This is a genomic window from Streptomyces sp. NPDC003032, assembly GCF_053591415.1.
This window is the reverse complement of record NZ_JBSFTT010000010.1, coordinates 57,672-173,014: the sequence shown is the minus strand read 5'-3', so window position 1 is coordinate 173,014 and position 115,343 is coordinate 57,672. Positions and strand designations below refer to the sequence as shown.

General features: G+C 71.3%; 100 protein-coding genes, 1 pseudogene and 1 riboswitch (2 of these 102 cut by a window edge). Of the genes and pseudogenes, 77 read left to right on the top strand and 24 right to left on the bottom strand.

The features are described from left to right. On the top strand, positions 1-1,139 hold the 3' portion of the coding sequence (gene thrS, locus ACWDZ7_RS16765) for a threonine--tRNA ligase (protein ID WP_451797636.1). 844 nt of this gene lie to the left of the window's left edge; 1,139 of the gene's 1,983 nt are visible here — the last part of the coding sequence; the start codon falls outside the window, past its left edge; the stop codon is at positions 1,137-1,139. 102 nt (positions 1,140-1,241) lie between these two features. Continuing rightward, complete coding sequence (locus ACWDZ7_RS16760; protein ID WP_451797634.1) at positions 1,242-1,805, top strand: HIT family protein; 564 nt, start codon at positions 1,242-1,244, stop codon at positions 1,803-1,805. Positions 1,806-1,850: 45 nt separating this feature from the next. On the opposite strand, the gene ACWDZ7_RS16755 is transcribed toward ACWDZ7_RS16760, so the two are convergent. Together ACWDZ7_RS16755 and ACWDZ7_RS16750 are read right to left on the bottom strand one after the other, a co-directional pair. Beyond that, positions 1,851-3,506, bottom strand: a complete 1,656-nt coding sequence (locus ACWDZ7_RS16755) for a hypothetical protein (RefSeq protein ID WP_451797633.1) — start codon at positions 3,504-3,506, stop codon at positions 1,851-1,853. Between the two features lie 193 nt (positions 3,507-3,699). After that, on the bottom strand, positions 3,700-5,907 hold the full coding sequence (locus tag ACWDZ7_RS16750) for an elongation factor G-like protein EF-G2 (RefSeq protein WP_451797632.1): 2,208 nt from the start codon (positions 5,905-5,907) through the stop codon (positions 3,700-3,702). 259 nt (positions 5,908-6,166) lie between these two features. On the opposite strand from ACWDZ7_RS16750, the gene pgsA reads away from it, so the two are divergent. The 15 genes from pgsA to ACWDZ7_RS16675 all read left to right on the top strand — a co-directional run bounded on the left by pgsA (position 6,167) and on the right by ACWDZ7_RS16675 (position 21,651). Next, positions 6,167-6,838, top strand: a complete 672-nt coding sequence (pgsA, locus tag ACWDZ7_RS16745; protein WP_451797631.1) for a phosphatidylinositol phosphate synthase — start codon at positions 6,167-6,169, stop codon at positions 6,836-6,838. Next, on the top strand, positions 6,835-7,752 hold the full coding sequence (locus ACWDZ7_RS16740) for a phosphatidylinositol mannoside acyltransferase (RefSeq protein ID WP_451797629.1): 918 nt from the start codon (positions 6,835-6,837) through the stop codon (positions 7,750-7,752). The genes pgsA and ACWDZ7_RS16740 overlap by 4 nt, the downstream gene beginning before the upstream one ends. Then, positions 7,749-8,909 (top strand): glycosyltransferase family 4 protein, encoded by a 1,161-nt coding sequence (locus tag ACWDZ7_RS16735; RefSeq protein WP_451797628.1) that lies wholly within the window; start codon positions 7,749-7,751, stop codon positions 8,907-8,909. The genes ACWDZ7_RS16740 and ACWDZ7_RS16735 overlap by 4 nt, the downstream gene beginning before the upstream one ends. Before the next feature lie 65 nt (positions 8,910-8,974). Then, a complete protein-coding gene (locus tag ACWDZ7_RS16730) occupies positions 8,975-9,520 on the top strand; it encodes a hypothetical protein (RefSeq protein ID WP_451797627.1) in 546 nt (181 codons plus the stop codon). A gap of 149 nt (positions 9,521-9,669) precedes the next feature. Continuing rightward, entirely contained in the window at positions 9,670-10,584 is a 915-nt protein-coding gene (gene pdxS / locus ACWDZ7_RS16725) for a pyridoxal 5'-phosphate synthase lyase subunit PdxS (protein WP_451797625.1), read from the top strand. Next, the gene (pdxT, locus tag ACWDZ7_RS16720; RefSeq protein WP_451797624.1) at positions 10,584-11,168 is read left to right on the top strand and encodes a pyridoxal 5'-phosphate synthase glutaminase subunit PdxT; all 585 of its coding nucleotides are present in this window, start codon (positions 10,584-10,586) and stop codon (positions 11,166-11,168) included. Before pdxS ends, pdxT begins: the two co-directional genes overlap by 1 nt. Positions 11,169-11,270: 102 nt before the next feature. Beyond that, a complete protein-coding gene (locus ACWDZ7_RS16715; protein WP_451797622.1) occupies positions 11,271-12,029 on the top strand; it encodes a YebC/PmpR family DNA-binding transcriptional regulator in 759 nt (252 codons plus the stop codon). A gap of 134 nt (positions 12,030-12,163) precedes the next feature. Then, on the top strand, positions 12,164-12,739 hold the full coding sequence (gene ruvC, locus ACWDZ7_RS16710) for a crossover junction endodeoxyribonuclease RuvC (protein WP_451797791.1): 576 nt from the start codon (positions 12,164-12,166) through the stop codon (positions 12,737-12,739). After that, entirely contained in the window at positions 12,736-13,347 is a 612-nt protein-coding gene (gene ruvA, locus ACWDZ7_RS16705; RefSeq protein ID WP_451517346.1) for a Holliday junction branch migration protein RuvA, read from the top strand. The genes ruvC and ruvA overlap by 4 nt, the downstream gene beginning before the upstream one ends. Before the next feature lie 50 nt (positions 13,348-13,397). Continuing rightward, complete coding sequence (ruvB, locus tag ACWDZ7_RS16700; RefSeq protein ID WP_451797621.1) at positions 13,398-14,495, top strand: Holliday junction branch migration DNA helicase RuvB; 1,098 nt, start codon at positions 13,398-13,400, stop codon at positions 14,493-14,495. Between the two features lie 197 nt (positions 14,496-14,692). Beyond that, the gene (gene yajC, locus ACWDZ7_RS16695; protein WP_451517348.1) at positions 14,693-15,166 is read left to right on the top strand and encodes a preprotein translocase subunit YajC; all 474 of its coding nucleotides are present in this window, start codon (positions 14,693-14,695) and stop codon (positions 15,164-15,166) included. A 165-nt stretch (positions 15,167-15,331) separates the two neighbouring features. Then, positions 15,332-17,155 carry a protein translocase subunit SecD gene (secD, locus tag ACWDZ7_RS16690; RefSeq protein WP_451797620.1) on the top strand — a complete coding sequence of 608 codons (1,824 nt, stop codon included), beginning with the start codon at positions 15,332-15,334 and terminating at the stop codon, positions 17,153-17,155. A 1-nt stretch (position 17,156) separates the two neighbouring features. Next, a complete protein-coding gene (gene secF, locus ACWDZ7_RS16685; protein ID WP_451797618.1) occupies positions 17,157-18,281 on the top strand; it encodes a protein translocase subunit SecF in 1,125 nt (374 codons plus the stop codon). Continuing rightward, entirely contained in the window at positions 18,278-18,826 is a 549-nt protein-coding gene (locus ACWDZ7_RS16680; protein ID WP_451797617.1) for an adenine phosphoribosyltransferase, read from the top strand. Before secF ends, ACWDZ7_RS16680 begins: the two co-directional genes overlap by 4 nt. A 269-nt stretch (positions 18,827-19,095) precedes the next feature. Next, positions 19,096-21,651, top strand: a complete 2,556-nt coding sequence (locus ACWDZ7_RS16675) for a RelA/SpoT family protein (RefSeq protein ID WP_451797615.1) — start codon at positions 19,096-19,098, stop codon at positions 21,649-21,651. Between the two features lie 69 nt (positions 21,652-21,720). On the opposite strand, the gene ACWDZ7_RS16670 is transcribed toward ACWDZ7_RS16675, so the two are convergent. Further along, positions 21,721-22,953 (bottom strand): DUF349 domain-containing protein, encoded by a 1,233-nt coding sequence (locus ACWDZ7_RS16670; protein WP_451797614.1) that lies wholly within the window; start codon positions 22,951-22,953, stop codon positions 21,721-21,723. A 134-nt stretch (positions 22,954-23,087) separates the two neighbouring features. Then, positions 23,088-23,912: a peptidylprolyl isomerase gene (locus ACWDZ7_RS16665; RefSeq protein WP_451797612.1), complete on the bottom strand. Its 825-nt coding sequence runs from the start codon at positions 23,910-23,912 to the stop codon at positions 23,088-23,090. Between the two features lie 173 nt (positions 23,913-24,085). Between ACWDZ7_RS16665 and ACWDZ7_RS16660 the strand changes: the two genes are divergently transcribed. The 5 genes from ACWDZ7_RS16660 (at position 24,086) to rpsD (ending at position 29,182) form a co-directional block, all read left to right on the top strand. After that, positions 24,086-24,799, top strand: coding sequence for an MBL fold metallo-hydrolase (locus tag ACWDZ7_RS16660; RefSeq protein ID WP_451797611.1), 714 nt, complete (start codon positions 24,086-24,088; stop codon positions 24,797-24,799). A 13-nt stretch (positions 24,800-24,812) separates the two neighbouring features. Continuing rightward, the gene (gene hisS / locus ACWDZ7_RS16655; RefSeq protein WP_451797609.1) at positions 24,813-26,075 is read left to right on the top strand and encodes a histidine--tRNA ligase; all 1,263 of its coding nucleotides are present in this window, start codon (positions 24,813-24,815) and stop codon (positions 26,073-26,075) included. A gap of 102 nt (positions 26,076-26,177) precedes the next feature. Beyond that, positions 26,178-26,819 carry a vitamin K epoxide reductase family protein gene (locus tag ACWDZ7_RS16650; RefSeq protein ID WP_451797607.1) on the top strand — a complete coding sequence of 214 codons (642 nt, stop codon included), beginning with the start codon at positions 26,178-26,180 and terminating at the stop codon, positions 26,817-26,819. A gap of 46 nt (positions 26,820-26,865) precedes the next feature. Beyond that, on the top strand, positions 26,866-28,224 hold the full coding sequence (locus tag ACWDZ7_RS16645; protein ID WP_451797606.1) for a replication-associated recombination protein A: 1,359 nt from the start codon (positions 26,866-26,868) through the stop codon (positions 28,222-28,224). Positions 28,225-28,567: 343 nt separating this feature from the next. Further along, positions 28,568-29,182 (top strand): 30S ribosomal protein S4, encoded by a 615-nt coding sequence (gene rpsD / locus ACWDZ7_RS16640; RefSeq protein WP_125511570.1) that lies wholly within the window; start codon positions 28,568-28,570, stop codon positions 29,180-29,182. 22 nt (positions 29,183-29,204) lie between these two features. Here rpsD and ACWDZ7_RS16635 read toward each other — a convergent pair. Continuing rightward, positions 29,205-31,302 (bottom strand): annotated as a pseudogene (locus ACWDZ7_RS16635) (ATP-binding protein). Positions 31,303-31,490: 188 nt separating this feature from the next. Between ACWDZ7_RS16635 and ACWDZ7_RS16630 the strand changes: the two are divergent. The 13 genes from ACWDZ7_RS16630 to nusB all read left to right on the top strand — a co-directional run bounded on the left by ACWDZ7_RS16630 (position 31,491) and on the right by nusB (position 44,825). Further along, positions 31,491-31,949 carry a DUF948 domain-containing protein gene (locus tag ACWDZ7_RS16630; RefSeq protein WP_451797605.1) on the top strand — a complete coding sequence of 153 codons (459 nt, stop codon included), beginning with the start codon at positions 31,491-31,493 and terminating at the stop codon, positions 31,947-31,949. 7 nt (positions 31,950-31,956) lie between these two features. After that, positions 31,957-32,349 carry a DUF6167 family protein gene (locus ACWDZ7_RS16625; RefSeq protein WP_451797603.1) on the top strand — a complete coding sequence of 131 codons (393 nt, stop codon included), beginning with the start codon at positions 31,957-31,959 and terminating at the stop codon, positions 32,347-32,349. After that, positions 32,349-35,018: an alanine--tRNA ligase gene (alaS, locus tag ACWDZ7_RS16620; RefSeq protein ID WP_451797602.1), complete on the top strand. Its 2,670-nt coding sequence runs from the start codon at positions 32,349-32,351 to the stop codon at positions 35,016-35,018. Before ACWDZ7_RS16625 ends, alaS begins: the two co-directional genes overlap by 1 nt. Positions 35,019-35,038: 20 nt before the next feature. Then, a complete protein-coding gene (ruvX, locus tag ACWDZ7_RS16615; RefSeq protein ID WP_451797790.1) occupies positions 35,039-35,503 on the top strand; it encodes a Holliday junction resolvase RuvX in 465 nt (154 codons plus the stop codon). Between the two features lie 124 nt (positions 35,504-35,627). Continuing rightward, positions 35,628-37,376: an endolytic transglycosylase MltG gene (mltG, locus tag ACWDZ7_RS16610; protein WP_451797600.1), complete on the top strand. Its 1,749-nt coding sequence runs from the start codon at positions 35,628-35,630 to the stop codon at positions 37,374-37,376. Continuing rightward, the gene (locus tag ACWDZ7_RS16605; RefSeq protein ID WP_451797599.1) at positions 37,373-38,203 is read left to right on the top strand and encodes a shikimate dehydrogenase; all 831 of its coding nucleotides are present in this window, start codon (positions 37,373-37,375) and stop codon (positions 38,201-38,203) included. The genes mltG and ACWDZ7_RS16605 overlap by 4 nt, the downstream gene beginning before the upstream one ends. A 178-nt stretch (positions 38,204-38,381) precedes the next feature. Then, positions 38,382-39,566, top strand: a complete 1,185-nt coding sequence (aroC, locus tag ACWDZ7_RS16600) for a chorismate synthase (protein ID WP_451519537.1) — start codon at positions 38,382-38,384, stop codon at positions 39,564-39,566. Beyond that, positions 39,563-40,078 carry a shikimate kinase gene (locus ACWDZ7_RS16595; RefSeq protein WP_451797598.1) on the top strand — a complete coding sequence of 172 codons (516 nt, stop codon included), beginning with the start codon at positions 39,563-39,565 and terminating at the stop codon, positions 40,076-40,078. Before aroC ends, ACWDZ7_RS16595 begins: the two co-directional genes overlap by 4 nt. After that, complete coding sequence (aroB, locus tag ACWDZ7_RS16590) at positions 40,075-41,172, top strand: 3-dehydroquinate synthase (protein ID WP_451797597.1); 1,098 nt, start codon at positions 40,075-40,077, stop codon at positions 41,170-41,172. Before ACWDZ7_RS16595 ends, aroB begins: the two co-directional genes overlap by 4 nt. 434 nt (positions 41,173-41,606) lie before the next feature. Continuing rightward, complete coding sequence (locus ACWDZ7_RS16585) at positions 41,607-42,560, top strand: AAA family ATPase (RefSeq protein WP_451797595.1); 954 nt, start codon at positions 41,607-41,609, stop codon at positions 42,558-42,560. Positions 42,561-42,653: 93 nt separating this feature from the next. Further along, the gene (locus ACWDZ7_RS16580) at positions 42,654-43,760 is read left to right on the top strand and encodes an aminopeptidase P family protein (protein ID WP_451797594.1); all 1,107 of its coding nucleotides are present in this window, start codon (positions 42,654-42,656) and stop codon (positions 43,758-43,760) included. Positions 43,761-43,821: 61 nt separating this feature from the next. Beyond that, entirely contained in the window at positions 43,822-44,388 is a 567-nt protein-coding gene (efp, locus tag ACWDZ7_RS16575) for an elongation factor P (RefSeq protein WP_451519541.1), read from the top strand. Positions 44,389-44,390: 2 nt separating this feature from the next. Continuing rightward, positions 44,391-44,825 (top strand): transcription antitermination factor NusB, encoded by a 435-nt coding sequence (nusB, locus tag ACWDZ7_RS16570; protein ID WP_451797593.1) that lies wholly within the window; start codon positions 44,391-44,393, stop codon positions 44,823-44,825. Positions 44,826-44,973: 148 nt separating this feature from the next. Here nusB and bldD read toward each other — a convergent pair whose 3' ends face one another. Continuing rightward, on the bottom strand, positions 44,974-45,474 hold the full coding sequence (bldD, locus tag ACWDZ7_RS16565) for a transcriptional regulator BldD (protein WP_055698930.1): 501 nt from the start codon (positions 45,472-45,474) through the stop codon (positions 44,974-44,976). A gap of 224 nt (positions 45,475-45,698) precedes the next feature. On the opposite strand from bldD, the gene pyrR reads away from it, so the two are divergent. From pyrR to ACWDZ7_RS16495, 14 genes are all read left to right on the top strand, one after another. Next, positions 45,699-46,271 (top strand): bifunctional pyr operon transcriptional regulator/uracil phosphoribosyltransferase PyrR, encoded by a 573-nt coding sequence (pyrR, locus tag ACWDZ7_RS16560; protein WP_451797591.1) that lies wholly within the window; start codon positions 45,699-45,701, stop codon positions 46,269-46,271. A gap of 94 nt (positions 46,272-46,365) precedes the next feature. Then, entirely contained in the window at positions 46,366-47,343 is a 978-nt protein-coding gene (locus tag ACWDZ7_RS16555; protein ID WP_451518971.1) for an aspartate carbamoyltransferase catalytic subunit, read from the top strand. A 4-nt stretch (positions 47,344-47,347) separates the two neighbouring features. After that, positions 47,348-48,634 carry a dihydroorotase gene (locus tag ACWDZ7_RS16550; RefSeq protein WP_451797590.1) on the top strand — a complete coding sequence of 429 codons (1,287 nt, stop codon included), beginning with the start codon at positions 47,348-47,350 and terminating at the stop codon, positions 48,632-48,634. Continuing rightward, on the top strand, positions 48,631-49,203 hold the full coding sequence (locus tag ACWDZ7_RS16545; protein ID WP_451797588.1) for a PH-like domain-containing protein: 573 nt from the start codon (positions 48,631-48,633) through the stop codon (positions 49,201-49,203). The genes ACWDZ7_RS16550 and ACWDZ7_RS16545 overlap by 4 nt, the downstream gene beginning before the upstream one ends. Beyond that, on the top strand, positions 49,200-50,345 hold the full coding sequence (gene carA / locus ACWDZ7_RS16540; RefSeq protein WP_451797587.1) for a glutamine-hydrolyzing carbamoyl-phosphate synthase small subunit: 1,146 nt from the start codon (positions 49,200-49,202) through the stop codon (positions 50,343-50,345). Before ACWDZ7_RS16545 ends, carA begins: the two co-directional genes overlap by 4 nt. Then, the gene (gene carB / locus ACWDZ7_RS16535; RefSeq protein WP_451797586.1) at positions 50,338-53,646 is read left to right on the top strand and encodes a carbamoyl-phosphate synthase large subunit; all 3,309 of its coding nucleotides are present in this window, start codon (positions 50,338-50,340) and stop codon (positions 53,644-53,646) included. The genes carA and carB overlap by 8 nt, the downstream gene beginning before the upstream one ends. 89 nt (positions 53,647-53,735) lie before the next feature. Then, positions 53,736-54,842: a quinone-dependent dihydroorotate dehydrogenase gene (locus tag ACWDZ7_RS16530; RefSeq protein ID WP_451797584.1), complete on the top strand. Its 1,107-nt coding sequence runs from the start codon at positions 53,736-53,738 to the stop codon at positions 54,840-54,842. Beyond that, entirely contained in the window at positions 54,839-55,687 is an 849-nt protein-coding gene (gene pyrF, locus ACWDZ7_RS16525; protein ID WP_451797582.1) for an orotidine-5'-phosphate decarboxylase, read from the top strand. Before ACWDZ7_RS16530 ends, pyrF begins: the two co-directional genes overlap by 4 nt. Before the next feature lie 255 nt (positions 55,688-55,942). Beyond that, positions 55,943-56,266, top strand: coding sequence for an integration host factor (locus ACWDZ7_RS16520; RefSeq protein ID WP_005319887.1), 324 nt, complete (start codon positions 55,943-55,945; stop codon positions 56,264-56,266). Positions 56,267-56,304: 38 nt separating this feature from the next. Further along, positions 56,305-56,898, top strand: coding sequence for a guanylate kinase (gene gmk / locus ACWDZ7_RS16515; RefSeq protein WP_451518978.1), 594 nt, complete (start codon positions 56,305-56,307; stop codon positions 56,896-56,898). Between the two features lie 52 nt (positions 56,899-56,950). Continuing rightward, complete coding sequence (gene rpoZ, locus ACWDZ7_RS16510; protein ID WP_005319902.1) at positions 56,951-57,223, top strand: DNA-directed RNA polymerase subunit omega; 273 nt, start codon at positions 56,951-56,953, stop codon at positions 57,221-57,223. Positions 57,224-57,333: 110 nt separating this feature from the next. Beyond that, positions 57,334-58,536: a bifunctional phosphopantothenoylcysteine decarboxylase/phosphopantothenate--cysteine ligase CoaBC gene (gene coaBC / locus ACWDZ7_RS16505; RefSeq protein WP_451797581.1), complete on the top strand. Its 1,203-nt coding sequence runs from the start codon at positions 57,334-57,336 to the stop codon at positions 58,534-58,536. A 341-nt stretch (positions 58,537-58,877) separates the two neighbouring features. Further along, a complete protein-coding gene (gene metK / locus ACWDZ7_RS16500) occupies positions 58,878-60,086 on the top strand; it encodes a methionine adenosyltransferase (RefSeq protein ID WP_451797579.1) in 1,209 nt (402 codons plus the stop codon). A gap of 118 nt (positions 60,087-60,204) precedes the next feature. Continuing rightward, entirely contained in the window at positions 60,205-62,385 is a 2,181-nt protein-coding gene (locus ACWDZ7_RS16495; RefSeq protein WP_451797577.1) for a primosomal protein N', read from the top strand. A 478-nt stretch (positions 62,386-62,863) separates the two neighbouring features. On the opposite strand, the gene ACWDZ7_RS16490 is transcribed toward ACWDZ7_RS16495, so the two are convergent. Next, complete coding sequence (locus ACWDZ7_RS16490; RefSeq protein ID WP_451797576.1) at positions 62,864-63,424, bottom strand: hypothetical protein; 561 nt, start codon at positions 63,422-63,424, stop codon at positions 62,864-62,866. A gap of 263 nt (positions 63,425-63,687) precedes the next feature. On the opposite strand from ACWDZ7_RS16490, the gene fmt reads away from it, so the two are divergent. Together fmt and ACWDZ7_RS16480 are read left to right on the top strand one after the other, a co-directional pair. Beyond that, a complete protein-coding gene (fmt, locus tag ACWDZ7_RS16485) occupies positions 63,688-64,632 on the top strand; it encodes a methionyl-tRNA formyltransferase (protein ID WP_451797574.1) in 945 nt (314 codons plus the stop codon). A gap of 33 nt (positions 64,633-64,665) precedes the next feature. Continuing rightward, positions 64,666-66,144 carry an RsmB/NOP family class I SAM-dependent RNA methyltransferase gene (locus ACWDZ7_RS16480; protein ID WP_451797573.1) on the top strand — a complete coding sequence of 493 codons (1,479 nt, stop codon included), beginning with the start codon at positions 64,666-64,668 and terminating at the stop codon, positions 66,142-66,144. A 19-nt stretch (positions 66,145-66,163) separates the two neighbouring features. Here the strand turns inward: ACWDZ7_RS16480 and ACWDZ7_RS16475 are convergent, their stop codons facing one another. After that, a complete protein-coding gene (locus tag ACWDZ7_RS16475; protein ID WP_451797571.1) occupies positions 66,164-68,302 on the bottom strand; it encodes an MMPL family transporter in 2,139 nt (712 codons plus the stop codon). A 134-nt stretch (positions 68,303-68,436) separates the two neighbouring features. Between ACWDZ7_RS16475 and rpe the strand changes: the two genes are divergently transcribed. Together rpe and ACWDZ7_RS16465 are read left to right on the top strand one after the other, a co-directional pair. Beyond that, positions 68,437-69,123, top strand: coding sequence for a ribulose-phosphate 3-epimerase (rpe, locus tag ACWDZ7_RS16470; protein ID WP_451797569.1), 687 nt, complete (start codon positions 68,437-68,439; stop codon positions 69,121-69,123). A 78-nt stretch (positions 69,124-69,201) separates the two neighbouring features. After that, the gene (locus ACWDZ7_RS16465; RefSeq protein ID WP_451797568.1) at positions 69,202-70,254 is read left to right on the top strand and encodes a sugar-binding transcriptional regulator; all 1,053 of its coding nucleotides are present in this window, start codon (positions 69,202-69,204) and stop codon (positions 70,252-70,254) included. Positions 70,255-70,326: 72 nt separating this feature from the next. Here ACWDZ7_RS16465 and ACWDZ7_RS16460 read toward each other — a convergent pair whose 3' ends face one another. Both ACWDZ7_RS16460 and rfbB read right to left on the bottom strand, forming a co-directional pair. After that, positions 70,327-71,082 carry a thioesterase II family protein gene (locus ACWDZ7_RS16460; protein WP_451797566.1) on the bottom strand — a complete coding sequence of 252 codons (756 nt, stop codon included), beginning with the start codon at positions 71,080-71,082 and terminating at the stop codon, positions 70,327-70,329. Between the two features lie 192 nt (positions 71,083-71,274). Continuing rightward, entirely contained in the window at positions 71,275-72,228 is a 954-nt protein-coding gene (gene rfbB / locus ACWDZ7_RS16455; RefSeq protein WP_451797564.1) for a dTDP-glucose 4,6-dehydratase, read from the bottom strand. 345 nt (positions 72,229-72,573) lie between these two features. On the opposite strand from rfbB, the gene ACWDZ7_RS16450 reads away from it, so the two are divergent. The 3 genes from ACWDZ7_RS16450 to ACWDZ7_RS16440 all read left to right on the top strand — a co-directional run bounded on the left by ACWDZ7_RS16450 (position 72,574) and on the right by ACWDZ7_RS16440 (position 76,314). After that, positions 72,574-74,040, top strand: a complete 1,467-nt coding sequence (locus tag ACWDZ7_RS16450) for a GuaB1 family IMP dehydrogenase-related protein (RefSeq protein WP_451797563.1) — start codon at positions 72,574-72,576, stop codon at positions 74,038-74,040. 321 nt (positions 74,041-74,361) lie between these two features. Continuing rightward, the gene (locus ACWDZ7_RS16445; protein WP_451797562.1) at positions 74,362-75,834 is read left to right on the top strand and encodes an amino acid permease; all 1,473 of its coding nucleotides are present in this window, start codon (positions 74,362-74,364) and stop codon (positions 75,832-75,834) included. A gap of 24 nt (positions 75,835-75,858) precedes the next feature. Continuing rightward, on the top strand, positions 75,859-76,314 hold the full coding sequence (locus ACWDZ7_RS16440; RefSeq protein WP_451518569.1) for an Lrp/AsnC family transcriptional regulator: 456 nt from the start codon (positions 75,859-75,861) through the stop codon (positions 76,312-76,314). Between the two features lie 87 nt (positions 76,315-76,401). Here the strand turns inward: ACWDZ7_RS16440 and ACWDZ7_RS16435 are convergent, their stop codons facing one another. Next, the gene (locus ACWDZ7_RS16435) at positions 76,402-77,052 is read right to left on the bottom strand and encodes a Repetin (RefSeq protein WP_451797561.1); all 651 of its coding nucleotides are present in this window, start codon (positions 77,050-77,052) and stop codon (positions 76,402-76,404) included. Between the two features lie 325 nt (positions 77,053-77,377). On the opposite strand from ACWDZ7_RS16435, the gene ACWDZ7_RS16430 reads away from it, so the two are divergent. Continuing rightward, on the top strand, positions 77,378-78,175 hold the full coding sequence (locus ACWDZ7_RS16430) for a carbon-nitrogen hydrolase family protein (protein ID WP_451797559.1): 798 nt from the start codon (positions 77,378-77,380) through the stop codon (positions 78,173-78,175). A gap of 48 nt (positions 78,176-78,223) precedes the next feature. Beyond that, on the top strand, positions 78,224-79,918 hold the full coding sequence (locus tag ACWDZ7_RS16425) for a flavin monoamine oxidase family protein (RefSeq protein ID WP_451797558.1): 1,695 nt from the start codon (positions 78,224-78,226) through the stop codon (positions 79,916-79,918). A 99-nt stretch (positions 79,919-80,017) separates the two neighbouring features. Here the strand turns inward: ACWDZ7_RS16425 and ACWDZ7_RS16420 are convergent, their stop codons facing one another. The 5 genes from ACWDZ7_RS16420 to ACWDZ7_RS16400 form a co-directional block, all read right to left on the bottom strand. Beyond that, the gene (locus tag ACWDZ7_RS16420; protein ID WP_451797557.1) at positions 80,018-80,947 is read right to left on the bottom strand and encodes an LLM class F420-dependent oxidoreductase; all 930 of its coding nucleotides are present in this window, start codon (positions 80,945-80,947) and stop codon (positions 80,018-80,020) included. A 71-nt stretch (positions 80,948-81,018) separates the two neighbouring features. Next, positions 81,019-81,705, bottom strand: coding sequence for a DUF5995 family protein (locus ACWDZ7_RS16415; protein WP_451797788.1), 687 nt, complete (start codon positions 81,703-81,705; stop codon positions 81,019-81,021). A 480-nt stretch (positions 81,706-82,185) separates the two neighbouring features. Further along, positions 82,186-83,373: a Cmx/CmrA family chloramphenicol efflux MFS transporter gene (locus tag ACWDZ7_RS16410; protein ID WP_451797556.1), complete on the bottom strand. Its 1,188-nt coding sequence runs from the start codon at positions 83,371-83,373 to the stop codon at positions 82,186-82,188. Between the two features lie 322 nt (positions 83,374-83,695). After that, positions 83,696-85,090: a uracil-xanthine permease family protein gene (locus tag ACWDZ7_RS16405; RefSeq protein ID WP_451797554.1), complete on the bottom strand. Its 1,395-nt coding sequence runs from the start codon at positions 85,088-85,090 to the stop codon at positions 83,696-83,698. Between the two features lie 76 nt (positions 85,091-85,166). Continuing rightward, entirely contained in the window at positions 85,167-86,375 is a 1,209-nt protein-coding gene (locus ACWDZ7_RS16400; RefSeq protein ID WP_451797552.1) for an MFS transporter, read from the bottom strand. Between the two features lie 97 nt (positions 86,376-86,472). Here ACWDZ7_RS16400 and ACWDZ7_RS16395 point away from each other — a divergent pair, with 97 nt between their 5' ends. Then, positions 86,473-87,633 (top strand): ROK family transcriptional regulator, encoded by a 1,161-nt coding sequence (locus tag ACWDZ7_RS16395; RefSeq protein ID WP_451797551.1) that lies wholly within the window; start codon positions 86,473-86,475, stop codon positions 87,631-87,633. 105 nt (positions 87,634-87,738) lie between these two features. Here ACWDZ7_RS16395 and ACWDZ7_RS16390 read toward each other — a convergent pair whose 3' ends face one another. Beyond that, positions 87,739-90,099 (bottom strand): chitinase C-terminal domain-containing protein, encoded by a 2,361-nt coding sequence (locus tag ACWDZ7_RS16390; protein WP_451797550.1) that lies wholly within the window; start codon positions 90,097-90,099, stop codon positions 87,739-87,741. Between the two features lie 269 nt (positions 90,100-90,368). Continuing rightward, positions 90,369-90,499, top strand: a riboswitch (FMN riboswitch). Positions 90,500-90,711: 212 nt separating this feature from the next. On the opposite strand from ACWDZ7_RS16390, the gene ribD reads away from it, so the two are divergent. From ribD to ACWDZ7_RS16340, 10 genes are all read left to right on the top strand, one after another. Beyond that, on the top strand, positions 90,712-91,803 hold the full coding sequence (ribD, locus tag ACWDZ7_RS16385; protein WP_451797787.1) for a bifunctional diaminohydroxyphosphoribosylaminopyrimidine deaminase/5-amino-6-(5-phosphoribosylamino)uracil reductase RibD: 1,092 nt from the start codon (positions 90,712-90,714) through the stop codon (positions 91,801-91,803). Position 91,804: 1 nt separating this feature from the next. Next, a complete protein-coding gene (locus ACWDZ7_RS16380; RefSeq protein WP_451797549.1) occupies positions 91,805-92,425 on the top strand; it encodes a riboflavin synthase in 621 nt (206 codons plus the stop codon). 56 nt (positions 92,426-92,481) lie between these two features. After that, complete coding sequence (locus ACWDZ7_RS16375) at positions 92,482-93,069, top strand: nicotinamide mononucleotide transporter family protein (protein WP_451797786.1); 588 nt, start codon at positions 92,482-92,484, stop codon at positions 93,067-93,069. Then, a complete protein-coding gene (locus ACWDZ7_RS16370) occupies positions 93,066-94,364 on the top strand; it encodes a bifunctional 3,4-dihydroxy-2-butanone-4-phosphate synthase/GTP cyclohydrolase II (RefSeq protein WP_451797547.1) in 1,299 nt (432 codons plus the stop codon). The genes ACWDZ7_RS16375 and ACWDZ7_RS16370 overlap by 4 nt, the downstream gene beginning before the upstream one ends. A gap of 31 nt (positions 94,365-94,395) precedes the next feature. Continuing rightward, positions 94,396-94,881, top strand: coding sequence for a 6,7-dimethyl-8-ribityllumazine synthase (ribH, locus tag ACWDZ7_RS16365; protein ID WP_451518558.1), 486 nt, complete (start codon positions 94,396-94,398; stop codon positions 94,879-94,881). Between the two features lie 35 nt (positions 94,882-94,916). After that, positions 94,917-95,189 (top strand): phosphoribosyl-ATP diphosphatase, encoded by a 273-nt coding sequence (locus ACWDZ7_RS16360; protein WP_451518557.1) that lies wholly within the window; start codon positions 94,917-94,919, stop codon positions 95,187-95,189. 56 nt (positions 95,190-95,245) lie between these two features. Further along, positions 95,246-96,094, top strand: coding sequence for an ATP phosphoribosyltransferase (gene hisG / locus ACWDZ7_RS16355; protein WP_451518556.1), 849 nt, complete (start codon positions 95,246-95,248; stop codon positions 96,092-96,094). A gap of 21 nt (positions 96,095-96,115) precedes the next feature. Further along, the gene (locus ACWDZ7_RS16350; protein ID WP_451797545.1) at positions 96,116-96,556 is read left to right on the top strand and encodes a PH domain-containing protein; all 441 of its coding nucleotides are present in this window, start codon (positions 96,116-96,118) and stop codon (positions 96,554-96,556) included. A gap of 198 nt (positions 96,557-96,754) precedes the next feature. Further along, on the top strand, positions 96,755-98,104 hold the full coding sequence (locus ACWDZ7_RS16345; RefSeq protein ID WP_451797544.1) for a hemolysin family protein: 1,350 nt from the start codon (positions 96,755-96,757) through the stop codon (positions 98,102-98,104). Next, positions 98,101-99,189, top strand: coding sequence for a hemolysin family protein (locus tag ACWDZ7_RS16340; protein WP_451797542.1), 1,089 nt, complete (start codon positions 98,101-98,103; stop codon positions 99,187-99,189). Before ACWDZ7_RS16345 ends, ACWDZ7_RS16340 begins: the two co-directional genes overlap by 4 nt. 28 nt (positions 99,190-99,217) lie before the next feature. Here ACWDZ7_RS16340 and ACWDZ7_RS16335 read toward each other — a convergent pair whose 3' ends face one another. Together ACWDZ7_RS16335 and ACWDZ7_RS16330 are read right to left on the bottom strand one after the other, a co-directional pair. Continuing rightward, entirely contained in the window at positions 99,218-101,155 is a 1,938-nt protein-coding gene (locus ACWDZ7_RS16335) for an AAA family ATPase (protein WP_451797540.1), read from the bottom strand. A gap of 444 nt (positions 101,156-101,599) precedes the next feature. Next, on the bottom strand, positions 101,600-102,265 hold the full coding sequence (locus ACWDZ7_RS16330) for a uridine kinase family protein (RefSeq protein WP_451797538.1): 666 nt from the start codon (positions 102,263-102,265) through the stop codon (positions 101,600-101,602). A gap of 277 nt (positions 102,266-102,542) precedes the next feature. Here ACWDZ7_RS16330 and ACWDZ7_RS16325 point away from each other — a divergent pair, with 277 nt between their 5' ends. Beyond that, positions 102,543-103,898: a peptidase C39 family protein gene (locus tag ACWDZ7_RS16325; protein WP_451797537.1), complete on the top strand. Its 1,356-nt coding sequence runs from the start codon at positions 102,543-102,545 to the stop codon at positions 103,896-103,898. A gap of 43 nt (positions 103,899-103,941) precedes the next feature. Here ACWDZ7_RS16325 and ACWDZ7_RS16320 read toward each other — a convergent pair whose 3' ends face one another. Then, positions 103,942-105,420, bottom strand: coding sequence for a M1 family metallopeptidase (locus ACWDZ7_RS16320; protein ID WP_451797535.1), 1,479 nt, complete (start codon positions 105,418-105,420; stop codon positions 103,942-103,944). A gap of 175 nt (positions 105,421-105,595) precedes the next feature. Here ACWDZ7_RS16320 and ACWDZ7_RS16315 point away from each other — a divergent pair, with 175 nt between their 5' ends. Continuing rightward, on the top strand, positions 105,596-105,742 hold the full coding sequence (locus ACWDZ7_RS16315) for an SCO1431 family membrane protein (protein ID WP_451518547.1): 147 nt from the start codon (positions 105,596-105,598) through the stop codon (positions 105,740-105,742). Here the strand turns inward: ACWDZ7_RS16315 and ACWDZ7_RS16310 are convergent. Genes ACWDZ7_RS16310 through ACWDZ7_RS16300 form a run of 3 tightly spaced genes read right to left on the bottom strand, consistent with a single transcriptional unit; the run spans position 105,720 to position 108,256 of the window. Next, positions 105,720-106,631 (bottom strand): hypothetical protein, encoded by a 912-nt coding sequence (locus tag ACWDZ7_RS16310; protein WP_451797534.1) that lies wholly within the window; start codon positions 106,629-106,631, stop codon positions 105,720-105,722. The genes ACWDZ7_RS16315 and ACWDZ7_RS16310 overlap by 23 nt on opposite strands. A 24-nt stretch (positions 106,632-106,655) precedes the next feature. Continuing rightward, positions 106,656-107,651 (bottom strand): DUF6114 domain-containing protein, encoded by a 996-nt coding sequence (locus ACWDZ7_RS16305; protein ID WP_451797533.1) that lies wholly within the window; start codon positions 107,649-107,651, stop codon positions 106,656-106,658. After that, on the bottom strand, positions 107,642-108,256 hold the full coding sequence (locus ACWDZ7_RS16300) for a DUF6230 family protein (RefSeq protein WP_451797532.1): 615 nt from the start codon (positions 108,254-108,256) through the stop codon (positions 107,642-107,644). The genes ACWDZ7_RS16305 and ACWDZ7_RS16300 overlap by 10 nt, the downstream gene beginning before the upstream one ends. A 138-nt stretch (positions 108,257-108,394) precedes the next feature. Here ACWDZ7_RS16300 and ACWDZ7_RS16295 point away from each other — a divergent pair, with 138 nt between their 5' ends. The 4 genes from ACWDZ7_RS16295 to ACWDZ7_RS16280 all read left to right on the top strand — a co-directional run bounded on the left by ACWDZ7_RS16295 (position 108,395) and on the right by ACWDZ7_RS16280 (position 113,454). After that, positions 108,395-109,018: a TetR/AcrR family transcriptional regulator gene (locus tag ACWDZ7_RS16295; protein WP_451797531.1), complete on the top strand. Its 624-nt coding sequence runs from the start codon at positions 108,395-108,397 to the stop codon at positions 109,016-109,018. Positions 109,019-109,258: 240 nt separating this feature from the next. Then, positions 109,259-110,431 (top strand): acyl-CoA dehydrogenase family protein, encoded by a 1,173-nt coding sequence (locus ACWDZ7_RS16290; protein ID WP_451797529.1) that lies wholly within the window; start codon positions 109,259-109,261, stop codon positions 110,429-110,431. Between the two features lie 765 nt (positions 110,432-111,196). Next, the gene (locus ACWDZ7_RS16285) at positions 111,197-112,324 is read left to right on the top strand and encodes a hypothetical protein (protein WP_451797528.1); all 1,128 of its coding nucleotides are present in this window, start codon (positions 111,197-111,199) and stop codon (positions 112,322-112,324) included. A gap of 29 nt (positions 112,325-112,353) precedes the next feature. Next, a complete protein-coding gene (locus ACWDZ7_RS16280) occupies positions 112,354-113,454 on the top strand; it encodes a phosphotransferase family protein (RefSeq protein ID WP_451797527.1) in 1,101 nt (366 codons plus the stop codon). Position 113,455: 1 nt separating this feature from the next. On the opposite strand, the gene ACWDZ7_RS16275 is transcribed toward ACWDZ7_RS16280, so the two are convergent. After that, a complete protein-coding gene (locus tag ACWDZ7_RS16275; protein WP_451797525.1) occupies positions 113,456-113,884 on the bottom strand; it encodes a hypothetical protein in 429 nt (142 codons plus the stop codon). Positions 113,885-114,095: 211 nt separating this feature from the next. Here ACWDZ7_RS16275 and ACWDZ7_RS16270 point away from each other — a divergent pair, with 211 nt between their 5' ends. After that, positions 114,096-114,536, top strand: coding sequence for an Lrp/AsnC family transcriptional regulator (locus ACWDZ7_RS16270; RefSeq protein ID WP_451797524.1), 441 nt, complete (start codon positions 114,096-114,098; stop codon positions 114,534-114,536). A gap of 90 nt (positions 114,537-114,626) precedes the next feature. After that, positions 114,627-115,343 carry the 5' end (the start) of an amidohydrolase gene (locus tag ACWDZ7_RS16265; protein ID WP_451797522.1) on the top strand. The gene runs 945 nt beyond the window's last position, so the window shows 717 of its 1,662 coding nt (coding positions 1-717); the start codon lies at positions 114,627-114,629; its stop codon lies beyond the right edge, outside the window.

Sequence of the window (115,343 nt, the reverse complement as noted above, 5' to 3'; positions counted from 1 at the left end):
CGGTCTTCCACCCCAAGGGCGGCGTGATCCGCAAGGAGATGGAGACCTACTCCCGCAAGCGGCACGAGGACACGGGCTACGAGTTCGTGAACACGCCGCACATCTCCAAGGAGCGCCTCTTCGAGATCTCCGGGCACCTGCCGAACTACTCGGACGGCATGTTCCCGGCCATCGAGTTCGACGAGCAGAACTACCGCCTCAAGGCGATGAACTGCCCGATGCACAACCTCATCTTCAAGGCGCGCGGCCGCTCCTACCGCGAACTGCCCCTGCGGCTCTTCGAGTTCGGCACGGTCTACCGCTACGAGAAGTCGGGCGTCGTGCACGGCCTGACCCGCTCGCGCGGCTTCACCCAGGACGACTCGCACATCTACTGCACCAAGGAGCAGATGGCGGGCGAGCTCGACTCGCTCCTCACCTTCGTCCTGGACCTGCTGCGCGACTACGGCCTGAACGAGTTCGAGCTGGAGCTGTCCACCCGCGACCCCGAGTCGGACAAGTTCATCGGCGAGGACGCGGAGTGGGAGGAGGCCACCGAGGCGCTGCGTCAGGCGGCCGCCAAGCAGGACCTCCCGCTCGTCGCGGACCCGGGCGGCGCCGCGTACTACGGCCCGAAGATCTCCGTGCAGGTCAAGGACGCGATCGGCCGTTCCTGGCAGATGTCGACCATCCAGGTCGACTTCCAGCAGCCGAAGCGGTTCGGCCTGGAGTACACCGCCTCCGACGGCACGAAGCAGCAGCCCGTCATGATCCACCGGGCGCTCTTCGGCTCCATCGAGCGGTTCTTCGCGGTGCTCCTCGAGCACTACGCGGGCGCCTTCCCGGTGTGGCTGGCCCCCGTGCAGGCGACCGGCATCCCGATCGGTGACGCGCACGTGCCCTACCTCCAGGAGTTCGCCGCCAAGGCGAAGGAGCGGGGGCTGCGGGTCGAGGTGGACGCCTCGTCGGACCGCATGCAGAAGAAGATCAGGAACGCTCAGCGGAGCAAGGTGCCGTTCATGATCATCGCGGGCGACGAGGACATGGCCAATGGTGCCGTCTCCTTCCGCTACCGCGACGGCTCGCAGGAGAACGGCATCCCGGCCGACGAGGCCATCGCCAAGATCACCAAGGCTGTCGAGGACCGCGCTCAGGTCTGAGCCGCGGCCGCACGAGGCTCCCGGGGCGGCGTCCCGGGGGCCTCTCGCCGTCCGGGTCCGGCGGATCCGCCCCACCGGCACGCTCCGAACGGGCGAAGTCATATGCTGCACCTCATGACGAGTGAGCCGGAGCAGCAGATCGGAGTGGGTACGCAGGACGCGTTCCAGCGCCTGTGGACGCCCCACCGGATGGCGTACATCCAGGGCGAGAACAAGCCCACGGGCCCGGGGGCCGACGACGGCTGCCCCTTCTGCTCCATCCCGGCCAAGTCCGACGAGGACGGCCTGGTGATCGCGCGCGGCGAGCACGTGTACGCGGTCCTGAACCTGTACCCGTACAACGGCGGCCACTTGATGGTCGTCCCCTACCGCCACGTCGCCGACTACACCGACCTGACCGGCCCCGAGACCGCCGAACTGGGCGAGCTCACCAAGCAGGCGGTGACGGCCCTGCGTACCGCGTCCGGCGCGCACGGCTTCAACATCGGTATGAACCAGGGCGCCGTCGCGGGCGCCGGCATCGCCGCGCACCTGCACCAGCACGTCGTACCGCGCTGGGGCGGCGACACCAACTTCATGCCGGTCGTGGGGCACACGAAGGTGCTGCCGCAGCTGCTCGCCGACACCCGCAAGATGCTCGCGGACGCCTGGCCCGCGGCCCTTTAGCACTGCCGGCCCGCGGCCCTCCAGCGCTGCCGGCCCGCGGGCTCCCTACGCGTTGTACACGTCCGCCTGCCTCGGCATCGGGTCCTGGATCGCCCCGCTGAGGAAGCCGGAGCGGTTGCCGAACTTCTCGGTGTTCACGCCGTTCTCCGCGAGGACCTTGATCGCCGCCGAGTGCACCACGCGCAGCACGGGCGTGGCGGCGCGCAGCGCGTCGTCGGCCATGAAGCGGTGCCGCCACGGCTTGTCGGCCCAGGCGTGCCGCAGGCCGAAGGGCTCGGGCAGGACCAGCTTGCCGCCGAGGTGGTCCAGGAGCGGCGGATACCACGTGAAGGGCGCGCGGACCGCGAGGCGCACCACCTCGTCGGCGTCGACCAGCGGCAGATTGCGGTCGACGGTCTCCCAGAACTTGATCGGCTTGGCGACCGTCTTCGTCTTGGGCTCGGGCTTGGTCGTGAACAGGGAGTGCACCGGTCCGAGGGCGTGGCCGGTGACCTCGATGCGCAGCGTCTCGTGCAGCACGGTCACGGTGATCAGCATCGTGATGACCAGCTGGCCGTCCCAGAGCGTGAACTGCACGCCCAGGTAGTGCCGGTCACCGCTGCCGAACTGCTGTTCGTTGCAGATCCGCTGTATCTCGTGGCCGCGGACCTGGAAGGCCTCGACGTCCGTGCCGGTGGGGCGGGCCACCGCCTTGGCGTTCTCCCCGATCGGGGAGACGATCCAGTGGTTTATCGACGGGGTGGGGAAGCCGCCGGTGTGCAGGGGGCCGCGCTCCAGCATGCGGAGCTGGTCGTGCACCGCCCGTATGACGTCCCAGCTGCGGAAGGGGTGGATCTCCTTGCCGTCCTCGGCGGGCACCAGCTCCTCGGCCAGCTGCCAGCTGCCCCAGCGCGTGCCCATGCCCAATATGCCCTTGGGCCCGGCGTAGAAGACGGAGTTGCTCCGCTGCTCGGCGGAGAGCCTGGCCAGGCCCTGGCGGAGCCGCTCGGCGGCCGTCTCGCCGGGGCTGCCGGGCACCGCCTCCGGGATCTTGGCGCCGATGCCGCCGCCCGAGAGCAGACTCGACCAGCGCTCGCGCATGTCTCTGGCGGTGCGCTCGGCGATCTGCTTCGACCAGAACCAGCCCACCACGGGCAGCACGATCGCCGCGCGCAGATACCACGCCCAGAAGCCGTCGAACGGCAGCTTGAGGAGAGCGACGGCGGCCAGCACGCCCATGGCGACCAGCACGGCCGTGGCCAGCGCGCCCGCGCGCTTGTTCTCGTTCTTGGCGACCTGCCGTCTGATGGTGAAGACGAGCAGCCACACGAACAGGCCGGGCAAAAAGAGCACGCCGCACAGGACCATCACGGCCGTCAGCCAGCTGTCGCGCTCCTTGCGGATGCGGTTCGCCGCGAGGCAGTGCTCCACCACCGACTGCGGCTCGGTCCCGAAGGACTGGATGAGCGGCTTGCGGCCGCCGCCGAGCATCCGCACCTGCACGGTCCGGGCGAACGCCTCGCCCAGGCTCGGCTTGAACAGCGACCAGAGGCCGGGCTTCACCACGGACTTGTGCCATTCGTTGTTGGCCTTCAGGATCTCGTCGACGTCTCCGTCGCGATACGCCGCCGAGGCCAGGGCGTGCGTCGCCGCCGTCTGTCCCGCGGCGCCCGAGAGCGGGACCTGGGCCCCGGGCCTGAAGTCGAATCCATCGTCCGCCACTGCCGCCCCCTCGCCGCGACGCCTTCGCTGCTGCGGCTCTTCCCGACTTCCCTGTCCGGCACACCTGTTGCCGTCCGGCGCATCCGTTGATCAGGTCATCAGCGTATCCGGGCGCACCGACATCCGGCAGGGGGCGCCGGAACGCCGCCCGCCCGGAGGGGCCGGGACGGGCGGCCGTCACTCACCGGTTCAACTACGAGGAGCCCCGCGCCTGTTCGCGGATCCGCTCCGACAGCTGCGGGGGCATCGGCTCGTGGCGGGCGTACGTACGGCTGAAGCGTCCGGTGCCCTGGGAGAGGGAGCGCAGATCCACCGCGTACCGGCCGATCTCGATCTCGGGGACCTCGGCCCGTACGAGCGTGCGGCCGCCGGGCGCCTGCTCGGTGCCGACCACCCGGCCGCGGCGGCCCGACAGATCGCTCATCACCGCGCCGACGTGGTCGTCGCCGACCAGCACCCGCACCTCGGCCACCGGTTCGAGCAGATGGATCCTCGCCCCGGCCGCCGCCTCGCGCAGCGCGAGCGCGCCCGCCGTCTGGAACGCGGCGTCGGAGGAGTCCACCGAGTGCGCCTTGCCGTCAAGCAGCGTGACGCGTACGTCGATGAGCGCGTGCCCGGCGGCGACGCCCCTCGCCGCCTGCGCCCGTACGCCCTTCTCGACGGACGGGATGAACTGCCGCGGGACCGCGCCGCCGACCACCTTGTCGACGAACTCGATGCCGCTGCCGCCGGGCAGCGGCTCCACCTCGATCTCGCAGATCGCGTACTGGCCATGCCCGCCGGACTGCTTCACATGGCGCCCGCGCCCCGCCGACCTGCCCGCGAACGTCTCCCGTAGGGAGACGCGGTGCGGCACGACGTCGACCTGCACGCCGTACCGGCTGCGCAGCCGCTCCAGGGCCACGTCGGCGTGCGCCTCGCCCAGGCACCACAGGACCACCTGGTGGGTGTCCTGGTTCTGCTCCAGGCGCATGGTGGGGTCCTCGGCCACCAGACGCGAGAGACCCTGCGAGAGCTTGTCCTCGTCCGCCTTGCTGTGCGCCTGGATGGCGAGCGGCAGAAGCGGGTCCGGCATGTCCCAGGGCTCCATCACGAGCGGATCGTCCCTGCTCGACAGCGTGTCGCCCGTCTCGGCGCGGTGCAGCTTGGCCACGCACGCCATGTCGCCCGCGACGCACCGGGTGAGGGTGCGCTGCTGTTTGCCGAAGGGGGCGGAGAGCGCGCCGACGCGCTCGTCGACGTCGTGGTCCTCGTGGCCCCGGTCGGCCAGGCCGTGCCCGGAGACGTGCACCGTCTCGTCGGGGCGCAGGGTGCCGGAGAAGACGCGTACGAGCGAGATCCGGCCGACGTACGGGTCGGAGGCGGTCTTCACGACCTCGGCGACCAGTGGGCCCGCCGGGTCACAGGCCGGCGTGGGGCGCGCCGTGCCGCCCGGCGTGGTCACGGCCGGCGAGGGGTGCTCCAGGGGGGTCGGGAAGCCGCCCGTGATCAGCTCCAGGAGTTCCACCGTGCCGATGCCCTGGCGGGCGCCCTCCGCGGCCGGCGCGGCGGCGAGCACGGGGTGGAAGATGCCGCGCGCCACGGCCCGCTCCAGGTCGTCCACGAGCGTCTTGTAGTCGATGTCCTCGCCGCCGAGATAGCGGTCCATGAGGGACTCGTCCTCGCTCTCCGCGATGATCCCCTCGATGAGTTTGTCGCGCGCCTCCTCGATCAGCGGCAGCTGGTCGTCGCCCGGCTCCGACTCCTTGCGCTCGCCCGACGCGTAGTCGTAGATCCGCTGCGAGAGCAGCCCGATCAGGCCGGTCACCGGCGCGTGTCCGTCCGGGCCCTGCTCGCCGTGGAGCGGCAGGTACAGCGGCAGTACGGCGTCCGGGTCGTCGGCGCCGAACGCCTCGGCGCAGCTCCGCGTCATCCCGGCGAAGTCCGCGCGGGCCGACTCCAGATGCGTGACCACGATGGCCCGCGGCATGCCGACCGCCGCGCACTCGTCCCACACCATCCGGGTCGCGCCGGTGATGCCCTCGGTGCCCTCCGCCGCCGAGACGACGAAGAGGGCCGCGTCCGCGGCGCGCAGACCGGCCCTCAACTCCCCGACGAAGTCGGCGTAACCCGGGGTGTCCAGAAGATTGACCTTGATGCCGTCCCATTCGACGGGCACCAGGGACAGCTGCACCGAGCGCTGCTGCCGGTGCTCGATCTCGTCGTAGTCGGAGACGGCGGTGCCGTCCTCCACCCGGCCCGCCCGGTTCACCGCCCCCGCGGTCAGCGCGAGGGCCTCCACGAGAGTCGTCTTGCCGGATCCGCTGTGGCCGACCAGCACCACATTCCGTACGGACGCGGGGTGGTCGGCCGTCGCTGCCCTGCCGGCGGCTCCGGGGTGTGCGTTCGCCTTGTCGCCCATGCCTTGCCTCCCGGTCACGTGCACGGTCGAGGAGGCTCAGCCCCCTCGGGGATGCTGGCTGCTCGCGGACGCGCTGGGGCCCAGTGCGGGGCGGCTCCGACGGCGCCCGTGGTGCTTTCGAGCTTTCCACTCGCGTCACGGTGCGTCCATACGTCGTACGCGATCGTGAGGGGGCGAGCCGGTCCGTCAAGGGCGTGACTACGATGGCCCAGTCGGTGGCCAACGGGGCCACGCGGCGCACCGACCCCTCGGGAAGGCCATGCTGAACAAGTACGCGCGTGCATTCTTCACGCGTGTCCTCACACCGTTCGCCGCGTTTCTCATCCGCCGCGGGGTCAGCCCCGACGCGGTCACCTTCATCGGCACGGCCGGTGTGGTGGCGGGAGCGCTGGTCTTCTTTCCCCGTGGCGAGTTCTTCTGGGGCACGGTCGTCATCACCCTGTTCGTGTTCTCGGACCTCGTCGACGGCAACATGGCCCGCCAGCTCGGCCGCTCCAGCCGCTGGGGCGCCTTCCTGGACTCGACGCTCGACCGGGTGGCCGACAGCGCGATCTTCGGGGGCCTCGCCCTCTGGTACGCCGGGTCCGGCGACGACAACATCCTCTGCGCCGTCTCCATCTTCTGTCTGGCGAGCGGCCAGGTGGTCTCGTACACGAAGGCGCGCGGCGAGGCGATCGGCCTGCCCGTCGCCGTCAACGGCCTGGTGGAGCGCGCCGAGCGCCTGGTGATCACGCTGGTCGCCGCGGGCTTCGCCGGGCTCCACACGTTCGGCGTCCCGGGCATCCAGATCCTGCTGCCCATCGCCCTGTGGATCGTCGCGGTCGGCAGCATGGTCACCCTCGTCCAGCGGGTCGTGACCGTGCGCCGCGAGTCCGCGGAGGCGGACGCCGCCACGGGCGCCCCGGGCCAGGAGAGTGAGGCCGCGCAGTGAAGGACCGACTCACCGACGCGCTGTACGGCCTCGGCTGGAGCACCGTCAAGAAGCTCCCCGAGCCGGTCGCCGAGCGAGTCGGCCGGGCCATCGCCGACACGGTCTGGAAGCGTCGCGGCAAGGGCGTGCTGCGCCTGGAGTCCAACCTCGCGCGCGTGGTGCCCGACGCCACCCCGGAGCGGCTCGCCGAGCTCTCCCGGGCGGGCATGCGTTCGTACCTGCGCTACTGGATGGAGTCCTTCCGGCTGCCGTCCTGGAGCCGGGAGCGCATCAAGGACGGCTTCGACGTCAAGGACGTCCACCACCTCACCGACGGGCTCGCCGCGGGCAAGGGCGTCATCCTCGCCCTGCCCCATCTCGGCAACTGGGACCTCGCGGGCGCCTGGGTCACCACCAGGCTGGAGACCCCCTTCACGACCGTCGCCGAGCGCCTCAAGCCGGAGACGCTCTACGACCGCTTCGTCGCCTACCGCGAGAGCCTCGGCATGGAGGTCCTGCCCCACACCGGGGGCTCCGCCTTCGGCACGCTGGCCCGGCGGCTGCGCGCCGGCGGCCTGGTCTGCCTCGTCGCGGACCGCGATCTGTCGGCCTCCGGCGTCGAGGTGAAGTTCTTCGGAGACACCGCCCGGATGCCCGCGGGACCCGCGATGCTGGCCCAGCAGACCGGCGCGCTCCTGCTGCCCGTGACGCTCTGGTACGACGGGCCTCTGATGAAGGGCCGGGTCCACCCGCCCGTCGACGTCCCCGAGACAGGTACCCGGCCCGAGAAGACGTCTGTCATGACGCAGGCGCTGGCAGACGCCTTCGCCACCGGTATCGCCGACCACCCGGAGGACTGGCACATGCTGCAGCGACTGTGGCTCGCCGACCTGGAGCCCCGCCCCGACACGGCTCCCGCACGGGAGCCGTCGTGAGGATCGGCATCGTCTGCCCGTACTCGTGGGACGTGCCGGGCGGCGTCCAGTTCCACATCCGCGATCTGGCGGAGCATCTGATCCGCCTCGGGCACGAGGTGTCGGTCCTGGCCCCGGCCGACGACGAGACCCCGCTGCCGCCGTACGTCGTCTCGGCGGGCCGCGCCGTTCCGGTGCCGTACAACGGCTCGGTCGCGCGGCTCAACTTCGGCTTCCTGTCGGCCGCGCGGGTGCGCCGCTGGCTGCACGACGGCACGTTCGACGTCATCCACATCCACGAGCCGACGTCGCCCTCGCTCGGGCTGCTCGCGTGCTGGGCGGCGCAGGGCCCGATCGTCGCCACGTTCCACACGTCCAACCCGCGCTCCCGGGCCATGATCGCCGCGTATCCGATCCTCCAGCCCGCCCTGGAGAAGATCAGCGCGCGCATCGCCGTGAGCGAGTACGCGCGCCGCACCTTCGTGGAGCACCTGGGCGGCGACGCGGTCGTCATCCCCAACGGCGTCGACGTCGACTTCTTCGCCAAGGCCGAACCCGAGCCAAAGTGGCAGGGGCAGACCATCGGCTTCATCGGCCGCATCGACGAGCCCCGCAAGGGACTCCCGGTCCTGATGAAGGCGCTGCCGCAGATCTTCGCCGAACGGCCCGACGCTCGGCTCCTGGTCGCCGGGCGCGGCGACGAGGAGGAGGCGGTGGCCTCGCTCCCCGCCGAGCTGCGCTCCCGGGTGGAGTTCCTCGGCATGGTCAGCGACGAGGACAAGGCGCGGCTGCTGCGCAGCGTCGACGTGTACGTCGCGCCGAACACCGGCGGCGAGAGCTTCGGGATCATCCTGGTCGAGGCCATGTCCGCGGGCGCGCCCGTGCTCGCCAGCGACCTGGACGCCTTCGCGCAGGTCCTCGACCAGGGCGCGGCGGGCGACCTGTTCGGCAACGAGGACGCGGACTCCCTCGCCAAGGCCGCGGTGCGCCTCCTCGCCGACCCCGAGCGCCGAGAAGGGCTGCGGGAGCGCGGCAGCGCGCATGTGCGGCGCTTCGACTGGTCGACCGTCGGCGCGGACATCCTCGCGGTGTACGAGACGGTGACGGACGGCGCGGCGTCGGTCGCGGAGGACGAGCGGGTGGGGCTGCGGGCGCGGTTCGGGCTGGCCCGCGGCTGACCTCCTGACCCCTCGGGCCGCCCGGCGGCGAGCCGGACATTCGGAGGGGACTAGCCTTTGGGCCCGTGACCTCCACTTTGATCTGGATCGCGGTACTCCTCTTCGCGGTAGGCCTCTACCTGAGCTGGACCGCGGGCCGGCTCGACCGGCTGCACGCGCGGATCGACGCCGCCCGCGCCGCCCTCGACGCGCAGCTGCTGCGCCGCGCCTCGGTCGCCCAGGAGCTGGCCACCTCCGGAGTGCTCGATCCCGCCGCCTCGATCGTGCTCTACGAGGCGGCGCACGCGGCCCGGCAGGCGGAGGAGGAGCAGCGCGAGGTCGCCGAGAGCGAGCTGAGCCAGGCACTGCGGGCGATCTTCGGCGAGATCCAGCAGGTCGAGGCGGTGCGCGAGGCCCCGGGCGGGGACGAGGCGGCCACCGAGCTGGCCGCGGCCGTACGCCGGGTGCCGATGGCCCGGCGCTTCCACAACGACTCCGTACGCGCCGCCCGCGCCCTGCGCAGGCACCGCAAGGTCCGCTGGTTCCGCCTCGCGGGGCACGCGCCGTTCCCGATGGCGTTCGAGATGGACGACGAGCCGCCGGTGGCGCTGGCCGACCGGGCCACGGGGTAGCGGCGGCGCTGACCAGCCTTCGTACGGCGTTGACCAGGGGTGTCCGGGAAAAATGAGCCACCGGTCATCCATTGGCCCTTGCTGTGGCCTGGTCGCCGGGCGTTTTCTGGGAGATGTAGAAATCCTCTTCAGCGAGTGAGGTCAACTCCGTGTCCAGCACCCCCTCCATCAGCAACCCGACGCCCGAGACCGGCACCGCGCGCGTGAAGCGCGGCATGGCCGAGCAGCTCAAGGGCGGCGTGATCATGGACGTCGTCAACGCCGAGCAGGCGAAGATCGCCGAGGACGCCGGCGCCGTCGCCGTCATGGCGCTGGAGCGGGTGCCCGCCGACATCCGCAAGGACGGCGGCGTGGCCCGGATGTCCGACCCGAACATGATCGAAGAGATCATCGAGGCCGTCTCGATCCCGGTCATGGCCAAGTCCCGCATCGGCCACTTCGTCGAGGCGCAGGTCCTGCAGTCCCTCGGCGTCGACTACATCGACGAGTCCGAGGTCCTCACTCCGGCCGACGAGGTCAACCACAGCGACAAGTTCGCCTTCACGACCCCGTTCGTGTGCGGCGCCACCAACCTGGGCGAGGCCCTGCGCCGCATCGCCGAGGGCGCGGCCATGATCCGCTCCAAGGGCGAGGCCGGCACCGGCAACGTCGTGGAGGCCGTCCGCCACCTGCGCCAGATCAAGAACGAGATAGCGAAGCTGCGCGGCTTCGACAACAACGAGCTGTACGCCGCGGCCAAGGACCTCCGCGCCCCCTACGAGCTGGTCAAGGAGACCGCCGAGCTGGGCAAGCTGCCGGTCGTGCTCTTCTCCGCCGGTGGCGTCGCCACCCCGGCCGACGCCGCTCTGATGCGCCAGCTCGGCGCCGAGGGCGTCTTCGTCGGCTCCGGCATCTTCAAGTCCGGCGACCCGGCCAAGCGCGCCGCCGCCATCGTGAAGGCCACCACCTTCTTCGACGACCCGAAGATCATCGCGGACGCCTCCCGCAACCTCGGCGAGGCCATGGTCGGCATCAACTGCGACACCCTGCCGGAGACCGAGCGCTACGCGAACCGAGGCTGGTGATGATCACTCCCGTAGTGGGCGTCCTCGCCCTTCAGGGGGACGTACGGGAGCACCTGATCGCCCTGGCCTCGGCGGACGCCGTGGCCAGGCCGGTCCGGCGCCCCGAGGAGTTCGCCGAGGTCGACGGCCTGGTCATCCCCGGTGGCGAGTCCACCACCATCTCCAAGCTGGCCACCCTCTTCGGTCTGATGGAGCCCCTGCGCGCGCGCGTGCGGGACGGTCTGCCGGTCTACGGCAGCTGCGCGGGCATGATCATGCTCGCCGACAAGATCCTCGACCCGCGCTCGGGCCAGGAGACGGTGGGCGGCATCGACATGATCGTGCGGCGCAACGCGTTCGGACGGCAGAACGAGTCGTTCGAGGCGGCCGTCGACGTCAAGGGCGTCGAGGGCGCCCCCGTCGAGGGCGTCTTCATCCGGGCTCCCTGGGTGGAGTCGATCGGCGCCGAGGTCGAGGTGCTCGCCGAGCACGAGGGCCACATCGTCGCCGTGCGCCAGGGCAACGCGCTCGCCACGTCGTTCCACCCCGAGCTGACGGGCGACCACCGGATCCACGCGCTGTTCGTGGAGATGGCTCGCGGGTAACCCGCGCGCGGGATCCTAGTAGGATCTCCGGGGATCCCCCCGGGGCCTTAAGGTCTGGGAGAGTTCTTACTGGTTGTTGGGTAACGCGAAGGAGACAGGCAGATGTCCGGCCACTCTAAATGGGCTACGACGAAGCACAAGAAGGCCGTGATCGACGCCAAGCGCGGCAAGCTCTTCGCGAAGATGATCAAGAACATCGAGGTCGCCGCCCGCACGGGCGGCGCCGACGTGTCCGGTAACCCGACCCTCTTCGACGCCATCCAGAAGGCCAAGAAGAGCTCGGTCCCGAACAAGAACATCGACTCCGCGGTCAAGCGCGGCGCGGGTCTCGAAGCCGGCGGAGCCGAGTACGAGACGATCATGTACGAGGGTTACGGCCCGAACGGTGTCGCGGTGCTCATCGAGTGCCTCACCGACAACCGCAACCGCGCCGCGTCCGACGTACGCGTCGCCATGACGCGCAACGGCGGCTCGATGGCCGACCCGGGCTCCGTCTCGTACCTCTTCAACCGCAAGGGTGTCGTCATCGTCCCCAAGGGCGAGGGCGAGCTGAGCGAGGACGACGTGCTCGGCGCGGTCCTGGACGCCGGTGCCGAAGAGGTCAACGACCTCGGCGAAAGCTTCGAGGTGCTCAGCGAGGCCACCGACATGGTCGCGGTCCGCACCGCGCTCCAGGAGGCCGGCATCGAATACGACTCGGCCGACGCCAACTTCGTCCCGACCATGCAGGTCGAGCTGGACGAGGACGGCGCCCGCAAGATCTTCAAACTGATCGACGCCCTGGAGGACAGCGACGACGTGCAGAACGTCTTCGCCAACTTCGACGTCTCCGACGAGGTCATGGCCCAGGTGGACGCCTGAGCCGCGCCTTCGCCGACGGAGTGACGCGCCTTCACCGACGGGCCGGCAGGGGACACGCTCCCCGCCGGCCCGTCGCGTTGTCAGTGCGAGCCGATAGCCTGCACAAACAGATGAGCGGAGAAGTGGGGGCTGTCGTGCGGGTGCTGGGCGTGGACCCGGGTCTGACCCGGTGCGGAGTGGGGGTTGTCGACGGAGTCGCCGGTCGCCCCCTGACCATGCGCGCCGTCGGGGTCGTACGCACGCCCGCCGACGCGGAGTTGGGCCACCGCCTCGTCGCCATCGAGCAGGGCATCGAGCGGTGGCTCGACGAGTACAGCCCCGAAGTCCTCGCCGTGGAGCGGGTGTTCAGCCAGCACAACGTCCGCACGGTCATGGGCACCGCCCAGGCCAGCGCCGTCGCCATGCTCTGCGCCTCGCGCCGCGGCATTCCCGTCGCCCTGCACACCCCCAGCGAGGTCAAGGCCGCCGTCACCGGCAGCGGCCGCGCCGACAAGGCCCAGGTGGGCGCCATGGTGACGCGGCTGCTGCGGCTCGACGCACCACCCAAGCCCGCCGACGCCGCGGACGCCCTGGCCCTGGCCATCTGCCACATCTGGCGCGCCCCCGCGCAGAACCGTCTCCAGCAGGCCGTCGAGCGGAACCGCCTCCAGCAGGCCGCGGCCCCGCACGCGTCGAGAACCCCCACAGCCCAGAAAGGCCGTACCGCATGATCGCCTTCGTCAGCGGCCCCGTCGCCGCCCTCGCCCCCGATGCCGCGGTGGTCGAGGTCGGCGGCATCGGCATGACCGTCCAGTGCGCGCCGAACACCCTCTCCACGCTCCGCGTCGGCCAGCAGGCCAAGCTCGCCACCTCTCTGGTCGTACGAGAGGACTCCCTGACCCTGTACGGCTTCGCGGACGACGACGAGCGCCAGACCTTCGAGCTGCTGCAGACCGCGAGCGGCGTCGGCCCCCGACTGGCCCAGGCCATGCTCGCCGTGCACAGCCCCGACGCCCTGCGCCGTGCGGTCGCCACCGGTGACGAGAAGGCGCTGACCGCCGTGCCCGGCATCGGCAAGAAGGGCGCCCAGAAGCTGCTCCTGGAGTACAAGGACCGCCTGGGCGAGCCGCTCGGCACCGGCGGCCCGGCCATCGGCACGGCCGTCACCTCCGGCTGGCGCGACCAGCTGCACGCCGCGCTCATCGGCCTCGGGTACGCCACACGCGAGGCCGACGAGGCCGTCGCCGCCGTCACCCCGCAGGCCGAGGCCACCGAGGGCACGCCGCAGGTCGGCCGGCTCCTCAAGGCCGCGCTCCAGACCCTGAACCGCACCCGCTAGCCACTCCCGTACGCCCTGGCCCCCTTGAACCGCATCGCGAGGCACACCGCATGAACTGGGACGACACAACCGACGAAGCTGCCGGGGCGGCCGAGCGGCTCGTCGGGCCCGCCGCGGAGCGGCTGGTGGACTCTGTCGCCGACGGCGAGGACCAGGCCGTCGAGGCCGCCCTGCGCCCCAAGGACCTGGGCGAGTTCATCGGCCAGGAGAAGGTCCGCGAGCAGCTCGACCTCGTCCTGCGGGCGGCCCGCGCGCGCGGCGCCACCGCCGACCACGTCCTGCTCTCCGGAGCCCCCGGCCTCGGCAAGACGACCCTCTCGATGATCATCGCCGCCGAGATGGGCGCCCCGATCCGCATCACCAGCGGCCCCGCCATCCAGCACGCGGGCGACCTCGCCGCGATCCTCTCCTCCCTCCAGGAGGGCGAGGTCCTCTTCCTCGACGAGATCCACCGCATGTCGCGGCCCGCCGAGGAGATGCTCTACATGGCGATGGAGGACTTCCGCGTCGACGTCATCGTCGGCAAGGGCCCCGGCGCCACCGCCATCCCGCTCGAACTGCCGCCCTTCACCATGGTCGGCGCCACCACACGCGCGGGCCTGCTGCCGCCGCCGCTGCGCGACCGGTTCGGCTTCACCGCGCACATGGAGTTCTACGAACCCGCGGAGCTGGAGCGGGTCGTCCACCGCTCCGCCCAGCTGCTCGACGTGGAGATCGACCCGGCCGGCGCCGCCGAGATCGCGGGCCGCTCGCGCGGCACGCCCCGCATCGCCAACCGTCTGCTGCGCCGCGTGCGGGACTACGCCCAGGTCAAGGCCGACGGCGTGATCGACCGCGACATCGCGTGCGCGGCCCTCGCGGTCTACGAGGTCGACGGACGCGGCCTGGACCGCCTCGACCGCGCGGTCCTGGAAGCCCTGCTCAAGCTGTTCGGCGGCGGCCCCGTCGGCCTGTCGACCCTCGCGGTCGCCGTGGGGGAGGAGCGCGAGACGGTCGAGGAGGTGGCGGAGCCCTTCCTGGTGCGGGAGGGCCTGCTCGCCCGCACCCCGCGGGGCCGCGTCGCGACGCCCGCCGCATGGGCGCACCTCGGCCTGGTGCCCCCGCGGCAGACGGGCGGAAAGGGACAGCAGGACCTGTTCGGGACGTGATATCGGCGAGACAGCGCCGTGGCCGAAGGACAACGGCGCGGATAGTCGACCGGTCAGGAACTGCGGTGCCATGCTGAGCGTTGTTCCTTAGGCGCGGACTCGCTTAGACTCCGCCGACGCCGCCTTTGCGGGCGGCGTGCCCACCCCCATCCATCAGGCCGCTTACCCGCGCGGTCGTGCGAAGGAAACTCCGTCCCGTGAATATCGTGACCCTCCTCCCCTTCATCGTGCTCATCGGGGCCATGTTCCTGATGACCCGGTCTGCCAAGAAGAAGCAGCAGGCCGCCGCGCAGATGCGTAACGACATGCAGCCCGGCACCGGCATCCGCACGATCGGCGGCATGTACGCCACCGTCAAGGAGGTCCACGACGACGCCGTCCTCCTTGAGGTGGCCCCCGGTGTCCACGCGGTTTACGCGAAGAACTCGATCGGCGCGGTCCTGGCCGACGACGAGTACAACCGCATCGTGCACGGCACCGAGGACAACCTGAACGAGGACGCCCCCGTCGTTCCGGACGACGCCTCCTCCCTGACCGAGACCGACGAGCCCGCCGCCGACGCCTCCGACGACTCGCGCATCGACCTCGGCAAGAAGGACGCGGCCGACGAGGCCGGCACCGCCGACGACGCGAAGCCGAAGAAGACCGACGGCGAGTCCGACGCGAAGTAGTCACGACCGGGGCCCGTGGGGTGCGCCGCTCGCGCACCACGGGCCCCGGACCACGTGCATTTCGCGCCGAATCTCGACACCACTTCATGGCCGCCCGCCCGGTTCCTCCCCGCACGGTTCGGGGCCGGACCGGATGCCGGGCGGTTGGACAGGGAGAACGAGAAGGTGGCAGCACCGAAGAAGGGCCGAAGGCAGAGCGCGCCGGGCAAGCCGGGTCGCGCACTGGCCTTCATCCTGATCGCCCTCGTGGCGCTGACCGGGGGAATGTTCCTTTCCGGACACACCACACCGCGCCTGGGCATCGACCTCGCGGGTGGTACGAGCATCACGCTCGAGGCGAGGAACGAGCCGGGCCAGGCGAACGCGATCAACCCGACCAACATGAACACGGCCGTTGACATCATCAACAACCGTGTCAACGGCCTGGGTGTCTCCGAGGCCGAGGTCCAGACCCAGGGCGATCGCAACATCATCGTCAACATCCCCAAGGGGACGAACGAGAAGCAGGCGCGCGAGCAGGTCGGCACGACCGCTCAGCTCTACTTCCGTCCGGTGATCACTCAGGCCCCCAGCGGCCCGACTCCCGAGCCGTCCGCCAGCTCCCCGTCCGGAACGGACAAGGAGAAGGAGAAGGACAAGGCCACCGACAAGGCGACGGACAAGGCCACCGACAAGGCGACGGACAAGGCCACCGACAAGGCGACGGACAAGGCCACCGACAAGGCCACCTCCCCGACCGCCACCGCGACCCCTCAGGGCCGCGCCGTCAGCGACGCCCTGAAGGCAGACCCGACTCCTTCGGGCGACGCCAAGGACGACGACAAGAAGAAGGACGAGAAGCCCTCGCCCACGCCGTCCACGGACCCGGCCACGGCCAAGCTCCAGGAGCAGTTCACCAAGCTGGACTGCACGGACAAGAAGGCCCGCGCCGAGGCCGGCAAGGGCGTCAAGCCGTCCGCCCCGACCATCGCCTGCGGCAAGAGCCCCGACGGCAAGACGTGGGACAAGTTCATCCTTGCCCCGGCCGAGGTCAACGGCAAGGACGTCGACAAGGCCCAGGCGACGATCAACCAGCAGACCGGTGCCTGGGTCGTCAACATGGACTTCACCAAGGGCGGCGGAAAGAAGTTCGGGAAGGTCACGAGCAAGCTCTCGACGCAGCAGCCCCCGCAGAACCAGTTCGCGATCGTCCTGGACCGCGAGGTCGTCTCGGCCCCCAGCGTCAACACGACGCTGACCACCAACGCCGAGATCTCCGGCAGCTTCAACCAGGACTCCGCCAAGGACCTGGCGAACATCCTGTCGTACGGCGCCCTGCCGCTCACCTTCCACGAGCAGAGCGTCACCACGGTCAGCCCGGCCCTCGGCGGCGAGCAGCTTCAGGCGGGTCTGATCGCGGGCGCCATCGGCCTCGCGCTCGTCGTCATCTACCTGGTGGTGTACTACCGCGGCCTGTCGCTCATCGCCATCGCGAGCCTCCTGGTCTCCGCGGCGCTGACCTACACGATCATGACGCTGCTCGGCCCGACCATCAACTTCGCGCTGAACCTGCCCGCGGTCTGCGGCGCCATCGTCGCCATCGGCATCACAGCGGACTCGTTCATCGTCTTCTTCGAACGCGTCCGCGACGAGGTCCGCGAGGGACGCACGCTGCGCCCCGCCGTCGAGCGGGCCTGGCCGCGTGCCCGGCGCACCATCCTGGTCTCCGACTTCGTGTCGTTCCTCGCCGCCGCCGTGCTCTTCGTCGTGACGGTCGGCAAGGTGCAGGGCTTCGCGTTCACGCTCGGTCTGACCACGCTGCTCGACGTCGTCGTGGTGTTCTTCTTCACCAAGCCGCTGATGACGCTGATGGCGCGCAAGAAGTTCTTCGCGAGCGGCCACAAGTGGTCCGGCTTCGACCCGAAGCGGCTCGGGATCAAGCCCCCGATCCGCCGGACCCGCCGTGCCCCCGGTTCATCCGCCGGCCCCGTCGACCCGAAGGAGGCCTGAGGTGTCGAAGCTCGGTAATCTCGGCGCCCGGCTCTACCGCGGCGAGGTCGGCTACGACTTCGTCGGCAAGCGCAAGATCTGGTACGCCGTCTCGATACTGATCACCATCACGGCCATCGTCGGCCTGGCGGTGCGCGGCCTGAACATGGGCATCGAGTTCGAGGGCGGCGCCGTCTTCAACACCCCGAAGACGAGCGTCTCGGTCGCGCAGGCCGAGGAGGCCGCGGAGAAGGCCTCGGGCCATGACGCGATCGTCCAGAAGCTGGGCGACAACGCCATGCGCATCCAGATCGCCGGCGTGGACATCGACAAGTCCGACCAGATCAAGCAGGCGCTGGCCGAGGACCTCGACGTCAAGGCCGACGACATCAACGCCGACCTGGTCGGCCCCAGCTGGGGCGAGCAGATCGCCGCCAAGGCCTGGCAGGGCCTGGCGATCTTCATGGTCCTCGTGGTGATCTACCTGGCCATCGCCTTCGAATGGCGCATGGCCCTCGCGGCACTGATCGCGCTGATCCACGACATCACGATCACCGTGGGTGTGTACGCGCTGGTCGGCTTCGAGGTCACGCCCGGCACGGTGATCGGTCTGCTGACCATTCTCGGTTACTCGCTCTACGACACGGTGGTGGTCTTCGACAGCTTGAAGGAGCAGTCGAAGGACATCACCAAGCAGACCCGGTTCACCTACAGCGAGATCGCCAACCGCAGCATCAACGGCACCCTGGTGCGCTCCATCAACACCACGGTCGTCGCGCTGCTCCCGGTGGCGGGCCTGCTGTTCATCGGTGGTGGTGTCCTCGGCGCCGGCATGCTCAACGACATCTCGCTGTCGCTCTTCGTCGGCCTCGCGGCCGGCGCGTACTCCTCGATCTTCATCGCCACGCCGCTCGTCGCCGACTTCAAGGAGCGCGAGCCGCAGCTGAAGGCCCTCAAGAAGCGGGTGTTCGCCAAGCGCGCGGCTGCCGCGGCCAAGGGGGAGTCGGCGGAGGCGCCGGAGTTCGAGGACGACGACGAGCCGCAGGACGGCGTCCCCGACGACACCGCACCGGCCGTCGTGGGCCCGCGGGCCCAGCCCGCCTCGCGCAGCCGCGGCAGGGGCCGCCCGTCGGGGAAGCGCCGATGACCGAGCCCGCAGGCGTCACGGAGCTGCTGCTCAGCCGCATCCGTGACGTCCCGGACTACCCGGTGCCGGGCGTGATGTTCAAGGACATCACCCCGCTCCTGGCCGACCCGGCCGCGTTCGCGGCGCTCACTGAGACGCTGGCCGACCTCAGCGTGCGGCACGGCGCCACGAAGATCGTCGGCCTGGAGGCACGCGGTTTCATCCTGGGCGCCCCCGTCGCGCTCCGCGCCGGGCTCGGCTTCATCCCCGTACGCAAGGCGGGCAAGCTCCCCGGCGCGACGCTCAGGCAGAGCTACGACCTGGAGTACGGCAGCGCCGAGATCGAGGTGCACGCCGAGGACCTGGAGGCGGGCGACCGCGTCATGGTCATCGACGACGTCCTCGCCACCGGTGGCACCGCCGGGGCCTCGCTGGAGCTGATCCGGCGCTCGGGCGCCGAGGTGGCCGGGGTCGCGGTCCTCATGGAGCTGGCGTTCCTCGGGGGACGGCAGCGACTTGAGCAGGCTCTCGACGGGGCCGCGCTCGAGGCGCTGATCACCGTCTGAGACGGCGCGCAGGACAGGACGACGGGCGTCCCGGCACCGGCCGGGGCGCCCGTCGCCGTTCCCGGCCGGTCCTGTCCCGCTCCGGCCGGTCCTGTCCCGGCCCGGGACGGCCCCGGACCGGCACCGTAAGGGGAATCGTCGCTTCGTCCCACGCGTTTCTCCAGTACAGAGCTGTCTCACCGGCCGAAGAGCAGCCGAGGGCCCAGGATCGATACCATGGGTACGTCGGGGCCTGTCCGGGGGACCCCGATCGCGCACAGGGAGCGCTCTTGCCAGACGAGTCCCAGCCACTCACCGCCGCCAAGGCCGCCCAGACGGGCAAGGAGGCCTCGGCGGGCTCCGGCGCGCCCGCAGTGCCCGCAGTGCCCGCGAAGAAGGCGGAAGGCACGCAGGGCGGCACGTCCGCGCAGCGCGCCCAGTCGGAGGTCTCCCGGGGCGACAAACCGGCCGAGCAGCCGCGCCCGCAGCCGCCCGCGGACCACCACCCGACGGCTCCCGCGATCCGCCCCGCCACCGGCCAGCCCGCGCGCTACGGTTCCTCCAACCGCGTGCGGGCCCGTCTCGCCCGGCTCGGCGTCCAGCGTTCGAACCCGTACAACCCGGTGCTGGAGCCCCTGCTGCGGATAGTGCGCAGCAACGACGCCAAGATCGAGACGTCGACGCTCCGCCAGATCGAGCGGGCCTATCAGGTCGCCGAGCGCTGGCACCGCGGCCAGAAGCGCAAGAGCGGCGACCCGTACATCACGCACCCGCTCGCCGTGACGACCATCCTCGCCGAGCTGGGCATGGACCCGGCCACCCTGATGGCCGGGCTGCTGCACGACACCGTCGAGGACACCGAGTACGGCCTTGACACCCTCAAGCGTGACTTCGGCGACCAGGTCGCCCTGCTCGTCGACGGCGTCACCAAGCTCGACAAGGTCAAGTTCGGCGAGGCCGCGCAGGCCGAGACCGTCCGCAAGATGGTCGTCGCCATGGCCAAGGACCCCCGCGTCCTGGTCATCAAGCTCGCCGACCGCCTGCACAACATGCGCACGATGCGGTATCTCAAGCGCGAGAAGCAGGAGAAGAAGGCGCGCGAGACCCTGGAGATCTACGCGCCGCTCGCCCACCGCCTGGGCATGAACACCATCAAGTGGGAGCTGGAGGACCTCGCCTTCGCGATCCTCTACCCCAAGATGTACGACGAGATCGTGCGCCTGGTCGCCGAGCGTGCCCCCAAGCGCGACGAGTACCTCGCCATAGTGACCGACGAGGTCCAGGCCGACCTCCGGTCCGCCCGCATCAAGGCCACCGTCACCGGACGCCCGAAGCACTACTACAGCGTCTACCAGAAGATGATCGTCCGCGGCCGCGACTTCGCGGAGATCTACGACCTGGTGGGGATCCGTGTCCTCGTCGACACGGTCCGCGACTGCTACGCGGCGCTCGGCACGGTCCACGCGCGATGGAACCCGGTCCCCGGCCGGTTCAAGGACTACATCGCGATGCCGAAGTTCAACATGTACCAGTCGTTGCACACGACGGTCATCGGACCCAACGGCAAGCCCGTAGAGCTCCAGATCCGTACGTTCGACATGCACCGCCGCGCCGAGTACGGCATCGCCGCGCACTGGAAGTACAAGCAGGAAGCCGTCGCCGGCGCCTCGAAGGTGCGTACGGACGTACCGAGGAAGACCGGCAAGGACGACCACCTCAACGACATGGCGTGGCTGCGCCAGCTCCTGGACTGGCAGAAGGAGACCGAGGACCCCAGCGAGTTCCTCGAATCGCTGCGCTTCGACCTGTCGCGCAACGAGGTCTTCGTGTTCACGCCGAAGGGCGACGTCATAGCGCTTCCGGCGGGCGCCACCCCCGTCGACTTCTCGTACGCGGTGCACACCGAGGTCGGCCACCGCACCATAGGGGCGCGGGTCAACGGCCGCCTCGTACCGCTCGAATCGACCCTGGACAACGGCGACCTGGTGGAGGTCTTCACCTCCAAGGCCGCCGGCGCCGGCCCGTCCCGTGACTGGCTGGGCTTCGTCAAGTCGCCGCGGGCACGCAACAAGATCCGCGGGTGGTTCTCCAAGGAGCGCCGCGACGAGGCCATCGAGCAGGGCAAGGACGCCATCGCGCGCGCCATGCGCAAGCAGAACCTGCCCATCCAGCGGATCCTGACCGGCGACTCCCTGGTCACGCTCGCCCACGAGATGCGCTACCCCGACATCTCGTCGCTGTACGCGGCGATCGGCGAGGGACACGTCACCGCGCAGTCCGTCGTGCAGAAGCTCGTCCAGGCCCTCGGCGGCGAGGAGGCCGCCAACGAGGACATCGCCGAGAGCGCGCCGCCCTCGCGCGGCCGCAGCAAGCGCCGCTCCAACGCCGACCCGGGCGTCGTGGTCAAGGGCGTCGAGGACGTGTGGGTCAAGCTGGCCCGCTGCTGTACGCCCGTCCCCGGCGACCCCATCATCGGCTTCGTCACGCGCGGCAGCGGTGTATCGGTGCACCGCAGCGACTGCGTGAACGTCGACTCGCTCTCGCGGGAGCCCGAGCGGATCCTGGAGGTCGAGTGGGCGCCCACCCAGTCCTCCGTCTTCCTGGTCGCCATCCAGGTGGAGGCCCTCGACCGCTCGCGCCTGCTCTCCGACGTCACACGCATCCTCTCGGACCAGCACGTGAACATCCTGTCGGCGGCCGTGCAGACCTCGCGCGACCGCGTCGCCACGTCCCGCTTCACCTTCGAGATGGGTGACCCCAAGCACCTGGGGCATGTGCTCAAGGCCGTCAGGGGAGTGGAAGGCGTGTACGACGTGTACCGGGTGACGTCGACGCGCAGACCCTGACTCCTGTCACACATGGGTCCGCCCCCGGCGCTTCTGCGCCGGGGGCGGACCCATGTGTCGTGAAGGCTGTCAGCCGCCGAACTCGTGCAGACCCTTGAGAGCCTGGTCGAGCAGCGCCTGACGGCCGTCAAGTTCCTTCTGGAGCTTGTCGGCCTTGGAGTTGTTGCCGGCGGTGCGAGCCTTGTCGATCTGCTCCGTCAGCTTGTCCACCGCCGCCTGCAGCTGCCCCGTCAGGCCCTCGGCCCGAGCCCGTGCCTCCGGGTTCGTGCGGCGCCACTCGGCTTCCTCGGACTCCTGCAGCACCCGCTCCACGGCGTGCATGCGGCCCTCGACCTTGGGTCGCGCGTCGCGCGGGACGTGGCCGATGGCCTCCCAGCGCTCGTTGATCGACCGGAAGGCGGCGCGGGCCGCCTTCAGGTCCGTCACCGGGACGAGCTTCTCGGCCTCCTCGGCCAGCTCCTCCTTGAGCTTCAGGTTCTCCGACTGCTCGGCGTCGCGCTCCGCGAAGACCGCGCTGCGCGCCGCGAAGAACACGTCCTGGGCGCCGCGGAAGCGGTTCCACAGGTCGTCCTCGTGCTCGCGCTGGGCGCGGCCCGCCGCCTTCCAGTCGGTCATCAGCTCGCGGTACCGCGCGGCCGTCGGGCCCCAGTCCGTCGAGCTGGACAGCGCCTCGGCCTCGCCGACGAGCTTCTCCTTGGCCTTGCGGGCCTCCTCGCGCTGCGCGTCCAGCGAGGCGAAGTGCGCCTTGCGGCGCTTGGAGAACGCCGAGCGGGCGTGCGAGAAGCGGTGCCACAGCTCGTCGTCCGACTTGCGGTCCAGGCGCGGCAGGCCCTTCCAGGTGTCCACCAGGGCCCGCAGCCGCTCACCGGCCGCCCGCCACTGCTCGCTCTGGGCCAGCTCCTCGGCCTCGACGACCAGGGCCTCCTTGGCGTTCCGCGCCTCGTCGGACTGCTTGGCCTTCTGGACCTTGCGCTCCTCGCGGCGCGCCTCGACGGTCTCCACCAGCTTGTCGAGCCGCTTGCTCAGGGCGTCCAGATCGCCGACCGCGTGCGCCTCGTCGACCTGCTGGCGCAGGTGGTCGATGGCGGTCATCGCGTCCTTGGCCGACAGGTCGGTCGTCTTCACCCGGCGCTCGAGAAGTCCGATCTCGACGACGAGACCGTCGTACTTGCGCTCGAAGTAGGCCAGGGCCTCGTCCGGAGATCCTGCCTGCCACGAACCGACCACTCGCTCGCCGCCGTCGGCCGTACGCACGTACACGGTCCCCGTCTCATCGACGCGGCCCCACGGGTCGCTGCTCACAGCGCCTCCTCCACATGATGCCTGCGCAGGGCGTTCGGGCCCCCGGCATCGTCCACAGTTTCGTCACCGCCAACATAGGCGACCGGCGGGGCGGCTGTCCGCATCCCGCACGACCGAAGTTTGCCTGGCGGGGCTCAGGATTTGGTGACGGTCGCCTTGTCGATGACGACCGTCGCGTTCGGCGCGCCGTCGCCCTGCCCGGTGCTCTCCCCGGCGGCGGCGATCTTCTTGAGCACCTTCATCCCGGAATCGGAAATGGTCCCGAACGGTGTGTAGTCGGGCGGCAGCTGACTGTCCTGGTAGACGAGGAAGAACTGGCTGCCGCCGGTGTCGCGGCCCTTCTTCGTCTTGGCGTTGTACTGGTTCGCCATGGCGACCGTGCCCGCCGGATACACGTTCCCCTTCAGGCGCTTGTCCTTGAGGTTCTCGTCCGGGATCGAGTAGCCCGGAGTGCCCTCGCCGGTGCCCTTCGGGTCGCCGCACTGCAGGACGTAGATGCCACCGGTGGTGAGACGGTGGCACTTGGTGTGGTCCAGGTAGCCCTTGTTCACCAGAAAATCGAAGGAGTTGACGGTGTGCGGGGCCTTCGCCGCGTCGAGGTCGAGCGCGATGTCGCCGCACGTCGTCCTCAGGTCCATCGTGTAGTCGGCGGACCTGTCGATGTCGAGCGCCGGCTCCTTCTTGAAGCTCAGCGGCTTCACCTTGCCGGGCGCCGCCTTCTCGCAGGGGTCCTTCGGTGTGCTGGTGGGCTCCGCGGTCGCGTCGTCCTTCGTGGAACCTCCGCCGTCGAAGGCCCCCGCCGCGTACGACACCGCGCCGCCCGCCACCACCACCGCGAGTGCCCCCGCGATCACGCCGTTGCGCATCCGCGCCCTGCGCCGCGCGGCCTCCCGCCGCTGCTGCTGACGCTCGAACTTCTCCCGGGCGAGCTGCCGCCGCCGCTGATCGCTGCTGACCACCGGGTTCTCTCCCCATTTCCCGTTTCCCTCGGACCCCTTCGGGACCGTCTGAATGTGCCCGTACCGTATATGGGTTAGCTGTGGAATCGGCAGCGCCGGTAGGCTCTGATCTGCCGCGATCTCCCGCCGGGGGTCCGCGGCCCCTCCCGCCGGACGACGAACGAAGGACGATCGTGCTCATTGCCGGGTTCCCCGCCGGGGCCTGGGGCACCAACTGCTACGTGGTCGCCCCCGCCGCAGGCGAGGAGTGCGTGATCATCGACCCGGGCCACCAGGCCGCCCAGGGAGTCGAGGACGCACTCAAGAAGCATCGGCTCAAGCCCGTCGCGGTCGTCCTCACCCACGGCCACATCGACCACGTCGCCTCGGTCGTCCCGGTCTGCGGAGCGCACGACGTCCCCGCCTGGATCCACCCCTCGGACCGGTACATGATGAGCGACCCCGAGAAGGCTCTCGGCCGTTCCATCGGGATGCCGCTCATGGGAGAGCTCACGGTGGGGGAGCCCGACGACGTGCGGGAGCTGACCGACGGCGCCGCTCTGAGGCTGGCGGGCCTCGACTTCTCCGTCGCGCACGCGCCGGGCCATACGAAGGGGTCGGTGACCTTCCAGATGCCCGAGACGGCCGAGATCCCCTCGGTCTTCTTCTCGGGCGATCTGCTCTTCGCCGGCTCCATCGGACGCACCGACCTGCCCGGCGGCAGCCACCCCGAGATCCTCCGGTCGCTGGCCCGCGTGTGCCTGCCGCTCGACGACTCGACCGTGGTGCTGTCCGGCCACGGCCCCCAGACATCCATCGGCCAGGAGCGCGCCACCAACCCGTATCTGCGGCAGGTGGCCGCCGGCCTGGGCGCGGACCACACGTCCGCCCCGCGACGAGGAATGTGACGAGAGAACTCCCGTGAGCACCTTCAAGGCCCCCAAGGGCACGTACGACCTGCTTCCCCCGGACTCCGCGAAGTTCCTGGCGGTGCGCGAGGCGATCGCCGCCCCGCTGCGCAACTCCGGCTACGGCTACATCGAAACGCCCGGTTTTGAGAACGTCGAGCTGTTCGCGCGCGGTGTCGGTGAGTCCACCGACATCGTCACCAAGGAGATGTACGCCTTCACCACCAAGGGCGGCGACGAGCTGGCGCTGCGCCCCGAGGGCACCGCCTCCGTGCTGCGCGCGGCGCTGGAGGGCAACCTCCACAAGGCGGGCAACCTCCCCGTCAAGCTCTGGTACTCCGGCTCGTACTACCGCTACGAGCGCCCCCAGAAGGGCCGCTACAGGCACTTCTCGCAGGTGGGCGCCGAGGCGATCGGTGCCGAGGACCCGGCGCTCGACGCCGAGCTGATCATCCTCGCCGACCAGGCGTACCGCGCCCTCGGTCTGCGGAACTTCCGTATCCTGCTCAACTCGCTGGGCGACAAGGAGTGCCGTCCCGTCTACCGGGCGGTCCTCCAGGACTTCCTGCGCGGCCTCGACCTGGACGAGGAGACACGTCGACGTGTCGACATCAACCCGCTCCGCGTCCTGGACGACAAGCGCGCCGAGGTCCAGAAGCAGCTCGTGGGCGCCCCGTCGCTGCGCGACTCCCTGTGCGACGCGTGCAAGGCGTACCACGAGCAGGTCCGCGAGCTGATCACGGCGGCGGGCGTCGTCTTCGAGGACGACGAGAAGCTGGTCCGCGGCCTGGACTACTACACCCGCACGACCTTCGAGTTCGTCCACGACGGCCTCGGCTCGCAGTCCGCGGTCGGCGGCGGCGGGCGCTACGACGGCCTGTCCGAGATGATCGGCGGCCCCTCGCTGCCCTCGGTCGGCTGGGCGCTCGGCGTGGACCGCACGGTGCTCGCCCTGGAGGCGGAGGGCGTCGAGCTCGAACTGCCTCCGCCGACCAGCGTGTTCGCGGTACCGCTCGGCGACGAGGCGCGCCGCGTGCTCTTCGCCAAGGTGACGGAGCTGCGCAGGGCCGGGGTCGCGGCGGACTTCTCGTACGGCGGGAAGGGCCTGAAGGGCGCGATGAAGAACGCCAACCGCAGCGGCGCGCGGTTCACCGTCGTCGCCGGTGAGCGCGATCTCGCCGAGGGCGTCGTGCAGCTCAAGGACATGGAGTCCGGCGAGCAGGAGGCGGTCCCGGTGGACGAGGTCGTCGCGGTCCTGACGGGCAAGCTGGCGTAACCGAGCCTCTTCCGGCCTGTGTGCCCAACGGACGGTGGGCACACAGGCTCGTGCGGCACAATGTGCGTGCCCGCAGGCCACCTCGAGCGACGGAACGGCGTGATGACCAAAACGATGTCAGCGAAGGACGACGCCTTGGACCGCGAGGAGCACGTGGACGCTCCACGTGCCGTCGGCGCGAGCCGTGCGCTCGCCCTGCTTCTGGTGATCACGGGCGCCGCCGGTCTGCTCGCCTCCTGGGTGATCACCATCGACAAGTTCGAGCTCCTGAAGGACCCGAACTTCCAGCCGGGCTGCAGCATCAACCCCGTCGTCGCCTGCGGCAGCATCATGAAGAGCGAGCAGGCCGAGGCGTTCGGCTTCCCGAACCCGATGCTGGGACTGGCCGCCTACGCCGTCGTGATCTGCGTCGGCATGAGCCTGCTCGCCCGGGCCCGCTTCCCGCGCTGGTACTGGCTCACGTTCAACGCGGGCATGCTCTTCGGTGTGGGCTTCTGCACCTGGCTGATGATCCAGTCGCTCTACCACATCAACGCCCTCTGCCTCTGGTGCACCCTGGCCTGGATCGCCACGCTCCTGATGTTCTGGTACGTCACGTCCTTCAACATCCGGGCCGGTTTCCTGCCCGCGCCGGGCTGGGCCAAGAGCTTCCTCGCGGACTTCACCTGGGCGCTGCCGGTGATGCACACCGGCGTCATCGCGATGCTGATCCTCACCCGCTGGGGCGCCGACCTCTGGGCCTGACCCGCGCCCGGCGGGATTGTCAGTGGCGTGACATAGGGTTCTGGACGTGGAGCCCGACCTGTTCACCGCCGCAGCCGAAGACCGCCAGGAGAAGGACCCGTCCAGCAGCCCCCTGGCCGTCCGGATGCGCCCGCGCACCCTCGACGAAGTCGTCGGCCAGCAGCATCTGCTGAAGCGGGGCTCGCCCCTGCGCCGCCTCGTCGGCGACGGCGGCGGCCCCGCCGGACCCTCCTCGGTCTTCCTGTGGGGCCCGCCCGGCATCGGCAAGACGACTCTCGCGTACGTCGTCTCCAAGGCCACGAACAAGCGCTTCGTCGAGCTCTCCGCGATCACCGCGGGCGTGAAGGAGGTGCGCGCCGTCATCGACGGCGCCCGCCGGGCCATGGGCGGCCACGGCAAGGAGACCGTCCTCTTCCTCGACGAGATCCACCGCTTCAGCAAGGCCCAGCAGGACTCACTCCTGCCGGCCGTCGAGAACCGCTGGGTGACGCTGATCGCGGCGACCACCGAGAACCCGTACTTCTCGATCATCTCCCCGCTCCTCTCCCGCTCCCTGCTCCTCACCCTCGAACCGCTCACGGACGACGACCTGCGCGCCCTGCTGCGCCGGGCGCTCACCGACGAGCGGGGCCTCGGCGGCGCGGTCGAGCTGCCCGAGGAGGCCGAGGAGCATCTGCTGCGCATCGCGGGCGGCGACGCCCGGCGCGCGCTCACCGCCCTGGAGGCGGGCGCGGGCTCGGCACTCGCCAAGGGCGAGCGGGAGATCTCCCTCCAGACGCTGGAGGAGTCCGTCGACCGGGCCGCGGTGAAGTACGACCGTGACGGCGACCAGCACTACGACGTCGCGAGCGCCCTCATCAAGTCCATCCGCGGCTCGGACGTGGACGCCGCCCTGCACTATCTGGCCCGCATGATCGAGGCGGGCGAGGACCCCCGCTTCATCGCCCGCCGGCTGATGATCTCCGCCAGCGAGGACATCGGCCTCGCCGACCCGACCGCCCTGCCCACCGCGGTCGCCGCGGCGCAGGCCGTCGCCATGATCGGCTTCCCGGAGGCCGCGCTCACCCTCAGCCACGCGACGATCGCCCTCGCCCTGGCCCCGAAGTCGAACGCCGCGACGATCGCGATCCAGCAGGCCCAGGCCGACATCCGCGGCGGCCTCGCCGGCCCCGTCCCGCCCCACCTGCGCGACGGCCACTACAAGGGCGCGGCCAAGCTCGGCCACGCCCAGGGGTACGTGTACCCGCACGACGTCCCCGGCGGCATCGCCGCCCAGCAGTACGCGCCGGACACCATCGACGGCAAGCGCTACTACCAGCCCACGAGGTACGGGGCGGAGGCGCGGTACGCCGACGTGGTCGAGCGGGTCCGCGCCCGGCTCAAGGGCGAGCAGCCCGAGGGCTGAGGCATCTCGCCGCAGCGGGTACACTTGCCCGAAGTGCTGCGTCCCGTGTCCGGTCCCGTACCGGACGCCACCAGATCGGGACATCCAGCCGGAACCCCACCGCCGCGAGGCATCGGGGATCCAGGAGCGTCGCGCACCGTCGAAAGGTGTCGCGGGCAGCCCACCACCACCCCGGAGCCCCGGGAATCGGTCGGTGGGCCACTCGCGTGCTGCACATAGTGCCCAGACCAGGGAGCGGCTGCCGGGCCCGTCCATCAGGACGAGCCGGGTTTCCCAGGCTGCGGATGCGACCTCCCCTAACCACTGGTGAAGCCGATTTCACAATGAACAGAGAGGTTGGTTCATGCCGAACCAGTCCCGCCCCAAGGTCAAGAAGTCGCGTGCCCTCGGCATCGCGCTGACCCCGAAGGCCGTCAAGTACTTCGAGGCCCGCCCCTACCCGCCGGGCGAGCACGGCCGTGGGCGCAAGCAGAACTCGGACTACAAGGTCCGTCTGCTGGAGAAGCAGCGTCTGCGCGCGCAGTACGACCTCTCCGAGCGCCAGCTCGTCCGTGCCTACGAGCGTGCGTCCAAGACGCAGCTCAAGACCGGTGAGGCCCTGGTCATCGAGCTGGAGCGTCGTCTCGACGCCCTGGTTCTGCGTTCGGGCATCGCCCGCACGATCTACCAGGCCCGCCAGATGGTCGTGCACGGCCACATCGAGGTCAACGGCGGCAAGGTCGACAAGCCGTCGTACCGCGTCCGTCCCGACGACGTCGTGATGGTCCGCGAGCGCAGCCGCGAGAAGCCGCTGTTCCAGGTCGCGCGCGAGGGTGGCTTCGCCCCCGACGGCGAGATCCCGCGCTACCTCCAGGTGAACCTGAAGGCCCTGGCCTTCCGCCTGGACCGCGACCCGAACCGCAAGGAGATCCCCGTGATCTGCGACGAGCAGCTCGTCGTCGAGTACTACGCCCGCTGACCCGGACGTAGCTCACCCTGCTTCAGCCCGTCGTCTCCCCGCCCTTCCTGGCGGGGCAGGCGGCGGGTTCGCTCGTTCACGGGGCTCGTGCGCAGCGCCCGGGACACCGCCGCGTCCAGACCGAGCCCCGCCCCCACGCGCACACACTCCTCGTACCGCTCGTCACCGAGCGCCGCACGGGCCTGCTCCTCGCACAGCGCGTGCGGCCCGCCGAAGTTGCCCGAGCCGAACAGCGGCAGCCCCACCGAGGGCCAGATGCGGGACGCGGCGCCCTGCAGCACCGCCGCCTCCGCCGGATCGCCCTCCGACGCCGTGAAGAGCGCGAGCAGCTCGATGGACAGGACCGTGCCCAGCAGATCGTGGAAGCGGTGGTCGAGGTCGAGCGACTCGGCGAGCAGCTCGCGCGCCCGCTCCGCCTCGCCGCGGGTCCACGCCGCGTACCCGAGGACATAGAGGGCGTAGGCGAGGGCCCAGCGCTCGCCGTGGTCCTCGCAGATCCGGCGTACGTCCTCGCACAGCTCCACGGCGGCGGTGAGCTCGCCGCGGAACGCCAGGGCCATGGCCAGTTCGACCTGGCCCATCAGGACATTGCTGTTGAGCTCGCCGATCTCCCGGTACCGCTCCAGCGCCGAGCGCAGCAGCTTCTCCGCGCGCGGGACGTCGTCCGTGACCAGGGCCAGACAGCCGATGCGGTGCTCGGCGTAGGCCGCCGCGATCGCACTGCCCGCGTGCTCGGCGCCGTCGCGGCACTCGTGCAGCGCGGCCAGGGCGGCGGCCGTGTCGCCCTGGAGCACCGCCACGTAACCGAGCACCCACAGCGCCTTGAGCCGCGAGTCCTCGTGGCCGCCGTCCGGCTCCAGCGCCCGGTCGAGCCAGTGCCTGCCCTCCGCGAGGCGCCCGCAGCCCACCCAGCAGAACCAGAGCGTGCCCGCGAGGTGCTGCCCCAGGTGGGCCTCGCCCCGTTCGGTCAGGCAGAACTCCAACGCGACGCGCAGATTGGGCAGTTCGACGTCGACGAGGGCCGCGACCTCCGGCTGGCGCGGCGAGAACCACTCCAGCTCGCACCAGGTGGCGAGCCCCATGTACCAGTCGCGGTGCCTGCGCCGCAGCCACGTGACCTCGCCCGCGGCCTCCAGCCAGTCGGCGCCGTACGCCCTGACCGTGTCGAGCATGCGGTAGCGCACGCCCGCGGGCCCCTCCTCACGGTTCACGACGGACTGCGCGATCAGCTCCTCCAGTACGCCGAGCACGTCGTCGGCGTGCAGCCCGTCCCCGGCGCAGACGTATTCGACCGCCTCCAGGTCGAACTGCCCGGCGAACACCGACAGCCGCGCCCACAGCAGCCGCTCCTTCGGGGCGCACAGCTCGTGGCTCCAGCCGATGGCCGTCCGCAGCGTCTGATGACGGGGCGGTACGTCGCGGCGGGCGCCGGTCAGCAGCCGGAACCGGTCGTCGAGCCGGGAGAGCAGCTGCGCGGGGGAGAGCGCCCGCAGCCGGCCCGCCGCCAGCTCGACGGCGAGAGGAATGCCGTCCAGGCGCCGGCACAGCTCCAGGACGTCCTCGCGGTTGCCGTCGTCGAGGCTGAAGCGGGGAAGCCCGGCCGCCGCCCGGTCGGCGAAGAGCGCGGCCGCCTCAGCCTCGGGCAGCGGCGCGAGCGCGAGGAGCCGCTCGCCCTCGGTCTCCAGCGGCCTGCGTCCCGCCGCGAGCACCCGGAGCCCGGGGGAGTGCAGGAGCAGATCGCGCACCAGCGATGCGCACGCCTCCACGAGGTGTTCGAATCCGTCGAGGACGACAAGGAGTTCGCGCTCCGCGAGATGCTCCCGCAGCACCTGGCGCGGCGGCCTGCTCGTGTGGTCGGTCAGCCCCAGGGACTCGGCCACGGCGTGCTCGACCAGGTGCGCGTCCCGCAGCGGCGTGAGGTCCACCAGCCAGGCGCCGTCGCGCGGCCGGGCCCCCGCCGCGGCCCGCACGGCGAGGCGCGACTTCCCGACCCCGCCGACCCCGGTCACGGTGGTCAGCCGTCCGGCGTCCAACGCCGCGGCCAGCTCCGTCAGTTCGGCGGTGCGCCCGATGAAGGCGTTCAGTTCCCAGGGGAGATTGCCGGGCCGAGAGAGTCGCATGAGATACGGAGCGTACTCATCCGGATGCGCTCCGTACAGTTACCGGAGGCAACTCCTGTGGCGGCGAGCGGGAATGCGGTACGGACGAAGCGCCCCGGCGCGATAGGCTCGGGGGACGACTTTTCGATGTTCAGGGACGATGTCTCTCAGGGATGATGTCTCGACGATGTCTCAGGGAGCGGTGCCAAGTGTCCGGTGGAGAGGTTGCCGGGGTCCTGGTGGCCGTCTTCTGGGCGATCCTGGTCTCCTTCCTCGCGGTGGCACTGGCGAGGCTGGCCCAGACGCTCAGGGCGACCACCAAGCTCGTCGCGGACGTGACCGAGCAGGCGGTGCCCCTCCTGGCGGACGCCTCATCCGCGGTGCGCTCCGCGCAGACGCAGATCGACCGCGTCGACGCCATCGCCACCGACGTCCAGGAGGTCACGTCGAACGCGTCGGCGCTGTCCACGACGGTCGCCTCCACCTTCGGCGGCCCGCTCGTCAAGGTGGCCGCGTTCGGTTACGGCGTGCGCCGTGCCATCAGCCGCAAGACCGGCCCCGAAGCGAACGAAATGCCCGCCAAGCCGCCCCGTCGTACCGTGATCGTGGGCCGCACGGTCCCGTCCGCACGCCGGAAGAAGCGGGACGACCGGAGTAAGAGGGACTGACGCAGCGATGTTCCGCCGTACGTTCTGGTTCACCGCGGGCGCAGCCGCCGGCGTATGGGCCACCACCAAGGTCAACCGCAAGCTCAAGAAGCTCACGCCCGAGAGCCTGGCCGCGCAGGCGGCGAACAAGGCGATCGAGGCGGGCCACAAGCTGAAGGACTTCGCGCTCGACGTCCGCGACGGCATGGCCCAGCGCGAGGCCGAACTGGGCGAGGCCCTCGGCCTGAACGACCACCCCGACGCCGCACTGCCTCCCGCGCGCCGCTTCGCGGTCATCCAGAACCGCAGCCCCGCCAAGCTCGACAAGAGCGACAGCACGAACAGCACCAACAGCACCGACAAGAAGACGAAGTACGTCGAGAACACGGCGTACTCGTACAACCGGAATGAGGACCACTGATGGAGTCGGCTGAAATCCGCCGCCGCTGGCTGAGCTTCTTCGAGGAGCGCGGGCACCCCGTCGTCCCTTCGGCGTCGCTCATCGCGGACGACCCGACTCTGCTCCTCGTCCCCGCGGGCATGGTGCCCTTCAAGCCCTACTTCCTCGGTGAGGTCAAGCCGCCCGCCCCGCGCGTCACCAGCGTGCAGAAGTGCGTGCGTACGCCCGACATCGAAGAGGTCGGCAAGACCACCCGCCACGGCACGTTCTTCCAGATGTGCGGCAACTTCTCCTTCGGGGACTACTTCAAGGAAGGCGCCATCCAGCTGGCCTGGGAGCTGCTCACCGGCTCCGTGGCCGACGGCGGCTTCGGCCTCGACCCCGAGCGCCTGTGGATCACGGTCTACCTCGACGACGACGAGGCCGAGCAGATCTGGCGCGAGAAGGTCGGCGTCCCGGCCGAGCGCATCCAGCGGCTCGGCAAGAAGGACAACTTCTGGTCCATGGGCGTCCCGGGCCCCTGCGGCCCCTGCTCCGAGATCAACTACGACCGCGGCCCCGAGTTCGGCGTCGAGGGCGGCCCGGCCGTCAACGACGAGCGGTACGTGGAGATCTGGAACCTGGTCTTCATGCAGTACGAGCGTGGCGCGGGCGACGGCAAGGAGGACTTCCCGATCCTCGGTGAGCTCCCGTCGAAGAACATCGACACGGGCCTCGGCCTTGAGCGCCTCGCGATGATCCTGCAGGACGTACAGAACATGTACGAGACCGACACCCTGCGCGTCGTCATGGACAAGGCCACCGAGCTGACCGGTGTGCGCTACGGCGCCGACCACGGCTCGGACGTCTCCCTGCGCGTGATCGCCGACCACGTCCGTACGTCCGCCATGCTCATCGGCGACGGTGTCACGCCCGGCAACGAGGGCCGCGGGTACGTCCTGCGCCGCATCATGCGCCGCGCCATCCGTAACATGCGCCTGCTCGGCGCCACGGGCTCGGTCATCAAGGACCTCGTCGACGTCGTGATCGACACGATGGGCCTCCAGTACCCCGAACTGATCACCGACCGCAAGCGCGTCGAGACCGTCGCCCTCGCCGAGGAGGCCGCCTTCCTCAAGGCCCTCAAGGGCGGCACGAACATCCTCGACACCGCCGTCACCGAGACCAAGGCCGCCGGCGGCCAGGTCCTCTCCGGCGACAAGGCGTTCCTGCTGCACGACACGTGGGGCTTCCCGATCGACCTCACCCTGGAGATGGCCGCCGAGCAGGGCCTCTCCGTGGACGAGGACGGCTTCCGCCGCCTGATGAAGGAGCAGCGCGACCGCGCCAAGGCCGACGCCAAGGCCAAGAAGACCGGCCACGCCGACCTGCACGCCTACCGCGAGATCGCCGACGCCGCCGGCGCCACCGACTTCACGGGCTACTCCCACACCGAGAACGAGGCCGTGATCGTCGGCCTCCTGGTCAACGGCGTCTCCTCGCCCGCCGCCACCGAGGGCGACGACGTCGAGATCGTCCTGGACCGCACCCCGTTCTACGCCGAGGGCGGCGGCCAGATCGGCGACACCGGCCGTATCCGCCTGGACAGCGGCGCCATCGTCGAGATCCGCGACGTGCAGAAGCCGGTCCCCGGCGTGCACGTCCACAAGGGCGTCGTCCAGGTCGGCGAGATCACGGTCGGCGCCCCGGTGTGGGCCTCGATCGACTCGCACCGCCGCCGGGCCATCGCCCGCGCCCACTCCGCCACGCACCTGACCCACCAGGCGCTGCGCGACGCGCTCGGCCCCACGGCCGCCCAGGCCGGTTCGGAGAACCAGCCCGGCCGCTTCCGCTTCGACTTCGGTTCGCCGTCCGCCGTGCCCACGGCCGTGATGACGGACGTCGAGCAGAAGATCAACGAGGTCCTCGCCCGCGAGCTGGACGTGCAGGCCGAGGTCATGTCGATCGACGACGCCAAGAAGCAGGGCGCCATCGCCGAGTTCGGCGAGAAGTACGGCGAGCGCGTGCGCGTCGTCACCATCGGCGACTTCTCCAAGGAGCTGTGCGGCGGTACGCACGTCCACAACACCGCCCAGCTCGGCCTGGTGAAGCTGCTCGGCGAGTCCTCCATCGGCTCCGGCGTGCGCCGCATCGAGGCCCTGGTCGGCGTCGACGCGTACAACTTCCTCGCCAAGGAGCACACGGTCGTCGCCCAGCTCCAGGAGCTGGTCAAGGGCCGCTCCGAGGAGCTGCCCGAGAAGATCTCCGGCATGCTCGCCAAGCTGAAGGACGCCGAGAAGGAGATCGAGAAGTTCCGCGCGGAGAAGGTCCTCGCGGCCGCCGCCGGTCTCGTGGAGTCCGCCAAGGACGTACGCGGTGTCGCCCTCGTCACCGGTCAGGTGCCGGACGGCACGGGCGCCGACGACCTGCGCAGGCTCGTCCTCGACGTACGCGGCCGCATTCCCGGTGACCGCCCGGCGGTCGTCGCGCTCTTCACCACCGCCAACGGCAAGCCGCTGACGGTCATCGCCACCAACGAGGCCGCGCGTGAGCGTGGCCTCAAGGCCGGCGACCTGGTCCGTACGGCCGCCAAGACCCTCGGTGGTGGCGGCGGCGGCAAGCCGGACGTCGCCCAGGGCGGCGGTCAGAACGCGGCCGCCATCGGCGACGCCATCGCCGCCGTCGAGCGCCTCGTCACCGAGACGGCCTGATGACCGAGCCTGTCCAGGGCATGCGCAGGGGGCGGCGTCTGGCCATCGATGTCGGTGACGCCCGGATCGGGGTCGCCTCGTGCGACCCCGACGGGATCCTCGCCACACCGGTGGAGACGGTGCCGGGGCGCGATGTCCCGGCCGCCCACCGCCGGTTGAAGCAGCTCGTCGAGGAGTACGAACCGATCGAGATCGTCGTCGGCCTCCCTCGCTCCCTCAACGGGCGCGAGGGCCCGGCGGCCGCGAAGATCCGGGCGTTCACACAGGAGTTCGCCCGCATGGTCGCCCCCGTCCCGCTGAGGCTCGTGGACGAGAGGATGACCACAGTGACGGCCAGTCAGGGCCTGCGCGCCTCCGGTGTGAAGTCCAAAAAGGGCAGGTCCGTCATCGATCAGGCGGCCGCTGTGATCATCCTCCAGCAGGCACTGGAGTCCGAACGGGCGTCAGGTAAAGCTCCGGGCGAGGGCGTCGAAGTGGTCATCTGATCGCGATACGGTAACGTTCCGCGCGATGCGGCGGTGTTCGAACAGCTGCCGCACAGCATCAAGAGGCGGAACGGTTGCCCGGCCATCCAGACGGCGGCCCCGCCTCGCGGCATGTAGGGGATCGATGACTGAGTATGGCCGGGGCCCAGGCTCCGAACCGTGGCATCCGGAGGACCCGTTGTACGGGGACGGCGGATGGGGAGGACAGCAGCCCGCGGGCGGCCAGTCCCCCTACGGCGGCCAGGGGCAGTACCACCCGCAGCAGCCGCACCAGCATCAGCAGCAGCACGAGCAGCCGCACCAGTCGTCGCAGTACGGCGGTGGGCAGTACGGCGGTGACTGGAGCACCGGGCAGCAGCAGTACGAGGGCGGCCCCGCGCAGGACTACAACGGCGGACCCGGTCAGGGGCAGGCTCAGGGGTACGAGGGTGACCCCGCCCAGCAGTACAACGGCGGCCCCGGCCAGGACCCCCACAACGGTGGCTGGGACACCGGGCAGCAGGGGCAGGCCCCGTACAGCGGCGACCCGATGGACCCCTACGGCGGCCGGCAGCCCGGCTACGGCCAGGAGAGCCCCGACTATTACGCCACGCCCGACGCCTACGCGCCGCCGGAGCCGCCGGGCCGCCGCCGGGCCCCCGCGGAGCCCGGGTCGGAGCAGGAGTCCGAGACCGACTGGGACCCGGGGCCCGACCAGGGCGAGCACGCCTTCTTCGCGGGCGACGACGATGACGACGACGAGCCCGGCCGCCGTGGTGGCCGCGGTGACCGGCGCGGGAGCCGCGGCGGCAAGAAGCCGAAGAAGCGCCGCAACGGCTGCGCCTGCCTGGTCGTCACGCTGGTCTTCGCGGGCGGCCTCGGCGGCGTCGGCTACTTCGGCTACCAGTTCTACCAGGAGCGTTTCGGCACGGCTCCGGACTACGCGGGCGGCGGTTCTGGAAGGGTCACCGTCGACATCCCCAAGGACGCCGGTGGCTACGAGATCGGCGCGAAGCTGAAGGAGGTCGGGGTCGTCAAGAGCGTCGACGCCTTCGTCTCCGCCCAGGGCAAACACCCCCAGGGGCAGTCCATTCAGGCGGGCGTCTACACGCTCAAGAAGAGGATGTCCGCGGCCAGCGCCGTGAAGCTGATGCTCAGCCCCGCGAGCCGCAGCAACCTCATCATTCCCGAGGGGCGCCGGAACAAGTGGGTCTACGGACAGATCGACGACCGCCTGGAATTGGCGAACGGCACCACGGAAAAGGTCGCCAAGAAGGAATGGCGGACCCTTGGTCTTCCTGCCTGGGCCAATACCAACAAGGACATCAAGGACCCGCTGGAAGGGTTCCTCTTCCCCGCCAGCTATCCCGTCGCCAAGGGCCAGAAGCCCGCGGACGTGCTGCGCAAGATGGTCGCCCAGGCCAATGAGAAGTACGAGAAACTCGACCTCAAGTCGAAGGCCGCCGAGCTGAATCTGAAGGACCCGCTGGAAGTCCTCACGGTGGCGAGCCTGGTCCAGGCGGAGGGCAAGCACAAGCACGACTTCGAGAAGGTCGCGACGGTCGTCTACAACCGTCTGAAGCCCAACAACACCGAAACATACGGCCTGTTGGACTTCGACTCCACGGTGAACTACCTCAAGGGCGAGTCCAAGCTCGGCACCGGCTCGGTCGACGCGCTGCGCAAGATCAAGGACCCGTACAACACCTACAAGATCAAGGGCCTGCCCCCCGGGCCGATCAGCAACCCCGGCGAGGTGGCGCTCAATTCCGCGCTCCACCCGGCCGAGGGGGATTGGTACTACTTCGTCTCGGTCAGCGAGGACAAGACCCTCTTCGCCGAGACCAACGAAGAGCAGAACCGAAACCGCGAGAAATACCTGAAGGGGCAATGAGCGCGCACCAGCGTCGAGCCGCAGTCCTCGGCTCCCCGATCGCCCACTCCCTCTCTCCGGTGCTGCACCGCGCCGCTTATGAGGAGCTGGGGCTGACCGACTGGACGTACGACCGTTTCGAGATCGACGAGGCGGCGCTGCCCGGATTCGTCGGGGGACTCGGCCCGGAATGGGCGGGGCTCTCGCTGACGATGCCGTTGAAGCGGGCGGTCATTCCGCTGCTCGACGAGATCAGCGGGACCGCCGCGTCCGTCGAGGCCGTGAACACGGTGGTGTTCACCGACGACGGCCGGAAGGTCGGTGACAACACCGACGTCCCGGGCATGGTCGCAGCCCTGCGCGAACGCGGCATCGAGCAGGTCGACTCCGCCGCGATCCTCGGCGCGGGCGCCACCGCCTCGTCGGCGCTCGCCGCCCTCGCGCGGATCTGCACGGGCGAGGTCGTCGCGTACGTACGGAGTGACACGCGCGCCGCCGAGATGCGGCAGTGGGGCGAGCGGCTCGACGTGGAGGTCAGGACCGAGGACTGGGAGGACGCCCGCGAGGCGCTGACCGCCCCGCTGGTGATCGCCACGACCCCGGCCGGCGCGACGGACACCCTCTCGTCCCTGGTGCCCGAGCGTCCGGCGACCCTCTTCGACGTGCTGTACGACCCGTGGCCCACCGTGCTCGCGGCCCGCTGGTCGGCGTACGGCGGGGCGGTCGTCAGCGGGCTCGACCTGCTCGTGCACCAGGCGGTGCTCCAGGTCGAGCAGATGACGGGCCGCGGCCCCGCGCCGCTGGACGCGATGCGCAAGGCGGGGGAGCACGCGCTCGCCGAGCGATAGCCCTGCCCCCCGCCCCCATCGATGCCGTGTCCGGGACGTGGGCACGGCGTCCGCCTGATGGACCGGGGGCCTGGGCCGCCCCGGGGACGTGGGAGGATCGGTGGATGGCGGGCCAGGGCCGCGCACCCGGCCGCGCCGTCGAAGACAGCAGTTCCAGGCGCGAGCATGAGGAGCACCGTTGAGCAGGTTGCGCTGGCTGACCGCGGGGGAGTCCCACGGACCCGCACTCGTCGCCACGCTGGAGGGACTTCCCGCCGGCGTGCCGATCACCACGGACATGGTGGCGGACCACCTGGCCCGGCGGCGGCTCGGCCATGGACGCGGCGCGCGCATGAAGTTCGAGCGCGACGAGGTCACCTTCCTCGGCGGCGTCCGGCACGGCCTGACCATGGGCTCGCCGGTGGCGGTCATGGTCGGCAACACCGAGTGGCCCAAGTGGGAGCAGGTCATGGCGGCCGACCCGGTCGACCCCGAGATCCTCGCCGACCTGGCCCGCAACGCCCCGCTGACCCGCCCGAGGCCCGGCCACGCCGACCTCGCGGGCATGCAGAAGTACGGCTTCGACGAGGCCCGGCCGATCCTGGAGCGCGCCTCCGCCCGCGAGACCGCGGCCCGCGTCGCGCTCGGCGCGGTCGCCCGCTCGTACCTCAAGGAGACAGCCGGGATCGAGATCGTCAGCCACGTCACCGAGCTGGCGGCGGCGAAGGCGCCCTACGGCGTCTACCCGACCCCCGCCGACGTCGAGAAGCTCGACGCCGACCCCGTGCGCTGCCTGGACGCCGACGCGTCGAAGGCGATGGTCGCCGAGATCGACCAGGCCCACAAGGACGGCGACACCCTGGGCGGCGTCGTCGAGGTGCTCGCGTACGGCGTCCCGGTCGGGCTCGGCTCGCACGTGCACTGGGACCGCCGGCTCGACGCGCGGCTCGCCGCCGCGCTCATGGGCATCCAGGCCATCAAGGGCGTCGAGGTCGGCGACGGCTTCGACCTCGCGCGCGTGCCGGGCTCCAAGGCGCACGACGAGATCGTCGCCACCGACGACGGCATCCGGCGCACCTCCGGCCGCTCCGGCGGCACCGAGGGCGGCCTGACCACCGGTGAGCTGCTCCGCGTACGCGCCGCCATGAAGCCCATCGCGACCGTGCCGCGCGCCCTCGCCACCATCGACGTGGCCACCGGCGAGGCCACCAAGGCGCACCACCAGCGCTCCGACGTGTGCGCCGTCCCGGCCGCCGGCATCGTCGCCGAGGCCATGGTCGCGCTCGTCCTCGCCGACGCGGTCGCCGAGAAGTTCGGCGGCGACAGCGTGCCCGAGACCCGGCGCAACGTCCGGTCCTACCTCGACAACCTCCAGATCCGGTGACCGGTCCGCAGATCGTCCTCGTCGGCCCGATGGGCGTGGGCAAGACGACGGTCGGTGAGCTGCTCGCCGACCGGCTCGGCACCGTCTTCCGGGACACCGACGCCGACATCGTCGCCGCCCAGGGCCGCGAGATCTCGGACATCTTCGTCGACGAGGGCGAGCCGTACTTCCGTGACCTGGAGCGGCAGGCCGTGCGCGCCGCCGTCGAGGAGCACAGCGGCGTCCTCGCGCTCGGCGGGGGCGCGATCCTCGACGAGTCGACGCGCGCGCTGCTCGCCCCGCACGCCGTCGTCTACCTCTCGATGGACGTCGAGGAGGCCGTCAAGCGCACCGGCCTCAACCAGGCGCGCCCGCTGCTCGCCGTCAACCCGCGCAAGCAGTGGCGCGAGCTGATGGACGCCCGCCGCCCTCTGTACGCCGAAGTCGCCCGCGCGGTCGTCGCCACCGACGGCCGCACCCCCGAAGAGGTCGCCCAGGCGGTCCTCGACGCACTGGAGTTGAAGGAAGCATGACGACGGAGCAGACCCCCACCCGTATCCACGTCGGCGGCACCGCCGGTACGGATCCGTACGAGGTCCTGGTCGGTCGGCGGCTCCTCGGCGAGCTGCCCGGCCTCATCGGCGACCAGGCCAAGCGCGTCGCCGTGATCCACCCCGAGGCGCTCGCCGACACCGGTGACGCGCTCCGCCAGGACCTCGCCGACCAGGGGTACGAGGCCGTCGCCATCCAGGTGCCCAACGCCGAGGAGGCCAAGACGGCGGAGGTCGCGGCGTACTGCTGGAAGGCGCTTGGCCAGTCCGGCTTCACGCGCAGCGACGTCATCGTCGGCGTCGGCGGCGGAGCCTCCACCGACCTCGCCGGGTTCGTGGCCGCGACCTGGCTGCGCGGGGTGCGGTGGATCGCCGTGCCGACCACGGTGCTCGGCATGGTGGACGCGGCGGTCGGCGGCAAGACCGGCATCAACACCGCCGAGGGCAAGAACCTCGTGGGCGCCTTCCACCCGCCCGCCGGGGTCCTCTGCGACCTGGCGGCGCTGGACTCGCTCCCCGTCAACGACTATGTCTCCGGGCTCGCGGAGGTCATCAAGGCCGGTTTCATCGCCGACCCGGCGATCCTGGAGCTCATCGAGGCGGACCCGCAGGCCGCTCGCACCCCCGCGGGGCCGCACACCGCCGAGCTGATCGAACGCTCCATCAGGGTCAAGGCGGAGGTCGTCTCCGGAGACCTCAAGGAGGCGGGCCTGCGGGAGATCCTCAACTACGGGCACACGCTCGCGCACGCCATCGAGAAGAACGAGCGCTACAAGTGGCGGCACGGGGCGGCCGTCTCCGTCGGCATGCTCTTCGCCGCCGAGCTCGGCCGCGTGGCGGGCCGGTTGGACGACGCGACGGCCGACCGGCACCGTACGGTCCTCGAATCGGTCGGGCTGCCGCTGACCTACCGCTACGACCAGTGGCCCAAGCTCCTGGAGACCATGAAGGTCGACAAGAAGTCCCGCGGTGACCTGCTGCGCTTCATCGTCCTGGACGGCCTCGGCAAGCCGACCGTCCTGGAGGGGCCCGACCCGGCGGTGCTGCTCGCCGCGTACGGCGAAGTGGGCCAGTAGTAACGGCCGCTCCTGGCCTCTGGTTCGGCCACGGGCACTTCGCGGTCTCCCCGGCCGTTCACACAACGGCGGCCGGGGACGGTACCGTTCGGTAACGGGCGGCCCGGCCGCCGCCCGACCAGCGTCAGTCGCACGAGACGGAGTGGCACCGGATGCAGCACGCAGTGGGGTCTCCGCTGCCGCCGCCCCATCAGCCGGGGCACGGACCGGCCACCGGCTGGTCCCCGGCCGCACATCACCCAACCACCCCGCCACCGAGCGCCGTCCCGCCGGGCACGCCGCAGCCCCCCGCACCGGACTCCGCGTGCGTCCCGGCCCCACATGCGCCGCAACCCCCGGGCCAGGCACCCCGCACCCCGCACGCGCCAGGCCAGGCACCGCCCGCATCGCACGCCCCCGGCCAGGCGTCGCAAGCCCCGCACGCCCCTGGACAGATGCCGCCCGCGTCGCACGCGCCTGGGCAGGCACCCAATGCTCCGCACCCCCCGGGTGGGGCGTCGCAAGCCCCGCATGCCCCTGGACAGATGCCGCCCGCGTCGCACGCGCCTGGGCAGGCACCACGCGCCCCGCACGCCCCTGGTCAGGCCCCGCCCGCCCCGCACGCCCCTGGTCAGGCCCCGCGCTCCCCGGCTCAGCCGTCTCGCTCACAGCAACCCCACGGGCAGCCTCCGCACGCCCAGGGTCAGACTCCCGCGACTCTTCAGCTCGGTGGGCACGGTCCCGGGTCCGTGCCTTCGCATCCGGACACCACCGGGCATATCCAGCTGCCGCCCGGTGGCCCCGTCGCGATGCCGAGCCCCCCGCCGGACACGGCGCAGGCCGACACCGGCGCCACGACGCTCGCCGTGCTGCTCATCGGCCCCGCGGGCGCGGGCAAGACGAGTGTCGCCAAGTTCTGGGCGGAGCACCGACGCGTGCCGACGGCCCACATCAGCCTCGACGACGTACGCGAATGGGTGCGCTCGGGGTTCGCCGACCCCCAGTCGGGCTGGAACGACCACTCGGAGGCGCAGTACCGCCTGGCCCGCCGCACCTGCGGCTTCGCCGCGCGGAACTTCCTGGCGAACGGAATATCCTGCATCCTCGACGACGCGGTCTTCCCCGACCGCCCGGTCGTGGGCCTCGGCGGCTGGAAGCGCCACGTGGGTCCCGGGCTGCTGCCGGTGGTTCTCCTCCCGGGCCTGGAGATCGTCCTGGAGCGCAACGCCGAGCGCACCGGCAACCGCCGCCTCACGGACGAGGAAGTGGCCCGCATCCACGGCCGCATGGCCGGCTGGTACGGCTCGGGCCTGCCCATCATCGACAACTCCCAGCTGGACGTCCCCGCCACGGCCCGCATCCTGGACGACGTCCTGGCCCGAGCCATCGCGAGCCCGCCGCAGTGGTAGCGACGGGGCCCGCCCGGGCTTCGTACTGAAGGCCGCCGCCCGGTCGGACGCGCTGACCGGGCCGGTTGCCGGCGGCACTCATAGGCTCGCCCCATGTCAGAGGTCTACGCGGTCCGCAGGGAGCGAGTGAGGGAGCGGTGTGCCGCGGGTGGGGGCGCGGCGGCGCTCATTTCCCGGCCCGCCAATGTCCGCTATCTCGCCGGAGCCGCACCGGAGGGCGCCGTGCTGCTGGTCGGCGAGGACGAGGACGTCCTGCTGTGCGGGCGCCCGCCCGGTGACCAGCCGGGCGAGGGGCGGCCCGACGAGGCGCTGCGAATGCGGCTGCTGCCCGCGCCGGGCGCCGATCCGGCCGTCGCCGGGGCCGGGCTCGCGACCGCCCGGGGGGCCGAGTCACTGGCCGTGGAGGAGCACCATCTGACGGTCGCCCGGCACCGGGCCCTCGGCTCGGTGGCGCCGCGGCTGCGCCTGGTGGACCTCGGCGGGGCGGTGGAGCAGCTGCGGTACGTCAAGGACGAGGAGGAGATCTCCTGTCTGCGGATCGCCGCGGAGATCGCCGATCAGGCGCTGGGGGAGCTGCTGGAGTCCATCCTGGTCGGGCGGACGGAGCGGCATCTCGCGCTGGAGCTGGAGCGGCGGCTCGTGGACCACGGCGCGGACGGGCCCGCCTTCCCGACCTCGGTCGGCACCGGGCCGAATTCCGGCAAGGGCGGTCATCGGCCCTCGGACCGACGGGTGGAGGAGGGGGATTTCCTCTCCGTGTGCCTGGGGGCGAGTTACCGCGGATACCGCTGCGAGATCGGGCGTACGTTCGTCATCGGGACCTCCCCCGCGGACTGGCAGATCGAGCTGTACGACCTCGTCTTCGCCGCTCAGCGGGCGGGCAGGGAGGCCCTCGTACCCGGTGCCGCGTGCCGCGACGTGGACCGCGCGGCACGCCACGTACTGGACTCCGCGGGCCATGCGGACGGGCTCTCTCCACTGACTGGACACGGCGTGGGGCTCGAAATCGACGAGGACCCGCAGTTGGCGCCCTCGGCCATGGGTAAACTGGACGCTTGCGTGCCGGTCACCGTCGAGCCGGGGGTTCACCTCCCCGGCCGGGGCGGTGTCCGGATCGATGACACGCTCGTCGTGCGCCCCGAGGCGGACGGCGGACCCGAGCTACTCACCATTACGACCAAGGAGCTGCTCGCGCTCTAGCGGCACCAGCCGCGGCGCGTGCCCCGGCGTCGTCCACGTCAGTCCAGGAGATTCCGCAACCGTGGCTTCCACGAACGACCTCAAGAACGGCCTGGTGCTCAAGCTCGAAGGCGGCCAGCTCTGGTCCGTCGTCGAGTTCCAGCACGTCAAGCCCGGCAAGGGCCCGGCCTTCGTGCGCACCAAGCTCAAGAACGTGCTCTCCGGCAAGGTCGTCGACAAGACGTTCAACGCCGGCGTCAAGGTCGAGACGGCCACGATTGACAAGCGCGACATGCAGTTCTCCTACATGGACGGCGACTACTTCGTCTTCATGGACATGGAGACGTACGACCAGCTGCACGTCGACCGCAAGGCCGTCGGCGACGCCGCCAACTTCCTGATCGAGGGCTTCACCGCCACGGTCGCGCAGCACGAGGGCTCGGTGCTCTTCGTCGAGCTGCCCGCCGCCGTCGAGCTCGTCATCCAGGAGACCGAGCCCGGCGTCCAGGGCGACCGCTCCACCGGTGGCACCAAGCCCGCCACGCTGGAGACCGGTCACCAGATCCAGGTGCCGCTCTTCATCACCACCGGCGAGAAGATCAAGGTCGACACCCGCACCAGCGACTACCTCGGCCGGGTGAACAGCTAACCGTGGCTGCTCGTAATACGGCCCGCAAGCGCGCCTTCCAGATCCTCTTCGAGGCGGACCAGCGCGGAACGGACGTCCTGACGGTCCTCGCCGACTGGGTGCGCCACTCGCGGTCCGACACCCGGCAGCCGCCGGTGAGCGAGTACACGATGGAGCTCGTCGAGGGGTACGCGCAGCATGAGCGCCGCATCGACGAACTCATCTCGCAGTACGCCGTCGGATGGACCCTGGACCGCATGCCGGTCGTCGACCGGAACATCCTGCGGCTCGGCGCCTACGAACTGGTCTGGGTCGACGGGACGCCCGACGCGGTGGTCATCGACGAGGCGGTCCAGATCGCCAAGGAGTTCTCCACCGACGAGTCGCCGGCTTTCGTCAACGGCCTGCTCGGACGCTTCAAGGACCTGAAGCCGTCCCTGCGCCGGGACGAGGAGTAAGGCGTCTCCCACGTCACCCACAGGGCCCGCAGCAATCCGCTGCGGGCCCTGGCGGTTGTGCAAAGCAGAAACCGCCGCCGGTGGCCGCGGCCTTTCGGCTGCGGCCACCGGCGGCGGCACGTTTCTGCTGGACTGTTCCGCGGTGGGATCAGACCTCTTCGTGGGCGACGGCGCGGCGCGCGTCCGCGTCCAGGACGCCCCAGCTGATGAGCTGCTCGGTCAGGACCGAGGGGGACTGGTCGTAGATGACGGCGAGGGTGCGCAGGTCGTCCTGGCGGATCGAGAGCACCTTGCCGTTGTAGTCACCGCGCTGCGACTGGATCGTGGCGGCATACCGCTGGAGCGGACCCGCCTTCTCGGCCGGCACATGGGCGAGGCGCTCCAGGTCGAGGACGAGCTTCGGCGGCGGCTCGGCGGCGCCACCGGGAGCCGTACCAGGAAGAAGCTCCTGCACGGGGACGCCGTAGAAGTCCGCCAGCTCGGCGAGGCGCTGTACGGTCACGGCACGGTCGCCGCGCTCGTACGACCCCACTACGACCGCCTTCCAGCGTCCCTGGGACTTCTCCTCGACGCCGTGGAGGGAAAGGCCCTGCTGGGTGCGGATCGCACGGAGCTTGGCCCCGAGCTGCTTGGCGTATTCGCTGGACATATAGCTCCCCGGACGCTGCGACAATCATGCGGCTCCGCCGCGTGGCTGGTAACTCACTGTGAGGTTACGCAGCGTTACTTGCCTGCGTCAAGCCGAATGGTCCGTACCGCCCCTTCGGTGGAGGCCGATGACGTGTTCGGGCACCAATGCTGGTACTGTGGCTGGCGCAATTTCGACGTCCTTTAAGGTCCGTCCCGTGAGGCGGAGAAGGAGGTCCGTTTCATATGGACACGCAGGACCCCAGAGATTCAGCTGTCGCGCGCCCCGTGCTCGAAGGGCCGGACATCGCGCGGGTGTTGACCCGCATCGCCCACGAGATCGTCGAGCGCGCCAAGGGCGCCGACGACGTGGTTCTCCTCGGCATTCCCACCCGCGGCGTCTTCCTCGGCCGCCGGCTCGCCGAGAAGCTCGAAGAGATCACCGGCCGCAAGATCCCGGTCGGCTCCCTCGACATCACCATGTACCGCGACGACCTGCGCATGCATCCGCCGCGTGCGCTGGCCCGCACCGAGATCCCCGGTGACGGCATCGACGGCCGCCTGGTCGTCCTCGTCGACGACGTGCTCTTCTCCGGCCGCACCATCCGGGCCGCCCTCGACGCGCTGAACGACATCGGGCGTCCGCGCGCGGTGCAGCTCGCCGTGCTCGTCGACCGCGGCCACCGCGAACTGCCCATCCGCGCCGACTACGTCGGCAAGAACCTCCCCACGTCGCTGCGGGAGACGGTCAAGGTCCAGCTCACCGAGGAGGACGGCCGCGACGCCGTGCTGCTCGGTGCCAAGCCCGCTTCCGCGTAGGACCGTAGGACCGGCTTCCCCCCTCACGGGCTCCAGGGCACCACCCTGCGCGCCCGCGTGCCCGCAGACCTCCACACACCGGAGTACACCCCCGATGATGCGACACCTCATCTCGGCCGCCGACCTCTCGCGCGACGACGCCGTCCTCATCCTCGACACGGCCGAGGAAATGGCGCGGGTCGCCGACCGGCCGATCAAGAAACTGCCCGCCCTGCGCGGCCGTACCGTGGTCAACCTCTTCTTCGAGGACTCGACCCGGACCCGGATCTCCTTCGAGGCCGCCGAGAAGCGCCTCTCCGCCGACGTCATCAACTTCGCCGCCAAGGGGTCGTCGGTCTCCAAGGGCGAGTCCCTCAAGGACACCGCCCAGACCCTGGAGGCGATGGGCGTCGACGCCGTCGTCATCCGGCACGGCGCCTCCGGCGCGCCCTACCGCCTGGCCACCTCCGGCTGGATCGACGCCGCCGTCATCAACGCCGGTGACGGCACGCACCAGCACCCCACGCAGGCCCTGCTCGACGCCTTCACCATGCGGCGCCGCCTCGTCGGACCCGACGCGGGCCTCGGCCAGGACCTGGCGGGCAAGCACATCACCATCGTCGGCGACGTCCTGCACAGCCGCGTCGCCCGCTCCAACGTCGACCTGCTGCACACGCTCGGCGCCGAGGTCACCCTGGTCGCGCCGCCCACGCTCGTGCCGGTCGGCGTCGAGCGGTGGCCGTGCGACATCTCGTACGACCTGGACAGCGTGCTGCCGAAGTCCGACGCCGTCATGATGCTGCGCGTGCAGCGCGAGCGCATGAACGCCGCGTTCTTCCCCACCGAGCGCGAGTACTCGCGGCGCTACGGCCTGGACGGCGAGCGCATGGCGAAGATGCCCGGGCACGCCATCGTGATGCACCCCGGACCGATGGTCCGCGGCATGGAGATCACCGCAGCGGTCGCCGACTCCGACCGCTGCACGGTCGTCGAGCAGGTCGCCAACGGAGTCTCCATCCGCATGGCCGTCCTCTATCTGCTTCTGGGCGGCAACGAACCCGCCGTGACCCACACCCGTACCGAGGAGAAGTAAGAACATGAGCAAGATCCTGATCCGTGGTGCGAAGGTGCTCGGCGGCGAGGCGCAGGACGTCCTGATCGACGGCGAGACCATCGAGGCCGTGGGCACCGGGCTCTCCGCCGAGGGCGCGACCGTCGTCGAGGCCGAGGGCAAGGTGCTCCTGCCGGGCCTCGTCGACCTCCACACCCACCTGCGCGAGCCGGGGCGCGAGGACTCCGAGACCGTCCTCACCGGCACCCGCGCCGCCGCCTCCGGTGGCTACACCGCCGTGTTCGCCATGGCCAACACCTTCCCCGTCGCCGACACCGCCGGCGTCGTCGAGCAGGTCTACCGGCTCGGCAAGGAGTCCGGCTACTGCGACGTGCAGCCCATCGGCGCCGTCACCGTCGGCCTGGAGGGCAAGAAGCTCGCCGAGCTGGGCGCCATGCACGAGTCGGCCGCCGGGGTCACCGTCTTCTCCGACGACGGCAAGTGCGTCGACGACGCCGTGATGATGCGCCGTGCCCTGGAGTACGTGAAGGCCTTCGGCGGCGTCGTCGCGCAGCACGCGCAGGAGCCGCGCCTCACCGAGGGCGCCCAGATGAACGAGGGCGTCGTCTCCGCCGAGCTGGGCCTCGGCGGCTGGCCCGCCGTCGCCGAGGAGTCGGTCATCGCGCGCGATGTGCTGCTCGCCGAGCACGTCGGCTCCCGCGTCCACATCTGCCACCTCTCGACCGCGGGCTCCGTCGAGATCGTGCGCTGGGCCAAGTCGCGCGGCATCAACGTCACCGCCGAGGTCACCCCGCACCACCTCCTCCTCACCGACGAGCTGGTCCGCACGTACAACCCCGTCTACAAGGTCAACCCGCCGCTGCGCACCGAGCGCGACGTCATGGCGCTGCGCGAGGCCCTCGCCGACGGCACCATCGACATCGTCGCCACCGACCACGCCCCGCACCCGCACGAGGACAAGGACTGCGAGTGGGCCGCGGCCGCCATGGGCATGGTCGGCCTGGAGACCGCCCTGTCCGTCGTCCAGCAGACGATGGTCGAGACCGGCCTGCTGACCTGGGAAGCGGTCGCCGACCGCATGTCCTTCAAGCCCGCGAGGATCGGCCGGGCCACCGGGCACGGCCGCCCCGTCTCGGCAGGTGAGCCCGCGAACCTCGTCCTGGTCGATGCCGATTACCGTGGGGAAGTGGACCCCGCGGGCTTCGCCTCGCGCAGCCGCAACACTCCCTATGAGGGCCGTGAGCTGCCGGGCCGCGTCACGCACACGTGGCTCCGGGGCCGGGCCACGCTCGTCGACGGGAATCTCGCGTGACATCTCTTCTGGAACTGGCCGCCGAGAAGGAATCGGCGGACGTGACCGACTGGGCCGCACGGCTCGGCTGGGTCGTCGGACTGCTGCTCTTCATCGCGCTCGTCTACTGGCTGATGCGCGAGGGCTGGAAGTGGCGCGGCACGCTCCAGGGCGACCTGCCCGAGCTGCCCGGCGCGCCGACCGACCCGGGCCCGGCGAGACTGGAGCTGAGCGGCCGCTACCACGGCTCCACCACGGCCGGGCAGTGGCTCGACCGCGTCGTGGCGCACGGCCTCGGCGCCCGCAGCCGCGTCGAGCTGACGCTCACCGACGCGGGACTCGATGTCGTACGCCCCGGAGCGGCCGACTTCTTCATCCCGGCCGAACAGCTGCGCGAGGCCCGTCTCGACAAGGGCATCGCCGGAAAGGTCCTCGCGGAGGGCGGTCTCCTGATCGTCACCTGGGAACACGGCGAGAAGCTGCTCGACTCCGGTTTCCGCTCCGACCACGCGGCCGAGCAGGCCCAGTGGGTCGAGGCCATCAACAGCATGATCAAGACGTCCAGCACTACGGAAGGCACCGCACGATGACGATCTCCACCCGGGGAGCCGGCAAGGCTCCCGCCGTACTCGTCCTGGAGGATGGCCGCACCTTCCGCGGCCGTGCCTACGGGTCCGTGGGGGAGACCTTCGGCGAAGCGGTGTTCTCCACCGGCATGACCGGCTACCAGGAGACCCTGACCGACCCCTCGTACCACCGCCAGGTCGTCGTCATGACGGCCCCGCACGTCGGCAACACCGGTGTGAACGACGAGGACGCCGAGTCCCGCCGCATCTGGGTCGCCGGTTACGTCGTGCGCGACCCCGCACGCGTGCCCTCCAACTGGCGCTCCCGGCGCACTCTGGACGACGAGCTGACCGAGCAGGGCGTCGTCGGCATCAGCGGCATCGACACGCGTGCGCTCACCCGCCACCTGCGCGAGCGCGGCGCGATGCGCGTGGGCATCTTCTCCGGAGAGGCGCTCTCCGACGACGCGACGCTGCTCGCCCGCGTCAAGGAGGCCCCCGAGATGGTGGGCGCCGACCTCTCCGCAGAGGTCGCCACCACCGAGCCCTACGTGGTACCGGCCATCGGTGAGAAGAAGTTCACCGTGGCCGCCCTGGACCTCGGCATCAAGGGCATGACCCCGCACCGCATGGCCGAGCGCGGCATCGAGGTGCACGTGCTGCCCGCCACCGCGACGCTCGACGACGTGTACGCGGTCGACCCGGACGGCTTCTTCCTGTCCAACGGCCCCGGTGACCCCTCGACCGTCGACCTGACCGTGGTCAAGGGCGTCCTGGAGCGCAAGACGCCGCTCTTCGGCATCTGCTTCGGCAACCAGATCCTCGGGCGCGCGCTCGGCTTCGGCACGTACAAGCTGAAGTACGGCCACCGCGGCATCAACCAGCCGGTGCAGGACCGCACGACCGGCAAGGTCGAGGTCACCGCGCACAACCACGGCTTCGCCGTCGACGCCCCCCTCGACAAGGTCTCCGACACCCCCTACGGGCGCGCCGAGGTCTCCCACGTGTGCCTGAACGACCAGGTGGTGGAGGGGCTCCAGCTGCTCGACCAGCCGGCGTTCAGCGTCCAGTACCACCCCGAAGCCGCCGCGGGCCCGCACGACGCCGCGTACCTCTTCGACCGCTTCGTATCCCTGATGACCGCAGAAGGAGCCCAGCGTGCCTAAGCGCACCGATATCCAGTCCGTCCTGGTCATCGGCTCCGGCCCGATCGTCATCGGCCAGGCCGCCGAGTTCGACTACTCCGGCACCCAGGCGTGCCGCGTCCTCAAGGCCGAGGGCCTGCGCGTCATCCTCGTCAACTCCAACCCGGCGACGATCATGACCGACCCGGAGATCGCCGACGCCACGTACGTCGAGCCGATCACCCCGGAGTTCGTCGAGAAGATCATCGCCAAGGAGCGCCCCGACGCGCTGCTGCCGACGCTGGGCGGCCAGACGGCCCTCAACACGGCGATCTCCATGCACGAGCAGGGCGTCCTGGAGAAGTACGGCGTCGAGCTCATCGGAGCCAACGTCGAGGCGATCAACAAGGGCGAGGACCGCGAGCTGTTCAAGGGCGTCGTCGAAGAGGTCAACAAGAAGATCGGGCACGGCGAGTCCGCACGCTCGTACATCTGCCACTCCATGGACGACGTCCTCAAGGGCGTCGACGCGCTCGGCGGCTACCCCGTGGTCGTCCGCCCCTCCTTCACGATGGGCGGCGCCGGTTCCGGTTTCGCGCACGACGAGGAGGAGCTGCGCCGCATCGCCGGACAGGGCCTCACGCTCTCGCCGACCACCGAGGTGCTCCTGGAGGAGTCCATCCTCGGCTGGAAGGAGTACGAGCTGGAGCTGATGCGCGACAAGAACGACAACGTCGTGGTCGTCTGCTCCATCGAGAACTTCGATCCGATGGGCGTGCACACCGGCGACTCCATCACCGTCGCGCCCGCGATGACGCTCACCGACCGCGAGTACCAGACCCTGCGGGACGTCGGCATCGCGATCATCCGTGAGGTCGGCGTCGACACCGGCGGCTGCAACATCCAGTTCGCGATCGACCCGACCGACGGCCGCGTCATCGTCATCGAGATGAACCCGCGCGTCTCGCGGTCCTCGGCGCTCGCTTCGAAGGCCACCGGCTTCCCGATCGCTAAGATCGCCGCGAAGCTGGCCGTCGGCTACACGCTGGACGAGATCCCCAACGACATCACCGAGAAGACCCCCGCCTCCTTCGAGCCGACCCTTGACTACGTAGTGGTCAAGGCCCCGCGCTTCGCCTTCGAGAAGTTCCCGTCGGCGGACTCGACCCTGACGACCACCATGAAGTCGGTCGGCGAGGCCATGGCCATCGGCCGCAACTTCACCGAGGCGCTGCAGAAGGCGCTGCGCTCGCTGGAGAAGAAGGGCTCACAGTTCACCTTCGTGGGCGAGCCCGGCGACAAGGCTCTTCTTTTGGAGGAGGCCGTCCGGCCGACCGACGGGCGCATCAACACCGTCATGCAGGCCATCCGCGCGGGCGCCACCCCCGACGAGGTCTTCGACGCCACGAAGATCGACCCGTGGTTCGTCGACCAGCTCTTCCTGATCAAGGAGATCGCGGACGAGCTGGCCGCCGCCGAGCGCCTCGACTCCGACCTGCTCGCCGAGGCCAAGCGCCACGGCTTCTCCGACGCCCAGATCGCCGAGATCCGCGGTCTGCGCGAGGACGTCGTCCGCGAGGTCCGGCACGCCCTCGGGGTGCGCCCGGTCTACAAGACGGTCGACACCTGCGCCGCCGAGTTCGCCGCGAAGACGCCGTACTTCTACTCCTCGTACGACGAGGAGAGCGAGGTCGCCAAGCGCGAGAAGCCCGCGGTGATCATCCTGGGCTCCGGCCCGAACCGCATCGGCCAGGGCATCGAGTTCGACTACTCCTGCGTCCACGCCTCCTTCGCGCTCAGCGACGCGGGCTACGAGACCGTGATGGTCAACTGCAACCCCGAGACCGTCTCCACCGACTACGACACCTCCGACCGGCTCTACTTCGAGCCGCTCACCCTGGAGGACGTCCTGGAGATCGTCCACGCCGAGGCGCAGGCCGGGCCGATCGCGGGCGTCATCGTCCAGCTCGGCGGCCAGACCCCGCTGGGCCTCGCGCAGGCCCTCAAGGACAACGGCGTCCCGGTCGTCGGCACCCCGCCCGAGGCCATCCACGCCGCCGAGGACCGCGGCGCCTTCGGCCGCGTCCTCGCCGAGGCGGGCCTCCCGGCGCCCAAGCACGGCACCGCGACGACGTTCGCCGAGGCCAAGGCCATCGCCGACGAGATCGGCTACCCCGTCCTCGTACGCCCGTCGTACGTGCTCGGCGGCCGCGGCATGGAGATCGTGTACGACGAGACGCGCCTCGCCTCGTACATCGAGGAGTCCACCGAGATCAGCCCCTCGCGGCCGGTCCTCGTCGACCGCTTCCTCGACGACGCGATCGAGATCGACGTGGACGCGCTCTACGACGGCACCGAGCTCTACCTCGGCGGCGTCATGGAGCACATCGAGGAGGCCGGCATCCACTCCGGCGACTCGGCCTGCGCGCTGCCCCCGATCACGCTCGGCGGCTTCGACATCAAGCGCCTGCGCGCCTCCACGGAAGGCATCGCCAAGGGCGTCGGCGTCCGCGGACTCATCAACATCCAGTTCGCCATGGCGGGCGACATCCTGTACGTCCTCGAAGCCAACCCGCGCGCCTCCCGCACCGTCCCCTTCACCTCGAAGGCGACCGCGGTGCCGCTGGCCAAGGCCGCCGCCCGGATCTCGCTCGGCGCGACCATCGCCGAGCTGCGCGCGGAGGGCATGCTGCCCAGGCACGGCGACGGCGGCACGCTGCCCATGGACGCGCCGATCTCCGTCAAGGAGGCCGTCATGCCGTGGTCGCGCTTCCGCGACATCCACGGGCGCGGCGTCGACACCGTCCTCGGCCCGGAGATGCGCTCCACGGGCGAAGTCATGGGCATCGACTCCGTCTTCGGGACGGCGTACGCCAAGTCGCAGGCGGGCGCGTACGGTCCGCTGCCCACCAAGGGCCGCGCCTTCATCTCCGTCGCCAACCGCGACAAGCGCTCGATGATCTTCCCGGCGCGTGAACTGGTCGGCCACGGCTTCGAGTTGCTCGCCACGTCCGGCACGGCCGAGGTGCTCAAGCGCAACGGCATCAACGCCACCGTCGTGCGCAAGCAGTCCGAGGGCGAGGGCCCGAACGGCGAGAAGACCATCGTCCAGCTCATCCACGACGGCGGCGTCGACCTCATCGTCAACACCCCGTACGGCACCGGCGGCCGCCTCGACGGCTACGAGATCCGTACGGCGGCCGTGGCGCGCTCCGTGCCGTGCCTCACGACGGTCCAGGCGCTCGCCGCCGCCGTCCAGGGCATCGACGCGCTCAGCGGCGGGGACGTGGGCGTCCGCTCGCTCCAGGAACACGCGCAGCACCTGACCGCGGCCCGCGACTAGCAGCCCTGAGGGGGACACCGGAAACGGTGTCCCCCTCTTCATGAGGACAACCTCTTCATGAGGACAACCTCTTCGTGAGGACAACGAACATGTACAAGCTTTTCTTCAACCTCGTCTTCAAGCGCATGGACCCGGAGCAGGCCCACCACATGGCCTTCCGCTGGATCCGCCTCGTGGCCCGCGTCCCGGTGCTGCGCACCTTCGTCGCGGCCGTCCTCGCGCCCCGCCACAAGGAGCTGCGCACCGAGGCCCTCGGGCTGCGGATGCACGGGCCCTTCGGGCTCGCGGCGGGCTTCGACAAGAACGCCGTCGCCGTCGACGGCATGTCGATGCTCGGCTTCGACCACATCGAGATCGGCACGGTCACCGGGGAGCCGCAGCCCGGCAACCCCAAGAAGCGGATGTTCCGCCTCGTCCCCGACCGCGCGCTGATCAACCGCATGGGCTTCAACAACGAAGGCTCGGCGGCCGTCGCCGAGCGGCTCGCCTCCCGTACGCCGGTCTTCAGGACCGTCGTGGGCGTCAACATCGGCAAGACCAAGGTCGTACCGGAGGACGAGGCCACCGCCGACTACGTGAAGTCGACCGAGCGCCTCGCCCGCCACGCCGACTACCTGGTCGTCAACGTGTCGTCCCCGAACACGCCGGGCCTGCGCGACCTGCAGGCCACCGAGTCGCTGCGGCCCCTGCTGACCGCCGTGCGCGAGGCCGCCGACCGCAGCGTCGAGGGCCGCCGCGTGCCTCTCCTGGTGAAGATCGCCCCCGACCTCGCGGACGAGGACGTCGACGCCGTCGCGGACCTCGCCGTCGAACTCGGCCTGGACGGCATCATCGCCACCAACACGACCATCGCGCGCGAGAGCCTCGGTTTGAAATCCGAACCCTCGCTGGTGAAGGAGGTCGGGGGTCTCTCCGGAGCGCCCCTCAAGGAACGCTCCCTGGAGGTCCTGCGCCGCCTCTACGCGCGCGTGGGCGACCGCATCACGCTCGTGGGCGTCGGCGGCGTCGAGAACGCCGAGGACGCCTGGCAGCGCATCCTCGCGGGCGCCACCCTGGTCCAGGGCTACAGCGCCTTCATCTACGAAGGGCCCTTCTGGGGCCGCGCCATCCACAAGGGGCTGGCCGCGCGCCTGCGCACGAGCCCGTACGCCACCCTCGCCGACGCCGTCGGCGCCGACGTGAGGAAGTCCGCATGAGCGTCGCCCTGGAGCCCTTCGGCACGCGCCTGCGCCACGCCATGGACGAGCGTGGGCCCCTGTGTGTCGGCATCGACCCGCACGCCTCGCTGCTGTCCGCGTGGGGCCTGGACGACGACATCGCGGGCCTGGAACGGTTCACGCGGACCGTTGTCGAGGCGCTCGCCGGCACCGTCGCGGTCTTCAAGCCGCAGAGCGCGTTCTTCGAGCGCTTCGGGTCGCGGGGCATCGCCGTACTGGAGAAGGCGGTCGCGGAGCTGCGGGCCGCCGGTGCCCTGGTCGTCATGGACGCCAAGCGCGGCGACATCGGCTCGACCATGGCCGCGTACGCCGAGACCTTCCTGCACAAGGACTCGCCGCTCTTCAGCGACGCGCTGACCGTCTCGCCCTACCTCGGGTACGGCTCCCTGAAGCCCGCCGTCGAACTCGCGCGGGAGAACGGCGCCGGGCTCTTCGTGCTCGCCCTCACCTCCAACCCCGAGGGCGCCGAGGTGCAGCACGCGCTCCGCGAGGACGGCCGCACGGTCGCGGCCACCGTCCTCGGCCACCTCGCCGCCGAGAACGCCGGCCAGGCGCCCCTGGGGTCCTTCGGCGCGGTCGTCGGCGCGACGCTGGGCGACCTCTCGTCGTACGACCTCGCCGTCAACGGCCCGCTGCTCGCCCCGGGCATCGGCGCGCAGGGCGCGACCCCGGCCGATCTGCCGGGCGTCTTCGGCGCGGCCGTGCGCAATGTGGTGCCGAGCGTCAGCCGGGGCGTGCTGCGGTACGGACCGGACGCCGCCGGTCTGCGGGAGGCCGCGGAGCGCTTCGCGGACGAGATCAGAGTGGCGGTCGAGGCGGCCTGAGGGCGGCGGCGGAGCACGCGCCGCGCCCCCGTCGACGACTCACCGGCCAAAATCGGGTGCGATATGCCGTGTATGTCCGGCTCGACAGAGGCTGACCAGGACTTTTCGTCTGTTCTCGCTGACTCCGGCGGTCATGGCCGCTAGTCTCCGAGAGAGCCAACGGGCAAGCACTTTGCACGTTGCTCCCCAGGTGTGGGGCGACTAGGTTCCTCACCGGTCCGTATCCGACAGTTCGACATCCGAGGTGACGTAGGCGTGGCTCTTCCGCCCCTTACCCCTGAACAGCGCGCAGCCGCGCTCGAAAAGGCCGCCGCGGCTCGCCGGGAGCGGGCCGAGGTCAAGAATCGACTCAAGCACTCCGGCGCCTCTCTTCACGAGGTCATCAAGCAGGGCCAGGAGAACGATGTCATCGGCAAGATGAAGGTCTCCGCCCTCCTGGAGTCCCTGCCGGGCGTGGGCAAGGTCCGCGCCAAGCAGATCATGGAGCGTCTTGGCATCTCCGAGAGCCGCCGCGTGCGCGGTCTCGGCTCCAATCAGATCGCGTCTCTTGAGCGCGAGTTCGGTGGTGGCGCTGCCTGACGTTCTCAGGCACTCCTGAGAACCTGGATAATCGCTGCATGGCTGCAACATCCCGGGGGACGACCCCCGTGCCCCCGGACGTACGTCCGCGGCTGACCGTGCTCTCCGGCCCCTCCGGGGTCGGCAAGAGCACGGTCGTCGCCCATATGCGCAAAGAACACCCCGAGGTCTGGCTCTCGGTCTCCGCGACCACACGCAAGCCGCGCCCCGGTGAGAAGCACGGAGTCCAGTACTTCTTCGTCTCCGACGAGGAGATGGACAAGCTGATCGCCAACGGCGAGCTGCTTGAGTGGGCCGAGTTCGCCGGCAACCGCTACGGCACCCCGCGCCGCGCGGTGCTCGAACGCCTGGAGGCGGGCGAGCCCGTCCTCCTGGAGATCGATCTGCAGGGCGCGCGCCTGGTGCGCGAGTCGATGCCCGAGGCGCAGCTGGTCTTCCTCGCCCCGCCGAGCTGGGACGAGCTGGTCCGCCGGCTCACCGGCCGGGGGACCGAGGTGCCCGAGGTGATCGAGCGCAGGCTGGCCGCGGCCAAGGTCGAGCTCGCCGCCGAGGCGGAGTTCGACACGACCCTGGTCAACACCTCTGTCGAGGACGTGGCCCGTGAGCTGCTAGCCTTGACGAAGGTTCTTTGATCTTTACCCCAGTCTTGACCCTTCTGGTCTTGACCCCATCGGAAGGCAGAGCGTGTCCTCTTCCATCACCGCGCCCGAGGGCATCATCAACCCGCCGATTGATGAGCTGCTCGAAGCCACCGACTCGAAGTACAGCCTCGTGATCTACGCCGCCAAGCGCGCGCGCCAGATCAACGCGTACTACTCGCAGCTCGGTGAGGGCCTCCTGGAGTACGTCGGCCCGCTCGTGGACACCCACGTCCACGAGAAGCCGCTCTCGATCGCGCTCCGCGAGATCAACGCGGGCCTGCTGACGTCCGAGGCCATCGAGGGCCCCGCCCAGTAGGCGTTGTCCGTTCTTCCACCACAGGCCCGGCAGCGCGACTGCCGGGCCTGTGGTGTGTCATGGAGTCGTACGTCTCCGGGGTACGGAGATCCGAGTGCGGGGAGGCACGGGTGAGCAAGCCCAAGGTCGTTCTGGGGGTCAGCGGTGGCATCGCCGCCTACAAGGCGTGCGAGCTGCTGCGGCGGCTGACCGAGTCGGGCCACGACGTGCGCGTCGTGCCGACCGCCTCGGCGCTGCACTTCGTCGGCGCCGCGACGTGGTCCGCGCTGTCCGGCAACCCCGTCTCGACCGAGGTCTGGTCCGACGTCCATGAGGTGCCGCACGTCCGCATCGGCCAGCACGCCGACCTCGTGATCGTCGCCCCAGCCACCGCCGACATGCTCGCCAAGGCGGCCCACGGCCTCGCCGACGACCTGCTCACCAACACGCTCCTCACGGCCCGCTGTCCGGTGGTCTTCGCCCCGGCCATGCACACGGAGATGTGGGAGCACCCGGCCACCCAGGAGAACGTCGCCACGCTCCGGCGCCGGGGCGCCCTCGTCATCGAGCCCGCCGTCGGCCGTCTCACCGGCGTCGACACCGGCAAGGGCCGCTTCCCGGACCCGGCCGAGCTCTTCGAGGTCGTACGCCGTGTCCTCGCCCGCGGCGACCTGGCGCAGGATCTCGCCGGGCGCCACGTCGTGGTCAGCGCGGGCGGGACCCGCGAGCCCCTCGACCCGGTCCGCTTCCTCGGCAACCGCTCATCCGGCAAGCAGGGCTACGCGCTCGCCCGGAGCGCGGCGGCGCGGGGCGCCCGCGTCACGCTCGTGGCGGCGAACGCCGCGCTGCCCGACCCGGCCGGGGTCGACATCGTGCCGGTCGGCACCGCCGTGCAGCTGCGCGAGGCAGTCCTGAAGGCCGCGGCCGACGCCGACGCCGTCGTGATGGCGGCCGCCGTGGCCGATTTCCGCCCCGAGACGTATGCGGCCGGGAAGATCAAGAAGAAGGACGGCCAGGAACCGGCGCCCGTCGTCCTGGTCCGCAACCCCGACATCCTCGCCGAGATCGCGGGGGCCAGGCCGCGCCCCGGCCAGGTGGTCGTCGGCTTCGCCGCCGAGACGGACGACGTCCTCGCCAACGGCCGGGCCAAGCTCGAACGCAAGGGCTGCGACCTGCTGGTCGTCAACGAGGTCGGCGAGCGCAAGACCTTCGGCTCCGAGGAGAACGAGGCCGTCGTGCTCGGCGCGGACGGCAGCGAGACGCCGGTGCCGTACGGCCCGAAGGAGGCGCTCGCGGACACGGTCTGGGACCTGGTCGCGGAGCGGCTCGCCTGAGACGAGCGGTAACTTTCGTCTCTTGGCTGAACTCGACGGAACTCGACGGAACTCGGTCACAATGCGACGCGTTACTTGACCGGGTCTCCACCACCGGGGCTCAATGGCATATTCGTTCCGCCAGGGGATCAAACCCGGGGAAAACGGGCGCGAGGCCCTCTGGCGGAGACTGATCAACGTACCGCACAATGCAGTGCCGCAGGTCACAGGGCTCCCAAGTGGCGAGACATGTGGTCCGGCGGACGAGTGTGACCGATAAACTGGTCTCGGACGACGCCGGGCGCAGCCTCCGGCCGTTCACCAATGATCAGCCAGCAGCCGCTGCAACCTCAGGGAGCGATGTGTCCCGGCGCCTCTTTACCTCGGAGTCTGTGACCGAGGGTCACCCCGACAAGATCGCTGACCAGATCAGCGACACCATTCTCGACGCGCTTCTGCGGGAGGACCCGACCTCCCGGGTCGCCGTGGAGACGCTGATCACCACCGGCCTCGTCCACGTGGCCGGCGAGGTCACGACGAAGGCGTACGCGCCGATCGCGCAGCTCGTGCGCGACAAGATCCTCGAGATCGGTTACGACTCCTCGAAGAAGGGCTTCGACGGCGCCTCCTGTGGCGTCTCGGTGTCCATCGGCTCGCAGTCCCCCGACATCGCGCAGGGCGTCGACACGGCGTACGAGCAGCGTGTCGAGGGCGATGAGGACGAGCTGGACAAGCAGGGCGCGGGCGACCAGGGCCTGATGTTCGGCTACGCCTGCGACGAGACGCCCGAGCTGATGCCGCTCCCGATCCACCTCGCGCACCGCCTCTCGCGGCGCCTGTCCGAGGTGCGCAAGAACGGGACGATCCCCTACCTGCGCCCCGACGGCAAGACGCAGGTCACCATCGAGTACGACGGCGACAAGGCCGTCCGTCTCGACACGGTCGTCGTCTCCTCGCAGCACGCGAGCGACATCGACCTGGACTCGCTCCTCGCCCCCGACATCCGGGAGTTCGTGGTCGAGCCCGAGCTGAAGGCCCTCCTCGAGGACGGCATCAAGCTGGAGACCGAGGGCTACCGCCTGCTGGTCAACCCCACCGGCCGCTTCGAGATCGGCGGCCCGATGGGCGACGCCGGCCTCACCGGCCGCAAGATCATCATCGACACGTACGGCGGCATGGCCCGCCACGGCGGCGGTGCCTTCTCGGGCAAGGACCCGTCGAAGGTGGACCGCTCCGCGGCGTACGCGATGCGCTGGGTCGCCAAGAACGTCGTGGCGGCCGGCCTCGCGGCCCGCTGCGAGGTCCAGGTCGCCTACGCCATCGGCAAGGCCGAGCCGGTCGGTCTGTTCGTCGAGACCTTCGGCACGGCCACGGTCGACACGGACAAGATCGAGACGGCCATCGCCGAGGTCTTCGACCTCCGCCCGGCCGCGATCATCCGCGACCTCGACCTGCTCCGTCCGATCTACGCGCAGACCGCCGCGTACGGCCACTTCGGCCGGGCGATCCCCGACTTCACGTGGGAGCGGACGGACCGCGTGGACGCGCTGCGGAAGGCGGCGGGGCTGTAGTCCCCGCGCGCTCGCTCCACCGAGGCCCGGCTCTCTCCTCATGGGGCCGGGCCTCGGCGTTCTCGCGGCGCTGTCGGTGCTGTCGGCGTTGTCAGTGCGGTCTGGTAGGAATGCTGCTGTGAGCAGGGAGAACGGGTCGGGTGCGGGTGAGGGGGCCGGGGGTGGGGTGCCCGAGGCCGAGCAGCTCGCGTTGATTCGGGACAGTGTGCGCAAGGCCAAGGTGCCGCGGGCCAAGCCGCGGACGTGGCGGGGCGCCGCGCTGGCCAAGGAGCTGCCGGTGGCGCGGGTCCTCGTCGACAAGGGTGTGCTCCATCTCGACCGGTACTTCGACTATGCCGTTCCCGAGGAGCTGGACGCGGTGGCCCAGCCCGGGGTGCGGGTCCGGGTGCGCTTCGGCGCCGGGTCGCGGAACGTGCGGGACGGGCGGCGCGAGGGCGGCGGGCTGATCGACGGTTTCATCGTCGAGCGGTGTGCCGAGACCGAGTACACGGGGCCGCTGGCCGCTCTGGCCCAGGTCGTCTCGCCGGAGCCCGTGCTCGATGCCGGGCTCCTCGAACTCGCCCGCGCCGTCGCCGACCGGTACGCGGGAAGCCTCGCCGATGTGTTGCAGCTGGCGGTCCCGCCCCGGCACGCGCGGGCCGAGTCGCGTCCGGCGTCCGACCCTCCGGCGCCTCCGGCCGCGCCAGACGCGGGGACCTGGCGGCGGTACGGACACGGGGCGGAGTTCCTCGGCGCCCTGGCCTCCGGGGGGTCGCCCCGCGCGGTGTGGACAGCGCTGCCCGGGCCGCAGTGGGCCGAGGAGATCGCCCGCGCCGTGCAGGCCACGCTCGCCTCGGGGCGTGGCGCGCTCGTCGTCGTGCCGACCGGGCGGCCCGCCGCGCGCGTGGACGCCGCGCTCACCGCACTCCTCGGCGAGGGGCGGCACGCGCTGCTGACCGCCGACGCCGGGCAGGAGCGGCGCTATCGGGAGTGGCTGTCCGTGCGGCGCGGGGAGGTGCGGGCCGTCGTCGGGACGCGGGCCGCCATGTTCGCGCCCGTACGGGATCTGGGGCTCGTCGTCATCTGGGACGACGGGGACTCCAACCACAGCGACGACCACGCTCCCTTCCCGCATGTGCGCGAGGTCCTGGAGCTGCGGGCCGCGCGGGACAAGTGCGGCTTCCTGCTGGGGAGTTGGAGCTGCACGGTCGAGGCGGCTCAGCTCGTCGAGACCGGATGGGCCGCGCCTCTGGTCGCCGACCGCGAGCAGGTGCGCGGGGCCGCGCCCCTCGTACGCACGGTGGGCGACGGGGATCTCGCGCGGGACGAGGCGGCGCGGGCCGCGCGGCTGCCGACGCTGGCCTGGCGGGCCGTACGGGAAGGGCTGAAGCACGGGCCCGTCCTGGTGCAGGTGCCACGGCGCGGCTATGTGCCGCGGCTCGCGTGTGAGCGCTGCCGGGAGCCCGCGCGGTGCCGGCGGTGTGCCGGGCCGCTGGAGGCGCAGGAGAGCGGGGCCGCCCTGCGGTGCGGCTGGTGCGGGGTGGCGGAGGCGGCCTGGCACTGCGGTTCCTGTGGCGGGTTCCGGCTGCGGGCGCAGATCGTCGGGGCGCGGCGGACCGCCGAGGAGCTGGGGCGTGCGTTTCCGGCGGTGCCGGTGCGGACCTCGGGGCGCGAGCAGGTGCTCGACACGGTGCCGGGGGCGCCCGCGCTGGTGGTGAGCACGCCGGGGGCGGAGCCCGTCGCCGAGGGCGGTTATGCCGCGGCTCTGCTGCTCGACGGGTGGGCCATGCTCGGCCGGCCCGATCTGCGGGCCGGGGAGGACGCGCTGCGCCGGTGGATCGGGGCCGCGTCGCTCGTACGTCCCCAAGGGGCGGGCGGCACCGTCGTGGTCGTCGCCGAGCCGACGCTGCGGCCCGTGCAGGCGCTCGTGCGGTGGGACCCGGTGGGGCACGCGGTGCGGGAGCTGGAGGAGCGGGCCGAGCTGGGATTTCCGCCGGTGTCGCGGATGGCGGCGGTCTCCGGGCCGCCGGAGGCGCTCACGGGGTTCCTCGCCGGGGCGGAACTCCCTTCCGACGCCGTGGTGCTGGGCCCCGTCCCGGTGCGGGAGACGGGGCCCGGCCCCTCGCGGCGGCCCGGCGCGGCGCCGGTCGGCGAGCAGTGGGAGCGGGTGCTGGTCCGCGTACCGCCGGGCAGCGGCGCCGCACTCGCGGCCTCACTGAAGGCGGCGCAGGCCGCGCGGATGGCCCGGGGGGCGAAGGGGTCCCGGGAGGGCGCCGCCGAGGCGGTACGGATCCGGGTGGATCCACTGGACATCGGCTGAGGGACGCGGGGGCCGGCTTCGGGCCGGGTATTGCGTCGTGGGTGTGTCGGGCCGGGTGCGGGGTGCGGGGTGCCGTGCGGCGGTGTCCGGTCCGCTTTGCGTCGGGTGGCGCGTCTCGGTTGCGACCGCTTCTGTCGGGTGCCGCATCGCGGATGCGTCAGGCCCGGGGTCTGCTTTGCGTCGGGTGGCGCGTCTCGGATACGCCCGTTCCCGGCGGGTGTCGCATTCCGGATGCGTCAGGCCCGGGGTCCGCTTCGCGCCGGGTGGTGCTTCTCGGTGCGCCCGCTTCTGTCGGGTGCCGCATTCCGGATGCGCCAGGCCCGGGTTCGTCGCGTGTCGCGCCCTCGTCGCCCCCGCGTGTCGCGCCCCCGCGCGTCAGGCTCCTCTTCCGTTCTTCCGTCGAGGCGTCGGCATACGACTGCCCCCTCGCCACAGCAAGGAGGCAAGAGGGGGCAGTCGACAGGGCGCACTCGGGGAGTCAGCCTGTGCGGGGGCCGGGGAAGGCGGGTGGCCTGGGGTCGTCGCGGAGGGTGGGGCTGCCCGCCGTCGGCTGGGTCGGCATCGCGCGGGCCGCGGGGACGGCCGGCAGGGGGGCGCCGACCGGGACCGGGCGGGTGGCCGTAGCCGTGGTGGTCGCGGCGGGAGCCGGGACCTCCGTCGCGCGCTCCGCCTCGGCCGCCGCCTGCGTGGTGGCTCGCCGCGCGCCGTACCGGCGGTGGACGGCCTGCTTGGTGACGCCGAGGGCCGAGCCCACCGCATCCCACGAGAACCCCAGCGAGCGGTCGAAGTCCACCGCCGCGGTGACCAGCGTCTCGACGCTGTCCCGCAGTTCCTGCGCGAGGCGGACGGTCGGGGCGGGAGCCCGCCCGTACACGACGAAGCCCGCGGAGGGGCTGGAGCGGCGCGGGCGGTAGACGTTGCCGAGCTGGGCGGTGAGGGTCCGCAGTGCGTCCACCTGCCGGCGGACCCGCTCGATGTCCCGCACCAAGAGGTGCAGGCTGGCCCGTGCCTGGGCGTCGTGGGTTGCGTGGTCGGCCATGAAGAAGCCTCTCGAACCGGCGTTGAAAAGGATCGAGCCGCATCCGCGGCCCATTGTGGTCAACTCTTTCTTGACCAACGCGCTAGCTCGTGTGGGGTCACGGTGCAGGGGCGTATGTGCATATGCGCAGGGCGCACGACCGTTCGTACGCCCCCAAAGGCGTCAACGGACGTCACCCGGAAGGCCGTCCTGGGCGGGGTCGGAGGCGGCCCATAGACTGGTGCGCTGCCGTCGCTCCCACCAGAGATCCGAGGTACCACCCAGTGAAGCTCGTCTTCGCAGGCACTCCTGAGGTCGCCGTCCCCGCCCTGGACGCCCTGATCGCCTCCGACCGCCACGAGGTGGCCGCCGTCGTGACCCGTCCCGACGCGCCCGCGGGCCGCGGCCGCAGGCTTGTCGCGAGTCCGGTCGCGGAGCGCGCGCGGGAGGCGGGCATCGAGGTGCTGAAGCCGGTGAAGCCGCGTGACGAGGAGTTCCTGGCGCGGCTGCGCGAGATCGGGCCCGACTGCTGCCCCGTGGTCGCCTACGGCGCGCTGCTGCCCAAGGCGGCCCTGGATGTGCCGGCCCGCGGCTGGGTCAATCTGCACTTCTCGCTGCTGCCCGCCTGGCGCGGTGCCGCGCCCGTGCAGCACGCCGTGATGGCGGGCGACGAGATCACCGGCGCGTCGACCTTCCTGATCGAGCAGGGACTCGACTCGGGGCCGGTGTACGGCACCGTCACGGAGGCGGTGCGGCCCACCGACACCAGTGGCGACCTGCTCACCCGGCTGGCCTTCGCGGGCTCGGGACTGCTCGTCGCGACCATGGACGGCATCGAGGACGGCAGCCTGAAGGCGGTGCCGCAGCCGGCCGACGGCGTCACCCTCGCCCCGAAGATCACCGTCGAGGACGCCCAGGTGGACTGGGCCGCGCCCGCCCTGCGCGTCGACCGCGTGGTGCGCGGCTGCACCCCCGCGCCCGGCGCCTGGACGGTCTTCCGCGGCGAGCGGCTGAAGATCATCCAGGCCGCGCTCGTCCCGGACCGCACCGACCTCGCGCCCGGTGAGCTGTCGGCCGCGAAGAACAACGTGTACGTGGGTTCCGGCTCGCACGCCGTCGAGCTGCTCTGGGTGCAGCCGCAGGGCAAGAAGCCGATGCGGGGCGCCGACTGGGCGCGCGGGGTGCGGATCGCCCCCGGCGAGCGGCTGGGCGGCGGCGACGTAGGCTGAGTGGGTTCGTCCCATTCCAGCAGCGGAGCACCTTTGAACGACCAGCCGAACCGGCCTCCCCGTAAGCCCTCCGGCAAGCCGGGCGGTTCCGGCAAGCCGGGCAAGACCGGCAAGCCCTACCGCCGGCCCCAGAAGGACCCCGTCCGCTTCCTCGCCTTCGAGGCGCTGCGGGCCGTCGACGAGCGTGACGCGTACGCGAACCTCGTCCTGCCGCCCCTGCTGCGCAAGGCCAGGGAGAAGGAGGGCCCCGAGAAGTTCGACGCGCGGGACGCGGCGCTCGCCACCGAACTCGTCTACGGCACGCTGCGCCGCCAGGGGACGTACGACGCGATCGTGGCGGCCTGCATCGACCGGCCGCTGCGCGAGGTCGACCCGCCGGTGCTCGACGTGCTCAACCTGGGCGTGCACCAGCTGCTCGGCACGCGCATCCCGACGCACGCCGCCGTCTCCGCCTCGGTGGAGCTGGCGCGCGTGGTGCTCGGCGACGGCCGGGCCAAGTTCGTCAACGCGGTGCTCCGCAAGGTCGCCCAGGACGATCTCGACGGGTGGCTGGAGAAGGTCGCGCCGCCCTACGACGAGGACGCCGAGGACCACCTCGCCATCGTGCACTCGCACCCCCGCTGGGTCGTCTCGGCGCTGTGGGACGCGCTCGGCGGCGGCCGCGCCGGCATCGAGGACCTGCTCGAAGCCGACAACGAACGCCCGGAGGTCACGCTCGTGGCCCGGCCCGGCCGCTTGGGCGCCGACGAACTCCTCGACTCCGTGGGGGAGGACTCGGCACTGCCGGGCCGCTGGTCGCCGTATGCCGTGCGGCTCAGCGAGGGCGGTGAACCCGGTCTCATCGAGGCCGTCCGTGAGGGCCGCGCGGGCGTGCAGGACGAGGGCAGCCAGCTCGTCGCGCTCGCCCTCGCGAACGCCCCGCTGGAGGGCCCCGACGGGAAGTGGCTCGACGGCTGCGCGGGACCCGGCGGCAAGGCGGCCCTGCTCGCCGGGCTCGCCGCCCAGCGCGGTGCCGTGCTGCTCGCCGCCGAGAAGCAGCCGCACCGGGCCCGTCTTGTCGCGCAGGCGCTCGCCGGCAACCCCGGCCCGTACCAGGTCGTCGCCGCCGACGGCACCCGCCCGCCGTGGCGCCCCGGCACCTTCGACCGGGTCCTGATGGACGTGCCCTGCACGGGCCTCGGCGCACTGCGCCGCCGCCCGGAGGCCCGCTGGCGGCGCCGCCCGGAGGACCTGGAGGGCTTCGCCCCGCTCCAGCGCGGCCTGCTGCGCACGGCGCTGGAGTCGGTGCGTGTCGGCGGCGTCGTCGGTTACGCCACCTGCTCACCGCACCTGGCCGAGACCCGCGCGGTCGTCGACGACGTCATCAAGCACACCGGCGGCGCCGAACTGCTTGACGCGCGGCCGCTGCTGCCCGGTGTCCCGGCGCTGGGCGAGGGTCCCGACGTACAGCTGTGGCCGCATCTGCACGGGACGGACGCGATGTATCTCGCGCTGATCCGGCGGACCGCGTGAGGCCGTCGGTCGCCGGGCGCTAGAGCGCCTTGGGGCCCGCCGCGTCCGGTTCGGGGCGGCGGGCCAGGGCGTGTGGCCACCACACCTTCGCTCCTACGTCCAGGAACAGCGACGTGACCAGGACCGAACGTACGACGAAGGTGTCGAGCAGCACGCCGAGGGCGACCGCGAAGCCGATCTCGGCGAACGCCACCAGCGGGAGTGTGCCGAGGGCGGCGAACGTGCCCGCGAGGACCAGGCCCGCCGAAGTGATCACCGCGCCGGTCGCGGCGAGGCCCGTCAGGACGCCCGCGCGCGTGCCCTGGCGGCCCGCTTCCTCGCGGACGCGGGTGGCCAGGAAGATGTTGTAGTCGATGCCGAGCGCCACCAGGAACACGAAGACGAAGAGCGGGAAGTCGGTGGGCTCGCCCGCGTAGTCGAAGACGTGGCGGAAGGCGAGCGCGCTCAGGCCGAGGGCCGTCGCGAAGGACAGGACGACGGTCGCGATCAGCAGGAGCGGGGCCACCACCGCGCGCAGCAGTGCCGCGAGGATCAGCAGGACCACGGCCAGGACCAGCGGGATCACCAGTCTGTTGTCGTGGGCCGTCGCGCGGTCCATGTCGAGCAGCGCCGCCGTGCCGCCGCCCACCTTCGCGTCCGCGCCGGGGACGGCGTGGACGGCGTCGCGCACCCGCTCCACGGTCCGCTTGGCGGCCGCGCTGTCCGGAGCGTCGGTCGGCGTCGCCTCCAGCAGGACCTTGCCGTCGTGCTCGGGCTTGGTCCCGGGCGGTACGCCGACGCTGTCGCGCACCACGCCCCGGGTCTCCTGGGCGGCCCGCGTGACCTGCGCGGCCCGTGCCTTGTCCGCCACGATCACCAGCGGATCGCCGGAACCCGCCGGGAAGTGTTCGGCCAGTACCTCCTGGCCCGTGATCGAGTCCGGCTTGTCGGTGAACGCGTCGGCGTTGCCGAGCCCCTGTGCCCGCAGCTGGAACAGGCCCAGCGAGAGCAGGGCGAGCACGGCAGCCGTGGTGGTCCACACCAGCCGGGGGCGGCGGTCGATGCGCCGGCCCGCGCGGGCCCACACACCGCGCTCGGTCGGCTCGGGGGAGCCCACGTGCGGGACCAGCGGCCAGAAGAACCACCGGCCGAAGATCACCAGGAGGGCGGGGAAGAGCGACAGCATCGCGAGGAGCCCGACGGCGACGCCGATCGCGGCGACCGGGCCGAGGCCCCGCGTCGAGTTCATCTCGGCGGCGAGCAGCACCAGCATGCTCAGGACGACGGTCGCGCCCGAGGCGAGTACCGCCGGGCCCGCCCGGTGCAGGGCGAGCGCCATCGCCTCGTGACGGTCCTCGTGGCGGCGCAGCTCTTCGCGATAGCGAGCGACCAGGAGCAGGGCGTAGTCGGTCCCCGCGCCGAAGAGGAGGACGGTCAGGATGCCCGCGCTCTGGCCGTTGACCGTCAGGTCCGCGTGCTCGGCGAGCAGATAGATGAACGCCTGCGCGGTGAACAGCGCCACGATCACCGCGACCAGCGGGGCGAGCAGCAGGGTGGGGCTGCGGTAGGTGAGCAGCAGGATCACGACGACGATGCCCGCCGCAGAGTAGAGCAGCGTCGAGTCGATGCCCTCGAACGCCTCGGCGGAGTCCGCGGCCGTGCCGCCGGGCCCCGTGACGTGCACGCCCAGGCCGTCCCCGCCACTGCCCACCCGCTCCCGGATGGAGTCGACGGCCGGGCCGATGCGCTCCCAGCCCTCGGCGTCCATCGTGATCGGGACGAAGATCTGGGCCGCCTCGGCGCCCGACTTCCTGTCGTAGACCGGGCCGCGGGTCTCCGCGCCGCGCACCCCGTGACCGCGCAGCTCCTCGGCCTCGCGCACGTCCTCGGTGATCCGCGCGCGGTCCGCCTCGGTGAGGCCGCCTTCGCGGGCGTACACGACGACGGCGGGGATCACCTCGGGCCTGAACCCGTCGGCCACCTCGATGACTTGGGTGGACTCGGCGGAGCCCGGCAGCCAGGCCTCGGAGTCGTTCTCCTGGGCGTCGGTGAGTCTCTGCGCCAGCGGCGCCGCGACGATGATCACCACCAGCCAGAAGAGCACCACCAGCCACTTGGTGCGCCGCCCGCACACCAGCCACGCGACCCCGCGCCGGCCCTGCCCCTGTACGTCCGCCATGGCTTCCCCCCGCTTGCCGTGCGCGGTGCCGGTGAACGGCCCAGCATGGCACGCGGCGCACGGCCGCGGGAGCCGCTGTGCCCACGGCTCGGACCGCGGTCGGTGACGGGCGCCGGGCATGGCAGTCTTGGGGCATGGCCGTGCAGATCAACCCCAGCATCCTGTCCGCGGACTTCGCCCGCCTTGCCGAGGAGGCAAAGGCCGTCGAGGGCGCCGACTGGCTCCATGTCGACGTGATGGACAACCACTTCGTCCCGAACCTCACCCTCGGCGTGCCGATCGTAGAGTCGCTGGCCCGCGCGACGGACACGCCGCTGGACTGCCACCTGATGATCGAGGACCCCGATCGCTGGGCCCCGCAGTACGTCGAAGCGGGCGCCGGATCCGTCACCTTCCACGCGGAGGCCGCCGCCGCTCCCGTGCGTCTGGCCCGCGAGATCCGCGCCAAGGGCGCCCGCGCCTCCATGGCGCTGAAGCCGGCGACGCCCATCGAGCCGTACGAGGACCTGCTCCCCGAGCTCGACATGCTGCTGATCATGACGGTCGAGCCGGGCTTCGGCGGCCAGGCGTTCCTCGACATCATGCTGCCCAAGATCCGCCGCACCCGTGAGCTGATCAGCAAGCACGGCCTGCAGCTGTGGCTGCAGGTCGACGGCGGCGTCTCGGCCTCCACGATCGAGCGCTGCGCCGAGGCGGGCGCCGATGTCTTCGTCGCGGGCTCCGCCGTCTACGGCGCCGAGGATCCGGCAGAAGCGGTACGTTCATTGCGTGACCAAGCGGCGGCAAAGACCGCGTCAAGTGCCTGGGCATGCGACCACTGAGCCACGGGAACGTGAACGCAGTCCCTCAGGGCTGATCGACTAGGCCGGATCTGCAAGGATGAACGGCGAACCCAGTTTGTGAACAGCAGTGAGGAGAGCGTCGTGTCGGCCATGTCGGCGGGTCGGTCAGCCATGCGGATGGGACCCGCGGAGCTGGTGCAGGCGGCGGCCATGGCCCGCCGCTTCTACCTCGAGGGCAAATCCAAGATCCAGATCGCCGAGGAGTTCGGCGTCAGCCGCTTCAAGGTGGCCCGGGTCCTGGAGACCGCCCTTGAGCGGGATCTCGTACGTATCGAGATCCGGGTCCCGGCAGAGCTGGACGCCGAGCGCTCGGACGCGCTGCGCGCCCGCTACGGCCTGCGGCACGCCGTGGTCGTGGAGTCCCCGGCGCCCACCGACGAGATCGAGGACTCACCCGACCCCGAGAACCTCGGCGAGGTCGCGGCGGACCTGCTCGGCGAACTCGTCACCGAGGGCGATGTGCTCGGCCTCGCCTGGGGCCGCTCCACGATCCACATGGCGGCCGCGCTCGACCAGCTGCCGCCGTGCACGGTCGTGCAGCTGACCGGTGTCTACGACGCGGGGACCGCCGAGCGCGGCTCGGTGGAGGCCGTGCGCCGCGCCGCGCAGGTCTCCGGCGGTGAGGCCCACCCCATCTACGCGCCGATGCTGCTGCCCGACCCCGCGACGGCCGCGGCGCTGCGCAACCAGACCGGCATCGCCCGTGCCTTCGACTACTTCGACAAGGTGACGGTCGCCGCGGTCTCCATCGGCTCCTGGGAGCCGGGCATCTCCACCGTCCACGACATGCTCAGCGACGAGGAGCGCGCGCATTACGCCTCGCTGGGAGTGGCCGCCGAGATGTCCGCGCACCTCTTCGACGCCGAGGGGCGCCGGGTCGGGCGGGACCTCGGGGAACGGTGCATCACCGTCGAGGCGGACCGGCTGCGGCGGATTCCTGAGGTCGTCGCCATCGCGGGCGGGCAGCGGAAGGCCGCCGCGATCGACGCGGTGCTCCGGTCCGGGCTGGTCACCAGTCTGGTCACCGATACCGCCGCGGCTGATCAGCTGCTGGTGGCGGGGGCGCCGCCTCGGCCCGCGTTGAATCGGGCCGACCCGGACGGTAACTGAGTACCTGCGGGTGCGTCGTGGCCGGTCGCGCAGTTCCCCGCGCCCCTTGTGGGGCGCGGGGCTGAACCGGGTTCAGCGGGTCAGGCGTGTACGGATCTTCTCCAGCACCGAAGCGGCGTGCACGTCGAGGTAGAAGTGCCCGCCCGAGTACGTGTGCATCTCGAACTCCCCGCTCGTGAACTCGCGCCAGTGCCGCGCCTCCTCGACGGAGACCTGCGGGTCCGCGTCGCCGGTCAGCACCACCAGCGGGCAGCCGAGCGGCGGGCCGGGGGCCAGGCGGTAGGTCTCCACCGCCCGGTAGTCGTTGCGCAGCGCGGGCAGCAGCATCTCCACCACGTCCGGGTCGTCCAGGAGGCTGCCCGCCGTGCCGCCCAGCTCCTTCATCTTGGCGATCAGACCCGCGTCACCGCGCCGGTGCACGCCCTCGTCGCGCGAGAGCGAGGGAGCCGCGCGCCCGGAGGCGAAGAGCGAGACCAGCTCGACGCCCTGCCGCTCCAGCCGCCGGGCGACCTCGAAGGCGACCAGCGCTCCCATGCTGTGGCCGAAGAACACCAGCGGTTTGTCGGCCCACTCCAGCAGCTCCCGCGTCAGTACGTCGGCCAGTTCGGTCACGCTGTCGACGCAGGGCTCCTTGCGGCGCTCCTGGCGACCCGGGTACTGGACGGCCAGCACGTCGGCCACCGGCGACAGCTGCCGCGAGACCTGGAAGAAGTAGCTCGCGGCGCCGCCCGCGTGCGGGAAGCACACCAGGCGGACGCCCGCCTCGCAGGGGTGGAAGCGGCGTACGGACGGGGTGGTGCGTTCCGTCGTGTCTGTCGTCTCTGTCATGGCTGTGGTCGCTCCTCGGTACCGGACCTGTGGGGTGCGCCGACCGCCCGGTCACGCGCGGGCGTCGGCCGTCCTGGGGCCCCGCCACCGTTTCACCCAGTCCTCCAGGATGTCGACAGCCGGCCTCCGTCCCCTTCTCGGCGCGCACGGCCTCGCCGACGCTCGCCGCCCGCCGTGCCATGCCCTGGTCGGTCAGTGGTGCTGCCGGTACCAGTCGACCGTCGCCGCGAGCCCCTCCTCGAACGGCACCGCGGGCTTGTAGCCCAGGGCGCCGGAGATCTTGGAGATGTCCATCGCGTACCGCCGGTCGTGCCCCTTGCGGTCGGCGACCCGCTCCACCATCGACGCGTCCTTGCCGAGCAGCCCGAGCAGCCGCTCGGTCAGCGCGCGGTTGGTCAACTCCGTACCGCCGCCCACGTTGTAGACCTCACCGGGCTCCCCGCCCTCCGCCACCAGCGCGACACCACGGCAGTGGTCGTCGACATGCAGCCAGTCCCTGACATTGGCGCCGTCCCCGTACAGCGGGACCTTTCGGCCGGCCAGCAGATTGGAGACGAACAGCGGGATAATCTTCTCCGGGTATTGGTAAGGGCCGTAGGTGTTGGACCCGCGGGTGACGCAGACCGGCAGCCCGTGGGTGCGGTGAAAGGCAAGGACCAGGAGATCCGCGGAAGCCTTCGAAGCCGCGTAGGGAGAATTGGGGGAGAGGGGTTCCTCTTCCGTCCACGGCGTGCCGTCGGCATCCAGCGAGCCATATACCTCGTCGGTCGACACATGGACGAATTTACCGACCCCCGACTCCAGCGCGGCGGTCAGCAGCGTCTGCGTCCCGAGCACATTGGTCCGTACGAATTCACCGGCTTCCGCGATGGAGCGGTCGACGTGTGACTCGGCGGCGAAATGCACGACGAGGTCGGCGCCGCCCAGCGCCGCGCGCATCAGCTCCGTGTCACAGATGTCCCCCTCGACGAAACGGAGCCGCGGACTGCCGGAGACCGGCGCGAGGTTCTCTTTTCTGCCCGCGTACGTGAGTTTGTCGACGACCGTCACCTCGGCTCCCGAGAGAGCCGGATACTCGTCCTGTACCGTCTGCCGGACAAAGTGCGAGCCGATGAAGCCGGCACCCCCGGTGACAACAACGCGCACTGGACACCCTTCAGCCTTGGCGGGAAATCTCCATCAAATACTTCCCGTAATCAGTCTTACCCAGTTGACCGCCCAGCTCGTGGAAGGCCCGCAGCGGGGGGGGGGACGGGGGCGGAGGTGGGTGCGGCGAGCGGGGCGCCCCGCCGGTCCGGCCGGGCCCGCGGCCCCGCGGGCGGCGTCGGCTCGCCGATCTGTTCGACCTCGGGTAACCTTTCGTCGTAAGGCAGGCCCACTGTCCTGCGCATCAGCCCCCGTACCTCTTTGGAGGACCACACATGGTCGGGGGCGTTTTGCTGTGCCTTTGTGGGAGTGACCTGCGCCGTTTCGCGTGAAAATGTGAGACTTATGCGTTTTCTTGAGCCCGGTACGGGTCGGCATGTATCGAGTCCTCCGGTTCCCTACGACCTGACGTACGACGACGTCTTCATGGTCCCGAGGCGCTCCGCCGTCGGCTCCCGCCAGGGCGTCGACCTCTCCTCGCCCGACGGCACCGGCACCACGATCCCGCTGGTCGTCGCCAACATGACCGCCATCGCGGGCCGCCGCATGGCCGAGACGATCGCCCGCCGCGGCGGCCTGGTCGTCATCCCCCAGGACATCCCGATCGAGGTCGTCACCGACGTCGTCTCCTGGGTCAAGACGCGCCACCACGTCCTGGACACCCCGATCGTGCTGGCCCCCACCCAGACCGTCGCGGACGCGCTCGCCCTGCTGCCCAAGCGCGCGCACAACGCCGGCGTCGTCGTCGACGCCGACCAGAAGCCCGTGGGTGTCGTCACCGACACCGACCTGAGCGGCGTCGACCGGTTCACGCAGCTCTCCGAGGTCATGTCCAGGGACCTGCTGCTCCTGGACGCCGACATCGACCCGCGCGACGCGTTCAACAAGCTGGACCACGCCAACCGCCGGTACGCCCCCGCCGTGGACAAGGACGGCCGCCTCGCGGGCATCCTCACCCGTACGGGCGCCCTGCGCGCGACGCTCTACACCCCGGCCGTCGACGCCAAGGGCGGCCTGCGCATCGCCGCCGCCGTCGGCATCAACGGCGACGTGGCGGGCAAGGCCAAGCAGCTGCTCGACGCGGGCGTCGACACGCTCGTCGTGGACACCGCGCACGGCCACCAGGAGTCGATGATCGCCGCGGTCAAGGCCGTACGCGGACTCGACCCGCGGGTTCCCATCGTCGCGGGCAACATCGTCGCCGCCGAGGGCGTGCGCGACCTGATCGAGGCCGGCGCCGACATCATCAAGGTCGGCGTGGGCCCCGGCGCCATGTGCACCACACGCATGATGACCGGTGTCGGCCGCCCGCAGTTCTCCGCGGTGCTCGAATGCGCCGCCGAGGCGAAGAAGTACGGCAAGCACGTATGGGCCGACGGCGGAGTCCGCCACCCGCGCGACGTCGCCATGGCGCTCGCCGCCGGCGCCTCGAACGTCATGATCGGCTCCTGGTTCGCCGGTACGTACGAGTCCCCGGGCGACCTCCAGCACGACGCCCAGGGCCGCGCGTACAAGGAGTCCTTCGGCATGGCCTCCGCCCGCGCGGTGCGCAACCGCACGTCCGAGGAGTCCGCGTACGACCGCGCCCGCAAGGCGCTCTTCGAGGAGGGCATCTCCACCTCCCGCATGTTCCTCGACCCGACCCGTCCGGGCGTCGAGGACCTGATCGACTCGATCATCGCGGGCGTCCGCTCCTCCTGCACGTACGCGGGCGCGGGCTCCCTGGAGGAGTTCGCCGAGAAGGCCACGGTCGGCATCCAGAGCGCCGCCGGCTACGCGGAGGGCAAGCCCCTGCACGCCAGCTGGAGCTAGCGCTCCCGTACCTGCCGAAGGCCCCCGCGGTGATCTCCGCGGGGGCCTTCGGCGTACCCCGCCGGGGTCCTCGTCGTCCCGCTCCGACCCCCCGAACGCAACGGACGAAACGGACCGCGCAACGAACCGACGCCGAACCCCGAACCGCGCAATGATCAGTCGCCGGTGCGCAAGGTTGCTGCATTACGGACGGGAAGGCGCGGCCTTAGAGTCTCCGCTGTACGTGGTGTGGCGGGGACTGCCTGCTCGGTGGTTCCCGTCTCCTAGCGCGGGCGCCACGAGTCCTCGCCGCCCGACCGGCAGCGATGAAGGAGCCAGCGCGTGCTCGACCAAGGCGCACCCCCGCAGAACCGCCCGAGCCCCCCGGGCACCGCCCCCGGCCTCGGCCGCCGTCTCATGCGCCGCAAGCCCGTCGAAGCCCTGGTCGCGGAGGGTGGTCAGGGCGAGGGTGGCTCGCTCCGCCGCTCCCTCGGCATGTGGCAGCTGACCATGATCAGCATCGGCGCCACGCTCGGCACCGGCATCTTCGTCGTCCTCGGCGAGAGCGTCCCCAAGGCCGGGCCCGCCGTCACCATCTCCTTCGTGATCGCCGGCCTCACCGCCCTCTTCTCGGCTCTCTCGTACGCCGAGCTGGCGGGCTCCATACCGGTCGCCGGCTCCTCGTACTCGTACGCGTACGCAACGATGGGCGAACTCATCGCCTGGGTCTGCGGCTGGTGCCTCGTCCTGGAGTACGGCGTGTCCGTGGCCGCCGTCGCGGTCGGCTGGGGCGAATACCTCAACGAACTGCTCGACGGGACGATCGGCGTCACCATCCCCGACGCGCTCTCCGCGGCGCCCGGCGAGGTCGACGGCGCCATCATCAACCTGCCCGGCCTGATCGTCGTCCTGCTCGCCATGGTCTTCCTGCTCGGCGGCGCCAAGGAGTCGGCGACGGCCAACACGATCATGGTCATCGTGAAGATCGCCGCGCTCGTGCTCTTCTGCACCATCGGCTTCATGGGCTTCAAGTCCGGCAACTACGCGGACTTCATGCCGCTCGGCACGGCCGGCGTCAGCGCCGCCGCCGCGAGCCTCTTCTTCTCGTACATCGGCTTCGACGCCGCCTCCACCGCCGGTGAGGAGGCCAAGAACCCGCAGCGCGACCTGCCCCGCGCCATCATGCTGTCGCTGATCATCGTCACGGCGCTCTACGTCCTGGTCGCGGCCGTCGCCGTCGGTGCCTGGAACTGGACCGACTTCGAGGGCTCCGAGGCCACCCTCGCCGCGATCATGAACGACGTCACCGGACAGAGCGTGTGGGGCACGATCCTCGCCGCCGGCGCGGTCATCTCCATCGCCTCCGTCGTCCTGACGGTGCTGTACGGCCAGACCCGCGTCCTGTTCGCCATGTCCCGCGACGGCCTCGTCCCCAAGGTCTTCGGCAGGGTCAGCAAGAAGACGGGCACGCCCCGCGTGAACACCGTCATCGTCTCGCTGTTCTGCGGCGCGCTCGCCTCGGTCGTGCCGCTCGGCAAGCTCGTCGACGCCACCAGCATCGGCACGCTCTTCGCCTTCGGCCTCGTCAACATCGCCGTCATCGTGCTGCGCCGGACCCGTCCGGACATGCCGCGCACCTTCCGGGTGCCGCTCGGCTGGCTCTTCCCGGTGCTCGGCTTCGGTTTCTGCGCGTACAACATGTTCAGCCTCGACTCCGTCACCTGGGTCGTGTTCGGTGTCTGGATGGCCGTCGGCCTCGTGTTCTACTTCCTGTACGGCATGAGCCGCTCCCGCTTGGCCACCGCAGAGAAGTGATCCACCGAAAGTGATCGACCGCCCGTGCGACTGAACGATCTCGACGAACGCATCGTGCACGCCCTCGCCGAGGACGCCCGCCGCTCTTACGCCGACATCGGCCAGCTGGTCGGACTCTCCGCGCCCGCCGTGAAGCGGCGCGTGGACCGGCTGCGGGCCACGGGGGCCATCACCGGCTTCACGGTACGGGTGGACCCGGCGGCGCTCGGCTGGGAGACCGAGGGGTTCATCGAGATCTACTGTCGCCGGAACACGTCGCCGGAGGCGATCAAGCGCGGTCTTGAGCGGTATCCCGAGGTCTCGTCCGCGTCCACCGTTACCGGGGACGCGGACGCGATCGTCCAGGTGTTCGCCGCGGATATGCGGCATTTCGAGCGGGTGCTTGAGCGGATCGCCGGGGAGCCGTTCGTCGAGCGGACGAAGTCCGTGCTCGTGCTCTCGCCCTTGATGCGGAGATTTTCTTCGGGGTCCCCGGCCTAGACCCTCGCTGCGGGTTTGTTGTGGCTGGTCGCGCAGTTCCCCCCGTCCCTGGCGGGGCGCTTCCCGTGGGCCCCCGGCTCCCTCGCGCTAGTTCGATGTCGGGTACGGGACCTTCCACGGGAGGACGTGGAAGTCGCCCGTGCCCTTCTTGACCTTCTCGTGGGGGGCCGAGCTGGTGCACTTGGGGAGCCTCTTGGTGTTGTCGGGGCCGCCCACCGCCGCCCAGCTGTAGCCGACGCGGTCGGTCCTGCCCTGGTCGTGGACGGTGAAGCCGACCCGGCCGCCCTTGATCTGCTTCAGGTTGGTGTCGGTGATGACGCCGGTCGCCGTGGCCACCTTGCCGCCCGTCATCAGGCAGTCGATGCGGCCCTTCGCCCAGCCGCCCCTGCCGCCCGGCCTGTCGAGGTGCACGAAGCGGAAGGTGCCGGTCGCCTTCGACGGGTCGCCGTTGTTCTCCGCCGCCAGATGCGCGTCGAAGGTGAACGTCACGTCCTCCGTGGTCTTGCGGTACATCTTCGCCGAGCCGGTCAGCGCGGCGGCCTCCCGCTTCCCGGCGCGCTCGGCGGCAGCAGCATGCGAGGCGGCGGCCGACGTGCCGGGGCGCGCCGTGTCGTCGGCGGAAGCGACGGCCGCGCCCGCCGCCCCCGCGGTCATCAGGAGCGCGGCGCCCACCGCCAGGGCGCGGCGGCGGTTGAGGGCGCGGTCGGTGGTGGTGGTCATGCGGCCCGTACGGCTCATGGGAAGCCTTCCGTCTGCGAGGCGTTCACCCGGTCTCTCCGAGTGAGATCACGCTCTCGCGGAAGGGGCGTCCGGCGCGTCCGGCCACGGGCGGCACTCCGCTTCCGCCGCGCGGTGGGGAAGACCGCCGGGGGCCTGCGCCTACGGGTGGACACCCCCTGAGACGTGAGGTGCACGACACCACGCAACAAATCACCGGTCCGGGCCCGCCACGCGCAACGGATCGCGCGGCTGCCCGCAACGGTCGTGCCTTGTCCCGGTGAGGCCCCCGACCGTACCGTCTAACGGACCCCACCCGACCCTTCGTACGCCTTGAGGATCAGCCATGCCTGCGCTGCGCACCGCCCTGCTCCAGAGTTCCGGGCGTCTCGGATCCGTCGCCGAGAACCTCACGGCACTCGACGCGGCGGCGGGCCGTGCCGCCGCCGCGGGCGCCGGGCTGCTGGTGGCGCCCGAGCTGTTCCTCACCGGGTACGCGATCGGCGGTGACGTGGCCCGTCTCGCCGAGCCCGCCGACGGGCCGTCCGCGAAGGCGATCGCCGAGATCGCGGTCCGCCACCGGGTCGGCGTCGTCTACGGCTACCCGGAGCGCGAGGACGACCTCGTCTTCAACTCGTCCCAGCTGATCGGCCCGGACGGGACCCGCCTCGCGAACTACCGCAAGACCCACCTCTTCGGCTGCTTCGAGCGCGACTCCTTCACCCCGGGTGAGCAGCACGTCGTACAGGCCGAGCTGGGCGGCGTACGCATCGGCCTCATGATCTGCTACGACGTCGAGTTCCCGGAGAACGTCCGCGCGCACGCCCTCGCCGGCACCGACCTCCTGGTCGTCCCCACCGCGCAGATGCACCCCTTCCAGTTCGTCGCCGAGTCCGTCGTGCCGGTGCGCGCCTTCGAGAACCAGATGTACGTCGCGTACGTCAACCGCGTCGGCCCGGAGGGGGAGTTCGAGTTCGTCGGGCTCTCCACGCTGGCCGGTCCCGACGGCGTGGCCCGCGCCCGTGCCGGCCGCGGCACCGAGCTGGTCATCGGCGACGTCGACCCGGACTTCCTGGCCGCGTCCCGCGAGGCCAACCCCTACCTGCGCGACCGCCGCCCGGGCCTGTACGCGTCCCTCGTCTGAGCCCACCCCCACCTGCCTTTTCAGTTCCGTGCAAGGAGTCCGTACCCCATGACGTCCACGGTGCCCACCGCCATCCAGCACACCGACGCCCAGCCGCCGATCACCATGTTCGGTCCGGACTTCCCCTACGCGTACGACGACTACCTCGCGCACCCGGCGGGCCTCGGCCAGATACCCGCGACCGAGCACGGCACCGAGGTCGCCGTCATCGGCGGTGGCCTCTCCGGCATCGTCGCCGCGTACGAACTGATGAAGATGGGCCTCAAGCCCGTCGTCTACGAGGCCGACCAGATCGGCGGGCGACTGCGCACCGTCGGGTTCGAGGGCTGTGACGCGGACCTGACCGCCGAGATGGGCGCGATGCGCTTCCCGCCGTCCTCGACGGCGCTCCAGCACTACATCGACCTGGTGGGCCTGAAGACGAGCGCGTTCCCCAACCCGCTCGCCGAGTCGACCCCCTCGACGGTCGTGGACCTCAAGGGCGAGTCGCACTACGCCGAGACCGTCGCGGACCTGCCGCAGGTCTACCGCGACGTCGCGAAGGCGTGGGCCGACTGCCTCGAAGAGGGCGCCGACTTCTCCGACATGAACCGCGCCCTGCGCGAGCGCGACGTACCGAAGATCCGCGAGATCTGGTCGAAGCTCGTCGAGAAGCTCGACAACCAGACCTTCTACGGCTTCCTCTGCGACTCCGAGGCCTTCAAGTCCTTCCGGCACCGCGAGATCTTCGGCCAGGTCGGCTTCGGTACCGGCGGCTGGGACACCGACTTCCCGAACTCCATCCTGGAGATCCTGCGCGTCGTCTACACCGAGGCCGACGACCACCACCGCGGCATCGTCGGCGGCAGCCAGCAGCTGCCCCTGCGCATGTGGGAGCGCGAGCCGCAGAAGATCGTGCACTGGGCACCGGGTACGTCCCTGAAGTCGCTGCACGAGGGCGGCGAGCCCAAGCCCGCCGTGACTCGTCTGACCCGCACCGCCGGGAACCGCGTCACCGTCACGGACGCCTCCGGTGACATCCGCACCTACCAGGCGGCGATCTTCACCGCCCAGTCGTGGATGCTGCTCTCCAAGATCGAGTGCGACGACTCGCTCTTCCCCATCGACCACTGGACGGCGATGGAGCGCACCCACTACATGGAGTCCTCCAAGCTCTTCGTGCCCGTTGACCGCCCGTTCTGGCTGGACAAGGACGAGGAGACCGGCCGTGACGTCATGTCGATGACGCTCACCGACCGCATGACGCGCGGCACCTACCTCCTGGACGACGGCCCGGACAAGCCCGCCGTCATCTGCCTCTCCTACACCTGGTGCGACGACAGCCTGAAGTGGCTGCCGCTGTCGGCGAACGAGCGCATGGAGGTCATGCTCAAGTCGCTCGGCGAGATCTACCCGAAGGTCGACATCCGCGGCCACATCATCGGCAACCCGGTCACCGTCTCGTGGGAGAACGAGCCCTACTTCATGGGCGCCTTCAAGGCGAACCTGCCGGGCCACTACCGCTACCAGCGGCGTCTGTTCACCCACTTCATGCAGGACCGGCTGCCCGAGGACAAGCGGGGCATCTTCCTCGCGGGCGACGACATCTCCTGGACGGCGGGCTGGGCCGAGGGCGCGATCCAGACCGCGCTGAACGCGGTGTGGGGCGTGATGAACCACTTCGGCGGCGGCACGGACGCCAATAACCCCGGGCCCGGCGATGTCTACGACGAGATCGCGCCGGTGGAACTGCCGGAGGACTGACCGGCGGGTGCCACCGTGGCCGGGGGCGCGTGGAGTGTGCGAGTCCTCTGTGGCCGGTCGCACACTTCCCCGCGCCCCTTCGGGGCCCGGGGCGGTGTCTCAGACCCCGGCCGCCCGTGCCGCCTCGTACACCTCGGCGGCGACGTCCTTCAGTTCCCGCGCGTCCCGTGCCGACGCCGCCAGCTCCACGATGATCTCCTCTACGCCGACCGCGGCGTGCGCCGCCAGGTCCTCGGCGATCTGCGCGGCGCTGCCCTGGAAGGGGGCGCGGTCCGCACCGTCGTACGCCCTGGCCGTGTACCGCGCGTTGGCCCGCACCACGCTCTGGACGGGCCGCTCACGGCCCCGCTCGGCGGCGGCCTCGCGGACCTTGGCCCACTGCGCGGCCAGCGCGTCGGCGCCCATGGCCACCGGCATCCAGCCGTCGGCGCGGTCGACGAGCCTGCGCAGCGCGCGCGGGCTGTTCGCGGGCAGCAGGATCGGGATCGGCCGGGCGGGCTTGGGGCCGACCGCGGACGGCACGATGGTCGTCAACTCCCCTTCGTACGAGACAGGATCCGGTCCCCACACGGCGTGGCAGACGTCGATCAGCTCGTCCAGGACCTCGCCGCGCCGGGTGAACGGCGCCACCGCCGCGGCCGCGTACTCGTCCACGGACCAGCCCGTGCCGAGGCCCGCGACGACCCGGCCCCCGCTCGCCGCGTCCAGTGAGGCCAGCGAGCGGGCGAGCTGGAACGGCACGTGCAGCGGGGCGACCAGGACGCTGGTGCCGAGCCGGGCCCGGTCCGTGGCCGAGGCGGCGAGCGTCAGGGTGATGAGCGGGTCGGCCACCGAGCGGTAGTGGTCGGGCCAGGCCCGGCCCGGGATGCCGAAGAGCCCCTGCGTGGCGGGGTCGGGGTACAGGACGCGTTCGAAGACCCACAGGCTCGCGTAGCCGATGTCCTCGGCGGCCCGGGCCACCGCCGGGACGTCGTCGCCGATCGCGTACTGCCTGCCCTGCGGGAGACTCAGTCCGAGTCGGATCGCCATGCCGGTGCTCCTTCGCGTCGGGGTCGTCGATGCAACGTACAACGACTGCGGGGGAGTCGGGGGCGGCTCGCTCAGTCCGGCAGCGGCGTCAGCAGGATCCGTCCCACCAGACCCACCGCGCCGTCCAGCCGCTCCGCGAACTCCTCGGCGACGCCGGGCAGTTCGCGCAGCGCCCACAGGGTGCGGGCCGCCGCCCACGCGCCGTCGCGGGCCCGCTCCAGGCTCCAGGAACCCGCCAGATGCGTCAGCGGATCTCCGATCTGGAGGAGGTCGGGGCCGGGCATCAGCTCTTCGCGGATGCGCTCCTCCAGCGCTACGAGGATGTCGCCCACACGGTCGAACTCGTCCTCCAGGTCGGCCGGTTCGCAGCCGAGCGCATGACAGGCGTCCACGACGGCGAGCGCCAGGTCGTGGCCGATGTGCGCGTTGATGCCCGCGAGGGCGAACTGCAGCGGGCGTACGCCGGGATGGCGCCGGTACTGGAACAGCGGACGCCAGCAGGCGGGCGGCCGCCGCCCGTCGGCCGCGGCGTCGACGGCCGCGAGATAGCGCTCGGCGAACCGGACGCCGAGCGTGGCCGCGGCCCGCGTGTCAGGGAAGGCACCCAGGCCAATGTGCCGACCGACCTCCTCGGTGACCGTCAGATAGACCCGATTGAAAACACCCACCCCATCCCGCGCCGACCCCCCGCCCCCAACCACACGCATCCGCGCCACGACGCTGTCGACGCCAGGCGTCCGCGTGACCGCGCCGTCGATCCGGGGGGCCTGTGTCGCCACGCCGTTGGCCCCGGGTGCCCGTGTGATGACGCTGTCGATCCCGGGCGTCTGTGGCACCGCGCCGTCGACCACGGGTGCCCGCGTGGCCGCGCCGTCAACCGCGGGTGTCCCCGTGACGACGCCGTCGGTCCCGGGCGTCCGCGTCACCACGCCGCCGGCCCCGCGCATCCGTGGCACCCCGCCGTCGGCCCCGTGCTCCGGGGCCATGGTCTCTGCGAACCGCTGCAACCGCGCCATGGGGGCAGGGTCCCAGTCCCGGGCCGGTCGGGGCGTCAGCGCACCGGGCGCTTCCCCGAAACGAGGGAACGACCGCCGGTCCGTCGGGCGGTGCTTTCACGCACGTATGCGGGACGAGCCGCTACGGCGAGTGGGGCCACCGAGGAGGTGATGCGCAGAGACGCCGGTGCCGTGTGCCGCAGTGGCGGGGAGCGGCACTCGGCCCGGCGCCCTTACTCCCGCTCACGCCTCCGATTCGGCGCGGGGCCGAGCCGAGGTGGGCGTACCCCGCTGCCGGAGGCCGAGCGCCGCGCCGCCGGCGGTCAGGGCCAGCGCCACGAGCAGCGCGCTGACCCACAGCGGGGAGCGGTAGCCGAGCCCCGCGGAGATCGCGAGGCCGCCGGACCAGGGGCCGAGCGCGCCGCCCACGTTGAACGCGGCCGTGGCGAAGCCGCCCGCCAGGTGGGGCGCGTCGGCCGCCGCGTAGAGGGCCTGGGAGATCAGCGTGGAGCCGACGCCGAAGGACAGCGCGCCCTGTACGAAGACCAGTACGACCACGGCCACCGGGTGCGCGGCGGTCACCGCGAAGAGGACCCAGCCGGCCAGCAGTGCGAGGGAACCGAGGACCAGGAGTGGCACCGGTCGCGCGTCGGCGACGCGACCGCCCAGGCTGACGCCGACGAACGAGCCGATGCCGAAGAGCGCGAGGACCACCGGCACCCAGGCCGAGCCGAGCCCGGTGACGTCGGTGACCAGGGGCGCAAGATAGGTGAACGTACAGAACGTCGCGCCGTTCACCAGCGCCCCCAGCAGCAGCGTCAGCAGGAGCCGCGGCCCGCGCAGCGCGATCAGCTCACCGAGCGCGCCCGGCCCGGCGGCGTCCGGCGCCCCGGCCGGCACGGCCCGCGCGATGGCGACGACGGCGGGCACGGAGATCAGGGACACGGCCCAGAACGCCGCGCGCCAGCCCCACACCTCGCCGAGCAGCGCGCCCGCGGGCACGCCCGCGACACAGGCGACCGTCACGCCGCCGAGCAGCGCCGAGGTGGCGCGCCCCTTGGCGTTCGGCTCGACCATGCTCGTGGCGGTCACCAGGGCGACCGCGAGGAACCCGGCGTTGGCCAGGGCGCCCACGACGCGCGTCGCCAGCAGCACCGCGAAGTTCGTGGTGAGCGCGCCGACGACGTGGACGAGCAGGAAGGCGACCAGGAAGAACAGGAGCGCGTTCCGTCGCGAGAAGCGACGGCTCACGAGCGCCATCAGCGGTGCGCCCACGATCATTCCGACGGCGAACGCCGAGGTGAGATGGCCCGCGGACGGGATGGAGACATCCAGGTCCCGGGCGATGTCCGACACCAGGCCGGACAGCATGAACTCGGAGGTGCCTTGCGCGAAGACGGCAAGTCCGAGCAGGTAGATGGCAAAGGGCACAGCAGGACTCCGCAACCACGAGGAAGAACGCGGGGATCAGGGCACGAAGCGGTGATCCGGTGGCGGCGGAGCGGAAAGTCGCGGACGGCCGCGGAAGGCAGCGGCACGGCACGGACCGGCCGCGGGAGCGCGGCGGAACGGCGGACGCGTCGGAGCGGCGGACGCGTCAGCGCGACGGCGCGAGAAGCCACCGGAGGACCGGTGGCCGGAGTCTGTCGGACTCGGGGCTGGACATGGTGCGCACCCTAATCAGGCGTCACACACCACGTCCAACCGATTTACGCGTGCCGCACCACGTCCAACCGACTGACGCGCCGACCGTTCAGCGCGTGCCGCTCGGCTCGCCCTCTTCGTCATACGTCGACGTGCCCGAATCCAGCAGCGGTTCCTGGGTCTTGAGGTGCGGCGGGGCGAACGCGCGCAGCACGTGGTAGCCCGTGATGACGACGATCGTGCCCAGCGCGATGCCGCTCAGCTCGAAGGTGTCGGTGAACTTCAGCGAGACCCCGCCGACGCCGATGATGATGCCCGCCGCGGCCGGCACGAGGTTCAGCGGGTTGCGCAGGTCCACCTTGGCGTTGATCCAGATCTGCGCGCCGAGCAGGCCGATCATGCCGTACAGGATGACGGTGATGCCGCCGAGGACGCCGCCGGGGATCGCCGCGACGACCGCGCCGAACTTGGGGCAGAGACCGAAGAGCAGCGCGAAGCAGGCCGCCGCCCAGTACGCGGCCGTGGAGTAGACGCGGGTCGCCGCCATCACGCCGATGTTCTCGGAGTACGTCGTGTTGGGCGGGCCGCCGACCGCGGTGGAGAGCATGGAGGCGGCGCCGTCGGCGGAGATCGCCGTGCCGAGCTTGTCGTCGAGGTTGTCGCCGGTCATCTCGCCGACGGCCTTGACGTGGCCCGCGTTCTCCGCGACCAGCGCGATGACGACGGGCAGCGCCACGAGGATCGCCGACCACTCGAAGCCCGGCGCGTGGAAGGAGGGCAGGCCGATCCAGTCGGCATGGCCCACGGCGGACAGGTCCAGACGCCAGTGGTCGACGACCTTGCCCGAGGCGTCCGCCGAGTGGATCCTGCCGAAGATCCGGTCGAGGGCCCAGGAGATGCCGTAACCGAAGATCAGACCGAGGAAGATCGCGATGCGCGACCAGAAGCCGCGCAGGCACACCACGGCCAATCCGGTGAACAGCATCACCAGCAGGGCCGTCCACTGGTCCTGGGGCCAGTACGTCGACGCGGTGACCGGCGCCAGATTGAAGCCGATCAGCATGACGACCGCACCGGTCACGATCGGCGGCATCGCGGCGTGGATGATCCGCGCCCCGAACTTCTGCACCGCCAGCCCCACCAGGAACAGCGCGGCGCCGACCACGAAGACGGCCCCGGTCACCGTCGCGCTGGAACCGCCCTGCGCCCGGATGACGGCGGCGACCCCCACGAACGAGAGCGAGCACCCCAGATAGCTGGGGACCCGGCCGCGCGTGGCGAGCAGGAAGATGACGGTCGCGACGCCCGACATCATGATGGCCAGATTCGGGTCCAGACCCATGAGGACGGGGGCCACGAACGACGCCCCGAACATCGCCACCACGTGCTGCGCGCCGAGCCCGAAGGTCCGCGGCCACGAGAGCCGCTCATCAGGCCGGACGACCGCACCCGGGGCGGGGGTGCGGCCGTCGCCGTGGAGTTTCCAGCGCACGCCGAGATCCATGGTGAGTGTCGCTTTCTGTGCGCCGAACCGGGCGTGGTGCTTGGCCCGAAATGATCGACGCCATGATAATGCGACGTCAGTGCGACTTCTCTCCGGCCGGCTGAGGGTTCTCGGCCTGTGCCGCCTCGCGGCCGTCGGTGCGCAGCACACCCGCGAAGGCCACGAGGCCGCAGGCCAGCAGCGTCACCAGACCGAAGGAGGTCACCAGGCTCGTCGCGTCCGCCAGCGTGCCGATCGCCGAGGGGGCGATCAGACCCGAGGTGTACGTGATGGTGGCGACGCCCGCGATGGCCTGGCTGGGGTTCGGGCCGCTGCGCCCGGCGGCGGCGAAGGCGAGCGGCACCACGACCGCGATGCCGAGGCCGAGCAGCGCGAAGCCGCCCATGGCCATGACCGGGTGGGACGCGACGACCACGAGCAGCCCGCCGAGCACCGCGAGCCCCCCGCCCGCGCGCACCGTGCGCACCGCGCCGAACCGGTTGACGACCGCGTCGCCCGCCAGCCGCGCGATCGCCATGGTGAGCGTGAATCCGGTGGTGCAGGCGGCGGCGACACCGGCCGACGAGTCGAGGACGTCCCGCAGATAGACCGCCGACCAGTCCAGGCTCGCGCCCTCCGCGAAGACCGCGCAGAAACCGACGGCGCCGATCAGCAGCGCCGACTTGGGAGGCAGGGAGAACCGCGGCGGCGCCTCCTCCTCGGGCGCCGCCTGGAGGTCGAGGACGCCCTGGCAGGCGGCCAGGCCGAGCGCGGTGAGCGCCGCGGCGGCCAGCGCGTGGTGCAGCCGGGCGTCCGACCCCAGATGGGCGGCGACCGTGCCGGCCGCCGAGCCGATCAGGGCGCCGACGCTCCACATGCCGTGCAGGCCCGACATGATCGACTTCTGGAGGCGGTTCTCGGTCTCGACGCCGAGCGCGTTCATCGCCACGTCCGACATGCCCGACGTCGCGCCGTACACGAACAGCGCCAGGCACAGGCTGAGCAGGTTCGGCGCGAGCGACGGCAGGATCAGGGCGAGCGTCCACATCGCGAGCAGTCCGCGCAGCGCGTTGCGGGCGCCGAAGCGGTGGCTGATCCGGCTCGCGAGCGGCATCGCGACGGAGGCGCCGATCGCCGGGAAGGCAAGGGCCAGGCCGAGCATGCCCGCGCTGACCGAGGCGTGCTCCTGGATCCACGGCACCCGGGTCGCGAAGGAACCGGTGACCGCGCCGTGCACACAGAAGACGGCGGCCACGGCGATCCGCGCGCGCCGCAACCGGCTCTTGTCGTAGACCACTTCACTCATGTCCGTTCCGCCCCTCCGAGGTGTGCCCCGATACGGCGACGTAAACTATCAGGAAGCCTGCCTGATAAATAGAAGCACTCTGTGGAAGGATCCCGGCATGCCTGCCTCACCGAGTACCGCTCGGGCCATCAACGACCGGCTCGCGCTGGGCCTCCTGCAGAGTGAAGGACCCCTGACCGCCAACCAGTTGAAGCAGCTCACGGGCCTGTCACGGCCCTCGGTGGCCGACCTCGTCGAGCGCCTCCGGAGCGCCGGGCTCATCACCGTCGTCGGCGAGGCGGGTGCCCAGCGGCGCGGCCCGAACGCCCGGCTGTACGGGATCGTCGCCGACCGCGCCCACTTGGCCGCGCTCGACGTACGCATCGACAGCGTCTCCGTCGTCGTGACGGACCTGCTCGGCGCGGTGCTCGCCGAGGCCTCCGCGCCCATCGGCGGCGCCACCGGGCCCGCGGTGGAGCGTGCCGTCGCGCTCGTCGAGGACGCCGCGCGGGACGGCGGTGCCCAGCGGCCGCACACCATCGGCATAGGCGCGCCCGGCCTCATCGACCCCGCCACCGGCGATCTGCACGACACGACCTCCCTGCCCGCCTGGCACCGCCGCCTCGCCGGCGCCCTCCAGGAGCGGCTCGGCGCGCGCGTCCTGGTGGAGAACGAGACCAACCTCGCCGCCCGCGCCGAACAGCGGGACGGCGCCGCGCACGACCGGGACACGTTCGTGCTGCTCTGGCTCGGCGAGGGCGTGGGCGCCGCCGTCGTGCTCGACGGAGCGCTGCGCAGAGGAGCCTCCGGCGGCACCGGAGAGATCGGCTTCCTGCCCGTGCCGGGCACCGGCGGACTGCCCTCCGCCACCGCCTGCGAGGGCGGCTTCCACTCGCTGGCCTGCGCCGCCGCGCTCCGGGAACTCGGCGGGCAGCACGGGCTCCTCGCGCCGGACATGTCCGCCGCCGACGTCGTGCGGCACGCGGTGGAGGTGGGGGAGGGCGCCTTCCTGGACGCCGTCGCGGACCGCGTCGCGGTGGGCGCCGCCGCGATGGCCGCGATCCTGGACCCCGGGTGCGTCGTCCTCGGCGGCGAGGTGGGCCGCGCGGGCGGCGCAGCGCTGGCCGACCGCGTCGCGCGGCGCGTCACCGCCATGTCGCCGCTGCCCACGGAGGTCCGCGCGAGCGCGCTGGGCGGCTCCGCGGTGTCGCGCGGCGCGCTGCTCGCCGCCATGGACGCGGCCCAGGACGACCTCTTCGGCCCGCCGCCCGGCCGTTGAGGCGGGGCGGCGGGCCCGATGCCGAGCGGCGGTCTCCCGCCGCGTGATGCGCGCCGCTCACGTCCACAGGGTGCGAGACCCGCGTGGACGTGAGCGTTCAGGCGGTCAGCAGGCGCCGAGGTCCTGCCAGACGCCCCACTCGCCGCCGGCGCCCGGCTCGTCGCCCTTCGTCCACCACTTGGCCTTCCAGGTGCGGGACTTGTGGGAGACGGTCGTACCGGAGCCGTACTCGGACGACGTGCTCCACGCGGGAGCGGTGCACTTGCCGGGCGTGGGCGGGTCCGTCGGTCCAGGCGGGTCCGTCGGCCCGGGGCCGCCCGAGCCCGGCTCGACGACCGTGGTGCCGCGCGCCAGATCACCGGCGAGCGCGTACGTCGTGCCGCTGATGTCCACCGTCCAGTTCGACGGGGTCGACACGGGCAGGTAGTAGTTGAAGGAGAGGTCCACGGAGGCGCCCGGTGCCAGCGACTGCCAGGCCGGCAGCTTCAGCGAGACCCGGTGGAAGTCGCCCTTCAGACCGCCGACGTTGCTGCCGGTGTGGTCGCTGCTGATCACCTTCGTACCGAAACCGGACTGGTCGGAGGCGTTGCCCGGGGCCGAGGTGGAGTAGTCGAACTGGAACTCGGTGCCGCCAGGCAGCGCCGTCTTCGTGTTGTTCGTGATCTTCACCTTGGGCGTGATCGGGTAGTTGGAGTCACCGAGCTTGAAGTCGCCGAACTCCACGCCGATGTCGACGGCCTTGGTGGGCAGTTCCTTGTTGGAGACCTTCGCGCCGTAGGGCTTGGCCGCCTTGAACTTGTCGTGCATCAGCGAGGTGAGCGTGGAGCCCATCTCGTACTGGCCCTTGGCGGCGTTCCAGGCGTAGTCGCCCGCCATCTCCCAGATCATCGTGCCGCCGATGCCCCGGTCGACCACGTAGTCGGCCTTCTTGGCCACCGACTCCTCGTCCTCCGTGGACAGGAAGACCTTCTTGTCCGCGTTCCACAGCCACGGCGCGACCAGCGAGGAGCTGTACTTGCGGGCGTAGGTGCCGGTCAGCTTGGTGTCCGCGGGGAAGCCGTACTTGGTGACGTAGTCGCCGACGATCCCCTTCTCCAGGTTCTTGGCGTGCCACATCGGGTTGGAGCCCGCCGGGGACTCCTTGCCGTTGTCGTCCTTGTCGTGCCACAGGTTGTCGATGCCGACCGCGCCGTCACCGCACTTGGTCAGGCCCGCGCCGGCCGGGCAGCTGGTCGCCGCGGCCTTCCCCCACAGTCCGTCCGTGCCGCCCTGCACGTTCTTGTGGCCGCGCGTGTAGTAAGGCAGGCCGATGTTGATGCGCCCGGCGGGCATGGAACCGCGGAAGTAGTGGTAGGCCCAGTCGGTGTTCAGATAGCCGATGCCGCCGTACTGCTGGCTTCCGTAGACGCCTGCCGCGGCCAGCTCGGCGTCCTTGCCGTCGTCGAAGAGGGAGGCGTTGGGGCCGACGTACTCGTTCCAGGCGCCGTGCAGGTCGTACGACATGATGTTGACGTAGTCCAGGTACTTCTGGACCTGGAAGGTCTCCATGCCGCGCAGCAGATAGCCGGATGAAGGGGCCGCGACGGTCAGCATGTAGTGCTTGCCGTCGGCCGCGCCCGCCTTGTCGAGCTTCTCGCGCAGGGACTTCATCAGCGCGGCGTAGCCCTTGACCAGACCGCCGCGCCGGGCGTTGGAGACCGGGAAGTCGGCCGGGTGGCCCGCGTCCTTCATCGAGGTCGGGTACTCGTAGTCGATGTCGACGCCGTTGAAGCCGTACTTCTTTATGAAGGTGACCGCGGAGTCGGCGAAGGTGTCGATGCCCGCCTGGTTCACGGAGCCGTCGGCGTTGGTCGCCATCGAGTAGAAGCCGCCGGACTTCACGCGCTCGCCGTCGTCGCCGAAGTAGCCGCCCGTCTCGGCCCAGCCGCCCACGGAGATGAGCGTCTTGACGTTCGGGTGCTTCTTCTTGAACTTGTTGAGCAGGTTGAAGTGGCCCTTGTAGGGCAGCGCGGGGTCCATCTCGGCGCCCGCGACGCCGGGCCATGTCATCCCGGTGGCGGCGTTCTTCTCGCCGTCGGAGCCGACGGAGAGCTTGTTGCTCTTGTCGATGTGCGCGAAGGCGTAGTTGACGTGGGTGACCTTCCCCCACGGGATGTCCGGGGCGAGGTAGGCCGGCTCGCCGTTCTTGCCGGTGCGCCAGCCGGTGAAGTAGCCGATGACGCGCCGCTGGTGGTCGGCGCCCATCTTCTCGCGGCCTTCGCCGTCGTAGACGGAACAGTAGGGAACGTCGACGCCGGGCGTGCGGTAGAGGCCGTCGGGGCGGCAGGACGCGTTGTCGGCGGCGTTGTCGGTGGCCTTGTCGGCGGCGTGCGACGCGCCGCCGGCCACGCCGAGCAGCATTCCGGCGACGGCGACGGCGGCACCGGTCGCGAGCAAGGTGGATCTCGCGCGGTTGCGGGACGGCAAGGGGGCCTCCAGGGGCGGAGTGGAAGACGGACGGGGCGGAACAACACAGCCGGTACAGAGGTGGATCGTTCTGGGGCCCCGGTGTGCGCACACCGTCGGCTCCGGCTCCTCGGAGGTGACGCAGACGTTAAGAGGACTAGACCAGTCGGTCAATAGGTCTGGACCAAGTTGTTGAACGGAAGAGGGAACGTCGCTGCTGTGAGCCAGCCCACAGCCGATCACTCGCCTGGCCGTCGATCAGGCGTGGCACACTGGCCTCGTACCACAAGCAGCGCACTCCGGGGTCGGTGTAATTCCGAACCGGCGGTTACAGTCCGCGACCCGGCCGCCTCCAGCGGCCGGTTGACCAGGTGAAATTCCTGGACCGACGGTGAAAGTCCGGATGGGAGGCAGTGCGCGGCGGGCGGGCATCCTGTGCACGCCGCCGTCTTGGCTTGTTCCTGGCCTCGGCCAGGGGCGGTTTCCGGGATCTCCTGGGGACAGGTCTCTTTCGGCGTCGACGTGTCTCCCGATGCCGTCGCCCGTACATGTCGTCGTCATCGACAGCCCCGGAGTCCGTGCCCGAAGAGGCAGGAGGACCCGGTGGCCACCGCCGTAGCCGAAGCAGCCGCCATGCGGCGCGCCATCACGCTGGCCGCCCGCGGCCTCGGCTCCACGAGCCCCAACCCCGTAGTCGGCTGCGTCGTCCTCGACGCGTCCGGCGAGATCGTCGGCGAGGGCTGGCACCGGCGCGCCGGCGGCCCGCACGCCGAGGTCGACGCCCTGCGCGCGGCGGGCGACCAGGCACGCGGAGGCACCGCTCTCGTCACCCTCGAACCCTGCAACCACACCGGCCGCACCGGCCCGTGCGCGCAGGCCCTCATCGACGCCGGGATCGCCCGCGTCGTCTACGCGGTCGGCGACCCCGACCCCACCGCCACCGGGGGCGCGCAGACCCTCCGTAAGGCCGGGATCTCCGTCGAGTCCGCCCTGCTGGAGGCGGAGGCCGCCGAGGGGAACGCCGCCTGGCTGACCTCCGTACGGCTCGGCCGCCCCCACGTCACCTGGAAGTACGCCGCCACGCTCGACGGCCGGATCGCCGCCGCCGACGGCACCAGCCGCTGGATCACCTCCGCCGACTCCCGCGCCGACGTGCACCGGCTGCGCGCCGAGTGCGACGCCGTCGTCGTCGGCTCCGGAACCCAGCGCTCCGACGACCCGCACCTCGCCGTGCGCGGCATCGAGGGCGCCGTCCAGCCGCTGCGGGTCGTCGTCGACACCAACGGCACCGCCGTCACGCCCGGCGCCCGCGTCCTGGACGGCGAGGCGCCGACGCTGATCGCCGTCGCCGACGACGTCACGCCCGCGTACGAAGGCGCGGAGACCGTCCGGCTGCCGCGCGCGGAAGAAGGTGGGTTGGACATTCCAACCCTGCTCGCCGTGCTGCACGCGCGTGGCGTGCGGTCCGTCCTCCTCGAAGGCGGCCCGACGCTCGCCGGGGCCTTCGTCGCCGCCGGCGCCGTCGACCGCGTCATCGCCTACCTCGCCCCCGCCCTGCTGGGCGCGGGCCCCGCCGCCCTGACCGGCGGCGGAATCACCACCATCACCGAAGCGTTGCGGCTCGACGTGAGCGAGACCGCCCGCATCGGACCCGACCTGCGCATCACCGCGAGCCCCGTAACCGTGACCCCCGTAACCGCGACCCTCGTAGCGAAGGAGCACTGACGTGTTCACCGGAATCGTCGAAGAGCTGGGCGAGATCACCGCCGTCGAGAACCTTCCCGACGCGTCCCGGTTCCGCCTGCGCGGCCCCGTGGTCACCCAGGGCGCCAAGCACGGCGACTCCATCGCCGTCAACGGCGTGTGTCTGACGGTCGTGGAGCACGAGGGCGACGAGTTCACCGCCGATGTGATGGCGGAGACCCTGAAGCGCTCCGGCCTCGGCGCGCTCACGGTCGGCTCCCGGGTGAACCTGGAGCGCCCCACCTCGGTCGGCGCGCGCCTCGGCGGACACATCGTGCAGGGACACGTCGACGGAACCGGCACGATCGTCGCGCGCGAGCCCTCCGAGAACTGGGAGGTCGTCAAGGTCTCCCTCCCCGCCGACCTCTCCCGCTACGTCGTGGAGAAGGGCTCCATCACGGTCGACGGCGTCAGCCTGACCGTCGTCGACGCGGGCCCGGACCACTTCACCATCAGCCTGATCCCCACCACCCTCGCGCTGACCACGCTCGGCATCAAGCAGCCCGGCGACCCGGTCAACCTCGAGGTCGACATCATCGCCAAGTACGTGGAGCGCCTCCTCGGCGACCGCGTGCAGGTGCCCGCTCAGGAGGCCACCAAGTGAACTGGCTCAACGCCGAAGCCTTCACGGCCTTCGACCAGCGCATCATCTGGTCCGACATGATCGGCAACACCGTCGGCCTCATCGCCCTCGCGCTCGGCTGGCGGCGCTCGATATGGACCTGGCCCGCCCAGTTCCTGTCCGGTGTCATCCTCGTCGCCGCCTACGCCTCCGCGGAGCTGTCCGGCGGCGTCGGCAAGCAGCTCCTGGTCATCGCGGTCGCGCTGTGGGGCTGGCGGCAGTGGACGCGCGGCAGGCAGCAGGCGCAGGACGGCTCCATCGCCATCCGCTTCGCGACCTGGAAGGAGCGGGGCATCCTGCTCGGCGGCACCGCCGTCGGCACGCTCGCCGTCGGCGCCCTGTTCACCGCCGTCCCCTCGCTCTCCTGGAACCCCTGGCCGGACGCCTACATCTTCGTCGGCACGCTCGCCGCGATGGTCGCCCAGGCCCGCGGCCTCGTCGAGTTCTGGTTCGCCTGGCTGCTCGTCGACGTGGTGGGTGTGCCGCTCGCCTTCAGCAGCGGCCTGGCCTTCTCCGGCCTCGTCTACGTCGTCTACCTCGCCCTCGTCCTGTGGGGCATGCGCGACTGGTGGCTGCGCTCCCGCGCGGCGGCCTCTCAGCCCGTCATGGAAGGAGCCCCCGCATGAGTGCGGCACCGGTTTGGTACAGCACCGCCCACGACGAGGACGTCTCGGACCTCTCCCTGGACCCCGTCGAGCAGGCGATCCGCGACATCGCGGCGGGCCGCCCCGTCGTGGTCGTCGACGACGAGGACCGCGAGAACGAGGGCGACCTCGTCGTCGCCGCCGAGAAGGCGACCCCCGAGATCGTCGCCTTCATGATGAGCGAGTGCCGCGGCCTCATCTGCGCGCCCATGGAGGCCGAGGAGCTCGACCGGCTGCGCCTGCCGCAGATGGTCGAGCACAACACCGAGTCGATGAGCACGGCCTTCACCGTCTCCGTCGACGCCTGTGCCGCGCACGGCGTGAGCACCGGCATCTCCGCCGCCGACCGCGCCACCACCCTCCAGCTCCTCGCCGGCGGCGAGGCCACGGCCGACGACTTCGTGCGGCCCGGCCACATCTTCCCGCTGCGCGCCAGGTCCGGCGGCGTGCTCGCCCGCAACGGCCACACCGAGGCCGCCGTCGACCTCGCCCGCCTCGCGGGCCTGCGCCCCGCCGGGGCCATCGTGGAGATCGCGGGCGAGGACGGCAGGATGCTGCGCCTGCCCGAGCTGATCCCCTTCGCCCGCAAGCACGGCCTGACGATCATCTCCATCGAGGACCTGATCGCCTACCGCCGCTCCTCGGAGCCCACCGTCCGCCGCGAGGCCGAGGTCCGGCTGCCCACCGCCTTCGGCGACTTCACGGCGTACGGCTACCGCTCGACCGTCGACGGCGTCGAGCACGTCGCCCTCGTCCACGGCGACATCGGCGAGGGCGAGGACGTCCTCGCCCGGCTCCACTCCGAGTGCCTGACCGGCGACGTCTTCCACTCCCTGCGCTGCGACTGCGGCCCGCAGCTCCAGGAGTCCATGCGGCGCATCACCGAGGAGGGACGCGGCATCGTCGTCTACCTCCGCGGCCACGAGGGGCGCGGCATCGGCCTGCTCTCCAAGCTGCGCGCGTACGAACTCCAGGAGCGCGGCAGCGACACCCTCGACGCCAACCTGGAGCTCGGCCTGCCCGCCGACGCCCGGGACTACGGCGCGGGCGCGCGCATCCTGGACGACCTCGGCGTGCGGGGCGTACGCCTGATGACCAACAACCCCGACAAGGTCGACGCCGTACTGCGGCACGGCCTGAAGGTCACCGGACGCGAGCCCATGCCCGTCCAGGCCGGCGAGCACAACCTCCGCTACCTGCGCACCAAGCGGGACCGGATGGGCCACGACCTGCCCTGGCTCGACGCCCCCGGCGTCTCCGCCTGCGGCAACCAGTAAGCAACCAGCAACCGGACCAGAGGAGAAGCGCGTGAGTGGCAAGGGCGCACCCGAGCTGAGCGTGAAGAACTGCGGCGACCTGCGGGTCGCGGTGATCGCCGCGCAGTGGCACGAGAAGGTCATGGACGGCCTCGTCGACGGCGCCCTGCGCGCCCTGGGCGAGCTGGGCATCAGCGAGCCGACGGTCCTGCGCGTGCCGGGCAGCTTCGAGCTGCCGGTCGTCGCGAAGGTCCTCGCCGAGCGCGGCTACGACGCGATCGTGGCGCTCGGCGTCGTCATCCGCGGCGGCACCCCGCACTTCGAGTACGTGTGCCAGGGCGTGACGCAGGGCCTCACCCAGGTCTCCGTGGACACCGGCGTCCCGGTCGGCTTCGGCGTGCTGACCTGTGACACCGAGGAGCAGGCCCTCGACCGCGCGGGCATCGAGGGGTCCAGCGAGGACAAGGGGCACGAAGCGGTCACCGCGGCCGTGGCGACCGCGACCACGCTCCGCACCGTCTCCGAGCCCTGGCGCTGAGCGGCGCGGCGCGGGCGCGTAGAGTGAACGACATCATGTCCAAGAAGACTTTCGAGGAGCTCTTCGCCGAGCTCCAGCACAAGGCCGCCACCGGCGACCCCGCGACCTCCCGCACCGCCGAGCTGGTGGACAAGGGCGTCCATGCCATCGGCAAGAAGGTCGTCGAGGAGGCCGCCGAAGTCTGGATGGCCGCCGAGCACGAGGGCAAGGAAGCCGCCGCCGAGGAGATCTCGCAGCTGCTCTACCACGTCCAGGTGATGATGGTCGCCCGCGGCATCTCCCTCGACGACGTGTACGCCCACCTCTGAGCCGTACGCCACCCGAGCCGGCTCGACCCACCTACCAAGCAAAGGAATCCGACCTCATGCTGCGCATCGCCGTGCCCAACAAGGGTTCACTGTCCGGACCTGCGTCGGCGATGCTCCATGAGGCCGGATACCAGCAGCGCAAGGAGTCCAAGGAACTCGTCCTCGTCGACCCCGAGAACGAGGTCGAGTTCTTCTACCTGCGCCCCAAGGACATCGCGATCTACGTCTCGGGCGGCAAGCTCGACATCGGCATCACCGGCCAGGACCTGCTGGTCGACTCCGGTGCCAACGCCGAGGTGATCCTGCCGCTCGGCTTCGCCCGCTCCACCTTCCGCTTCGCCGCGAAGCCGGGCACGGCCAGCACCATCGAGGACCTCGCGGGCAAGACGGTCGCCACCTCCTACGAGGGCATCGTCGCCAAGCACCTCGCGGACCACGGCGTCGACGCCTCCGTCGTCCACCTCGACGGCGCGGTAGAGACCGCCATCGAGCTGGGCGTCGCCCAGGTCATCGCGGACGTCGTGGAGACCGGCACCTCCCTGCGCAACGCGGGCCTCGAGGTCTTCGGCGAGCCGATCATGAAGTCCGAGGCGGTCGTCATCCGGCGCGCCGGCGCCGACGGCGACGACACGAAGGTGCAGCAGTTCCTGCGCCGCCTCCAGGGCGTCCTGGTCGCCCGGTCGTACGTGATGATGGACTACGACTGCCGCGCCGAGCACCTGGAGCAGGCCGTAGCCCTCACCCCGGGCCTCGAATCGCCGACCATCTCCCCGCTGCACAACGAAGGCTGGGTGGCCGTGCGCTCCATGGTTCCCGCCAAGGAGTCGCAGCGCGTCATGGACGACCTGTACGCCCTCGGGGCGCGGGCCATCCTGACCACCGCCATCCACGCCTGCCGTCTCTGAACAGGCCGGAGCACGCACCTCATGTCTGACCTTCCCGAGCTTCCCGTCACCTTCCGGCCGCAGCGGACCCGGGCCGTCCTGCTCACCGCGGGGGCCGTGCTGTTCGTCGTCCTCACGGTGATCGCCCTGGTGCTGCCCAAGCTCAGCCCGGGGGAGCGGACCAGCTTCGTCTTCACCGGCGCGCTGCTCTTCGGTGTGCTCGCGCTGCTCAGCAGGCCCAAGGTCGTCGCCGACGAGTCCGGCGTGACCGTCGTCAACATCGTGACCGGCCGCCGTCTGGCCTGGGCCGAGATCGTCCAGGTCACCCTCCGCCCCGGCGACCCCTGGGTGTTCCTGAACCTCAGCGACGGCACCAGCCTGCCCGCCCTTGGCATCCAGCCCGGCATCGCCAGGCAGCAGGCCATCGCCGACTCCCGGGCCCTGGGTGCACTCGTGGACGCCCGTTCGGCGCTGGGGGACTGACGTTCCGCGTCGGGTCTTGATTAATCTGGGGGCGGGGTACGCAAGGTGTGCCGCCCCGCCCCTGACGGGCCCGCCCGGCCCACAGGGGCTCCTGCTATCCGAGGAGTGACTCCCTCCGGCGATGGACGGATCGTCCTGTAGTACCTGCGCCGCCCCCTCCCGACATACCGGGACCCGTACGACCTGGGAGGCGGCGGCATGACAGTCCCCCTCCTGCTCCTCGGGGCGGCATTCCTGCTGATTCTCGCCAACGGCTTCTTCGTGGCGGCCGAGTTCGGCCTCGTCACCGTGGAGCGGCCCGACGCGGAGAAGGCCGCGGCCGACGGCGACCGCCGCGCCCGTACGGTCGTCAGTGCCCTCAAGGAGCTGTCCTTCCAGCTCTCCGGCACCCAGCTCGGCATCACCATCACCTCGCTCGTCGTCGGCATGCTCGCCGAACCGGCCCTAGCGCACCTGCTCGCGGGCCCGTTCACGGCGATCGGCGTCCCCGAAGGCGCCGTCGGCGGTGTCTCCGTGGTCGTCGGCATGCTGCTCGCGTCCGCCGTGCAGATGGTCATCGGTGAGCTGGTGCCCAAGAACTGGGCGGTCTCCAGGCCGCTGCAGGTCGCGCGGTTCGTCGCGGGCCCGCAGCACGCCTTCTCGCGGCTGCTGAGGCCCGTGATCGCCCTCCTGAACGCGGTGGCCAACCGTCTGGTGCGCGCCCTCGGCGTCGAGCCCACCGAGGAGCTGGCCTCGGCCCGCACCCCCGGCGAACTGGTCTCCCTGGCCCGGCACTCGGCGCTCGCCGGCGCCCTGGAACAGGACACGGCCGACCTGTTCGTACGCACGCTCTCCCTCGGCGAGCTGACCGCGCAGCACGTGATGACGCCGCGCGTGAAGGTCAGCGCGCTGCAGTCGTCGGCGACCGCCGAGGACGTGGTGAACCTGACGCGCGCCACCGGCCTCTCCCGCTTCCCGGTCTACCGCGAGCGGATCGACGAGATCGTCGGCATGGTGCACCTCAAGGACGCCCTCGCGGTGCCCGCGCACGACCGGCTGCGCACCCCGGTGAGCCGCATCGCGCAGTCCCCGCTGCTCGTCCCCGAGACGCTGCCCGTGCAGCCCCTCCTGGGGCGGCTGCGCAGCGAGCAGCCGATCGCCGTCGTCGTCGACGAGTACGGCGGCACGGCGGGGGTGGTCACCCTGGAGGACATCGTCGAGGAGCTCGTCGGCGAGGTGCGCGACGAGCACGACCTGCTCGACGTGCCCGAGCTGTGCGCGGCGCCGCCCGAGGACGGCAGGCCCGCGTGGGACGCCGACGGCAGCTGCCGCGTGGACACCCTCCGGCGCATCGGACTCGACGTACCCGAGGGTCCCTACGAAACCGTCGCGGGCCTCGTCGCCGATCTGCTCGGCCGGATCCCGGCCCCCGGCGACCGGGCGGAACTGCCGGGCTGGCGGCTCGCGGTCCGGCAGGTCGGGCACTATCGCGCCGAGCGCGTCAGGATCGTCAAAATCGTCAGAACGGCGGAGGCCCCGGCCCCCGTAGCCGCGGAGGCACTCCGATGAGTCTGCTGCAACTCCTCTTCGCCCTCCTGCTGGTGCTCGCCAACGGCTTCTTCGTCGGCGCCGAGTTCGCGCTCGTCTCCGTGCGCCGCAGTCAGATCGAGCCCCTGGACTCCAAGCGGGCCCGCCAGGTCCTCTACGGCCTCGAACACCTGCCGCAGATGATGGCGGCCGCCCAGTTCGGCATCACCGTCTGCTCGCTGACGCTCGGAGCCGTCGCCGAGCCGACCGTCGCGCGTCTCCTGGAGCCGCTCTTCCACGCGGTCCACCTGCCCGAGGGCATGATCCACCCCCTCGGCTATGTGATCGCGCTCGCCGTCGTCGTCTTCCTGCACCTCGTCATCGGCGAGATGCTCCCGAAGAACCTCGCGATGGCGGCCCCCGAGAAGACCGCGCTCTGGTTCAGTCCGGGCCTGGTCGCCTTCGCCCGCCTGTGCCGGCCGGTGACGGTGGCGCTCGGTGCGTGCGCGCGCGTCGTCCTCAAGCTCTTCCGGGTGGAACCCAAGGACGAGGTCGAGGCGGTCTTCACCAGCGAGCAGCTCAACCGCCTCGTGGAGGACTCCGGCCAGGCGGGTCTGCTCGGCCCCGAGGAGCAGGAGCGCCTGGAGGACGCCCTGGAGCTGGGCTCGCGCCCGGTGACGGACGTGCTGCTCGACCGCGCGTCACTGGTGACGGTGGACGCCGCGGTCACCCCCGGCCAGGTCATCGAACTGACCGGTCGCACCGGCTACTCCCGCTTCCCGATCCGGGCGGAGAACGGCGCCTTCATGGGCTACCTCCACGTCAAGGACGTACTGGATCTGGAGGAGACCGACCGGGCCGTGCCGCAGCAGGTCTGGCGCCCGATGACGACGCTGCGGGCGGAGCTCCCGCTCGACGACGCCCTGACCGTGATGCGCCACGCCGCGACGCACCTGGCGCAGGTCGCCGACGCCTCGGGCAAGGTGCTCGGCCTGGTCGCCCTGGAGGACGTACTGGAACTCCTGGTCGGCGAGGTCCGCGACCCGGCGCACCGGGTGGCGGTGCCCCGCAGGGCCCAGGAGCCCGAGGGCGCCCGCGAAACCCTGGACGGCGCCCTCGTGGGATGACCGGTGGGACGCGGGCCGCGCCCGGGGCTCAGATCCCCGGCGTGTCCTGCGGCCCCCGCCCCGAGAGCACCTCTCCGTACGCCTGCATCAGGTCCGGGAGCCGCAGCGTCGACAGGTCGTCGCGGCCCGGCTCGCCCGGGTAGCCGGAGAGCCGCAGATCGCGGTAGGCGCAGCTCTTCTCGTAGAGCGTGCGCAGGAAGCGGCCGTTGCCCAGCTCGTCGATCCAGGCCTGGTCCACGACGTGCCCGCTGATGGAGCGCAGCTCTTCGAGCGCCTCCTCGTCCCATACGTCGCCGTTGTCGGCGGCCAGCACCTCGCCGATGGCGGTCAGTTCCAGAGGGCGGTACGAGGGGAAGTCGACGCGCGTCGTGAAGCGCGAGGACAGTCCGGGGTTCGCGGCGAGCAGCCGGTCCATGCCCTCGGGGTAGCCCGCGAGGATCACGACGAGGTGGTCGCGGTTGTCCTCGGCGCGCTTGAGGAGGACCTGGAGGGCCTCGTCGCCGTACGCGTCGCCCTTGCCGTAGCCGGAGTTGGAGAGGGAGTACGCCTCGTCGACGAAGAGGACGCCGCCGATCGCCGAGTCGATCAGTTCGTTGGCCTTCACGGCGGTCTGGCCGAGGTACTCGCCGACCAGGTCGGCGCGTTGCGCCTCCACCAGGTGGTCGCCGCCGAGCAGCCCGAGCGCGTAGAAGACCCGGCCGAGGATGCGGGCCACGGTGGTCTTGCCGGTGCCCGAGGGGCCGGAGAAGACGAAGTGTCGTTTCGGCGGCTGCACGGGAAGGCCCTGCGCGGCCCGCAGGCGCGCCATGTGCAACTGCGCGGAGAGCGCCTTGACCTGGCGCTTCACCGGCTCCAGGCCCACCATGCCCTCCAGTTCGGAGAGCGCCGCCTCCAGGAGCGCGGGGTCGGTGGGGCCCGGCGGCAGCTGCGAGGGGCCCGGCTTGATCGGGATGACCGCCTTCTCGCGGACGGTGTCGGCCTCGGAGGGCCCCGTGGAGCCGTTCTGTCCGGGCGGCCCGTTCTGTCCGGGCGGCCCGTCGGGCCCGGCCGGGCCGCCGCCCGTCGGCGGTTCGGGGTCGGTGACCTTCACGTCGCGGCCCTCGGCGCCGAACAGTACGTCGATCCCGTCGGGCCCCTCCACCGTGTCCTGGCCCCCGCCGGCCAGGCTGATCGCGGCGGCCAGGTCGGCCGCCTCGTCGTAGCCGTCGCCCTCGGCGATCGCCGCGAGCCGCGCGGAGGTGTCCATGAAGGAGGAGTCGACCCGGTGCACCGCCCGGTACAGGGGCAGGGCCGCGGCGGAGCGTCCGGTGCCCTCGTGCGCGCGGGCCAGCCAGTAGCGCAGCTCCTTGCGCTGGGGCTGCTCGCTGCGGCACCGCATCAGGGCGGCGGACAGGAGCGGCTCGGCCTGTCCGTACATCTCCAGGCGCACCCGGGCCATGCCGCCGAACAGGCCGGCCTCGATACCCAGCATCGGGTCGTCGAGCAGCGGGTCCGTGTGCCGCACCAGCTGCTCCCAGTCCTTGACCAGGTAGGAGCGGCAGGCGTGCAGGAAGCGCACCTGCGGGTCCGCGTCGACGGGCGGCAGACCCGCGAGGGCCCGGTCGAGTTCGGGGACGTGGCGGCCGTCCAGCCAGTGCGAGGCGTGCGCGAGCAGCAGATCGCGCGTGCTCTCCAGGACGGGCTGGACCCACCAGCCCAGCCAGTACCAGGAGTTGAGGGCGCGCCTGTGCCGTGCCCGCTGCTCCCCGAACCGGTCCCGGTGCTGGAACATCCGCAGCAGCGCCGTCGTCGTGTCGATGCGCAGCGCGTGCAGCCCGAGCCAGCCGTCGGCCATCCCGGGATCCATCCGGACCGCCGTACGGAACTCCTCCTCCGCCTGCGGATAGGCGCCCATCGTGTAGGCGTCGACGCCCCTCAGCCAGGCGAGGTCGGCCGGGGCGGGTGAGCCCACCGCGTCGAAGTCCATCACGTCCCCCACAAACCGTGCCCCCGTTTGCGTACCACCGGGCCGGTGCCCGCCGGCCACTTCGCTGAACCGCCGTGCTGCGGACGGGAGTTGATTCGGCGCGCAGAGCAGCCGTCCGAAAAGGCGCACCGATAGGCATCGTACCTGCGGGGGAGCGGTCGGCCGTAGGGTGCCGCACGGGGAGATCGGCCGGGAAGAGCCCATGAGGAGTGGCCCTGATGGTGACCGAGGGTGAGCGGATGGCGGCTCATGGCGGTCGGAAATCGGGCGCGAAAGACAGAACGAAGCCCCCGATCACGGGGGAACAACCGGGGGCTTCGCGTCTGCGGGCGGCCTCGAAAGACCGCACATTCAGAACGTAAGTCCTGTAAGGCCCCTCGGTCAAGCGGAGTTGGGGCACTCATGAAAACTCGCCAGGTCAAGTGGAAACGGCTTTCCGGGGGTTCAGCGGATCGCCGTTGACTCGTCACCGTGTGTGACGGCTTGGGTTCCGACCGGCGCCCCACTGGGTCCCGGCTGCACCACGTACCCCTCTGGACACTGTCGTACCAAAAGGTCGGCGAAGGGCCGGGACGGGTCATCGGCGAAGTGCCGGAGCTCCGCCGGCTCCCACCCGTCCCAGAAGTCCCGCTGGACCGCCCCGTCCCGGTGGCGCCCCCGCCGCCACGCCTCCTCGCGCGCCACGTCCATCCACAGCAGGGCCGCGAGGTGCGCCCGCAGGGCGCGGCGGCCCGCGCCGACCCCCTCGACGATCACCACGGGCGCGGGCTCCACGGTCTCCTCGGCGGGGCCGAAGCGGCGCTCGTTCCAGTCGTACGTGGCGTGGCGCGCCGTCTCGCCGCGGGAGAGCGGTCCGATGACCTGCCGCCGCAGCCGCTCCGTCCAGCCGAACAGCTCGTCGTGGCTCGCGATGTCGTCGAGCCGCAGCACCGGAGCGTCGCCGAGCGCATCGGCCAGGCGCCGCGCGAACGTCGACTTCCCCGAGCCCGCGTGCCCGTCCACGGCGATCAGCCGGACCGGGCCGCAGGAGGGCGGCAGGCGGCGCAGGGCGGCCGCGAGACGGGGGAGCGAGGACGGCGGGGTCTGCGGGGCGCGCGGGTCAGGGGTCATCACCGGCAAGCGTACGACCGCGGAAGCAGGTGTTCCGCGCGCCGCCGCTGGTCATGCCAGTGGTAGAGGCCAATATTGGTGCGCACGGCGGTGCCCGAAGCGCTGGCAGAAGTCGGCCGGGACCGGCCATAGTTGGCCCACTTCCGTGCACCTGGCCCACTCCCCGCACCTGATCCGCCCCTTCCGGATCCCGCCGGAAACCACGTCGACTGGGGGTCCCCCGATGGACCGAGCTGACCGCTTCGACAGAGCCGACCGCTGCGACCGAACTGACGACATGTCCCGCAGAACCGTGCTCGCCACGGCCGCCGCGGTGGCCGCCCTCGCGGCGACCGCCGCCCCCGCCCTGGCCGCGGGCGCCCCGACGGGCTCGCGCCGCACGCCCCGCGCCGACCGCCTCGTGGACAACCGCTTCTGGACCTCGTGCGCGGACTGGCGCACCGGCACCGCCGAGGGCACCACCGCCGTCACCGGATCACGCCCCGGCCTGCGGATCGCGAAGCCCGCGGGCCGCACCGACTACACCGACCCGCACACCGGCAAGTCCACCACCTGGGAGTACGCCCGGTGGACCTCGCCCACGCACCGCCCCACCACCCCCGCGACGGAACTCATCGCCTCCTGGAACGCGCGCACCCCCGCCGGTACCTGGCTCCAGGTCGAGCTGCGGGGCACGTACACGGACGGGACGGACAGCCCCTGGTACGTGATGGGCCGCTGGGCCTCGGGCGACGACAAGGAGAGCGACATCCGGCGGACCTCGGTCGACGACCAGAGTGACGGCAAGTCGACGGTCTGGACGGACACGCTCTCCGTGGACGACGCGGACGCGGGGCCGCACGTCGTCTCGTACCAGCTGCGCCTGACGCTGTACCGCAAGCCCGGCGCCACCGCGACCCCCACCGTCTGGCGGCTCGGCGCGATGGCCTCGGCGGTCCCCGACCGCTTCACGGTCCCCGCCTCGGAGCCGGGCCTCGCCAAGGAGCTGGCGGTCCCGCGCTACTCGCAGGAGATCCACATCGGCCAGTACCCGGAGTACGACAACGGCGGCGAGGCATGGTGCAGCCCCACCTCCTCGCAGATGGTCATCGAGTACTGGGGGCGCGAGCCGGACCCCGAGGACCTGGCCTGGGTCGACCCCTCCTACGACGACCCGCAGGTCTGCCACGCGGCCCGGTACACCTTCGACTACCAGTACGACGGCTGCGGCAACTGGCCCTTCAACGTGGCGTACGCGGCGACGTACAGGGACCTCCAGGGCGTCGTGACGCGCCTGGCCTCGCTGACCGAACTGGAGTCGCTGATCGCCGCGGGCATCCCGGCCATAACGTCCCAGTCGTTCCTCAGGGAGGAGCTGACGGGCGCCGGGTACGGCACGGCGGGCCACCTGATGACGGTCATCGGCTTCACGGCCGACGGTGACGTGATCGCCAACGACCCGGCGTCGCCGAGCAACCCGGCGGTGCGCCGCGTCTACGAGCGGCGCGAGTGGGAGAACATCTGGCTGCGCACCAAGCGCTACAACGCCACCGGCAAGGTCGTCTCCGGCACCGGCGGCGTCTGCTACCTGTACTTCCCCGTCAAGCTCTCCGCGCGCCAACGAGAGGCGCTGGCCGCCGTGGGGATCCGCTGAGCGGCGCCGGAGGGCAACGACTTCTGACCCCGGCAGGGGCCGGTCACGTCACCGGATCCACCACCCAGACCGGGTGCCCCGGCATCGGCGGGGTCTTCGCGCCGTACAGCCAGGGGCGCAGGAAGCCCTCCAGATCCTCGCCTGCGACCTTCGACGCCAGGTCGACGAAGTCCTGGGTGCTCGCCGCGCGCCCCTTGAAGCCGCTCACCCAGGCGCGCTCGATCTTCTGGAACGCCGCGTCGCCGACCTGCTCGCGCAGCGCGTACAGGACGAGCGCGGAGCCGTCGTAGCGCATGCGTTTGAAGAGGTTGGGCTCGGTCGGCTCGGCGGGGGCGCCGAAGTCCTTGCGCCACTGGTCGTGCGCCGCGTACGCGGTCTTCATCGCGGCCTCGAAGCTGTCGCCGCCGTTCGCCTCCGAGTACAGGCGTTCGTAGAAGCGGGCGTGTCCCTCGCTCACCCACAGGTCCGACCAGCTCTTGAGGGCCACGCTGTCGCCGAACCACTGGTGGGTCAGCTCGTGCACCAGGTTCCGCTCGGCGTCCACCTCCGTGCCGAGCAGGTCGGCCTTGGGGACGAGGGAGAGCGTCTGCGTCTCCAGGGCCACGCCGAGGTCGGTGTCGCCGACCAGGACGCCGTAGCGGTTGAAGGGGTAGGGGCCGAGCCTCTCCTCCAGCCACTTCAGGTGGTCGGGGGTGAGCTTTCGGTACTCGGCCGTCGGCTCGACCAGGGCCTCCGGGACGACGTCACGCAGCGGCAGCCCGCCCGGCCCCTCGCTGTCGACGAGCTCGAACTTCCCCACGGCCAGCTGGACCAGCTGCGTGGAGAGCGGCTGCTCCGAGTCGTACGTCCAGCGCACCCGGCCGCCGGGGGCCTGGGTGCGCGAGACCAGCCTGCCGTTGGCGACGGCCGTGCGGTCGCCCGGCGTGGTGATGCGGAAAGTGATCGGCGCGCGCTGACTCGGGTGGTCGTTGGCCGGGAAGATCAGCCGGGCGCCGTTCGGCTGGGGGTAGACCACCGTGCCGTCGGGCGTGGGTATCCAGCCGTAGTCCTCGATCGCGTCGTCGCGGTGCCGGGTCTGGGCCGGGTCGGCGGTGTAGGTGACCTTGACCGTGAAGGAAACGCCCTCGCGGAGCGGGGACTTGGGCGTCACGGTCAGCTCGTCGCCCTCACGGGACGCGCCGGCCTTGGAGCCGTTCACCGTCACGGCGTGCAGGGTGTTGCCCGCGAAGTCCAGGTTGAAGCGGGAGAGTGCCTGCGTGGAGGTGGCCCTGATGGTCGTCGTCGCCTCGAACGGCGTCTTCGGCGCCTGCCAGTCGAAGTCCAGGTAGTAGCGGTCGACGCGGTACCCGCCGTTCCCGTCCAGCGGGAACATCGGGTCGCCGAGGCCGGGCGCGCCCGGTGACGGCTTCCCGGTGGCGGCCGGGGCCGCCTGCGAGACGGGCGCGGTGAGGGCGGCCGCCGCGGTGATCGCGGCCACGAGGGCGAACCGCGCTCGGCGGTGGATCGTCCGGTTGATGCTCATCGGGAACCTCTCGGTCGGATGCTGCACGGACGTACGTCGTGTCCCGTCTTAGACGCACAGCGCTCCGCCCGAGTTGTGGGTGACCAAGCTCTCTCCCACAAGGCCGCGTCCGGCTGGCATGGTGGAGAGGCCGAGTGGGGGAGACCCACTGCCAGCCGAACGTCAGCGAGAAGACATGACCGCGACCTCTGCCACCGCCATCCGCGCGGGCGCCCGCACCGGCGGCCCCAAGGAAGACGGGCCCACCATCCTGGAACACCTCGCGGGCTGGACCCTCGTCGTCGTCCTCGCGATGCTCGTCACGCAGGCCGGTCTGCTGTGACCCCGCTCCCGTAGTCCCCTGTGTCGTCCGCGTCGGCCCGCCAGTGCCGGTGCGGGACGCCCACCAGGCCGTACAGCCACCGCACCGGCGACCGCCCGTGCAGCAGTGTGAGCCCCGCCACCACCGCGAACAGCGGCAGGCCGAGCCACCCGCCGACCAGGCGCACCAGCACGCTCGCGAAGAGCGCGCCCACGAACGGCAGGCCGTAGACGCCGGCGGCCGCGATCGCGATGCCGAGGATCCTCGGCACCTTGCGGTCCTCGTCGGCACCCGGCAGCGACCAGCCCTCCATGAGCCAGCCGATCTCGGTCATCAGCATGGTGCCGATCACCGCGGCCCCGAAGAGCAGCAGCGCGAGGAACGTCCCGGACGTCAGGAAGTCCAGTACGTGATTGACGACACTGTCCCTTCGCCAGTCCGCGAAGTCCTTCGCGCCGGGTGAGAGGAGACGCTCGTACCCCCGGCCGTCCCAGCCGTGGACGAGCGTCCCGAACAGCAGGAAGTACCCTCCCACGCAGTTCAGGTACGCCCAGTAGCCCGCCCCCACGAGGACCAGCGCCTGCGCCACGAGGAAACCGAGGATCGCGGCGACCGGGATCCCGCCCGCATAGAAGAGCACGAACCCCGCCCACACGCCCTCGTGGCCCTCCGCGACGTGCATGGTCGCCCACGCGGGGTTCTGCCACAGCAGGAAGAGCCCCGTCGGCACCATCAGGACGGCGGCGAACAGCGCGGTCAGCGCCAGATACGGATTGGCGGCCCGGCTGCGCGTGCGTGGCCCCTCGCCCGCGTTGATCCGCTCCCACACCTGCAACTGGCGTCCCGCGGAGAGCGCGAACGTCGCGCCGATCGCGTACGCCCAGAAGAGGGCGGCCTGAATCTGGATCATGTCGCGCCCCTCACGCCGCGCCCCTCATGCCGAGGCCCTGAGGGCGAGACCGCCCGCCACGATCGAGTCCGAGGTGACCAGCGCCTGTTCGGCGCTGACGTCCGTCATGAAGACGAACGGCGGAATGATGGGCGGCACCGGCAGCTTGTCGGGGGTGAAGGTCAGGCAGAGGAGACCTTCGAGGCACCCCTTGAACTTGGTCAGATAGAGCGTGACCGAGCCGCTCAGGTCCAACGTGTCCGCGCCCAGGGCGAGTTCCTCGCTCCCGTCGCGTGTCCTCAGCTCGTAGTCGGTGAGCGAGGCGGCCCTCATCCGCAGCACCATGACCTTCAGCGGGCCGTCCGCGGTCCGGATCTCGGTGACACCGGCCAGCGTGAAGCCCTGCGGCGCGAAGAGTGTGGTGGTGACGGTCGGCGGGGTCCTCGGCGCCACGATCGACTGCGAGGGGGCCGGGGCGGCGCGCGGGACGGCCTTCGCCGGGCTCCCGTTCGCGATCCCCGCGACGATCACCACGGGCAGCAGCACGGCGAGCGTCCGCGTGCCCTGCCCGTCCCGTACCTTCGGCCGCGCCGGGTCCTCCTCGGCGTCCTCGGGCACCGGCGTCCAGCCGAAGCCCATGGCGCTGCCCGCGATGCCGAGCAGCATCCCGACGAGGAACCCGCCGAGGTTCGTGGCCGCGAATGACAGCACCGAGAGGATCAGGGCGTTGAGGCTCACGTAGTGGTGCGTGTGCGGCAGGAACCACAGGAACAGCCCGGCCACCACCAGCGCGATCCCGATGCCGAGCGCCGCGATCCCGCCGAGCCCGAGGCTCACCAGGACCGTCAGCGGTGAGAGCGGCACGAGCAGCAGCTCGGCGCCGCCGAGGATCAGCAGCAGCCCGCCCCAGAAGGGCCGCGTCCGCCGCCACCTGCGGACGGTCCGCCGCTGCTCGGGCCAGGGCAGCCGACGGTCGAGCGGGCCGCCGCCGTCCTTGCGGAAGGGTCTGACGCCGCCTCTGCCGCCGCCGGTCAGAAGCACTTCTTGCCGCCGAGGCTGACGTCGACCCGCATGCCCTTGAGCCGGAAGTTCCCGCCGGTCGCCGACCAGGCGTGCGACTTCACCCCGGAGACCGTGATGTCCCCGGCCTGGAGCCCGAACTTGCCCCGCTCGCCCTTGACCCCGGGCACCTCGTCCAGCGTCGAGGCGTCCCGGCCGATCTGCGCGGTGCCGAAGCGGGCGTCGCCGACCAGGTCCTCGCCGTCGATGATGAGGTTGCTGGCGGTGACCTCGCCCGCGTCGCCGCCCGCCGTCAGCTTGAAGACGACGGTGCCGACGGGCGTCTTGACCTCGGCGGCCTGGCAGATGTCGGAGAGGGTGGCGTCACCGATCCCGAGGAGCGCCACCGGGTGCCCCTTGCCGTCGATGTCCCGGTCCGTCTGGACGTACGAGGACAAGCCGTCGCTGGTCAGCTTGCCCGACGAGACCTGGAAGCTGGTGCCCGATACGGCGAAGGACGCGGCGAGCGCGCCCTCGGCCATCACGGAGGCCATCACGCCGACGGCCAGGACGGCCGGCAGGGCCACCACGGCCGTCTTCTTCCAGGAGGTTCTGCCCTCGTGTAACGCGTCGCGTGCTGCGCTCACTGTCTTCCTCCCGTACGTCGTTCCGCGTCGTCAAGCGTGCGTAAGGGGAGTGCGTGAAGCGCCTTCGGGAGCCGGCCGGCGGGTGGCGCGGTTCTGCCATACTGCGGATCCCGAGGCAGTTGGAGACTAGGGCCGAAATTGAATAAGAGTCAACAGCGCGGCACCGACCGCTCCGTGGCGAGGCGCGCCGAACTCATCGCCACCGGCCGGAAGCTGTTCGCCGACACGTCCTACGACGCGCTGTCGATGGACGACATCGCGAAGCAGGCGGGCGTCGCCAAAGGGCTGATCTACTACTACTTCACGTCCAAGCGCGGCTACTACCTCGCGATCATCGAGGACTCCGTCGCCGACCTCGTCGCGCGCGCCGGCCGCCACGACGACCTCCCGCCCGTGGAGCGCGTCCAGCGCACCATCGACGGCTATCTGCGCTACGCCGAGCACCACCAGGCGGCCTACCGCGCGATCGTCAGCGGCGGCGTCGGCTTCGACGCCGAGGTGCTCGCGATACGGGACGGCGTGCGGGAGGCGATGATCGGGACGATCGCCGAAGGGACGTACGGCCGCAAGGACATCCCGTGCCTGGCGCGCACCGCGCTGCTCGGCTGGCTGTGCAGCGTCGAGGGCATCACGCTCGACTGGATCGCCCACCGGGGCCTGCCGCGCGACACGGTCCGCGCACTGCTCGTGCGCACGCTCGGGGACACGCTGCGCGTCATCGAGGACTTCGAGCCGTCGTACCCGGCGCCGTCGCGCCCATAGAAGCGGCCCGGACCAATGGTTCGCACCAACTCGGCGGCGCGTGTCGATCCGGAGACATCTTTCGAGTAAGCGGTCGTTAACTAGTGACGGGGTGCCGCCGATCGGGCATACTCAACGCGCCGCAGCCGCTGGTCAGCCGCTTCCGTGACCCGGAAAGAGACCCTGGCTCGGCACTGTTTCCGGCGTCGCCGCCTCACCCTGCGCGGGCGTCCGCCGTAGCCCCACAGGGAGGAGAGTGTCATGCCCGACCACGCCCCGCAGCCGGTGGACCGTCAGCTGCCCACGGATGAGGCCAGGGATCTGCTCTCGCTCGTCCGGGACCTCGTCCGGCGCGAGATCGCCCCGCGGGCGGCCGAGGAAGAGGAAGCCGGCCGCTTCCCGCGCGAGATCTTCACCCTGCTCTCCGAGTCCGGCCTGCTCGGACTCGCGTACGACTCCGAATTCGGCGGCGGCGATCAGCCCTACGAGGTGTACCTCCAGGTCCTTGAGGAGCTGGCCGCCGCGCGCCTGACCGTCGGCCTCGGCGTCAGCGTCCACTCCCTGTCCTGCCACGCGCTCGCCGGGTACGGCACCAAGGAGCAGCAGACCGAGCACCTGCCGGCCATGCTCGGCGGCGGCCTCCTCGGCGCCTACTGCCTCTCCGAGCCCGCGTCGGGGTCGGACGCCGCTTCGCTGCGCACGAAGGCCGTGCGAGACGGCGACGGCTGGGTCATCGACGGCACCAAGGCCTGGATCACCCACGGCGGAATCGCCGACTTCTACACCGTGCTCGCCCGCACCGGCGGTGAAGGCGCCCGAGGCGTCACGGCCTTCCTGGTGCCGGGGGACGCCGAGGGGCTGAGCGCCGCGCCGCCCGAGAAGAAGATGGGCATGAAGGGCTCGCCCACCGCCCAGGTCCACTTCGACGGTGTCCGCGTCCCGGACTCCCGCCGCCTCGGGGACGAGGGCCAGGGCTTCGCCATCGCGCTCTCCGCGCTCGACTCGGGGCGCCTCGGCATCGCCGCCTGCGCCATCGGCGTGGCCCAGGCGGCGCTGGACGAGGCGCTCGCGTACGCCACCGAGCGGCGGCAGTTCGGCCGGCCGATCGCGGACTTCCAGGGTCTGCGCTTCATGCTCGCGGACATGGCGACGCAGATCGAGGCGGGCCGTGCCCTCTATCTGTCGGCGGCCAGGCTGCGCGACGCGGGCAGGCCGTTCGCCAAGCAGGCGGCCATGGCCAAGCTGCTGTGCACGGACGCCGCGATGAAGGTGACGACGGACGCCGTGCAGGTCCTCGGGGGCTATGGCTACACCGCCGACTTCCCCGTGGAGCGCTTCATGCGCGAGGCGAAGGTGCTGCAGATCGTCGAGGGCACCAATCAGATCCAGCGCATGGTCATCGCCCGTCACCTCGCGGGTCCCGAAACGCGCTGAACTGGCCGCGGGACACGGTCGGCGACACGAGCCGGACCCACTCCGGGTCGTGCCGCCCGGGCAGCGTCCGGCCGCGGTCGGCCCAGTGGCGGAGCAGGGCGCGGTAGATCGGGGGGTCGTGGGGCTGGGGCCGCTGGGGGTGTGACGGCTGCGGGTGGGGCGGCAGGTGCGTTTGGGGCCGGCGCGGCTGCTGGTACACCTGCGGTGGAGCTGGCTGGTGCTGGGGCGGCTGGGGCACTGGGGGTTGGTGCACCGCGGGCTGGTGCATGGGGTGCTGGCGTGGCTGCTGATACGGATGCTGGCGCGGCTGCTGATATGGCTGCTGATACGGCTGTTGGCGCGGGTCGGTCTGCTGAGACCGCTGGGGAACCGATTCCGCGGAGGCGGGCACCGTCATCAGGGTGCGCCGCCGATGGCCGGTGGCGACGTGCGTGGGGCCCATGTCCGTGGGGGTCATGCCGGGCCAACGCCCACCGCGGCGCCGAAGTCACCGCCCCGCGGATTAGGGCGTCAGTCCACGGCGTCCGCGTGTCGGGCGGCGTGCGCCGGAGCACGGCCGCGCGGATGGGCCCGGAGCACGGCCACGCGGACGGCCCCGGAGCACGGCAGCGCGGATGGCCCCGGGGCGTGGCCGCGCGGGCGCCCGGGAACCCGGCCGACACCGCGTATGGCTCCGTCCCGCGATCTGACGTACCGTCATCCCCGCGCCGGAGGGCCCACCGCCTCCCGCCACCCTGAACTGCCGTGCGCCCAGGGAGGTCTGCCGTGGAAGATGATCGTCCGGTACCGCTCGACGAGTACCCCGTGCACCAGGTCCCCCTGTCGATGAAGCACGTCGCGACGGGCGACCGCAACGCCTACGACCGGTGCATCTTCCACCTCTTCGACCACACGGGCCACGCCCTGCTCATCCTCGGCCTCGGCGTCTATCCGAACACCGGTGTCATCGACGCGTACGCCACCCTCCGTACCGGCGACACGCTCCACGCCGTACGCGCCAGCGACGCCCTCGGTGACGACCGGACGAACCTCTCCGTCGGGCCGCTGCGCATCACCGTCGACGAACCGCTGCGCCGCCTGCGTCTGCGGTGCGCCGCCGATCCGGACGACCCGGCGGCCCTGTCGTACGACCTCACCTGGACCGCCGACTTCCCGGCCCTGTGGGAGCCGCACCACATCCAGCGGCGCGGCGCCCGGCTCACCCTCGAAGGGCGCCGCTTCGTCCAGGCGGGCCGCCCCTCCGGAGTGATCCGCGCGGGCGGCGCGGAGACACCCGTGACGGCGGGGGAGTGGAGCGCGACCCGCGACCGCAGCTGGGGGGTGCGGCCCATCCCCGGCGAGGAGCGCGGGCGCCTGGAGGAGGAGTTCGCCACCGAGGGCTTCCACTGGATCTGGTGCCCGGTGCGCTTCGACGACCGCTTCCTGATGGTCATCGCCCAGGAGGACGCGGACGGCTACCGCACGCTCAACGACGCCACCCTCGTCCGCCCCGGCCTGCGCGACCGCCAACTCGGCTGGCCCCGGGCCGACATCACCTACCGCTCCGGCACCCGCCACCCCGAACGCGCCGTCATCCACCTCACCGACCCCGACGACCGCAAGCCCTTGGAGCTGGGTGTGGAGACCCTCGCCTCGCTGCCGCTGGCCGTGGGCGCCGGCTATCCGCCCGCCGACGACTGGCAGCACGGCACCTGGCGCGGCCGCGACTGGACCGACCGGCGCACCTACGACCTCTCGGATCCCTCGGCCCACGCCCTGGCCGCGTACGGCGTCATCGACCACGCCGCGCGCTTCACCCTGGGCGGGCACACGGGATACGGCATCTTCGAGCACGGCAGCTTCGGCCGCCACGACCCGAGCGGCTTCACCGGATTCGGCTCCGTGGCGCCCTGAGGACACGGGCAGGAGGAAGGAGTAGGGACATGGCATCGGCACCCCGCCCCCGCACCACCACACGCGACCCGGAAGAACTCACCCGTCGCCTCACCGCCTGGCTCGACACCCGCCTGCCCGGCGCCAAGGCGGTCGACGTGAGCGTCCCCGCGTCCAACGGCATGTCCAGCGAGACCCTGCTCTTCACCGTCGAGCACCCCGAACCGCCCCTGCGCGACTGCGCGTTGCGGCTGGCGGCCGACCCGGCGGCGTACACGGTCTTCCCCGTCTACGACATGCCCCGCCAGTACCGCACGATGCGGCTCGTCGCCGACCGCACGGACCTGCCGGTGCCGCGCGTGCTGTGGCTGGAAGAGGACCCCGGGCCGCTCGGCGCGCCCTTCTTCGTCATGGAACGGGTCGAGGGCCGCGTCCCGCCGGACGTCATGCCTTATACGTACGAGGGAAACTGGCTGCACGCCGCGACGGACGGCGAACGCGCGCACCTGGAGGAGGCATCGGTCCGGATCGTGGCCCGGCTGCACGACCAGGTCCCGGTCGGCGAGGCGCGGTTCCTCGCCCTGCCCGGCGAGGGCGGCCCGCTGCGCCGCCATGTCCGGGCCCAGCGCGACTACTACGCATGGGTGGTGCGCGGACTGCCCCGCTCACCCCTGATCGAGAGCGCCTTCGACCGCCTCGAAGAGCTGTGGCCGCACACCGAGGGCGCCCCCGTGCTCAACTGGGGCGACGCACGCATCGGCAACATCGTCTACGACGGTTTCGAGCCCGCCGCCGTCCTCGACTGGGAGATGGCGGCCCTCGCCCCGCGCGAGGTCGACCTCGGCTGGACGGTCTATCTGCACCGCTTCTTCCAGGATCTGACGGTGAGTTTCGGCCAGCGGGGGCTGCCGGACTTCCTGCGCCGCGACCGCGTCCAGGAGACGTACGCGAGGCTCACCGGCCACACCCCGCGGGCCATGGACTTCTACACGCTGTACGCGGCGCTGCGGCACGCGATCGTCATGCTGCGCGTCGCCTACCGCCAGGTCCACTTCGGCGAGGCCGCGGCGCCCGCGGCGCCCGAGGACGCGGACACGCTGATCCTGCACCACGGCAGCCTCGCGGCCATGGTGCAGGGCAGCTACTGGTGAATCAGGCGGCGGGCCGCTGCTGTCCGGGCACGCGGATGGGGCGCGAGCCCGCGCCGCCCACGTGCGAGAACGGCTTCGTCCGCCAGTCGAGCCCCTGAGGGAGCGTCAACAGCAGGGCGGTGTCCTGCTCCTGAGCCTCCATCGACTCGTCGGTGGGTGTGGCGTCCGTGGCGGCGCGGCCGGTACCGCCACACACCGTGAGCCCGAACGGGTTCCACGGATTGGGGCACAGCGCGTGCTCGGGCAGGACGTCCTCGTCGGCCAGGAGCGCGATCGGCTGCCCGCAGTCGGGGCAGTTCACGCGGTACATCTCAAAGGTGTCGTACGCGTCGAGAAGGGCGTCAGCCGGTTCGACGCCCTCCGGCTCGGGCTCGGCGACCTGCTGCTGCTTGGCGCGAGTGGACCTGCCGGGGCGCTTCAAATTCTGCATGGGACTCTCCCCCTTGGGTGGGCCGACAAGGCGCTGCGGCCTCGACCACAGCAAGCACTTCCCGTCCCGTCGTAGAGGTAATCGTGGCATCCCATCGGACACGGGCAAGGGGGTGTGGCGTTCGTCACATGCCCAGGGGAGTTGCCCCGCCGCACGGCCCCTTCGGGCGCTCGGGTATCCGGGGGGATCAAGAGCCCTGTAGGTTCGGCGCATGGAGGAGCTGGACCGACAGATCGTGCAGCTGCTCGTCAAGGACGGGCGGATGAGCTACACCGACCTGGGCAAGGCCACGGGCCTGTCCACGTCGGCCGTGCATCAGCGGGTGCGCCGCCTTGAGCAGCGAGGAGTCATCCGCGGCTATGCCGCGGTCGTCGACGCCGAGGCCGTGGGGCTCCCGCTCACGGCGTTCATCTCGGTGAAGCCCTTCGACCCCAGCGCACCCGACGACATCGCCGAACGCCTCGCCGGCGTCCCGGAGATCGAGGCGTGCCACAGCGTCGCGGGCGACGAGAACTACATCCTCAAGGTGCGCGTCGCCACACCACTGGAACTGGAGCACCTGCTGAGCCGTCTGCGGGCGCTCGCCGGTGTCTCCACGCGTACGACCGTCGTGCTCTCCACGCCCTATGAGGCCCGCCCGCCACAGCTCTGAGCGCACGCGCTTTCTATGGACGTACGGATGTACGGCCGTACCCGGTGCCCCCGCGTCGGGCGCCCCGCCCACAGGGGCGAGACTGGACCCATGAGCCAGAGCACCGCCCCCGGGAACGACCCCCAGGACCCCGAGGCCCCCCAGAACCACCGCACCGTGCTGCTGCGCGGCGGCGACGTCCACAGCCCCGCCGATCCGTTCGCCACCGCGATGGTCGTCGAACGCGGCCATGTCGCCTGGGTCGGCTCCGAGGGCGCCGCGGACGCCTTCGCCGACGGTGTCGACGAGGTCGTGGATCTCGAAGGCGCCCTGGTCACCCCCGCGTTCACGGACGCCCACGTGCACACCACGGCCACCGGCCTCGCCCTGACGGGCCTGGACCTGTCCGGGGCCCGGTCGCTGGACGACGCGCTCGTTCTCGTACGCGAACACACCGCCGCACGTCCGCACGACACCGTCCTGCTCGGCCACGGCTGGGACGCCGCCCGCTGGCCCGGTGGCCGGCCCCCCACGCGCGTGCAGCTCGACGAAGCCACCGGCGGCCGGCCGCTCTACCTCTCCCGCATCGACGTCCACTCGGCCGTGGCCAGCACCGCGCTGCTCGACCTGGTGCCCGGCATCACCGAGCGCGTGGGCTTCCACCCGGACGCTCCGCTCACCGGCGACGCCCACCACGGGGTGCGCGCCGCCGCCCTGGCGGCGATCACGCCCCGGCAGCGCACCGAGGCCCAGCGCGCGGCCCTGCGGCGCGCCGCCTCGCTCGGCATCGGCTCCGTGCACGAGTGCGGGGGGCCCGAGATCTCCGAC

Excerpts from the sequence above, each read along its gene's own strand:
- ACWDZ7_RS16605 (WP_451797599.1), top strand. The coding sequence starts at position 37,373 with ATGAGCGCGCACCAGCGTCGAGCCGCAGTCCTCGGCTCCCCGATCGCC.
- ACWDZ7_RS16650 (WP_451797607.1), top strand. The coding sequence starts at position 26,178 with ATGACCAAAACGATGTCAGCGAAGGACGACGCCTTGGACCGCGAGGAG.
- ACWDZ7_RS16310 (WP_451797534.1), bottom strand. The coding sequence starts at position 106,631 with ATGATCCAGATTCAGGCCGCCCTCTTCTGGGCGTACGCGATCGGCGCG.
- ACWDZ7_RS16760 (WP_451797634.1), top strand. The coding sequence starts at position 1,242 with ATGCTGCACCTCATGACGAGTGAGCCGGAGCAGCAGATCGGAGTGGGT.
- ACWDZ7_RS16715 (WP_451797622.1), top strand. The coding sequence starts at position 11,271 with ATGTCCGGCCACTCTAAATGGGCTACGACGAAGCACAAGAAGGCCGTG.
- ruvB (WP_451797621.1), top strand. The coding sequence starts at position 13,398 with ATGAACTGGGACGACACAACCGACGAAGCTGCCGGGGCGGCCGAGCGG.
- pyrR (WP_451797591.1), top strand. The coding sequence starts at position 45,699 with ATGGACACGCAGGACCCCAGAGATTCAGCTGTCGCGCGCCCCGTGCTC.
- ACWDZ7_RS16625 (WP_451797603.1), top strand. The coding sequence starts at position 31,957 with ATGTTCCGCCGTACGTTCTGGTTCACCGCGGGCGCAGCCGCCGGCGTA.
- ACWDZ7_RS16580 (WP_451797594.1), top strand. The coding sequence starts at position 42,654 with ATGTCAGAGGTCTACGCGGTCCGCAGGGAGCGAGTGAGGGAGCGGTGT.
- ACWDZ7_RS16585 (WP_451797595.1), top strand. The coding sequence starts at position 41,607 with ATGCCGCCCGCGTCGCACGCGCCTGGGCAGGCACCCAATGCTCCGCAC.
- ACWDZ7_RS16425 (WP_451797558.1), top strand. The coding sequence starts at position 78,224 with ATGACGTCCACGGTGCCCACCGCCATCCAGCACACCGACGCCCAGCCG.
- ACWDZ7_RS16370 (WP_451797547.1), top strand. The coding sequence starts at position 93,066 with ATGAGTGCGGCACCGGTTTGGTACAGCACCGCCCACGACGAGGACGTC.
- ACWDZ7_RS16275 (WP_451797525.1), bottom strand. The coding sequence starts at position 113,884 with ATGCAGAATTTGAAGCGCCCCGGCAGGTCCACTCGCGCCAAGCAGCAG.
- ACWDZ7_RS16315 (WP_451518547.1), top strand. The coding sequence starts at position 105,596 with ATGACCGCGACCTCTGCCACCGCCATCCGCGCGGGCGCCCGCACCGGC.
- pdxT (WP_451797624.1), top strand. The coding sequence starts at position 10,584 with ATGATCACTCCCGTAGTGGGCGTCCTCGCCCTTCAGGGGGACGTACGG.
- ACWDZ7_RS16335 (WP_451797540.1), bottom strand. The coding sequence starts at position 101,155 with ATGGACTTCGACGCGGTGGGCTCACCCGCCCCGGCCGACCTCGCCTGG.
- ACWDZ7_RS16320 (WP_451797535.1), bottom strand. The coding sequence starts at position 105,420 with ATGAGCATCAACCGGACGATCCACCGCCGAGCGCGGTTCGCCCTCGTG.
- ACWDZ7_RS16555 (WP_451518971.1), top strand. The coding sequence starts at position 46,366 with ATGATGCGACACCTCATCTCGGCCGCCGACCTCTCGCGCGACGACGCC.
- ACWDZ7_RS16280 (WP_451797527.1), top strand. The coding sequence starts at position 112,354 with ATGGCATCGGCACCCCGCCCCCGCACCACCACACGCGACCCGGAAGAA.
- ACWDZ7_RS16395 (WP_451797551.1), top strand. The coding sequence starts at position 86,473 with ATGCCTGCCTCACCGAGTACCGCTCGGGCCATCAACGACCGGCTCGCG.
- ruvA (WP_451517346.1), top strand. The coding sequence starts at position 12,736 with ATGATCGCCTTCGTCAGCGGCCCCGTCGCCGCCCTCGCCCCCGATGCC.
- ribD (WP_451797787.1), top strand. The coding sequence starts at position 90,712 with ATGCGGCGCGCCATCACGCTGGCCGCCCGCGGCCTCGGCTCCACGAGC.
- ACWDZ7_RS16330 (WP_451797538.1), bottom strand. The coding sequence starts at position 102,265 with ATGACCCCTGACCCGCGCGCCCCGCAGACCCCGCCGTCCTCGCTCCCC.
- ACWDZ7_RS16360 (WP_451518557.1), top strand. The coding sequence starts at position 94,917 with ATGTCCAAGAAGACTTTCGAGGAGCTCTTCGCCGAGCTCCAGCACAAG.
- ACWDZ7_RS16270 (WP_451797524.1), top strand. The coding sequence starts at position 114,096 with ATGGAGGAGCTGGACCGACAGATCGTGCAGCTGCTCGTCAAGGACGGG.
- ACWDZ7_RS16490 (WP_451797576.1), bottom strand. The coding sequence starts at position 63,424 with ATGGCCGACCACGCAACCCACGACGCCCAGGCACGGGCCAGCCTGCAC.
- ACWDZ7_RS16375 (WP_451797786.1), top strand. The coding sequence starts at position 92,482 with ATGATCGGCAACACCGTCGGCCTCATCGCCCTCGCGCTCGGCTGGCGG.
- ACWDZ7_RS16530 (WP_451797584.1), top strand. The coding sequence starts at position 53,736 with ATGTACAAGCTTTTCTTCAACCTCGTCTTCAAGCGCATGGACCCGGAG.
- hisG (WP_451518556.1), top strand. The coding sequence starts at position 95,246 with ATGCTGCGCATCGCCGTGCCCAACAAGGGTTCACTGTCCGGACCTGCG.
- pgsA (WP_451797631.1), top strand. The coding sequence starts at position 6,167 with ATGCTGAACAAGTACGCGCGTGCATTCTTCACGCGTGTCCTCACACCG.
- carA (WP_451797587.1), top strand. The coding sequence starts at position 49,200 with ATGACGATCTCCACCCGGGGAGCCGGCAAGGCTCCCGCCGTACTCGTC.
- ruvX (WP_451797790.1), top strand. The coding sequence starts at position 35,039 with ATGCGCAGGGGGCGGCGTCTGGCCATCGATGTCGGTGACGCCCGGATC.
- bldD (WP_055698930.1), bottom strand. The coding sequence starts at position 45,474 with ATGTCCAGCGAATACGCCAAGCAGCTCGGGGCCAAGCTCCGTGCGATC.
- rpsD (WP_125511570.1), top strand. The coding sequence starts at position 28,568 with ATGCCGAACCAGTCCCGCCCCAAGGTCAAGAAGTCGCGTGCCCTCGGC.
- ACWDZ7_RS16460 (WP_451797566.1), bottom strand. The coding sequence starts at position 71,082 with ATGACAGAGACGACAGACACGACGGAACGCACCACCCCGTCCGTACGC.
- ACWDZ7_RS16450 (WP_451797563.1), top strand. The coding sequence starts at position 72,574 with ATGCGTTTTCTTGAGCCCGGTACGGGTCGGCATGTATCGAGTCCTCCG.
- ACWDZ7_RS16400 (WP_451797552.1), bottom strand. The coding sequence starts at position 86,375 with ATGAGTGAAGTGGTCTACGACAAGAGCCGGTTGCGGCGCGCGCGGATC.
- ACWDZ7_RS16430 (WP_451797559.1), top strand. The coding sequence starts at position 77,378 with ATGCCTGCGCTGCGCACCGCCCTGCTCCAGAGTTCCGGGCGTCTCGGA.
- ACWDZ7_RS16435 (WP_451797561.1), bottom strand. The coding sequence starts at position 77,052 with ATGAGCCGTACGGGCCGCATGACCACCACCACCGACCGCGCCCTCAAC.
- ACWDZ7_RS16550 (WP_451797590.1), top strand. The coding sequence starts at position 47,348 with ATGAGCAAGATCCTGATCCGTGGTGCGAAGGTGCTCGGCGGCGAGGCG.
- mltG (WP_451797600.1), top strand. The coding sequence starts at position 35,628 with ATGACTGAGTATGGCCGGGGCCCAGGCTCCGAACCGTGGCATCCGGAG.
- aroB (WP_451797597.1), top strand. The coding sequence starts at position 40,075 with ATGACGACGGAGCAGACCCCCACCCGTATCCACGTCGGCGGCACCGCC.
- rpe (WP_451797569.1), top strand. The coding sequence starts at position 68,437 with ATGGCCGTGCAGATCAACCCCAGCATCCTGTCCGCGGACTTCGCCCGC.
- gmk (WP_451518978.1), top strand. The coding sequence starts at position 56,305 with ATGGCTGCAACATCCCGGGGGACGACCCCCGTGCCCCCGGACGTACGT.
- ACWDZ7_RS16345 (WP_451797544.1), top strand. The coding sequence starts at position 96,755 with ATGACAGTCCCCCTCCTGCTCCTCGGGGCGGCATTCCTGCTGATTCTC.
- ACWDZ7_RS16420 (WP_451797557.1), bottom strand. The coding sequence starts at position 80,947 with ATGGCGATCCGACTCGGACTGAGTCTCCCGCAGGGCAGGCAGTACGCG.
- ACWDZ7_RS16680 (WP_451797617.1), top strand. The coding sequence starts at position 18,278 with ATGACCGAGCCCGCAGGCGTCACGGAGCTGCTGCTCAGCCGCATCCGT.
- ACWDZ7_RS16325 (WP_451797537.1), top strand. The coding sequence starts at position 102,543 with ATGTCCCGCAGAACCGTGCTCGCCACGGCCGCCGCGGTGGCCGCCCTC.
- ACWDZ7_RS16340 (WP_451797542.1), top strand. The coding sequence starts at position 98,101 with ATGAGTCTGCTGCAACTCCTCTTCGCCCTCCTGCTGGTGCTCGCCAAC.
- ACWDZ7_RS16750 (WP_451797632.1), bottom strand. The coding sequence starts at position 5,907 with ATGGGCGACAAGGCGAACGCACACCCCGGAGCCGCCGGCAGGGCAGCG.
- ACWDZ7_RS16350 (WP_451797545.1), top strand. The coding sequence starts at position 96,116 with ATGTCTGACCTTCCCGAGCTTCCCGTCACCTTCCGGCCGCAGCGGACC.
- ACWDZ7_RS16290 (WP_451797529.1), top strand. The coding sequence starts at position 109,259 with ATGCCCGACCACGCCCCGCAGCCGGTGGACCGTCAGCTGCCCACGGAT.
- alaS (WP_451797602.1), top strand. The coding sequence starts at position 32,349 with ATGGAGTCGGCTGAAATCCGCCGCCGCTGGCTGAGCTTCTTCGAGGAG.
- ACWDZ7_RS16405 (WP_451797554.1), bottom strand. The coding sequence starts at position 85,090 with ATGGATCTCGGCGTGCGCTGGAAACTCCACGGCGACGGCCGCACCCCC.
- pyrF (WP_451797582.1), top strand. The coding sequence starts at position 54,839 with ATGAGCGTCGCCCTGGAGCCCTTCGGCACGCGCCTGCGCCACGCCATG.
- ACWDZ7_RS16475 (WP_451797571.1), bottom strand. The coding sequence starts at position 68,302 with ATGGCGGACGTACAGGGGCAGGGCCGGCGCGGGGTCGCGTGGCTGGTG.